We start from the raw sequence: 112,589 nt of genomic DNA, 5'->3' as shown, positions 1-112,589 counted from the left end.
TGCCTTGCTAGGCAGCCTTTTTTTGAGTGCGTCAGCACTGGCCGTCGACATCGACCAGGCCAGCTATGGCTTCCCTTTGACCAACCCGTTCGAAGCGACCATTGCCACCACGCCGCCTGACCTTCGGCCCAGCTTGCCGAGCAACGACGAAATCAACCAGTCCGACTACACCCTGAACATGCGCCCCGAGCGAGAGTTCAGCCTGCCCGACAACTTCTGGGCGGTGAAGAAACTCACCTACCGCATCGCCAAACAAGACCGCGCTGCGCCGCTGATCTTCCTGATCGCGGGCACCGGTGCGCGGTTTGACAGCAGCATCAACGAGTACCTGAAAAAACTCTACTACCAGGCCGGCTACCACGTCGTGCAACTGTCATCGCCGACCAGCTTCGACTTCATGAGCGCAGCCTCGCGCTTCGCCACGCCTGGCATCACCCAGGAAGACGCCGAAGATATGTACCGCGTGATGCAAGCAGTGCGCGCGCAGAACGCCTCGCTGCCGGTCACCGACTTTTACCTCAGCGGCTACAGCCTCGGCGCGCTGGATGCGGCCTTTGTCAGCAAACTCGACGAAACCCGCCGCAGCTTCAACTTCAAGAAAGTGCTGCTGCTCAACCCGCCGGTCAACCTGTACACCTCAATCACCAACCTCGACAAGCTGGTGCAAACCGAGGTCAAGGGCATCAACAACACCACAACCTTTTATGAGCTGGTGTTGAACAAACTGACCCGTTACTTCCAGCAAAAGGGCTACATAGACCTTAACGACGCCCTGCTCTACGACTTCCAGAACTCCAAGCAACACCTGACCAACGAACAAATGGCCATGCTGATCGGCACCACGTTCCGCTTTTCGTCGGCCGACATCGCGTTCACCTCGGACCTGATCAATCGCCGTGGCCTGATCATCCCACCGAAGTACCCGATCACCGAAGGCACCAGCCTCACGCCGTTCCTCAAGCGCGCGCTGCAATGTGACTTCGATTGCTACCTCACCGAACAGGTCATCCCGATGTGGCGCGCCCGTTCCGATGGCGGCAGCCTGTTGCAACTGGTCGATCAGGTCAGCCTGTACGCCCTCAAGGACTACCTGCACACCAGCCCGAAAATCGCCGTCATGCACAACGCCGACGACGTGATCCTCGGCCCGGGCGACCTCGGCTTCCTGCGTCAAACCTTCGGCGATCGCTTGACCGTCTACCCGCTGGGCGGCCATTGCGGCAACCTCAATTACCGCGTCAACGCCGACGCCATGCTGGAGTTTTTCCGTGGCTAAATATCTTCTGCTGCTTGCCGCCCTGATGTGCGCAAGCGTGGCCAATGCCGACAACAGCAAGGCTCACGCGCCCACCGTCGTGGGTGCCGACGGCTTCAAGGAGCCGCTGAGCAAGCTCAAGTTCAACCCAGGCCTGGACCAGCGCGAATTCGAACGCTCGTCGCTGACCGCCCTCAACGTGTATGACCCGTTGGAGTCGTGGAACCGCCGCGTGTACCACTTCAACTACCGCTTCGACCAATGGGTGTTTCTGCCGGTAGTCGACGGTTACCGCTACGTCACGCCGAGCTTCCTGCGTACCGGCGTGAGCAATTTCTTCAACAACCTGGGCGATGTGCCCAACCTGTTGAACAGCCTGCTGCAACTCAAGGGCCACCGTTCCCTGGAAACCACCGGGCGCCTGCTGGTCAACACCACCCTCGGCGTCGCCGGCCTTTGGGACCCGGCCACCTCCATGGGCCTGCCGCGCCAAAGCGAAGACTTCGGCCAGACCCTGGGCTTCTATGGCGTGCCTGGCGGCGCCTATCTGGTGCTGCCGATCCTGGGCCCGTCGAACCTGCGCGATACCACCGGCCTGGTGGTCGACTACAGCGCCGAATCGCAAATCAACTTCCTGAACGTCTCCGAAGTCAGCTCCAACCATCCGGAGATCTGGGCCCTGCGCGTGGTCGACAAGCGTTATCAGACCAGCTTCCGCTACGGTCAGTTGAACTCGCCGTTCGAGTACGAAAAGGTGCGCTACATCTATACGGAATCGCGCAAATTGCAGATTGCCGAATAAGCGCAGCGCGCGGTAAACAAGCCATTCGACGCGCTCGAATGGCTTTTTTTTGCCTGCTCGATGCCAGCCGCCTACCCCAGCACCTGCGCCAGAAACGCTTGGGCACGTGGCGTTCGCGGCGCAGTGAAAAACGCCTCCGGCGGCTGGTCTTCGATGATCCGCCCGCCATCGAGAAACAGCACACGCCCGGCGACTTGCCGGGCAAAGCCCATTTCGTGAGTGACGCAGAGCAGGGTCATGCCGCTTTCGGCGAGCATGACCATCACGTCCAGCACCTCGCCGACAGCCTCCGGGTCCAGCGCTGACGTCGGCTCATCGAACAGCATGATTTTTGGGGCCATGCACAATGCCCTGGCAATCGCGACCCGTTGTTGCTGGCCGCCCGACAGTTGCGACGGGTATTTTTTCCAGTGTTGATCAATCCCGACTTTTTTCAGCAGCGCCATGGCCTGCTCCTGTGCACTGTCGCGGGGCATGCCGCGCACGGACATCGGCGCCAGCATGCAGTTTTGCAAGACGGTCAGGTGCGCAAACAGGTTGAAGCCCTGAAACACCATGCCGACCTCACGCAAGGCTGCCCGGCAGAGCGTCGGCGAAGCGCTCAAGTCGGTGCCCAGCACCTGGATTCGGCCCTGCTGCGCCGGCTCCAGACGATTGAGGCAACGGATCAACGTGGACTTGCCGGAGCCCGAGGTACCGCACAGCACAATGCGTTCGCCTTGCACCACCCGCAGGTCGATGCCGTGCAACACCTGATACGGGCCGTACCATTTGCTCAGCCCTTCGACGTCGATGACCACCGGCGCAGGTGGGCAGATCAACTGCTTTAACTCCATTGATGACCCCATGTGCCCGCCCTCTTCTATCATTCGTCAGTTGGCCGCAGATGCTGGGTAAGTCGACGATCAAGACGCTTCACCCCGCGCCGGACACACTCGACCACCACCAGGTAAACCAGCGCCACCCACACATACACCTGGAAATCAAAAGTGCGTGAGAACGCCAGCTTCGCCACGCCCATCAAATCCAGCAAGGTCACCAGCGACACAATCGCGCTGGCCTTGATGATCAAAATCAGTTCATTGCCCAGTGGCCCCACCGTCACGATGAGCACCTGCGGCAAAGTCACCTTGAAAAACGTGGTGGTGCGGTTCAACCCCAACACCGTCGCGGCCTCATAGTAGGCACGCGGCACGGAGAGCAACCCGCCACGAAAGATCTCGGCCTGGTAGGCCGCCGTATTCAAGGTGAACGCCAGCAAAGCGCAAAACCATGGGTCGCCGAACCACCCCCACAGGCCAAGGTCGCGCCAAAAACCATGGAAGGAACCCAAGCCGTAATAAATCAGGAACAGTTGCGCCAGCAGTGGAGAGCCCCTGAAAAAGTAGACATAGGCCCTGCACGCGTACTGCAACGAACGCCAGCGCGAAGTCCTGCCCAACGCCAACAGCACGCCGAGCACCATCCCGACGCTGCTCGATAGCGCCACCAATTGCAGGGTAAGCAACAAACCATCGAGCAACTGCGCCCCATAGCGCTGAAACAGTTCAAGCCCGAGCCACTCGGCAAAGCGCTCGCCCGCCGTCATGAGGCACGCTCCCGGCCCTGGCCGTAGTGCTTTTCAAGCTGCGCGATGCAAAAACCCGAGATCGATGACAGCAGCAGGTACAGACAACACGCCGCCAGATAAAACAGCATCGGCTCCTTGGTGGCGTTCACCGCCAGGCTGGTCTGGCGCATCAAGTCCACCAGGGAAATGGTCGACACCAACGCCGTGTCCTTGAGCAGGCTCAACCAGTTGTTCGACAGCCCCGGCAAGGCGATCCTCATCACCTGCGGCAGCACCACCTTGAAAAACGTCTGCCTGCGACTCAAGCCCAGTGCCTGGGCGCCTTCATACTGACCGCGTGCCACGGTCTTCAGCGCACCCAGCCACACTTCGCTGGAAAAGGCCGCCAGCACCAGGCTGAACGCGATCACCGCCGCCACAAACGCGTTGATGGAAAACTCGGCCGAACCGCCCCAATACGCCTGGAATTTCTGTAGCGCGATCTGGATGCCGTAATACACGATCAATAACGTCAGCAACTCCGGCAAGCCACGAAAACACGTGGAGAACAGTGCCGCCATCGCCCTCACCGTTGCGTTAGGCGATTTGCTGCACAACGCCACCAACAAGCCCAATGGCAACCCCAGCGGCACACACGCCAATGCCAGCGCCATCGTGACCCCAGCGCCCGCCAGCAGCGCGCCGCCCCAACCGCCCGCGCCCAACGACAACAACCCCAATGACTCGAACATGGAAGACACTCCCGTGCTTAATCATCCTCAAGGCCATGGGCCAACTTGAGCTGTCGATACGTGCCGTCGGCGACCACATCCGCGATGGCCTGGTTCAGCCTGATGCGCAACGCCTCATCAGCCTTGCGCACGGCAATACCGGCATCGCTTTGCGTACCGGGGATAGCCAGCACCCGGCAACACTGCGGGTCGGTGCTCTTCAACCACTCCTGCATCGGCGCGCTGTCGTTGACCACCGCATCCAGGCGACCATTGAGCAGGTCACTGTTGGCCTCGTCCTGCCCGACATACAACTTGACCCGCGCGCCATTGGCGCCATAGACATCCTGGTTGTAGATGCCCTGGGTCGAGGACGATTGAGCGCCGACCGTCTTGCCGGCCAGCGTGGCCGGTGCAGTGTCCTGAATGTCGCTGCCCCTGGGCACTGCCAGGACCATGCGCGTGCGGTTGTAGGGCTGGGTGAAGCTGACGGTCTTCTGGCGCTCTTCGGTGATGGCCATCGAGGCGATGATCGCGTCGTACTTTTTCGCGAGCAGGCCCGGGATGATGCCCTCCCAGTCCTGGGCAACAATCGTGCATTCGACGCCGAGCCTGGCGCATAGGGCGTTCGCCATATCGACGTCAAAACCACGCAGTTGGTTATTCGAGTCCACGTAGTTGAACGGCGGATAAGCGCCCTCCGTGGCGAAACGCAGCGGTTGCGCGTGGGCCACCGACAGCAGCCCGAGGGTGATCGTTACGGCATAGAGCGTCTGTTTGACGTGTTTCATGAAGGCACCTACCGAATTATTTTTATTCTGGGTAGTGCCTGAGGCCTGGTTAACCTGAAGGGATACGGGTAATTGACGCAGGCTCAGTCACTGACCAAGCGGACACTACGCCAACTTGCACAAATAATCTATTTTTTACAGACGGTCCATTTCTGAGTTTTTTGTAGGCAAAACCCTGAATATCCAATCAACCGCGCACGGCGCGCCAGGTTTTGCCCGCTACAGTGACCAGTGCCAACACCAGCGCCCCGGCAATAACGCCGGCCACCGCGTTGAGCAAGGTCGGCATCAACCACGCCAGGCCACCGGTGCTCTGGCTGACCGCCTCGATCCAGTGATGCACCACCGGCACGCCATGGGTGAGGATGCCGCCGCCCACCATGAACATCGCCGCCGTACCGATCACCGACAGGCTTTTCATCATGTACGGTGCCGCGCGCAAGATCGCACCGCCGATACTGCGCGCCATCTGCCCAGGCTTCTGGGTCAGCCACAGGCCCAGGTCATCGAGCTTGACGATGCCGGCCACCAAGCCGTAGACGCCGATGGTCATCACAATGGCAATGCCCGATAGCACGATCACCTGCTGCGTCAACGGCGCATCGGCAACGGTGCCCAGGGTGATGGCGATGATTTCGGCCGAGAGGATGAAGTCGGTGCGGATCGCGCCTTTGATCTTGTCCTTTTCGAACGCCACCAGATCGGTCGCCGGGTCCACCACGGCGGCGACCAACTGGGCGTGTTCGGCCTGGTCTTCGGCTTTGCTATGCAGAAACGTGTGAGCGAGCTTCTCAAAGCCCTCGAAACACAAATAGGCGCCGCCGAGCATCAACAACGGCGTCACCGCCCAGGGCGCAAACGCACTGATCAACAACGCCGTCGGCACCAGGATCAGCTTGTTGAGAAACGACCCCTTGGCCACCGCCCACACCACCGGGATTTCCCGCTCGGCGCGCACCCCGGAGACTTGCTGGGCATTGAGCGCCAGGTCATCGCCGAGCACGCCGGCGGTCTTCTTGGCGGCCATCTTTGTCATCAGTGCAACGTCATCGAGTACTGCGGCGATATCGTCGATCAAAACCAACAAGCTGCTTCCTGCCATGAATCGGGCTTCCATCAAGGGTGAGATGGCGCGAGCATAACGCGGCCATGGGCGTTGCGGGCACATTGTTGAGGCTCGCGGATGGCCGGTGCTACCATGCGCAACCGCCTGTCATGGCAAGGAACCCTCTGGTTTATGAGCAGCATTCGCGAGCGCAATAAAGAAAAGATCCTGCGGGCGGCAAGCGAGGAGTTTGCCGACAAGGGCTTCGCCGCGACCAAAACCAGCGACATCGCCGCCAAGGCCGGGCTGCCCAAGCCCAACGTCTACTACTACTTCAAGTCCAAGGACAACCTCTACCGCGAAGTGCTCGAGAGCATTATCGAGCCGATCCTGGCGGCCTCCACGCCGTTCAACCGGGAGGGCGAGCCGGCGGTGGTGCTGAGCAACTACATCCGCTCGAAAATCCGCATCTCCCGCGACCTGCCCTTCGCCTCCAAGGTGTTCGCCAGCGAAATCATGCACGGCGCCCCGCACCTGAGCGCCGAGCAGGTCGAGCAACTCAACGCCCAGGCCAAGCACAATATCGACTGTATCCAGCACTGGGTCGATCGCGGGCTGATCGCTGCGATTGAGCCCAATCACTTGATGTTCAGCATCTGGGCCGCGACCCAGACGTATGCGGATTTTGATTGGCAGATTTCGGCGGTGACGGGTAAAGCCAAGCTGGATGAGGCGGATTACGAGGCGGCGGCGCAGACGATTATTCGGTTGGTGCTCAAGGGCTGTGCGCCGGACTGAGACACCGAGGCGCCCGTGGCAATCGGGGGCAAGCGCCCTCCCACATTTGATCGGGTTTACACATGTCTATTTGTGAATACCGTCAAAGGTGGGAGGGAGCTTGCTCCCGATGAGGCCCTGGCAATCATCCAATAATCAGGCTGACACCCCCGCATCCGCCCACAACCCCACCCCCTCGATCGCCGTGATCGCACACTGCTCATCAATATCCGACGTATCCCCGCTGATCCCGATCGCCCCCAGCACCACCCCTTCCTGATCCCGAATCAACACCCCGCCCGGCGCCGGCACCACGCTGCCCTGCCCCAGGCTGTTCAACGCAGCGATAAATGCCGGGCGCTGCTGCGCATCCAGCGCGAGCAGGCGTGAACCTTTGCCCAGGGCAATCGCGCCCCAGGCCTTGCCGATGGCGATCTGCGGGCGCAGCAGGCTGGCGCCGTCTTCCCGTTGCAAGGTGATCAGGTGGCCGCCGCCGTCGAGCACGGCAATGGTCAGCGGTGCTGCGGCAATGGCGCGGCCTGCGGCGAGGGCCTGGCCGGCCAGGTTGACTGCGACTTTCAGGGTTAAAGCGCTCATGGGTGCCGTCCTTATTCTGTTATGGGAAAGCCGTGGACTCTTCTTCAGCAGCCACAAAACACAATAAATAGAACACAATCATCATGATTTATGTATACAAAAAATCAAAATTATCCGCGTGTCGTCGGAAAACCAGCCTAAAAATGCACCAAGACAAACGCAAAGACCGCCGAATAAAATGCATTGACCTGCGCCGCCCGCCATGAATACACTTTGCGCAGACGCAACTTGTATACAATTACAAAACGCAAGAGGCACCAAAATAATGAGCAAAATGAGAGCAATCGAAGCCGCCGTTCTGGTGATGCGCCGCGAAGGAGTCGACACCGCCTTCGGTATCCCAGGCGCCGCGATCAACCCGCTGTATTCGGCCTTGCAGAAGGTGGGTGGCATCGATCACGTCCTTGCTCGCCATGTTGAAGGCGCCTCGCACATGGCCGAGGGCTACACCCGCACCAAGGCCGGCAATATCGGCGTGTGCATCGGCACATCGGGCCCGGCGGGCACCGACATGGTCACCGGCCTGTACAGCGCCTCGGCCGACTCGATTCCAATCCTGTGTATCACCGGCCAGGCCCCCCGGGCGCGAATGCACAAGGAAGATTTCCAGGCCGTGGACATCACCAGCATCGTCAAGCCGGTGACCAAGTGGGCAACCACCGTCCTCGAACCCGGCCAGGTGCCGTATGCGTTCCAGAAAGCCTTTTATGAAATGCGTTCCGGCCGCCCTGGCCCGGTGCTGATCGACCTGCCGTTCGACGTGCAGATGGCCGAGATCGAATTCGACATCGACGCCTACCAGCCGCTGCCCCTGGCCAAACCCGTGGCCACGCGCATCCAGGTGGAAAAAGCCCTGGCCCTGCTCGACCAGGCCGAACGCCCGCTGCTGGTGAGCGGTGGCGGCGTGATCAATGCCGATGCCAGCGACCTGCTGATGGAGTTCGCCGAGCTGACCGGCATCCCGGTGATCCCGACCCTGATGGGCTGGGGCACCCTCCCCGACGATCACCCGCAGATGGTGGGCATGGTCGGCCTGCAAACCTCCCACCGTTATGGCAACGCGACGCTGCTGAAATCGGACGTGGTGCTCGGCATCGGCAACCGTTGGGCCAACCGCCACACCGGTTCGGTGGAGGTGTACACCGAGGGGCGCCGATTTATCCACGTCGACATCGAGCCGACGCAAATCGGTCGCGTATTCACCCCGGACCTGGGCATCGTTTCCGACGCCGGTGCGGCGCTGACGATGTTCATCGAAGTCGCCCGCGAGTGGAAAGCCGCCGGCAAACTCAAGGACCGCAGCGCCTGGCTGCATGACTGCCAGCAGCGCAAAGCCACGCTGCAGCGCAAGACCCACTTCGACAACGTGCCGGTCAAGCCGCAACGGGTGTACGAAGAGATGAACCAGGTGTTCGGCAAAGACACCTGCTACGTCAGCACCATCGGCCTGTCGCAGATTGCCGGTGCGCAATTCCTGCACGTCTACAAGCCACGCCACTGGATCAACTGCGGCCAGGCCGGCCCGTTGGGCTGGACCATCCCGGCGGCGCTCGGCGTGGTCAAGGCCGACCCGAGCCGCAAGGTGGTGGCGCTGTCCGGCGACTATGACTTCCAGTTCATGATCGAAGAACTGGCCGTGGGTGCGCAGTTCAAGCTGCCGTATATCCACGTGGTGGTGAACAACTCCTACCTGGGATTGATACGCCAGGCCCAGCGCGGGTTCGAAATGGACTACTGCGTGCAGTTGTCTTTCGACAACCTCAACGCTCCGGAACTCAACGGCTATGGCGTCGACCACGTCGCGGTCGCCGAAGGGCTGGGGTGCAAGGCCCTGCGCGTGTTCGAGCCAGGCCAGATCCAGCCGGCACTGCGCCGCGCCCAGGAAATGCTCGAAGAATTCAAGGTTCCGGTGATCGTTGAGATTATTCTGGAGCGCGTGACCAATATTTCCATGGGCACCGAGATCAACGCCGTCAACGAATTCGAAGACCTGGCTCTGGTCGGCAACGATGCGCCGACTGCCATTTCCCTGCTCGATTAAGGAGAACCTTATGCCGCGCTTTGCCGCCAACCTGTCCATGCTGTTCACCGAACAGGCTTTTCTCGCTCGTTTTAAAGCGGCCGCCGATGCCGGCTTCGCAGGCGTCGAGTACCTGTTCCCCTACGAATTCAACTCCGCCGAAATCAAGGCGCAGTTGGACGCCAACGGCCTGACCCAAGTGTTGTTCAACCTACCGGCCGGCGACTGGGCCAAGGGCGAACGGGGCCTGGCGTGCCACCCGGACCGGGTCGAAGAATTCCGCGCCGGGGTCGACCTGGCCATCGCCTACGCCCAGGTGCTGGGCAACACCCAGGTCAACTGCCTGGCAGGCATCCGGCCACAAGGCGTGGACGATGCCACCGTAGAAAAGACCTTTGTCGCCAACCTCAAATACGCCGCCGACACGCTGCAAGCGGTGGGTATCAAGCTGGTGATGGAAGCAATCAACACCCGCGACATCCCTGGGTTCTACCTGAACAACACCGCGCAGGCCCTGGCGATTCGCGAGCAGGTGGTCAGTGACAATCTGTTCCTGCAATACGACATCTATCACATGCAAATCATGGAAGGCGATCTGGCCCGCACCCTGGCTGCGCACCTGGGTGAGATCAACCACATTCAACTGGCGGATAACCCGGGGCGCAACGAGCCGGGGACCGGGGAGATCAACTATCGGTTCCTGTTCGAGCATTTGGACCGCATCGGTTACCAGGGTTGGGTCGGTTGTGAATACAAGCCGTTGACCACCACCGAAGCGGGTTTGGGTTGGCTCAAGACCCACAACGCGATCTGAGAGGCACGACACGAACCCCTCTCCCACATTGGGAACCCCTGTGTTTGGCAGACCGCGCTCTATCTAATAAAAAGAGGATGTCTTCATGGCTAAAATCGGATTTATCGGCACCGGCATCATGGGCCAACCCATGGCCGCCAACCTGCAGAAAGCCGGTCATCAACTGTTCCTGTCCGAACACCACGGCAAGGCGCCAGCCGAGTTGATCGCGGCCGGCGCCATCGCGCTGGCCAGCCCGCAGCAAGTTGCCCAGGAAGCGCAATTCATCATCGTCATGGTGCCCGATACCCCGCAGGTCGATGACGTGCTGTTCCGCGCCGATGGTGTAGCCGCCGGTCTGTCGCCGAACAAAGTGGTGATCGACATGAGTTCGATCTCCCCCACCGCGACCAAGGCGTTCGCCGCGAGGATCAACCAGACCGGCGCGCAGTACCTCGATGCGCCGGTGTCCGGCGGTGAAGTCGGGGCCAAGGCCGGCACCTTGAGCATCATGGTCGGCGGCGAGCCGCAGACCTTCGAGCGTGCCTTGCCGCTGTTCCAGAGCATGGGCAAGAACATCACTCTGGTCGGTGGCAACGGCGACGGCCAGACGGCCAAAGTGGCAAACCAGATCATCGTCGCGCTGAACATCCAGGCGGTGGCCGAAGCGCTGCTGTTCGCCGCGAAAAACGGCGCCGACCCGGCCAAGGTGCGTGAAGCGCTGATGGGGGGCTTCGCCGCGTCGAAGATCCTTGAAGTACACGGCGAACGCATGATCAAGGGCACCTTCGATCCGGGCTTTCGCATCAATCTGCACCAGAAGGATTTGAACCTGGCGCTGGCCGGGGCCAAGGAGCTGGGGATCAACCTGCCGAACACCGCCGGCACCCAGCAAGTGTTCAGCACCTGCACCGCCCTCGGTGGCGGTAATTGGGACCATTCGGCACTGATCAAGGGGCTGGAGCATATGGCGAATTTTTCGATTCGCGATCAGTAAGCGCTCCGTGAAATGCGAGCCAGTGTGGGAACTGGCTTGCCTGCGATGAGGACAACTCGGGCTCATTGACTTACCCATCATGCGCCCCCCCGGGTTCAGCCAGATTATCCTACAGCGCCGGCCGCCGGATGCGGCACAAAGCCTGCGTGGACAGCCCGTTCGAATCCCCCTAGGCTTGCCCGATATCCGATAGGGGCGAGAGTTATGGACAGCAACAACGACTGGCGCCAGCGTCTCTACGTCATGGTTTTCCAGAGCGACACACCCGCCGGGCGGCGTTTCGACAGCACCCTGCTGCTGATCATTCTCGCCAGCCTGGTGGTGGTGATCCTCGACAGCATTCAGGAAGTCCACGACAACTACGCCAACGTGCTGGCCTACATCGAGTGGGGCTTTACCGTCATCTTCGCCATCGAGTACGGCCTGCGCCTGTACTGCTCGCCCAAGCCGTTGCGCTATGCCTTCAGTTTCTATGGTTTGGTGGACTTGCTCGCCATCGTCCCCGGCATCCTCGCGCTGTATTACAGCGACGCCCAGTACCTGCTGATCATCCGCATCATCCGCATGCTGCGGATCTTCCGGGTGCTCAAGCTCGGGCCGTATCTCAAGCAGGCCAACTACCTGATGTCGGCGTTGCGCGGCAGCAAACAGAAGATCGTGGTGTTCCTGCTCAGCGTCTGCACCCTGGTAACGGTGTTCGGCACCTTGATGTACGTGATCGAAGGGCCGGCGCACGGCTTCACCAGTATCCCCAAATCGTGACCCTGACCACCGTGGGCTTTGGCGATATCGTGCCCAAAACCCCGCTGGGCCAGGTGATTTCGTCGCTGGTGATGATCACCGGTTACTCGATCATCGCCGTGCCCACCGGGATTTTCACCGCCGAACTGGCCAATGCCATGCGCGGTGAACAGTTGCAAACGGACTGCCCGGTGTGCAAGAAAAACACCCATGACGCGAACGCGGCGTTTTGTTCGCGGTGTGGCAACGCGCTGTTTAAGAAGCAGGAATAAGCAAAGAACTTTTTAATCTTTAAACGACTATGCCCCCCCCAGCTATAGTCGCTGGCAAAGTGCGTCTCTCTACTCTCGAACAACAAGGAATGAGCAGTGAAAAAACTCGTTAGCGCCTCTCTCCTGGCCGCCGGCCTTGCATTGGCCGGCGTCGTCCAGGCCGCACCGACCACCCTGCTCAACGTCTCCTACGACGTGATGCGCGATTTCTACAAGGACTACAACACCGCCTTCCAGAAACACTGGGAAGCCGAGCACCCGAACGACAAGCTGACCTTGCAGATGTCCTTCGGCGGCTCCAGCAAACAAGCACGCTCGGTGATCGACGGCCTGCCGGCTGACGTGATCACCATGAACATGGCCACCGACATCAACGCCCTGGCCGACAATGGCAAACTGGTGCCGGACAACTGGGTCACCCGCTTGCCGAACAACAGCGCGCCGTTCACCTCAGCCACCGTGTTTATCGTGCGCAAAGGCAACCCGAAAGCCCTGAAAGACTGGCCGGACCTGCTCAAAGATGGCGTGCAAGTGATCGTGCCCAACCCGAAAACCTCGGGTAACGGCCGCTACACCTACTTGTCGGCCTGGGGCTATGTGCTGAAGAACGGTGGCGACGAAGACAAGGCCAAGGCCTTTGTCGGCAAGCTGTTCAAACAAGCGCCCGTGCTGGACACCGGTGGCCGTGCCGCCACCACGACGTTCATGACCAACCAGATCGGCGACGTGCTGGTGACCTTTGAAAACGAAGCGGAAATGATCGCCCGCGAATTCGGCCGCGATCAGTTCGAAGTGATCTACCCAAGCGTCTCCGCCGAAGCCGAGCCGCCGGTCACGGTGGTGGACAAAGTGGTCGAGAAGAAAGGCACGCGTGCAGTCGCCGAAGACTACCTGAAGTACCTGTGGTCTCCGGAAGGCCAGGAAATCGCGGCCAACAATTACCTGCGCCCGCGTGACCCGAAAGTGCTGGCCAAGTACACCGATCGTTTCCCGAAAGTCGACTTCCTGTCGGTCGAGAAGACCTTTGGCGACTGGCGCACCGTGCAGAAAACCCACTTCAACGATGGCGGGGTGTTTGACCAGATCTACAACGGGCAGTAAGCCGCGCCCACTGAAGGAAGGCGAGCACGTGTGGGAGCTGGCTTGCCTGCGATAGCGTCGCCCTGGTGTGTCAGATACACCGGGGTGTCCACATCGCAGGCAAGCCAGCTCCCACATTTGTTTGGTGTTCAGCGTGTTTCTCAGGCTGCCGGATAGCCTGTTTCGGCAGGTGTGTCTGAATGTATCATGGGGGCTCGAAGCCAACGCCAAGGCTTCAGTCATCATTTCACGGCATGAGTGATATCACCGCCAACAGCCTACTCGCCGCCGAGTCTTGTCTTTACTCTCGCTCGCCATCTTCCTTCGCTTTTATGAGAACACCATGAACGCTACTCCCCACGCTACGAGCACCATGACCCGCGGGATGGTGATGCTGTTTGCGTTTTGCTGCGGCGCCATCGTCGCCAACATTTACTACGCGCAGCCGATCATCGAACTGATCGCACCGGACATCGGCCTGACGCCTGCGATGGCCAGCCTGATCGTATCGCTGACACAAATCGGCTACGCCCTGGGCCTGTTCTTCCTGGTGCCCCTGGGTGACTTGCTGGAAAACCGCAAGCTGATGATCAGCACCACGGTGATCGCCATCGCCAGCCTGCTGGGTGCGGCGTTTACCGAGCAACCGAACCTGTTCCTGCTGGTCTCGTTGTTGATCGGTTTCAGTTCGGTGTCGGTGCAGATCCTGATCCCGCTGGCGGCGCACCTGGCACCTGCCGAGTCCCGTGGCCGCGTGGTCGGCAGCATCATGGGCGGCCTGTTGCTGGGTATCCTGCTGGCACGGCCGGTGTCCAGCGTGGTCGCCGACCACTTCGGCTGGCGTGCAATGTTCATGGCCGCCGCCGCGTTGATGGCCGTTATCAGCGTGGTCTTGCTGATGACCATCCCCAAGCGCCAGCCCGACCACAGCGCCAGCTATGGCCAATTGCTGCGCTCCCTCGGCACCCTGCTGCGTGAACAACCGCTGCTGCGCCAGCGCGCCTTTTATCAAGGTTGCATGTTTGCCACCTTCAGCCTGTTCTGGACCGCCGCGCCGCTGGAGCTGGTGCGCAATCATGGCCTGAGCCAGACCCAGATCGCCATCTTCGCCCTGGTCGGTGCCATCGGCGCCATCGCCGCGCCCATCGCCGGGCGTCTGGCCGACGCCGGCCACACCCACCGTGCGTCGCTGCTGGCCATGGTGTTTGCGGTGTTGAGCTTCCTGCCGGCCTTCATCCACCCGCTGTACAGCGTGATCGGCCTGGCAGTGACCGGCGTGGTCCTCGACTTCTGCGTGCAGATGAACATGGTCCTCGGCCAACGCGCCATCTACGCCCTCGATGCCAACAGCCGCAGCCGCCTGAACGCGCTGTACATGACCAGCATCTTCATCGGCGGTGCCTTCGGCTCGGCGATTGCCAGCAGCGTGTACGAACACGGCGGCTGGCTGGGCGTGATGCTGGTGGGCAGTGCGTTCCCGCTGGTGGCGTTGCTGCGCTTTCTCAGTGCTTCGCGCCACACCTCGGTGGTCACTGCCTGACGGCATGATGCGCCGGGATCGTAGGTGGGGTTACGACCGTGGCCTTCCACTGGACGATGGGGCGATAAGCTGCAGCAGCTGTAACACGAGCGCTGACAGTGTCTTGGCAAGCATTTCGATCAGTGCGGACGGCCCGTTTGGGGTTTCACCCGGCGGCGGGGTTGGGGTTGGCGTCGGTGTCAGTGTCGGCGTCGGCGTCGGCGATGGCGATGGCGATGGCACAGGCTGCGGTCCACCCCACCGTACATCGCTCGGTTTGATCTGCCCCTTGCTGTTGATCACCATGTCCGCGTTGCCCGTTCCCTTCAGATCAATGGCCAGGCTCGACCGTCCCGTACTGGCATCATGTTTTAGCACCGCTTCACCGGCACGGCCGCTGAACCGGTCGGTAAACACCAGGGCACGCATACCCGCCGCTTTTAACGCACCCGAGACGTCAATCTTATCGGTGCCGCTGGTGAAGTCCTCGATCAGGTCGGGGCTCTGCGCGGTAGAGTCGCTGGCGTTATCGTAGGCAAACGTATCCGCCCCGCCTCCGCCTCTCAACGTATCAGCACCGCCACCGCCCTTGAGCCGATTGGCCGCGTCATTGCCAATCAAAGCATCACGGCCGGCACCGCCGATCGCATTCTCAATAATGCACCCCTTGGCGATGGACACATTGCCCTTCAAGCCGCCCACGTCAGAGAACGACTCCGCATTCAGGTCGATCTTCTGATCCTGGGAGAACCCGGAAAAATCCAGCGTATCCACACCGCCGCCATCCCAAACGCAAAACACCGGTTTGTCCCTGGCGCTGGTAAGGCTCATCACTTCGCGCTCGGTATTGGAGTTGAAACCATAGACGGTGTCGGTCTTGCGGGTCTGGTGATTGGCCCCATACAGGCGTTGCGCTGCGGCGATATCGTCCATCATCGGTGCAGACGGATTGAGCGACTTGAAGTCATGGCCGGGTTGATGGCGTTCCGACCAGTAACTCATCACGGTGCGTGCCTTGGTGTCCTGCGCATAGGCCGCGCCGTTTTGGTAGTTGGCGCCGCCGCCGTTATAGTTTCCCGGATGTTGCAGGCCGATGGCGTGACCGATTTCATGAATAGCCGTGACCGAAAAGTGACTGCCCAGCGCAGGCGAACTCGCACTTCCCGCGGTGCCGATCGTGGCCGATGTACGGGTCGTGCCGCCATGAGGCATGTCGGCAACTCCCCGGTCGCCGCGAGGGTTGTTGCGGATACTGAGCGTTCCGTCCGTACCGTTTGACTGCTCGCGGAAATTGATATTGGCCACATCCTGCCAGGCTTGCACTGCCTGGCGCACGCGCTGTTTCTGCTGGGCGGTGAAACTTGCGTCGACCGTGTAGTGCAAGTCGATCTTCTGATCGCCGTTACGGTCGCGAAAACGATGATTTTCCCGGGTGATTTGTTTGGCTGCCTGGTCAGTTGTAAAGGACGGTTTCTGAGTGGCGCCCGCACCAAACGGGCCGGGGTCCGATATCGGTAAACCAGCACGGGAAGTAACAGAACGCAGATCAAATCCATTCATTGTGCGGCACTCGCTTTGTTAACGAATAAATAAAGAGACCGAATCAAATCGACCCGGAGATCAAGTATCGATAGACGCAAACTAGTTGAGCCAGGCTCATCGTCATCGCTGACAATCTCGCACAGTGAAAAACATCAGACCAACTCCATTTTAGTTTCAGCCGCAACATCCCCGCGCTACGTAACACCCAGTTAGATAACTAAGATTTCATTTGCAATTTAAATATTCAACCACACAAATACCTCGCGAATATCAGGTTGTTTTTACACTAAAAAAATATTATCTAAAGAAATACCCGCAGGTGAGTTACGCCAATCTTCCACTGACAAGGACATAACCATTCAACCTTCTTCAATATGATAAACGCCGTTTAGGAGCGGATGACAAGTCATGGTTATTCCCCGTAGGCTTGTGCGCCGTACTGCGTCGCGATGCGCTCAATCACAAGCAAGGGACACCCGATGGACCGCCTGACCGCCATGGAAACCTTCGTCCACGTTGTCGAAACCGGCTCGTTCTCCGCCGCCGCCAAACGCCTGGGCATCGGCCAGCCCGCCGTGTCGAAGAGCGTCGCGCAATTGGAAGCGCGCCTGGCGGTGCGGTTGGTGTTGCGTTCAACCCGAGGCCTGACGCCGACCGAAGCGGGCCTGGCGTATTTCGAAAAAGCCAAGCGCGCCATCGATGAAGCCAACGAGGCCGACGACGCTGCCCGCAGCGCGGGCGCCGGGCTGTCGGGCAACTTGCGCATCAGCGCCGCCGTGACCTTTGCCAGCCTGCATATCCTGCCGCACCTGGGGCCGTTTCTGGAGCAGTACCCTGGGATGAACATCGAAGTGGTGCTCGACGATCGCAGCCTAAACCTGGTGGAAGAAGGCATCGACGTCGCCCTGCGCATGGGCAACCTGAGCGATTCGGGGCTGACTGCACGCAAGATCGGGGCTTCGCCCTGCCATATCCTGGGCACCCCGGCCTACTTCGAACGCTTCGGCGAACCCGCTACGCCCGCCGATCTGCTGCAACACCCGGCGGTCATCTATACCCAGGGCGAAGGTGCGCGCTGGACGTTTACCCGAGACGCCCGCGAATACCCGATCGTCGCCCATGGTCGCTTGCACGTCACGGCGGCGGAAGGGGTACGCGCGGCCGTGCTGAACCACCTGGGCCTGACCCTGGCGTCGGCCTGGATGTTCGCGCCGGAACTGGCCAGTGGCGCGGTGAAGCCGGTGCTGACCGACTGGCATTTGCCGGCGCGGGACTTATGGGCCGTCTTTCCGACAGGCCGGATGGCGAGCGCCAAGGCGCGGGCGTTTGTGGAGTATGTGGAACGGTTGTTAAACCGCTGACGGGTCCAGGCAACGCAGCAAACACTCGACCGTATGCTCCAGCGGGCCGGAGTTATCCAGCACGAGCAACCCCGCCTCCATGCCGGCCAGCAACTGCGCCGTAAACCGCGCATTGCGCGCCAGGCGCGCGTCGATATCCGCCACCGACTCACGCCCCCGCGCCAGCAAGCGCTGGCGCAGTGCCGCCTGATCAACACTCAGCAACACCACCAGCAACGTCGGGTAACGCTCGCGGGCCTGCGCCAGGTGGGCACGAGAGCCGTTGACCAGCACATCCGCCCCCGCCGCCAGCCACGCATCGATCTCCTTGGGAATGCCATAGGACAACCCATTGGCCTGCCAACTCAGCGCAAACCCACCTTCGGCTTGCATCGCGACAAACTGCTCGGCGCTCACCCCCTGCGCCGCCTCGCCCAGCGCTTCCGCCGAGCGGGTAATCACCCGACGCACAATGCGGCAGCCACGCTCGGCCAAACGTGATCGTGCAGCGTCCAACAGGCTGTCCTTGCCCGAACCCGATGGCCCGATGAGATAGATCAACCTGCCCGCCATCAATACACCCTCTTCGCTTATCTGCAGATTTGTTACCTGGCCGGCTACGCATCACGGCGCCTGACCTGGACCAGCCCGGCGGCGGCCACAGTATCGGATTGCGATGCGCCACGCACCCGGTCAGGCGTGCCTGTCAGCAATTTCATGTTCGGTTGCAGGCAACTGCGCAGGGTTTCGCGGATGGCAGAGGATCAGCCTCCAGACAAAATGCGCGCACATTGCCAGGCCGCAAAGCCAATCAATAGCCCACCGCTGATGCGATTGATCAAACCGAGATCAGGATGATCGACCAGCGCAGTCCTGATAACGTTGCCGCCCAGCGCATATAACATCTGACCTGAAAATGAGCCCACCAGAAAACCTGCAAGGCTCAGGTACAGTCCCTGCCCGTCAAGCACCGTGCCGCTGGCAATCACATAGGAGGAGATCGCTACGATCGTGAGTGGGTTCGTTAGTGTCAGTAAAAAGACTGGGATAAATCCTGCGGTAGGTCTTAGTTGTGCCACAACTGCATGTTTTGCAAATGTGATGGCCCCCAGATAAAACAGGTAAGCAATTGCCACCCAGGTCAATAGACGGTTGTTGGCTAACCAAAATGCCTTAATTGTCTGCAAACCAGAAAATGCGACAGCCGCAAAAACCGCATCTGCAACGGCCGCACCTAGAGCCCCAGGTAACGCGCTGCGAAAGCCACCGGCGATGGATTGCCTCAGGATGATCAAGGCTATCGGTCCAAAACCTATGGAAAGCATTGTGGCGAATAGCATGGAACTCAAAAATCCCTGCATCTAACTCAGAACCTTTCTTGATAAGGTGTCGCTGATGTCATTAACGGCTGACGTTTTAAACCAGCAACCACTCTCCGGGCGGTGGTTGGCTCTAGCGATACTGATACTACCGGTCTTGCTGGTGACCGTGGATGATGGCCTGGGCAACCTTCAGTTTGGCAGTGCTGGCAATCCTCGTCGCTAAATGCACGTTGAAGACACCTAATGCCACGCACGCCTAGCGCTGACTTCGGAAATCACTTTTATCTGACAGGCCGCTATCTCGGGCAAGTCCGGCCCCGGCATTGGCTCTCCAGTGTTTGAACGACCACCCTACGAAGCCTACGAAAAAAAGGCGACCCAAAGGTCGCCTTTTGTCACTGCGCGTAGTGCTTGCTCAACCCCGGCGGCACGCCCTGCACGTCGGTCTCTTCCCACGGCCCGTCCGGGCTGATGGAGCGGCTCCAGCCGTTGCTCCAGCGGTAGTAAGTGCGCTGGCGGTAGAAGGTGTCGGGCTGGTCTTCCAGCACGTACACCTGCATCTTGCCGTCCCAGTGGCTGGCCGCGCCCGGTGGTGGGGCGAAGGTTGGCGACTTGCTCGGTGGCGCTTTCGCTGGGGCGGTGACCGGGCTGGAAGGTCTGGTGCCGGGTTGGGTCGACGGGCCCGACGGTGGGATGGTCGGGCCGGTGGGCGCGGGAGGTGGGCGGTGGACCGCACAAGCGCTCAAGCCCAATACCAGGCTGAGCAGGGTGATGCGTGCAAGGGCGGTCATAGGCGTTTCCTCGAATTACTTGTCCGGACTGTCGATGGTCAGCTGCTGCAGCGCAGTGGTGGTGCTGGTCAAGGGTTGGCTGCGGCCGATCCACTCGCCACTGGTCGGTTTACCGGCCCGGGATATGCGCGCAACCAGTTGGACTTCGGGGAAGTTGGACAGTTTCAACTGCGGCATCATTGCGTCGGCATCGCCCAGTTCGACGGTGACGGGCAGGTCGGCGACGGTCACGCGCTTGGCCGCGAGCGGTGCCGGCGGGCCGGAGACGGCGCGGGCGAAGATGAACACGCTGTCACCGGGCAGGGCCTTGGCCTTGATGTCGGCGGACAAGTCCACACGCACTTTCATCACGGCCTTTTGGGCGACGGTGCCACCGTTCGCTTTCAGCCTTTCTGCCGCGCGATCGATCCCGCCTTGCAGGGCGACGCGGGAATTGTCTTGCGGTGGCAATTGCGCCAGCAGGCGGCTCCAGTAATCGATCGCCTCTTGGTAGCGCTGGCCTTCAAAGGCCACGATGCCGAGCAGGCCGAGGCTGGTGACTTCTCTCGGGTCGAGCTTGAGGGCTTCGTCGGTCAGGGCCTGAACCTTGGGCGACCATTGCTTGTTGTCGGCAAAGTACTGGGCCTGAGCCCACTGCCCCAACAGCTCCGGCTGGCGCCCGGCCAGGGCCACGGTGCGTTCGAAGACCTTGGCGGCATCGGCGGAACGGTCCTGGGCCATGTACGCACGGCCGAGGAAGTACAAGCCTTCCGCGGAATCCGGTTGAGCCGCCGCGGCGCGTTCCAGGCGGTGGGTCATGTCTTCCATGGACACCGGCGGCTGGGAGAATTCGCGGGTCAGTTCGACCTTGTCGCTGGCGCCGAAGTGCATGTACAAGCCAAGGCCCAGCACCGGCACTAAAACCGCAGCGAGCAACGGCAGCGGCTTGCCCAAACGCGATTCGCGAGGCTTTTCTGCGCCTTCGGTGTCAGCCAGCAATTCGCGCGCGGCTTCGGCACGGCCGGTGTCGAGTTGCGCGGCGTTGAGTACGCCTTCGTCCTGCTGGGTTTGCAGTTCGGCCACGCGTTCTTGATAGAGCGCCACGTTCAGCGCGGTGCGATCCTCTTCACGCTGGGCACGACGGCCACGCAATACAGGGATCAACAGGAAACTCAGGGCAATCAGAAGCAGCAAGCCGGCTGCGAGCCAGAAATCAATCATCAGTCTTGGTGTCCAGCAATTGGTCGAGGCGTTGGCGCTCTTCGGGGGATAGCGCGTCGGAACCATCGGTAGGGGCGGCGCGGCGACGGCGGACGATCACCACCATCACCACAACGCCGGCCAGCAGCAGCCCGGCGGGGCCGAACCAGAGCAGCGCGGTCTTGCCGGTGAGCGCCGGTTTGTAGCGAACGAAATCGCCATAGCGGTCGACCATGAAGTCGATGATCTGCTGGTTGTCCTTGCCCTCCCCCAACATGCGGAAGATCTCTTTACGCAGGTCGGCGGCGATGGGGGCGTTGGAGTCGGCGATGTCCTGGTTCTGGCACTTGGGGCAGCGCAGTTCCTTGGTCAGGTCACGGAAACGCTCGCGCTCGGCGTCGTTGGCGAATTCGTAGGTGTCGATGGCGGCGTGGGCCACGCCCACCAGGCCCAAGGCCAATACGGCAGCAGCTAACCAGCGCTTCATGGCTTGGCCTCGTCGACCAGGGCCTGGTACTTGGCGGCCAGTTGTTCGCGCCAGACCACTTCATCGATGACGCCGACATACTTGTCGCGGATCACGCCCTTGGCGTCGATAAAGAAGGTTTCCGGAGCGCCGTAGACGCCAAGGTTCAAACCGAGGTTGCCGTCTTCATCGCGGATATCCAGTTGGTACGGGTTGTGGAATTCCGCCAGCCATTTCAAGGCCGCCGCATTGTCGTCCTTGTAGTTGATGCCGTAGATCACCACGCCCTTCTCCGCCAGTTTGTTCAGCACCGGGTGCTCGACTCGGCAGGAGATGCACCAGGTGCCCCACACGTTGACCAGCGCCGGTTTGCCCAGCAGGTCAGCCTGGGTCAGGGTTTTGTCGCCCTGCACCGTCGGCAGATTGAAGGCGGGGAACGGCTTGCCAATCATGGCCGAGGGCAACTCGGCCGGGTCCAGGTACAACCCGCGATACAGGAACACCGCCATCAGCAGAAACAACCCCAGCGGCACGACCATCAACCAACGCTTCATACCGCCGCTCCTTGCAGACCGAGAGCTTCGCGCACCCGGCTCTTGACCTTGACCCGATAGCGCCGGTCCAGCGCCGCGAGCACACCACCAAAAGCGGTGATCAAACCGCCGAACCAGATCCAGCGCACGAACGGTTTGACATGCACGCGCACCGCCCAGGCGCCCTCACCCAGCGGTTCACCCAGGGCGACGTAAAGGTCACGGGTGAAACCAGCGTCGATCCCGGCTTCGGTCATCATCGAACTCTGCACGGTATACAGGCGTTTTTCCGGGTGCAGCACGGCGATTTCCTTACCGTTGCGTACCACGCGCACGGTGCCTTTGTCGGACGTGAAGTTCGGCCCTTCGAAGTGCTTGGCGCCTTCGAAGATGAAGTGGTAACCGGCCAGGTCCATGGACTCGCCGGGGGCCATGCGCAGGTCACGCTCGGCGCTGTTTTGGCTGGAGAGCACCACGCCGAGGGCACACACGGCGATGCCGATATGCGCGACCTGCATGCCCCAGTAGCTGCGGGTCAGGGTGGGCAGGCCCTTGATCAGGCCTTTGTGGCGGGTCTTGTCGACAATGTCGCGCATACCGGCCAGCAACACCCAGGCGGCGAGCATGAACGTGGCGAGGACCGCCCAGTTGAAATCGCCATAGGCGATACCGGCGATCACGGCCAAGGCCGCGCTGCCCAGCAGCACCGGGGTCAGCATGCCCACCAGCCATTTCACCGGGGTGTCTTTCCAGCGCACCAGCACGCCGATGGCCATGACCACCATCAACAAGCCCATCAACGGGATGAACAAGGCGTTGAAATACGGCGGGCCGACCGACAGCTTGGCGCCGGTCAGCGCATCCAGCACCAGCGGGTACAGGGTGCCGAGCAGGATCATCGACGCGGCCACCACCAACACCAGGTTATTGCCCAGCAGCAGGGTTTCCCGCGACCACAGGTTGAAGCCGACCTGGCTCTTGACCACCGGCGCGCGCAGGGCGAACAGGGTCAGGGAACCGCCGACCACACACAGCAGGAAGATCAGGATGAACACGCCGCGCGCAGGGTCGGACGCAAACGCATGCACCGAAGTCAGAACGCCCGAACGCACGAGGAAAGTGCCGAGCAGGCTGAGGGAAAACGCCGCAATGGCCAGCAACACGGTCCAGCTCTTGAACACGCCGCGTTTTTCGGTGACGGCCAGCGAGTGAATCAGCGCGGTGCCCACCAGCCAAGGCATGAAGGACGCGTTTTCCACCGGGTCCCAGAACCACCAGCCGCCCCAGCCAAGTTCGTAATAAGCCCACCACGAACCCAGGGTGATACCGATGCCGAGAAAGGCCCAGGCGACGATGGTCCACGGCCGCGACCAGCGCGCCCAGGCCGCATCGAGACGCCCGCCGAGCAAGGCGGCGATGGCGAAGGCGAAGGCCACGGAGAAGCCGACATAGCCCATGTAGAGCATCGGCGGGTGGACGATCAGGCCGATGTCCTGCAGCAGCGGGTTGAGATCACGCCCGTCCACCGGGACCTGCGGCAGGATGCGGCTGAACGGGTTGGAAGTCATGATCAGGAACAGCAGGAAGCCGATGCTGATCATGCCCATCACCGCCAGCACCCTCGCCAGCATGACTTGCGGCAGTTGCCGGGAGAAGATCGACACGGCGAAGGTCCAACCGCCGAGGATCAGGGCCCACAACAGCAGCGAACCTTCGTGGGCGCCCCACACGGCGCTGAATTTGTAATACCAGGGCAAGGCGCTGTTGGAGTTGCTGGCCACATAGGCGACGGAAAAGTCGTCGGTCATAAAGGCGTAGGTCAGGCAGCAGAACGCGAACACCAGAAAGGCAAACTGGCCCCAGGCGGCGGGCTGCGCCAGGCTCATCCACAGACGGTCGCCACGCCACGCGCCGAGCAACGGCACCACCGCCTGGACGATGGCGAAGCACAGGGCGAGGATCATCGCCAAGTGGCCCAGCTCCGGAATATACAATGCGGACGTCATCACTTAGCCCTCCTTGGCTGGAGTTGGGGCGGATTGGCCGCTGTCTTTCAACGCTTTGGTAACTTCCGGCGGCATGTATTTCTCATCGTGCTTGGCCAGTACTTCATCGGCCACTACCACACCGTCGGCATTCAGTTTGCCCAGGGCGACGATGCCCTGGCCTTCACGAAACAGGTCCGGGAGGATGCCGCGATATGTAATGGTCACGGCCTTATTGAAGTCGGTGACCACGAAGGTGACGTCCAGGGAGTCGCCGGAACGCTTCAAGGAGCCCTTCTCCACCATGCCGCCGGCGCGGATGCGCGTGTCCAGCGGGGCTTCGCCATTGGCGATCTGGGTCGGGGTGTAGAACAGGTTGATGTTCTCCCGCAGGGCACTCATCGCCAGGCCCACGGCAATACTTACGCCGGCCAGAATGGCAAGGATGATCAACAGACGCTTTCTACGCAGCGGATTCACTTATCGGTCTCCCGGCGCAGACGACGCGCCTCTTGTTGCAGGTAACGCTTGCGGGCCAGGATCGGCACGGCGACGTTGAGAGCCAGTACTGCCAGGCAGATGCCATAGGCCGTCCAGACATACAGGCCATGGTGGCCCATGGCGAGAAAATCACTGAAAGAAGCAAAACTCATCCACGCGCTCCCAGGCTGGTTTGCACTTCGGCCTTGACCCAACTGGCGCGGGCTTCACGCTTGAGCACTTCGAGGCGCATGCGCATCAGCAGCACAGCGCCGAAGAAGCAGTAGAACCCCAGTACCATCAGCAACAGCGGCGCCCACATTTCCACGGGCATGGCCGGCTTTTCGGTCAGGGTGAAGGTGGCGCCCTGGTGCAGGGTGTTCCACCACTCCACCGAGTATTTGATGATCGGGATGTTGATCACGCCGACAATCGCCAGCACCGCACAGGCCTTGGCGGCGCTGTCACGATTGCTGATCGCATTGCCAAGGGCAATAAGACCGAAGTACAGAAACAGCAGGATCAGCATGGCCGTTAGTCGCGCATCCCACACCCACCACGAACCCCAGGTGGGTTTGCCCCAGATCGCGCCGGTGACCAGCGCCACGGCGGTCATCCACGCACCGATGGGCGCAGCGCATTGCAGGGCGACGTCCGCGAGTTTCATCTTCCACACCAGGCCGACGATGCCGCACACCGCCAGCATCACGTAGCAGGACTGGGCGAGCATCGCGGCAGGCACATGGATATAGATGATGCGAAAGCTGTTGCCCTGCTGGTAATCCGGCGGTGCGAAGGCCAGGCCCCAGACCAGGCCGAGGCCGATAAGCAATACGGCGGCGACGCTCAACCACGGCAGCAGCTTGCCGCTGATGCCGTAAAACCATTTGGGCGAGCCGAGCTTGTGAAACCAGGTCCAGTTCATTGCTGTTTCCATCACGGTTGCGTCTTGTGGTTGCAAGAAGCGTAGGGCCTTTCTTATGTTGAAGAACGGGTTACACGTAACCCAACTTCATTATTCGCCGACGCTGATCTTCAGGCCGGCCGCTATGGCAAAGGGTGTCAGGGTTACCGCCAGGGCGGTCAGGCTGCCAAGCCACAAGAGGTAACCGGTCGCCGGCATGCCCATGAGCGCGGCTTGCAAAGCGCCGCTGCCCAGGATCAACACCGGGATATACAAAGGCAGAATCAACAGGGCCAGCAGCAGGCCGCCGCGTTTCAAACCCACCGTCAGCGCCGCGCCCACCGCGCCCAACAAGCTGAGCGCCGGCGTGCCGAGCAACAAGGACATGAGCAATACCGGCAGGCATTCGCTGGGCAACCCTAGCATCATTGCCAGCAACGGCGAGAGCAACACCAGCGCCAGGCCGGAAAACGCCCAGTGTGCCAGTACCTTGGCCAATACCAGAAGCGGCAGGGGGTGCGACGAAAGGACCCACTGTTCCAGGGAGCCATCCTCGAAATCACTGCGAAACAGCCCGTCCAGCGAGAGCAGCACGGACAAAAGGGCCGCCACCCACACCAGTCCCGGAGACAAGGTTTGCAACAGTTTAGTCTCGGGGCCGACCGCCAGCGGGAACAACGCGATGACAATCGCGAAGAACACCAGCGGATTGGCCAGCTCGGCCGGACGCCGGCACAACAGCCGCGCCTCGCGGGCCACCAACAGGGCGAACACACTCATACCGACCACCGCCCCAGGTCCAGGTCGCGGTAACCGGCGGGCAGGCGCGTCAGGCTGTGGTGCGTCGTCAGCACGACAAGGCCACCCTGCTCGCAATGCCGGGCCAGATGTTCTTCCAACTGGGCGACGCCTTGTTTGTCGAGGGCGGTGAAGGGTTCGTCGAGAATCCACAGCGGCGGGCCGGGCAGATACAGGCGCGCCAGGGCCACGCGGCGCTGCTGGCCGGCGGACAGGGTGTGACAGGGCACGTCTTCGAAGCCCTTGAGACCGACGGCGGCCAGTGCCTGCCAGATCGCCTCGCGGCTGGCCGGATGATGCAGGGCGCTGAGCCAACTGAGGTTTTCTTCGGCGCTGAGCACGTCTTTGATCCCGGCGGCGTGGCCGATCCAGGTGAGATTGCGGGCCAGCTCGGTGCGTTGTTCGTTCAACGGTTTGCCGTTGAGCCGCACTTCGCCCGCCGTAGGCTGCATCAACCCGGCCAGCAAACGCAGCAGGCTGGTCTTGCCGCTGCCGTTGGGGCCACTGATCTGCACCATGTCGCCGCCCGCCAGGCGCAGGTCCAGGTGCTCGAACAGCAGGCGCAGGTCACGTTCACAGGCAAGCGCTACGGCTTCAAGAAGAGGGCTGGTCAAAAGATCGCGGGCCTTTACGGTTCAAGTCGGCGGTGCGGCGGCCGTTATAGAAAGGAGCACAATAACGACTTTGGCGACCGATTTTAGAGAGCTGGATCAAATAGTTGTGAGGTTTTTACCGCTCTCATGGCAGACGGGCCGCATTATACATGCGATGCCCTACGCTAAAGAGGGCTATTTCCCCTGAGACGACACGCACGATGACCGGCGAGATCAACCTTCCTACGCTTCCTCCTGCCCCGACAGCCGGGCCGGCCCCTGCGCCAGCGCCGGCAAGCGGTGAGTTGCTGAAACTGCTGGAGCCGCAGATCGGCTTGATCGACCCGGGAAAAACCGCGAACGCCGAAGTCATCGCACTTAAACAAGGCGGTGAAGCCTTTCAGTTGCTACTAAAATTGACCCTCGACGGTGGCCGCCAGACGCTGGTCCAGGCCAGCAGCCCGCAACCCTTGCCGCTGGGCAGCAATGTGGCGGTGAGCCAGACGCCTGCCGGCAACCTGACCCTCAGCCTGCAGCAAGCCTTGAGTGCCAACGTCGCCGCCCTCACCCGCATCGACACCACGCAAATGCCGGCAGGCACCTTGCTGCAAGCCAAAGTCCTGACCAGCCAAATCCTGCCCCAAGGCACCACGCAACTGACGATCTACCGCTCGTTGGTGACAGTGCTCAACAACGCCCTGGCCGGTACGACCCTGACCGTGGAGAGCCCGCAACCCCTGCGTATCGGCAGCCTGCTCAGCGCCGTGGTGCAGGATGCGCAGACCCTGAACTTCGTGCCTTTGAGCGGGCTCAAGGATCAACTGGCCGTGACCCAGCAACTCGCCACCCAGCAAAGTCGCCAGGGCTCGCTGGATGCGGTGTTCACCGCGTTGCAAACACTGCCCCGGGACGACAGCACTTCCGTCGAGCTGCGCGCGGCCGCCGACCGTTTGCTCGCCGCGTTGCCCGACCTCGCACAAGTCAGCAATCCCAAGGTGCTGGCTCAAGTGATCCAGAACAGCGGCGCGTTTCTTGAAGCCAAGTTACTGGCCGGGCAAAACCCGCAAATCCCACCACTGGATATGAAAGGTGCCCTGCTGCGCCTGGTCGCCGATCTGCTGCCCGCCCTGCCCGCCAGCACCAACCTCAATGCCATACTCGCCGCCAACACCCTGGCCCAGATGCTGCCCAACTTCGTGCGCAGCCCGCTGAACACCCTCGGGCAAGTCAGCGCCCGCCAGGCACCAGCCGGTTTTCCATTGCCGGCGCGGCTGATGCAACGCCTGGAGGGCGAAGGCGACCTGGAAAACCTGCTGCGCCTGGCCGCCGGTGCCATCTCGCGACTACAGAGCCATCAACTGTCGAGCCTGGAACAGACCGGCACCACTGCCGATGGCCGCCTGCAAACCACCTGGCAGTTGGAAATCCCCATGCGTACCCTGCAGGACATCGTGCCGCTGCAGGTCAAGTTCCAGCGCGAAGACCCCGCGCCGGACAAGGACCAGCCCGAACGCAAAGACAAAAAAGACCCCAAGCAGATGCTCTGGCGCGTGGAACTGGCCTTCGACATGGAGCCGCTGGGCCCGTTACAGGTCCAGGCGCAATTGTCGCAGGGCAAACTGTCGAGCCAGTTGTGGGCGACCCGACCGTTCACCGCCAGCTTGATCGAAAGTCACTTGGGCAGTTTGCGCGAGCGCCTGGTGACGTCGGGCATCAATGTCGGCGACCTCGACTGCCACCTCGGCACCCCGCCACGCGGGCCGAAAACCGGATTGGAGCAACGCTGGGTGGACGAAACCGCATGAACAACGCCAACCCGCCGCGCCAGGCCATCGCCCTCAAGTATGACGGCCAACAAGCGCCGACCCTGACCGCCAAGGGCGACGATGCCCTGGCCGAAGCGATCCTCAAGCTGGCGCGGGAAAATGAAGTGCCCATCTATGAAAACGCCGAGTTGGTGAAGCTGCTCGCGCGCATGGAGTTGGGCGACAGTATCCCGGAAGAGTTGTACCGCACGATCGCCGAGATCATCGCGTTTGCCTGGACGTTGAAGGGCAAGTTTCCGGTGGGGTACGACCCGGACGCCGCGCCGGTCGAGCGCGATATCACCGAGCGTGGCGACGACTACTGAGTAGCCCCAGACAGACACCAATCCAAATGTGGGAGGGGGCTTGCCCCCGATGGCAGTGTTTCAGTCAACACATCTGTGGCTGATACACCGCCATCGGGGGCAAGCCCCCTCCCACACTTGAATCGATGTTTAGTTCAGGACTTCGCTCAGCGGGATGAAATTGACGCGATCCCCCATCTCCAGCGTAGTGCCCTCCAACACCTCCACCAACCCTTGCGCCCACGCCGCGCTGCGCAGCACGCCGGAGCTCTGGTTGCGGTAGATGACCGCCTTGCCCTGCTCGATGCGCCCGCGCAGGTACTCGCGGCGGTTGCCCGGCTTGGGCCAGACGAACCCTGCCGGCACCTCAAACCGCAGCGGTTGGACTTCAGCCACACCTTGGCGGCGCAGCAGATAGGGGCGCGCCAACAGGGCAAACGTCACCAACGTCGACGCCGGATTGCCCGGCAGGCCGATCACCGGCACGCCACGAAAATGGCCGAAGGTCAGCGGTTTGCCGGGCTTGATCGCCAGCTTCCACAAGGCCAGCTCGCCCTCTTCACGTAGAGCAATGCCGAGAAAATCCGCCTCGCCTACCGACACACCGCCGGTCGACAGAATCAGGTCAACTGCGTCCAGGCCGGCCAAGCGCGTGCGCGTCTGTTCCAGGTCATCCGGAAGAATGCCGGCATCGATCACTTCACACCCCAGGCGCTCCAGCCAACTGCACAGCACACGGCGGTTGCTGTTGTAGATCTGCCCCGGACCGAGGGGCAAACCGGGCTCGATCAACTCATCGCCGGTGGACAGCACCGCGACCCGCACGCGGCGTACCACAGCCAAATGGTCGAGGCCGAGGGACGCGGCCAGGCCGAGTTCGATCGGGCCCAGGCGCGTGCCCGCGGCCAACACCAATTCGCCGACGGTGGTTTCCTGCCCTTGCGGGCGAATGTTCTGATCGATATGCAACGGCTCGGTAAAGCTCACCCGCTCATCGGCGTGAACCACGGCGTTTTCCTGCATTTCCACGCAGTCAGCGCCTTCCGGCACGGGCGCTCCGGTGAAGATGCGCGCGCAGGTGCCAGCGGCCAATGGCGCGGGTGCTTGACCGGCGAAGATGCGCTGGCTCACCACCAACGGCTCGCCGGCCCAGTCGCAAAGGCGCAGGACATAACCGTCCATGGCGCTGTTGGGCCAGGGCGGCAGGTCGAGGGTGGCGATCAGATCCTGCGCCAATACGCGGCCATCGCACGCGGCCAGGGGCAACACCTGCTGCTCGCGGATCGGTGCGGCGTCGGCTATCTCGAGCAAGCGTTGCAGGGCTTCTTCCACCGGCATCAAGGCGCCGGTCTTGCCCGACTTATCCACGGGATTCACAGGGTTCGGCCTGTTTCAGGTGCGGTACGAAGTTGCAGGGACGGTGACGGTTGTCCAGTTGCTCGGCGAGGATGCCGTCCCAGCCGGTGCGCACGGCGTTGGTGGAACCCGGCAGGCAGCACACCAGGGTGCCATTGGCCAGGCCGGCCAGGGCGCGGGATTGCACGGTGGAGGTGCCGATGTCGGCCACGGAGATCTGACGGAACAGCTCGCCAAAACCATCGACCTGCTTGTCGAGCAGACAGCTCACCGCTTCAGGCGTGCTGTCGCGGCCAGTGAAGCCGGTGCCGCCGGTGATCAGTACGACCTGCACCACGTCTTCGGCGATCCAGTGAGCCACCTGGGCGCGGATCTTGTAGAGGTCGTCCTTGAGCAGCACGCGCTCGGCCAGGAGGTGGCCGGCGGCGATCAGGCGGTCGACAAAAACCTGGCCCGAGGTATCGGTGTCCAGGGTGCGGGTGTCGCTGACGGTCAGTACAGCGATATTCAGGGGTACGAAGGGCGCATCTGCCTTGGCTTTCATGGCACGGTCCGGTTGTCGAAGGAATAGCCCGATGTTATATCACAGGCCCCTATTTACCTGCCGCAGCGGAACCCACATGCCCGACGACTCTTCGCCCCTGCCCTGTTCGATTCTGCTGTTGGCCGGTGGCCGCGGCCAACGCATGGGCGGACAAGACAAGGGCTTGCTGGAATGGCACGGCCAGCCGCTGATTGCGCACTTGCAACACTTGGTGCGCCCACTGACCGACGACCTGATCATCTCGTGCAACCGCAACCTGGAGCGTTACGCGCCCTATGCCGACCAGGTGGTGAGTGACGACAGCGCGGATTTCCCCGGACCGCTGGCCGGTATCCGCGCAGGATTGAGCGCCGCCCGCCATGGGCACGTGCTGATCTTACCGTGCGATGTACCGCACCTTGACGCCCGACTGCTCGCCGATCTGCGCGAGACGGCGCAGCGCAATCCGCGGCTGCCGGTGATGGTGCGCCACGGAGAATTCTGGGAACCGTTGATCTGCATCATCCCCACCTACCTGCAAAGCGCGGTAGAACAGGCCTGGCAAGCCGGTGAGCGCAGCCCGCGCAAGATTTTCCTGCAGTTGGGTGGCGTCGGGCTGGAATGCCCGGCAGATGATCCGCGCCTGGCCAACCTGAACACGCCTGCGCTGTTACACACAGGGCCTGGCATGTCAGAATGAACCTCGCACAAGGAACTTTGTCGACGCGCCACGCGTCACACAGTCAGCACTCAAAAAGAATTCTCTCGGAGACACACCCATGACTCAACGGACCATCGCCGCTCTCATGCTTGCACTGGGCCTCGCTACCCTTGCCGGTTGCGCCTCGCCAACAGTGATCACCCTGAATGACGGTCGCGAAATCCAGGCTGTCGACACCCCAGAATATGACAAGACTTCGGGCTTCTACGAATTCGAACAGCTTGACGGCAAGCGTACCCGCATCAACAAAGATCAAGTGCGTACCGTTAAAGACCTGTAAGCCGCAACGCTTGCACACAAGGCCCGCCTCGCGCGGGCCTTGTCGTTTCCGGGGTTACCAGTCGAGGGTGATTTGGCTGCGGAAACTGCGCTCTTCACCCGTTACCGGATCGATAAAACGCACGCCCTGGGCGAGCAGCTTCAAGGGATTGGCGTAGTCGTCCACGGCATCCTTGATCACGTCGGGGTAGAACGGGTCATTGCAAATACTCGCCCCGAGGGCCGTCATGTGTACCCGCAACTGGTGCTTCTTGCCGGTCACGGGGAACAGGCCATAGCGCCATAAATCGCCGTGGGTTTCGCGCACTTCCACGGCCGTTTCGGTGTTGCTGGTGCCTGGCCCTTCCTGCATGCGAAAGAATGGCTCGCCATCCACCAGGCGGCTTTTGTGGACCAGGGGGAAGGTCAGGTTCGGCAAGGCCGGGGCGATAGCTTCGTAGAATTTGTCGATTTTACGAGTGGGAAATAACTGCTGATAGGCCGAGCGGCTTCGCGGGTTGGCCGAGAACAGCACCAGCCCCGCCGTATGTCGGTCGATGCGGTGCAGGGGCACCAGGGACGGATTGTCCAGGCGGCGAATCAGGCGGCGCAACAGGGTTTGCTCGACGTACTCACCGGCCGGGGTGACGGGCAGAAAGTGCGGTTTGTCCGCCACCACCAGGTGTTCGTCGGCGTACAGGATGGTTTCCTGCACCGGGATGACTTTTTCGTTCGGCACTTCGCGGAAGTAATAGATGCACAGGCCTTCCTTGTAGGCCAGGTCCAGACGGATCGGACTGCCCTGGAGATCCAGCACGCGGCCACGGGCGATGCGGTCCAGCCACTGCGCGCGGCCGATCGCCGGGAAATGCTCGCACAGGCAATCGAGCACCGTCGCCCAAGGGCCGGGCGGCAAGTACAAAGTGCTGGCTTGATGCTGGGACGCAGAAAAACCGGAAGTGGACATGCAGATGCTCGAAGCCTGGGAAACAGGCCGGCATTATCCCGCATGAAGCGGGATTGAGCCTAGGGCGGATCTCAGGCCTTGGCTAACTGTGCCCGCAGGATCGGCGAAGCACTGGCGGCCTCGGTAAATTCCTTGAGCCAGCGCAATACGTCCACCGCTTCCCAACGGCCCGGATCATACAGCGCGTACAGCAAGCCCTGGTAACCCACCACATCCAACTGCCTGTGATAACCGGCGCGCTGGAACAACGCTTCGATCTCGGCAAAGCAGGTATTGAAATGCACTTTGTTAAACGGCGTCTTGCCTTCCGTGACCAGGCCATCGAGGCGCAGCTCGTTCACCGCGTCGCGCACGATATCGGCGGACATGCGATTAACGCTGCTTTTCAGTTGTTCAACATTCACCACGGGCGTTCCCTCTATTCAATCGCTGTACAAACATACAGTAACCCAATATTGAGAAAGCTGCCATCGCCCAAGCGCTAGAGTAGGAAGGACACGACCTGCTTGGTGTCGAACGGCCAAGCCAGTTCAGCCCCCGTGTCTACCCGGCGCAGCACCGGAATCGTTAGGCCGTAGGCTTCGAACAGGGCTTCGGAATCGGCGATGTCCACCAGTTCCACCATCAACCCATGTTCGACCAACGGCATGATTTCTTCTTCGGCGAGCTCACACAGATGGCAGCCCAGAGTAGTGAACAACTGGCATTCAGGAGGCATGACGATAGAACCTGATCAGGGATAGGCGCCCATTTTAGGCCGACTCAATAGCGCTGGCGAGCCGATAAACCCTGACCCAGGTCACCACGGCCTATAACTGATTCAGCGACTCTCGCGGCTTTTTGTCCGCGCGCCCTACAATGGAGATGCTTGTGTTCGCCAACCTGCTGATCATTCTCGCCTCATCCCTGGTGGTGATTGCGCTGTTTCGCCGGCTGCAATTGCCGCCCGTGCTGGGCTACCTGTGCGTGGGCCTGGCCGTGGGGCCGACCGCCCTCGACTGGGTGAATGACAGCGAACACCTGCCCGACCTCGCCGAACTGGGCGTGGTGTTCCTGCTGTTTTCCCTGGGCCTGGAGTTCTCGCTGAGCAAAATGTTCGCCCTGCGCCGCGTGGTATTTGGCCTGGGCAGCCTGCAGGTGCTGGGGTGCGGGGTGCTGCTGGGGGGCCTGTTGATGGCCTTTGGCGTGTCGCCGAACATCGCCCTGCTGCTCGGTGCGGGGCTGGCGTTGTCGTCCACGGCCATCGTCAGCAAAGAGCTGGGCAGCCTCGGGGAAATCTTCAGCAGCCATGGCCAGAACGCGATTGGGGTGCTGCTGTTCCAGGATGTGGTAGCGGTGTTGCTGCTGACCCTGGTCCCGGTGTTCGCCGGCAGCAGCGAGCAGGCCTGGTATTGGGCTCTGCCGTTGACGCTGGGCAAGACGCTGTTGTTGTTCGTCGGCCTGCTGCTCGCCGCCCGCTGGTTATTGCCGCGTTTGTTCCGTGAAGTCGCCGCCTCCCATTCGGCCGAGCTGTTTGTGCTGCTGGCGCTGGTGATCGTGTTGCTGACCGCCTGGCTCACTCACCTGCTGGGCCTCTCCCCTGCGCTAGGTGCGTTCCTGGCCGGCATGCTGCTGGGGGAAAGCCATTACCGGCATCAGATCGAGGCGGATATCCGACCGTTTCGCGACATTCTGCTGGGGCTGTTTTTCGTCAGCATCGGCATGCTCATCGACCTGCAATTGTTCATCAGCCACGGCCTGCTGATCCTCGGCCTGACCCTGGCGCTGATGCTGACCAAGGGCTGCGTGGTCGCGGCACTGGTCAAACTGCGCGGCAGCGACCGAGAAACCGCCTGGCGCAGCGGCCTGGCCCTGGCTCAGGGCGGCGAGTTCTGTTTTGCGCTGATGGCGCAGATGCAGCAGAGCCGACTGATACCGGATGAGTTCAACGGGTTGCTGCTGGCCGTCACCTTCTGCTCGATGCTGCTGACCCCGCTGTTACTGCGGGCGGCACCGAGCATTGCCCTGCGCCTGCACCGCAAGCCCAACCAACAGGTGCAACTCGAAGCCATCACCGCGCTCAACGCCGAGTTACGTGACCATGCGGTTATCTGCGGCTATGGCCGCGTCGGGCAATCGATCGGGCGCTTTCTGCACCTTGAACAACAGGCGTTTATCGCACTGGATGACAACCCGGAACGGGTGCAGGAAGCCGCTACCGAAGACAGCAGCGTGCATTATGGCGACTGCCGTCGTGGCGCCCTGCTCAGTGCGGTCGGCCTGGACCGTGCGCGCCTGGTGGTGATCGCCGTGGATAACACCGAGGTCGCTCTCGTGGTACTGAAGGAGGCCCGCCGGATCAACGCCGACGTACCGATCCTGGTGCGCACACGCGACGACAGCCAATTGGCCGAGCTGAAAGCCGCGGGCGCCAGCGAAGTGGTGCCCGAACTTCTGGAGTCGAGCCTGATGCTCGCCTCCCACGCCCTGATCCTGCTGGGCATACCAGACCAGCAGGTGCAAGCGCGGGTCGATGACGTGCGGCATAACCGCTACCGTCTGCTACACGGCTTTTACCCGCGGGCGACCCCTGACGAAGAGGCGCCGATCAATCCTGACTGATCGCACCGATCTTGTGGATCGACAGGTCCGCGCCGTAGTACTCCTCTTCCTGGCTCAGGCGCAGCCCGTGTACGCGCTTGATCACGCCGTACACCAGCAGGCCGCCGGTAAACGCCACCGCCACACCCAACGCGGTGCCGATCAATTGGCTGATCAGGCTGACCCCGCCCAACCCGCCAAGGGCAGTCTGGCCGAAGATGCCACAGGCAATCCCGCCCCACACGCCACACAGGCCATGCAGCGGCCAGACACCCAGCACGTCGTCGATCTTCCAACGATCCTGGGCAGCAATGAAGCACCACACAAACAGACCGCCGGCGACAACGCCCGTGACCAATGCACCCACCGGATGCATCAGGTCGGAGCCGGCACAGATCGCCACCAGCCCGGCCAGCGGGCCGTTGTGCAGGAAACCCGGGTCATTGCGGCCAATCACCAGCGCCGCGACTGTACCGCCGACCATGGCCATCAACGAATTGACCGCCACCAGGCCGCTGACGCCATTCAGGGTCTGCGCGCTCATCACGTTAAAGCCGAACCAGCCGACAATCAGAATCCACGAACCCAGCGCCAGGAACGGAATGCTCGACGGTGCAAAGGCCACCAGGCGACCTTCGCGATAACGCCCGTTACGCGGCCCGAGCAACAGCACCGCCGCCAACGCGAGCCAGCCACCCATGGCATGTACCACCACGGAACCGGCAAAATCATGGAAGCTGGCACCGAAGGTCGCCAGCAACCAGGCCTGCACGCCGAAATTGCCGTTCCACACCAAGCCTTCGAAAAACGGGTAGATAAACGCCACAATCAGCGCGGTAGCGCACAGTTGCGGAACAAATCGTGCACGCTCGGCAATGCCCCCGGAAATGATCGCCGGAATCGCCGCGGCAAAGGTCAACAGGAAGAAGAACTTCACCAGGCCATAACCGTGATCGGCACTGATCACCGCTGCCGGTTGCATGAAGCTCACGCCATAAGAGATCCAATAGCCTATAAAGAAATAGGCCAGGGTGGAGATCGCGAAGTCACTGAGGATTTTCGACAGGGCGTTGACTTGGTTCTTCTGGCGCACGGTGCCGACTTCGAGGAAGGCGAAACCGGCGTGCATGGCGAGGACCATGACCGCACCAATCAGAATAAATAGGGTGTTAGAACTGTGGACGAGGGTGTCCACTGCGCTTTGCAGATTTTCCATGGAGGTTGGCAGGCCTGCGATAAAGGCAAAAAGCACCAAAGCGGTTCAAGCCGGCGTTTCGCGCACTAAATTGGTACCACCGGCTCCGCCCCTCTTCTGAGGGCGTGAACCGCTTTAGCGCAGCGATCAGCACAACCGGGCATTCCCGACAGGGTTTTTCCGCGAGTTTCAGTTATATAGGGTAAGGTTTTCACCGGTTTGCGGCCCAACCGCCCAGATTCAGCGCAGGCCCCGGGGCCTGCGCACCAAGGAAAAGCAAAAGTTGTACCAGACAATTGCAATGAACCTTCACCGATGCCGGTGACTCGAAACCACACGTACCGATCAGCCACTCACGGAGATATCCATGGCCAGCAAAACAGCACAGACGGCTCAAGAAATACTGATGGCGGATTTTCAGACCCTGGTCAGTGACACCGAAAAGTTGCTGGACGACACCGCCATCCTGGCCGGCGACCAGGCCGACGAACTGCGCGCCAAGATCCACGACAGCCTGCTCAAGGCCCGTGAAACCCTGCAACTGACCGAAGACTCCCTGCGCGACCGCAGCAAGGCCGCCGTCACCGCGACCGAAGATTATGTGCAGGCCAACCCTTGGCAGTCGGTGGGCATTGCCGCCGGCGTGGGCTTTTTGATCGGCCTGCTTGCTACAAGGCGCTAATCCTATGTCTATCGGCGAATCCGGCTCGTCCACGGGCCCAAGTTCAACGTCCCGACGCCTGGGCGCAGCCGTACTGGGCTTGCTGCACAGCCATGTCGAACTGTTCGGCATCGAGTTGCAGGAGCAGAAGGCCCGCACCGTCAGCCTGCTGCTGTTTGCCGGGCTGGCCCTGGTGTTTGCCCTGCTGTTGCTGGTGGGGTTGTCGACGTTGGTGATGATTCTGGTATGGGACACCGGCTACCGCCTGACCGGAATCATCTGCCTCTGTGTGTTCTATACCCTGGCCGCTGTGTTCTGCGCTGTGCGCTTGAAGGCGGCGGTATTCGATGAATCCACGCCGTTCCACGCCACGCTCGAAGAGCTGGCCAATGACCGGGAGCGCCTGCTGCCATGAGCCTGACTGAATTCCCGCACACCCACTCGCGCCAGGAAATGCGCAAGGCGCTGATCCGCCTGCGCATGGAAATGCACCGCCAGGAAATCCGCCATGAGTCCCAGCAACTGATGGCGCCCCTGCACAAAGTGCGCAACATGGGCCAGAACTGGCAGGACAGCCTGGGTATCAAGCACGCGCCGCTGTGGGGCGTGGCGGCAGTGACGCTGATCGGTTTCTTCACCGGCAAGGGCGCCAAGGGCGGCAGTCTCAGCAGCCTGACCCGCCTGGTGCGGCTGGGCGCCGGCTTGATCCCGCTGATCAAATTGGCCATGCAGGGCGCCTCACGCAAAGGTTGAGGCCTGCTGGCTGCATTCTTGCAAACACAATCGGCCCGGCCCTCGTCAACGAAGGCCGGGTCTTTTCTTGCCAACGCGTTAAGGAGGCCCCGTGATCGACGGGCAACCGCTCGCCTGCTTCCAACCCTTCATTGACACCGCCACCGGGCGCATTGCCGGCGTCGAAGCCCTTGGCCGCCTGCGCCAGGCTGACGGTCGCCTGCTGTCGGTCGGCCCGTTGTTCGCCGACCCGCGCACCTCAGGCGTGGCCTTGCGGCGCCTGGACCGGCAAATCCGCGACAACGCGTTAAGCCGTCTGCACGAGGCACCGCAGGACTGGTTTCTGAGCCTGAACATCTCGCCGCGCTGGATCAATCGCCTGCGTGCCGGCCAAGCCTTGCCCAGCCTGCAACAGGTGCAGGCCCACGGCGTCGACCCACAGCGCATCGTGTTCGAGATCACTGAACTGGGCGGCGATATCCAACGCCTGGCCGACGTGGTGGCGCGCTATCGCGAGGCCGGCGCACGCATCGCCATCGATGACTTCGGCGCCGGCTATTCGCAGCTCGACCGCGTGCTGGCGTTGCAGCCGGACATTCTCAAGCTGGACATGCGCCTGTTTCAGGAAGCTGCAAAAGGTGGCCCCAGCAGTGAAGTCGTGCGGGCACTCGCGCAAATGGCGGAAAAAACCGGCTGCTGGATCATTGCCGAAGGCGTGGAGACCGAAGCGCAGTTGAGCTTTGCGCTGGAGTGCGGCTCGCGGTACGTGCAGGGTTATCTGTTTGCCCAGGCGCAATTGGACTGGTTCGCCGCCGATGCTTTCGTACCGCGCTTTGCCCAACTGCGTAGCGCTTACGTGCAGAAAAAACTCGCCGAACGCGGACGCATCATGCTGTTACGCCAGCAATTGACCGAACTGATGAAAATCCTCCAGACCTGGGCCCAGGGCCAGGCACCGCTGAGCCATTTGCCGCAATTGCCGGATTTTCCCTGGCTGCTGCGCTTCTACCAGTGCGACCGACATGGCACCCAACTGACCCCCAACTTCGAATGGCGCCAGGATGCCTGGCAAGCCGACAGCCGCTACCTCGGTCACAACTGGTCATGGCGCCCATACTTCTATCATCTGCTGGCCGAAGGCTGGGAGGAGCGTCGCCTGACGCTGTCTTCGACCTACCGCGACGCCACCACCAACCAGTATTGCCTGACCGCCGGACAATTCTTCGATAACGGCCAGCGCTTGCTGTTAATCGATATCGACGCGGTCGGCCTGTAGATTTTCGCTTGCCCCGCCCACCCGGCACCGGGAAGCTGGGCGGGTCATTCCGCGCAGAGAAGCATTAAGCCGTAGCTCGTTTCACAAGGACCACGACCGCATCATTTTCTCCGCCGTTAGATAGCGATAACAAAATAAATATATAAATAGATCAGTACTCAAAACTCAACGTTCCCCACCCATCCCACTGAACTGGCGAGCCAAGTGGATAGCATAGTTATCCGTCATACCACTCACGTAATCCAAAACCTGCATAATTGCGCCGTACTCTTTTGACACGCCAACATTATCATCTAGCGCTTTCAGATCCAGACCAATAAGCTCTGCCACCCTTCTAGTCTTAGAATCCGCTACACCGCCCTTTTTGACGTAATCCAAAGCAGCAGAACAGATAACGCTGAGCAACGTAGAAATCGTGCTGTAAGCTCCGATTTCCAACTCAACTTTCCTTGGATGTTGGAAGATTTCATCACGCGCAAGACCTTTGGCGGCGGTTACACATTCACGCACGTTCTTATCGCAAAGATCCAAGATGCCTAACACCTTGCCAGTCATGATTTTGTTGTGGTTGCTCATGAACGCTGTCGCCCCAGCATCTACAAAAGCTGAAATGACTTTTCCACGCACCATAGAAAGTCTTCGGCCAACTTTCATGCCCTGTATTTCTTTGACAAGCTGATTCTTCTGATGGTCACCAAGGACAAGGCACAAGATTTCAAAAACCTTATCCCATTCAAGGATACCCATCTCTACACCATCTTCTAAATCAAGAATGGCATAGCAGAAGTCATCGGAGACTTCCATCAAATTAGCCAGAGGATGGCGGCACCGCCAACTTTCACCCAATTTTATCAAACCAGTCGCATCGGCCACTTCATTGAACAAACCCAATTCAGAGCAGTAAATGCCATATTTGTTCTGGATAGGCCGTTGCATGTTAACAGCATCACCCGCCAGCCAAGGATACTTAATGAAAGCCCCGAGTGACGCATAGGTCAGACGCATTCCCCCTTCATTGGGATGATATTCCGAGGTCGTTAAAACCCTGAACCCTTGGGCATTACCTTCAAACCTGCGCAAGTCAGTAGCCTCATGGAATGGCAACTGCTCAATCATCTTTGCCCCCACATCATTGGAGAACCAGTGACGAATAGCTTCTTCACCAGTATGTCCAAAGGGAGGATTGCCAATGTCATGAGCCAGGCAAGCAGTTTGGACAATATCACCAATATCAGAAGCTGAATGTTGCTCAGGGATAAGTCTTTCATTTAGAAGTTCTTGGCCCACTCTCACGCCCAGCGTCCGACCGACACAAGCGACTTCCAAGCTATGTGTGAGGCGATTATGAACATGGTCATTAGTGGCGAGAGGATGAACCTGTGTCTTTCTTGCAAGGCGCCTGAAAGCCCCGGAGAAGATGACCTTGTCATGGTCTGAGTGGAAAGGTGAGCGGCCTAGCTCAGATTTAGGAGGCCGACCACCAAGGCGAGTATTATTCAGCAACCTGTCCCAGCTCATGCTTCCCATAGAACCCCCCGCAAAAACTCCAACACTATAGTTATCTTTCGCAAATAGCAAAAATTCAACCTATCATAAAAATCCAGTCTAAAAAATCGAGCTAAAGCGATCGCAACTCTAAGAACCCAGCATTGTAATATTGTGACAGCGCGAAGTACTCAACCACGTCACACATGACACAAACCAAAAATATATTAAAAAACCCAAACTAATTGCTTGGTTGCATGTAATGGATTGCCGATCCTTAAGCAGATCGCCGCACAATCTCGGTCTGCCGCAACGGGAAGAACAACGCTGAGCCCGCGCCCCCCCTCGGTGCACTTGATGGAGGCTGCGGACGACATCTGCTACGCACTAATCGACCGGGCGTTCCAGCCCGCAATAGATGACTGATCCAGCGGCCTGTTCCCTGAACAGAATCTACCTACGAGGGGAACAGAGCGGCCTGATCGAATCAGTACAAACACCCGATGAATAATCACGCACGCTCTTAAAGGGCATGGGGCACCTTCCTACGCCCCGCCCAATCGCCGCTTGACTCACCGTGTGCCCTTCCTATGTTCAAGAACTGCCTTCGCATCCTGCTGGTGGAGGATCACCCCTTTCAGCTCCTGGCAACCCGGTGTCTGCTCAACAGCTTCGGCTTCGAGCACCTGACACTGGCGGAAAACGCCGAACAGGCGATCCGGTTGATGATCCAGTCTGAGCGGCCCTTCGACCTCATGCTGTGCGACCAATGCCTGCCTGATCTGCCTGGGCTTGAGTTAGTCGAGATCGCCAGTCGTCGAGGTTTTATCGCAGGGGCTATCTTGCTGAGCGGGCTGCCCCTACTCGAACTGGCGAATCTGAAGGCTCAAGCATTTAAACGCAACTTACCGTTACTTGGCTACTTATCAAAACCATTAAACCGGGACGATTTAATGACACTGATAAACCCGCTAAACATGTAGGAATTTAAACACCCACCTATAGGAAAAACTTACCAGAAAAAGCGTCTAAAACGTGGACAGAGGTCGTGTTCCTCGCTGCCGACCGAATTCTGACACAAACGCCCACAAAGCCTTGACAGATCGTAAGGCAATACTTTTTTTGATGTAGGAAATTTCCTGTTCTGTACTTACACCCCCTGACCTTCATGCTACCCCCTCGCCTTCTGAGCTAATGTGCCCGCTTTATTTGCACTTGCATGGAATGTGATTATGAACACAGTTTTCATCATTGACGACCACCCTGTTATCAGGTTGGCGATTCGAATGTTGTTGGAACACGAAGGCTATAAAGTCGTCGGCGAAACGGATAATGGTTGTGATGCGATACAAATGGTTCGCGAATGCCTTCCAGACTTGATCATTTTGGATATCAGTATTCCGAAACTTGATGGCCTCGAAGTGCTGTGCCGTTTTAACGCAATGAACACCTCGATGAAAACCCTCATTCTGACGGCTCAATGTCCAACGCTGTTCGCTACACGCTGCATGCGCTCGGGCGCCGATGGCTATGTGTGCAAGGAGGGCGACCTGAGTGAGCTGCTGAGTGCGATACGCGCGGTATTATCCGGCTACAACTACTTCCCCAGCCAGGCATTGAATGCCAGCGGCCCGGAAGGCAACTCCCAGGAACTGGAATTGTTTAAGGCAGTGAATGACCGTGAGTTAATGGTTTTGCAACTTTTTGCACAAGGTCGCACCAACAAGGAAATTGCCAAGGGTATGTTTCTCAGTAACAAAACGGTCAGCACCTATAAAAAGAGGCTTATGCAAAAACTCAAAGCCAAGTCCTTGGTAGAACTTATCGAGTTGGCAAAACGAAACGCGCTAGTGTGAGAAAGCGGATGCCCAGGCGTATAAAGGACTATCTGATCATATTGAGCGCAGGCGTGTGCTTGAGCACCTCTGTGCTCGCTGCTCAAACGGAACCGGAACACTTCACCTTATTGAGCCGCGCAGGCGCCGTTCAACTGGACACTCAACTCGACAAGACGCAACGCCAGTGGTTGCAGAACAAACGCGAACTGGTGCTCGGCACCGCGGCTCCCGACTACCCGCCCTTCGACCTCACGTCCAGCGGACGCGATTATGAGGGGCTCACCGCCGATTACGCCGGGCTGTTGGCCAAGGCGCTGGCGCTACCGATCAGAGTGCTGCGCTACCCCAACCGGGAAGCGTCCATCCAGGCGCTCGAAGCCGGTGAAATAGACCTGTTGGGCTCGTCCAATGGCTTTGAGGCCGCCAACCCGCTGCTCACCCTTTCAGCACCGTATGCCGTGGACCAGCCCGTGCTGGTGACGCGTGAGGGCGAAACCCGCAGCCTCAGTGACGGCCTGGCGGGGCTGCGTCTGAGCCTGGTCTATCACTACCTGCCCCTGGGCGAAGTCGAAAAGTTGTATCCCGAAGCGATGATTCGCGCCTACCCGTCTTATCAGAACGCCCTGAATGCGGTGGCGTTCGACCAGGCGGATGTGTTTCTTGGCGACACCATTTCCACCCATTACATGATCAACAAGGGCTACCTGAAAAATATCCGCATGGCCAACTTCGGCAAGCACGAGGCCTATGGCTTCAGCTTCGCCGTGCGCCAGGACCAACACACCCTCTTGAGCATCCTCAACGCCGTGCTGGCGGCAGTGCCGACCAATGAACAGGACAGCATTGCCAAACGCTGGAGTGCGGGCAGCGATGTCCTGCTCACTGCGCAAAAACTGCAACTGACGCAACGCGAGGAGCGCTGGCTGAAAGCGCACCCGGTGGTCAGGGTGATCGCCAACGAAACCTTCGCGCCATTGACCTTCTTCGATGCCGACGGCAACTTCCGCGGTATCACGGCCGACCTCCTGGAGCTGATCCGCCTGCGCACCGGGTTGCGCTTCGAGGTCCAGCGCGCGCGTGATGTCAACGCGATGATCGAGCAAGTCGAAGCCGGCAAAACCGATCTCATCGGCGCCATCATTCCCAGCACGGAACGGGAAGCTCAACTGAACTTCAGTCGTCCCTACCTGGAAAACTCCTACGTACTGCTCACGCGCAAAGAGCCCGGCGCCCCATCGAATCTTGAACAGATGGCAGGCAAGCGTCTGGCGATCACCCAGGGCAACCCCCTGGAAACCATTCTGCGCAAGGAGTTCCCGCACATTCACTTGGTGGAAACCAGTGACACCTTCAAGGCCTCGGAACTGCTGGCCCAAGGGCACGTGGAAGGCGCGGTGAATTCGCTGGTGATCGCCAACTATTTCCTGTCCTCCCAAGTATTTCAGGACAAACTGCAGATCAGCAGCAGCATCGGCACCCTCCCCGCGGTCTTCGCGCTGGCCACGTCACGGCGCGCCACCGAGTTGAGCTCAATCCTGGACAAGGCACTGCTCAGCATCGCCCCCGATGAACTCGGCGTGATCAACAGCCGCTGGCGAGGCTACACCGCCGCCTCCGACAGCTACTGGCGCAATTACCACCACCTGATTGCCCAGATCATCATCGTCACCGGCCTGCTGCTGCTGATTTCCCTGACCTGGAACGCGTACATGCGCCGGGAGATCAAACACCGCAAGATGGCCGAACGCGCCCTCAACGACCAGTTCGAATTCATGCGCGCGCTGGTCAATGAAACCCCGCACCCGATCTACGTGCGCGACCGCGATGGCCTGCTGCAAACCTGCAACGACAGCTACCTGCAAGTGTTCGGCGTCAAGCGCGAAGAGGTCATTGGCAAAAGTGCGATGCAGATGAGCACGGCCCTGGAAACCGAAGCGGCTCAGTATCACGCCGACTATCTGCGCGTGGTCGCCGAGGGCAACCCGCTGATCCTTGATCGCACCCTGCTGATCAATGGCAAAAAACTGACGATCTACCACTGGATACTGCCCTACCGCGACTCCACCGGCGAAGTCCAGGGCGTCATCGGCGGCTGGATCGACATCAGCGAACGACGCCAGCTGTTCGATGAGCTGCGCGCCGCCAAGGAGCGTGCCGACGAAGCCAACCGCGCCAAGAGCACCTTCCTTGCGACCATGAGCCACGAAATCCGCACCCCCATGAATGCGGTGATCGGCATGCTGGAACTGACCCTCAAGCGCGCTGACCAGGGACACCTTGACCGTCCGGCGATCGAAGTGGCCTACCACTCCGCCAAAGACCTGCTGGAGCTGATCGGCGATATCCTGGACATTGCACGGATCGAATCCGGTCGCCTGAGCCTCGCACCGGAACGCGTGAACCTGCGGGAAGTGATTGAGTCGGTGGTGCGGGTATTCGACGGCCTGGCGCGCCAGAAAACCCTCAGTTTGCTGTTGGAGTTCCAGCCTGAGCTCGATGACACCGATGTGCTGATCGACCCGCTGCGCTTCAAGCAGGTGCTGTCCAACCTGGTGAGCAATGCGATCAAGTTCACCGAGCGCGGGCAGGTGAAGATCAAGGTACAGGTGCAAGCCACCGAGTTGCCGCAGCAGGTCGAAATGAAGCTGGTGGTCGAAGACACGGGGATCGGTATCAGCCGCGACGACCAGTTGCGCCTGTTCGAACCCTTTGCCCAGGCCGACAATTCCGGGCACCTGGCCCGCAGCGGCGCGGGCCTGGGGCTGGTGATCTGCCGCAGCCTGTGCGCGATGATGGGCGGGCAACTCAGCCTGAGCAGCGTGCCCATGGTCGGTACCCAGGTGCATGTCAGCCTGAAGATGAACTGCCTGCAGCCCATCCAGGCCGCAGACGAACCCAAGCCGGCCGCGCCCGCACCGGCGCCGGTGCTCAACGTGCTGGTGGTGGATGATCATCCGGCGAATCGCCTGCTGATGTGCCAGCAGCTAGGTTACCTGGGCCACCAGTTCACCGCGGCCCAGCATGGTGCCGCCGGGTTCCAGGCCTGGCGCCAGGCGCGCTTCGACCTGGTGATCGCCGACTGCAACATGCCCATCATGAACGGCTACGAGTTGAGCCGCTCGATCCGCGAGTACGAACAGCGGGAACAACTGACACCCTGCGTGGTGTTGGGGTTTACCGCCAATGCCCAGCCCGAAGAGAAACTGCGCTGCGCCGAAGCCGGGATGAACGACTGCCTGTTCAAACCGATCAGCCTCACAGCGCTGGAACGGCAACTGGCGCAGATCACGCCGCAGCCGTCCGGCTCGCGGCTAGACCTCAGCAACCTGGATGCGCTGACGGGCGGCGACCCACAACTGAGTCGGCGGCTGCTTGAGGAACTGCTGAGCAGCAGTTGTCACGATCGCCAGATATTGGTCACGCTGTGGGCCCAGCAGGCCCCACCGCAGGACATCATCGAGCAGGCCCACAAGATCAAGGGCGCCGCGCGCATCGTCCAGGCCGGTGTGCTGGCGGCGCAATGCGAAGCGCTGGAGCAGGCCTGCGCCCGCGACGATGATCGGGTGGTGATCGAAACCGGTATCAAGGCCCTGGAAAAGTGCATGCTGGAACTGGAGCGCCTGCTGCACATGCAACTCAACGGCCTGGGTTCTCCAGGATAGGCAGGGGCGCACCGGCCGGCTCACCCCCGAAACGGTCGATCAGCAGTCGGTCAAGCGCAGGAAAATTGCCGCCAACTGCTCGATACCGGCCTGGTCCTGCGCGGTAAAACGGGCCAGCGACGGACTGTCGAGGTCAAGGACGCCAATCAGTTGGCCATCCTTGACCAGCGGCACCACCAGTTCGCTGTTCGACGCGCTGTCGCAGGCAATATGCCCGGGGAACGCATGCACATCCTCCACCCGCTGGGTCTGGCGCGACGCGGCCGCCGCACCGCACACGCCACGACCGAACGGAATGCGCACACATGCGATCTGGCCCTGGAACGGCCCCAACACCAACTCTTCATGACGATTGAGGTAGAAACCGGCCCAGTTCAGGTCATCCAACTGGTTGAACAAAAACGCAGAGAACTGCGCGCTGTTGGCGATGAAATCCCGCTCATCGGCCAGCAGCGACTCCAACTGCGCGCACAACATGGCATACCCATCCAGACCGGTGCCGGCCTGCTGCAAATCGATCATGGTTGACGCTCCAGCAATTTGAGGCCCACCCAGTAACGGGCGAATTGATACGCGCAACGGCCGTTGCGGTTGCCACGCCCGGTGGCCCAGCGCACGGCGAGAATATCGAGGGCTTCATCACGCTGCCACTGCAGGCCGGCCTTACGCGCCAGCTCGCCGATCCAGTGCTCCACCACGTCGAGGAAATGTTCCTGGGTGAACGGGTAGAACGACAGCCACAAGCCAAAACGGTCGGACAAGGCGATCTTGTCTTCCACCGCCTCACTGGGGTGCAGCTCGCCATCCACACGCTTCCAGTTGTCATTGTCGCTCTGGTTTTCCGGCACCAGGTGACGACGGTTGGATGTGGCATACAGCAGCACGTTTTCCGGCGCCTGTTCCAGGGAGCCGTCCAGCACGCTCTTGAGCACACGGTAATCGCCTTCACCGGCCTCGAACGACAGGTCATCGCAGAACAGGATGAAGCGCTGCGGCAGCTTGAGCAGTTGTTCGACCACACGCGGCAGATCGGCCAAGTGATCGCGTTCGATTTCAATCAAGCGCAAACCGGCGCTGGCATGCTGGGCGAGCAAGGCGCGCACCATGGACGATTTCCCCGTGCCCCGCGAGCCCCACAGCAGCGCATGGTTGGCGGGCAGGCCGTCGAGGAACTGTTGGGTGTTGCGCGCCAATGTTTCACGCTGCTTGTCCACACCGATCAGATCGGACAGGCGCATGTCCAGGCTGACCTCCAGCGGCAACAGGAAGCCGCTACGGCCTTCGCGCTGCCAACGGGCGGCGAGACACTGGTTCCAGTCTATGACTTGGCGTGGGGCGGGCAACAAGGGTTCCAGGCGGGCGAGTACAGCGTCGGCACGCTCAAGAAAGGCATTCAATCGAGAATCCACGACTATTCCTCTGGCAACTTCTTGCAAAAGATGGCGTATTGGCAACCCTGTGGCTAAGCGCTCCGGGCTACCCTCCAAAAAACTGACGATACGTGCCGGGCAAGCGTGAGCTTGTGGATGTTCAACTATGCTTGCCGGGCGAAGGGAAACGTGAAGTGGTTCAACACTCGATGGATATCAAGTTCGCCCACCGCTTGTCTTATAAACAAGCCAGATTGACGGTGCTGGTCGGTCTCGTCTTGGGAACCTTGCTCAGCCTGATCCAGATCGGCATTGATTATGCCAGCGAAGACGCGTCCATCAACCGTGAAATTCGCTCACTGATTGAAATCAGCCACAACCCGGCGTCGCGCATCGCCTACAACATCGACACCGAACTGGCCCAGGAGCTGACCCTCGGCCTGTTGCACTCCCCCGCCATCATTCAGGCGCGTTTGACCGACAACAACGGCGTGGTACTGGCCGACGTCGAACGGCCGCGCAAGGAAAGTACCTACCGGCCCCTCAGCGATTTCCTGTTCGGCGCCAACCGCCAGTTCGAAGACCGGCTGTATCTCAGCCATATGCCCAACGAATCCCTTGGCGTACTGCACCTGGACGTAGACACCTACGCTTTTGGCAGCCGCTTCCTGCGCCGCGCCGAGATAACCCTGCTCAATGGGTTTGCACGCAGCCTGTTGCTGAGCGGCATCTTGCTGGGCCTGTTCTACGTGATATTGACCCAACCCCTGGTGCGCATCATTCGCGAGCTGAGCACGCGCAGACAGACACGCCTGGATTGCCCGCCAGGGCATGAACACGATGAAATCGGCGTGCTGGTCAGCGTTGCCAACCAGCAATTCGACAGCATGGAAACCGAGATCCAGCAACGCCGCCATGCCGAAGACCGCCTCACCGAATACCTGGGGCAACTGGAAGACATCGTCTCGGCGCGCACACTGGAGCTCAAGGCCAGCAACCAACGTTTGAGTCAGTCCAACGATGAGCTGGAAGCGGCGAAAATGACCGCCCTCGGCATGGCTCAAGCGCGGGCGGCGTTCCTGGCCAATATGAGTCACGAAATCCGCACGCCACTCAACGGGTTGCTGGGCATGATCGCGCTGTCGCTGGACAGCCCGCTCAACGCGGAACAGCGCCAGCAACTGTCGATCGCCCACGACTCCGGCAAGGTGCTGGTGGAACTGCTCAACGATATCCTCGACCTGTCCAAGTTCGACGCGGGCCAGTTGGAGCTGGAACGCATCCCGTTCGACCTCGGCTCGCTGGTGGAAGACACTGCCAACCTGTTGTCGCAGAACGCCGCGCCGAGTGTCGAACTGACGTGCCTGATCGATCCGCAGTTTCCGGCCCAGGTGCTCGGCGACCCGACACGTGTGCGACAGATCGTCAGTAATCTGCTGTCCAACGCCTTGAAGTTCACGCGCTTCGGCCGCGTGGATGTGCGCCTCAGCGCCCAGGACGGCCGAGTGAAAGTCGAAGTGTGCGACACCGGGATCGGCATTGCCCAGGACGCGCAGGTGAAGATCTTCCAGCCGTTCACACAGGCCGGTGCGGGCATCACCCGCCAGTTTGGCGGCACCGGCCTGGGCCTGGCGTTGACCCACAACCTGTGCGAAGCAATGCACGGACGGCTGAGCATCAGTTCCGAAGTCGGCTTCGGCAGCCAGTTCTGCGCCGACCTGCCGCTGCCCGCCCATTCGCCCGCGACCCGGCTCGCGCCGCTGGTGGGCGAAGTCATTGCAATCACCAGCGGCGACAGCGGCCTGGCGGAGCTGCTCAACACCCTGCTACCTCACTGGGGGCTGACACCGCGTTGCTATTCTCTTGATGAGGACTTGAGCGGAAAAACCCCTGATTTACTCATCACAGACTGCCCGGAGTGCCTGTTCCGCCTGCGGCCGACCATCACGGCACCGATCCTGCTGGTGACCGCCTATGGCAATTTCATGCCCAGCGAGGAAGTCGCGGCCTTCGCGCCGTTGCAGCAACAGGCGCGCCCTTTGAGCCGCAACGCGCTGTACCAGATCCTGCAACGCAATCTGCGCAGCGATGCGCGCTTGATCCAAGATCCAATCCCGCTGGACGCCGCGCCCCTCGCCCAGCGGGCACGTATCCTGCTGGTGGAGGACAACCCGGTCAATCAACTGGTGGCCAAGGGCATGCTCAGCAAGTTGGGCTGCGAAGTGATCGTCGCCGCCCACGGTGGCGAAGCGCTCAAACTCCTCGAAGCACAGCGCTTCGACATGGTGCTGATGGACTGCAACATGCCGGTGATGGATGGCTACGAGGCCAGTCGGCAGATTCGTCGCAGCGGGCGTTGGCCGGACCTGCCCATTGTGGCTTTGACCGCCAACGCGCTGTCGGAAGAACGCGAGCGTTGCCGGGCGGCGGGGATGAATGACTACCTGGCCAAGCCGTTTCGCCGCGAAGAACTCAACGCGTTGCTGGACCTGTGGGTGCCTAAGACGACAAGTCTCTGATCTGCGCGAGCAATTGGTCCAAGCTCTCGCGCAGGGCGTCGGCCTGGTTGAGGTCGACGCCGCTGTCGCACAGCAAGCGGGTTTTCAATTGATGGGCCTGGTCGCGCCGTTGCACACCGGCTTGGCTCAGGCTCAAATGCACTTCACGCTCATCTTGCGCGCTGCGCTGGCGCCTCACTAACCCAAGCTGCTCCAGGCGCTTGAGCAGCGGCGTCAGCGTACCCGAATCAAGCATCAGGCGCTCGCCCAGGGCCTTGACCGTGGGTTGGGCCGGGGCTGCTTGGTGCCATTCCCACAACACCAGCATCACCACGTATTGCGGGTAGGTCAGGCCCAACTGATCGAGCATTGGCTTGTAGGCGCGGGTCACCGCCCGTGACGCGGCGTAGAGCTTGAAACACAGCTGGTTGTCCAGGGCCAGGGACACGGTGGGCAGGTGGGTCATTTGAGCAGGGCTTCGATCGCTTGGGTCAACTCCTGGGGCTTGGTGGTTGGCGCAAAACGCTTGACCACCAAGCCGTCGCGACCGATGAGGAACTTGGTGAAGTTCCACTTGATGCCCTTGGAACCCAGCAGACCCGGAGCCTGCTTTTTCAACTGTACGAACAGCGGATGAGCAGCGCTGCCATTGACGTCGATCTTCTTGAACAACGGAAAGCTGACGCCGAAATTCAGCTCACAGAACTCGGAAATCGCACTTTCATTGCCCGGTTCCTGCTTGCCGAACTGGTTGCACGGAAACCCCAGCACCACCAGGCCCTGGTCCTTGTACTGCTGCCAGAGTTGCTCCAAGCCTTTGTACTGCGGGGTGAAGCCGCATTTGCTGGCGGTGTTGACCACCAGAATGGCCTTGCCGGCGAAGTCGGCCAAGGTCTTTTGCTCACCCTTGATGGTGGTGCAAGGGATGCTCAGCAGGTTGTCGCTCATGGCAATGCCTCGAATATGGGGAAGGAAGGAAAACATAGCGAGCAATTTAATTGCGTGCAATTGAATTGATCAAACTGATAACCCGGTATACATCGCCCCTGCACAAGACACAGGGGCGACTCATGCTCAGCGCGGTACGAGGTCCAGGCACACCGAATTGATGCAATAGCGCAGGCCGGTCGGCTGCGGGCCGTCCGGGAACACATGCCCCAGGTGGGCATCGCACTTGGCGCAGGTGACTTCGGTGCGAATCATGCCGTGGCTGATATCGCGGATCTCGATCATCGCGTTTTTGCCAATCGGTGCGTAGAAGCTAGGCCAGCCACAGCCGGAATCGAATTTGGTCGTAGAGTCGAACAGCGGCTCATTGCAGCAGACGCAGTGATACACACCGTCGGTCTTGGTGGCATTGTACTTGCCGGAAAACGGCCGTTCGGTGCCCTTCAGGCGGCACACGTTGTATTGCTCCGGATCGAGCATCGCTTTCCATTCATCAATGGTTTTCTGCAGCTTTTCCATCAGTACACCTCGGCAACTGAAAAACCCTGATCTGTGTCTTTTCCAGGGATCAGGCGGCACGTATGATTGCGCCTCTTCAACCCGGCAGTCTGGCACCCGCGTTAGCTGCATTCAAACGTATTTATGGGTGCGACCAACGCAGGATTCTCAGCACGGTAGGCGCCGCACCGTCTGGATCGTTCATTTTCAGGATCACATCGCCATGCAGGTCAGCAAATCGAACAAGCTCGCCAACGTCTGCTACGACATTCGCGGCCCAGTGCTCAAGCACGCCAAACGCCTGGAAGAGGAAGGCCATCGCATCCTCAAGCTGAACATTGGCAACCCGGCGCCCTTTGGTTTCGAAGCGCCAGACGAAATCCTCCAGGACGTGATCCGCAACCTGCCCACCGCCCAGGGCTACAGCGATTCCAAAGGCCTGTTCAGTGCGCGCAAGGCGGTGATGCAGTACTACCAGCAGAAACAGGTCGAAGGGGTCGGCATCGAAGACATCTACCTGGGCAATGGCGTGTCCGAACTGATCGTGATGTCGATGCAGGCCTTGCTCAACAACAGCGACGAAGTGTTGGTGCCGGCACCGGACTACCCGCTGTGGACCGCTGCGGTGACCCTGGCCGGTGGCCGCCCGGTACACTACCTGTGCGACGAAGGCGCCGACTGGTTCCCGGACCTGGCCGACATCAAGGCCAAGATCACCCCGAACACCAAGGCCCTGGTGATCATCAACCCGAACAACCCGACCGGCGCCGTGTACTCGCGGGAAGTGCTGCTGGGCATGCTCGAGCTGGCGCGCCAGCACAACCTGGTGGTGTTCTCCGACGAGATCTACGACAAGATCCTCTACGACGATGCCGTCCACATCTGCACCGCCTCCCTGGCGCCAGACCTGCTGTGCCTGACCTTCAACGGCCTGTCCAAGTCTTACCGCGTGGCGGGTTTCCGCTCCGGCTGGGTCGCCATCTCCGGGCCTAAGCACAACGCCCAGAGCTACATTGAAGGCATCGACATGCTGGCCAATATGCGTCTGTGCGCCAACGTACCGAGCCAGCACGCGATCCAGACTGCCCTGGGCGGTTACCAGAGCATCAACGATCTGCTGTTGCCTCAGGGCCGCCTGTTGGAGCAACGCAACCGTACCTGGGAACTGCTCAACGATATTCCCGGCGTCAGTTGTGTGAAGCCGATGGGTGCGCTGTACGCCTTCCCACGCATCGACCCAAAAGTCTGCCCGATCCTCAACGACGAGAAGTTCGTGCTCGACCTGCTGCTGTCGGAAAAGCTGCTGGTGGTCCAAGGCACGGCGTTCAACTGGCCGTGGCCGGATCACTTCCGCGTGGTGACCTTGCCGCGTGTGGATGACCTGGACATGGCCATCGGTCGCATCGGCAACTTCCTCAAGTCCTATCGCCAGTAACGACTATGCCGCTGTACGACCGGGATCTGGTCGTACAGCGATTATCTGGCAACACTTCTCTGCCCATTCTCCCGCGCAGCACTGCGGTTGCCCCTCTCCCGGCGCTTGACCCCTATAATCAAAGGGCCGCGGGGCAACAAGAGGCTGATCAGACGGAGGATTGCAGGTGGGAAATTCCCTTCAAGACTCTACCTTCAGGCTGTAGGACACAGTTTGAAATAGTCGCTCGGTTGAATCACCCCAGGCCGCACCTTATATACCCCGCAGTACGCGACATATTTAGCATGAGGAGAACTCTACAACCATGATGCGCATCCTGCTGTTCTTGGCCACTAACCTGGCGGTCGTGCTGATTGCCAGCATCACCCTGAGCCTTTTCGGCTTCAACGGGTTCATGGCGGCCAACGGGGTTGATCTGAACCTCAATCAGCTGCTGATCTTCTGTGCGGTCTTTGGTTTTGCCGGCTCGCTGTTCTCGCTGTTCATCTCCAAGTGGATGGCGAAGATGAGCACCAGCACCCAGGTCATCACTCAGCCACGCACCCGGCATGAGCAATGGTTGCTGCAGACCGTCGAGCAGTTGTCCCGTGAGGCCGGTATCAAGATGCCCGAGGTCGGGATCTTCCCGGCCTATGAAGCCAACGCCTTTGCCACCGGCTGGAACAAGAACGACGCGCTCGTTGCAGTGAGCCAGGGCATGCTGGAGCGCTTCTCTTACGATGAAGTGAAGGCGGTGCTGGCCCACGAGATCGGCCACGTGGCGAACGGTGACATGGTCACCCTGGCGCTGGTCCAGGGCGTGGTGAACACCTTCGTGATGTTCTTCGCACGGATCATCGGCAACTTCGTCGACAAGGTGATCTTCAAGAACGAAGAAGGCCGCGGCATTGCCTACTACGGGGCGACCATCTTCGCTGAACTGGTGCTGGGCTTCCTGGCCAGCGCGATCGTGATGTGGTTCTCGCGCAAACGGGAGTTCCGCGCAGACGAAGCCGGCGCCCGCCTGGCCGGCACCGGAGCAATGATCGCGGCCTTGCAGCACCTGCGCTCCGAACAGGGCCTGCCGGTGCATATGCCGGACAGCCTGACCGCCTTTGGCATCAACGGCGGCATCAAGCAGGGCCTGGCACGCATGTTCATGAGCCACCCGCCGCTGGAAGAGCGGATTGACGCACTGCGTCGTCGCGGCTGACCGCTTGGCAGCGAAACGGAAAGGGGCGATCTGATCGCCCCTTTTTTGTGCGCGCCGCGCCAGCCCCCTAATCAGCGCCTTGTGAGTTGGTAGGCTCGCTCTTCCAACCGGGTTACGCCGTCCTGAACGAACTTCCAGCTCTCACCCAGGACATCCTGTTCCTCAAGGACTTCGAGCGCCCAGTGTGCCCCCAGCAGCAATTTCACCTCATCATCGGTCACCGCAAACGGTGGGCCGGCCTTTTGCGCCTGGTCATAGTCGAGGGTAATCAGTAACCCCTTACAACCAGCCCCCAGAAGAACATTGAGGTGCTCGGTGTAACGCGCGCGCATCAGCGGCGGCAACGCGATCAACGCCGCGCGGTCATAAAGCGCCGTGCAATCGCGCAACGCATCCGCGTCCAGCGCGAAAAAATCACCGCACCACACCTCGATCACATCCGCCCGGTACACCTTGAACACGCCGCGCTGGCTGATACGTGGTGTCAGCCCCTGCTCGCTGAAAAATGCCTCAACCGCCTGCTCCGACAGCTCCACCCCGAGCACACGATGCCCTTGGCTCGCCAGCCATACCAGATCCAGGCTCTTGCCACACAAAGGCACCAGCACCTTTGCCCCTTGCGCAAGGGCCAGCTGCGGCCAGTGCCGTTGCAGGTACGGGTTGACCTCGGGCAAGTGAAAGCCGATCTGATTACGCGCCCAGCGTTCCCGCCAAAACTGAGAATCCATACATCACCCTAAAAATTCGATCAAAAAGCGCTAAAACTTATATTAGATTTAGATCATTGATCTGATTGAAGATAGGGCATGTTAACCCTGAGGGCCCGTCCTATGCTCCCCACTCTGTTTATCTCCCATGGTTCGCCCATGCTCGCCCTGCAACCCGGCGCCAGCGGCCCGGCCCTTCAGCGCCTGGCGGCTGAACTGCCACGGCCGAAGGCGATTGTGGTGGTGTCGGCGCACTGGGAAAGTCAGGAATTGCTGGTCAGCGGCAGCGCCGCACCGGAAACCCTGCATGACTTCGGCGGCTTTCCCGCCGAACTGTTTGCCGTGCAGTACCCAGCGCCGGGCGACCCGCAATTGGCGCGCGATATCGTCGAATTGCTGCACGCCGATGGCTTGAGTGCGCGCATCGATGACCGCCGCCCCCTAGACCACGGCACCTGGGTGCCGCTGTCGCTGATGTACCCGGCGGCGGATATCCCGGTGGTGCAAGTGTCCTTGCCCAGCCGTATGGGCCCGGCCCTGCAGACCCGGGTCGGTCACGCCCTCGCCGGCCTGCGCGAACAAGGCGTGTTGCTGATCGGCTCCGGCAGCATCACCCACAATCTCGGTGAACTGGACTGGCACGCCGGGCCCGAAAGCATCGAACCGTGGGCGCGGGCGTTCCGTGACTGGATGGTGGACAAGCTCGCGGCCAACGACGAGGCCGCATTGCACGATTATCGGCGCCAGGCGCCCCACGCCGTGCGTAGTCATCCCACTGATGAGCATCTGTTGCCGCTGTACTTTGCGCGGGGCGCCGGTGGTGACTTCAGCGTGGCGCACCAGGGGTTCACGATGGGGGCGCTGGGCATGGACATCTATCGCTTCGGCTGACACCACGTCCACGGTGACAGCGGCGAAACGCCAGGGAAAAACCGGAAGCCCTCATCTTCGAGGGTTTTCAGGCCTTCTCATAACCCGCTCCCTGTAAAGAAAAGTGTATCTCCTTACCTTTACCGCCTTCGCTGATAACCTGCTGGTTACCTACCAGTGAGTTCTTGTACCTGCCATAGAGTCCACCACTCTTGATTTCGCCAACCTTGATATTGCCCTTATCATCTTGAGTGAAGGGTGCGGAAAAACTACCGCGAGTGGGGGCAATCTGTGAACTCTGGTTTATTTTCGCGCCGTAGTGTTCCACGAACCCTACCTCATTACCGGCCAACGCCGCGTTCTGATCGACATAAATATCTTTAACATGTTGCTTGGGCCCTGGCTTATCGGGGTCCGTGACATCCTGAATAAACCCTCTCAGCTTCCGGGGATTTTCAGCATCGCGTTCCACGGTCAGGTTATATTTGTTCCCAAACTTAAAATCTACCAGTGTGCTATTGCTGGCCCCCACTCCTCCATCAAACTCGTCGCGGCCTTGTGGCGCCTTGAAATGCTCGCCGTTTCCAGAAAACACAATCAGCGCCTTGCCATCCCCCCGTGGCTGCAGGCCAATATAACCACGGCCCAGACGCGCACCTTGCTCATCGTTAACGCGGAAATGCATCGCATAATAAATCCCCGCACCCTCGCTACCCTTTCGCTGCTGGCCCTCGTCGATACTCATTGGAAATGTGATATTGCTCAACCCGGCGCCAGGCGCGGGAAGCGAATACTTCACGTAATACAGCCCATTGGGTGACGTGGCCACATTCTTAATTTCGGGTTTTGGATCGCTCACCCTATTCAGCGTTGAGGTCGTGGTCGTACGCTCCACAGGCACTGCTGGCGTACTTCTTGTCAAGCGAGTGGGCACAGCATCCGAAATGAACGTGCGCTTTGCCTGCTGCAAACTGCGTTCTTCGTTGTGGTCGCTTCGTTGTACTCCCGCCCCATTAACTGGCGGCAACGTGGGCGGATAAACAACAGGTTCAGGAATTATTTGTGGAAAAAACTGTGAATAATTAACACGCATAACAGCTACAGACCTTTTCTGGAAAAAAACAATCAATAGACTTCAAATTCGCTGCCTGTCCGTCGACAGGACTACGCACTAACCTTTCCCAGTTGCATCCCTAACATGCTCGATATACATCGGCTCAACAACCGCCGTAATGCCCAGATATTTCAACAATCTTGATCGATGCAATGCTCACTTATCCGCAACACTTCATCACTCAACAATAAGTGGTTTACACCCAAGTAGGCAGCCAGAAAAACCGCTCAGACGCCCGGACTTTTCCTAAAACCAGCGAGATCGGCAGCTGACAGTCGCGACTGCATTGGTGAAAACGCCGCCCTCCCCCGGTCTTTCCGGCGGCCTCCTCTGGCCAAGCGCCGGGCAAAAAAAATCCCCGAACCAGTCGGGGATTTTTTAGGTGCGATCAATCAGCCCAGAGGCGGATCAATCTTCGCGGTAGCGACGCAGTTTGAGCTGCTTACCGGCAACGCGAGTGTCTTTCAGCTTGGTCAGCAGTTTTTCCAGACCGTCTTCCGGCAGCTCCACCAGGGAGAAGCTGTCACGGACCTGGATGCGACCGATGGCTTCACGTGCCAGGCCACCCTCGTTGAGGATAGCGCCCAGCAGGTTCTTGGCGGCGATACCGTCACGCGCGCCCAGCGCGGTACGGCAGCGAGCACGGCCTTCAGCCAATGGCACCGGAGCGCGACGCTCACGATCACCACGGTCCGGACGGTCGCCAGTACGCTCTGGACGATCACCGCGCGGAGCGTTGTTCGGTACCAGTGGACGTTCTTTCTCGATCGCTGCCAGGGTCAGGGCCTGACCGTTGGTTGCCTTGCGCAGCAGGGCTGCAGCCAGGGCACGCGGGGTGCAACCGATATCGGCAGTCAGGCGGTCCAACAGCTCGCCGTGGGTCGATTCAGCGTCAGCCACCAGCGGCGACAGGCTGTTGGTCAGTTTCTTGATGCGGGCATCGAGAACGGCCTGGGCATCCGGCAGGCGGACCTCAGCAACCTTCTGACCGGTCACACGCTCGATCACTTGCAGCATGCGGCGCTCACGTGGCGTCACCAGCAGCAGTGCGCGACCTTCGCGACCGGCACGGCCGGTACGGCCGATACGGTGAACGTAGGACTCTGGATCGTAAGGCATGTCAACGTTGAACACGTGGGTGATACGCGGAACGTCGAGGCCACGCGCAGCAACGTCGGTCGCCACAACGATGTCCAGACGGCCATCCTTGAGGGACTCGATCACGCGCTCACGTTGGTTCTGGGCGATGTCACCGTTCAGCGCAGCGGCTTTGTAGCCTTTGGCTTCGAGGGCACTGGCCAGGTCCAGGGTCGCTTGCTTGGTGCGCACGAACATGATCAGCGCGTCGAAGTCTTCGACTTCCAGCAGGCTCAATACAGCCGAGGTCTTCTGGTCAGCGTGAACCAACAGGTGAGCCTGTTCGATCGCGGTAACGGTCTGAGTCTTGGTCTGGATCTTCACATGTTGCGGATCGCGCAGGTGGCGTTCGGCAATGGCACGGATCGACTGCGGCAGGGTGGCCGAGAACAGCACGGTCTGACGGGTCGCTGGCAGCGCTTTGAAGATGACTTCCAGGTCATCCATGAAGCCCAGTTTCAGCATTTCGTCAGCTTCGTCCAGAACCAGGTGGTTCACGGTCGACAGGACTTTCTCGTCACGACGCAGGTGGTCGCACAGACGACCCGGAGTGGCGACAACGATCTGTGCGCCATTACGGATAGCCTTGAGTTGCGGGCCCATCGGCGCGCCGCCGTAGACGGCCACAACGGTTACGCCTGGCATTTGCTTGGCGTAGGTTTCAAAAGCGGTTGCTACTTGCAGCGCCAACTCACGAGTTGGCGCCAGGATCAGGGCTTGCGGTTCGCGCTTGGCAGGATCGATGCAGTGCAGGATAGGCAGGGCGAACGCGGCGGTTTTACCGGTACCGGTTTGCGCCTGGCCAATCATGTCCTGGCCGGCCATGATGATCGGGATCGATTGCTGCTGAATCGCCGAAGGTTCTTCGTAGCCAGTCGCAATGACGGCAGCAAGAATGTTCGGGTTAAGATTAAAAGCGGCGAAGCCGCCGGTTTCCTGGGTCATGGGTCTGCCTCTAAGTGCATCCGCAAAGACCCATGCTCCAAAGCTGCGCGTGCCGTGTTGAGACTCAAGAGTCGCCCTGGCTGCTTTGTCGGCGGGGATTTGCGAAAACGAATGAATGAAAAAGATTCGTCAAGGAAGAGTCCGCTGTACGGACGTGCAGCCGAAGCTGACTTCGGGGAATTGCGCTACCTAAACGCGGCCCGGTTAAAGGCCGGCGCGCACTATACCGGAAATAGCTGAAAAAGGGAGCTTTTTTTATCGCAAAGCGCCGATAAACCGCGCTGCTTCACCGTCTTTGCGCAGATGGGCGCCAAGGTCTATTTTTCAAGTGCCCGGTCTTGTGGGTTAAAACGCTTAAACGGTTCACCCGTCCACTCAGACCCTTTGGTCCGAAACCCTTCCCTGCGCCCGAGGGCACACCCGATGAATCAAGCCAGCAGCAGCCTCGTCAGCCGTGAATACAAGGACCATGTCCTGCTGTTGGGCCTGGATCGGGTCGCCAAGCGCAATGCCTTTAACCTGGAGCTACTCAACGAACTGAGCCTGGCCTATGGCGAATTTGATCGAAATGACGATGCGCGGGTGGCCGTAGTGTTCGCCCACGGCGACCACTTCACCGCCGGGCTGGACCTGGCCAACGTCAGTGGGGTGATGGCAGGAGGTTGGCAACCGCCACTCGGGGGCTGCGATCCCTGGGGCGTATTCGCCGGCCCACGGGTCAGCAAACCGGTGATCGTCGCCGCCCAGGGCTACTGCCTGACCCTTGGTATCGAGTTGATGCTGGCGGCGGATATCAATCTTTGCGCGAGCAACACCCGCTTCGCGCAAATGGAAGTACAGCGCGGGATCTTTCCATTTGGCGGTGCGACGTTGCGCTTTCATCAGATTGCCGGCTGGGGCAACGCGATGCGCTGGCTGCTCACCGGCGATGAGTTCGATGCCCACGAAGCCCTGCGCCTAGGGTTGGTGCAGGAGGTGATGGCCAGCGAAGACTTGCTGCCGCGCGCCGTCGAACTGGCCAGCCGCATCGCACGCCAGGCGCCGCTCGGCGTGCAGGCCACCTTGATGTCGGCCCGCCTGGCGCGCATGGAGGGCGAAGCCGTCGCGGCGGCCGCATTGCCGCCGGTGGTCGAGCAATTGCTCAACAGCGAAGACGCCAAGGAAGGCGTGCGCGCCATGCTCGAGAAGCGCCCAGGGGTATTCAGGGGAATTTGAGTTGACCGTGCCGCCGTCATCGCGAGCAGGCCCGCGCCCACATCGACCGCATTCCTTCAGGATGTGCTCGGTCAAATGTGGGAGTGGGCTTGCCCGCGATGACGCCCGTTCAGACAACTAGGTGGCCGGCCGAATCGCCTTGATCAACGGCTGCAACGAATAGCCCAGTCGCGGCGCCAGCGCTTCGGCGCGGGCCGAGAGCGCGGCATGGTCCAGCTCCTGATCCAACTCCGAAGGCACCAGCAGGATCACATTGCCCTCCTTCACCGGCAGCTCCCAATAATGCCGGTGATACAACCCGCGCAACAAAGCCGCACCCAAAGGCTTGCCATCGTCGGTGGCCCACTGGTTGATCACCAGCCAACCGCCGGGGTTGAGTTTCTTCTGACAGTTTTCCAGGAAGGTCCAGGCCAGGTGCCCGACGCCGGGGCCGACGTCGGTGTACAGGTCGACAAAAATCAGGTCGGCAGTTTCGGCGGTTTCGAGCAATTCCAGAGCGTCGCCAATGCGGATGTACAAGCGTGGATCGTCGTCCAGCCCCAGGTACTCAATGGCCAGGCGCGGCACATCGGGGCGCAGCTCGATGGCCTCGACATCCTCCAGCGGCAGGAACTTGAGGCACGCCTGGGTCAGCGTGCCGGCGCCCAGGCCGAGGAACAACGCGCTCTCCGGCTGCTCATGGCACAACGCACCGATCAGCATCGCACGGGTGTAGTCGTACTCCAGCCAGCTCGGGTCGGCGGTGAACACGCAGCTTTGCTCGATGGCGTCGCCAAACTCGAGAAAACGGTAATCGGCCACTTCGAGCACACGGACAATGCCGAAGTCATCATGGACCTCGGCCAGCAGGCGCTCGACACGCTCCTCGGTCATCTCAACTCCTAAAGGGTCTAACCCCACGGCAAAGGCGCGATTGTCGGCCAACCAGCGGCAACAGGTCACGCACTAATTGCTGATAACATTGGCGCCCGACCGTCAATCACCCTATCGAGTTCACGATGAGCCAACCCTGGAGCCCCGACAGCTGGCGCGCCCTGCCGATCCAGCAACAACCCCAGTACCCGGACGCTGCGCACCTGTTGCAGGTGGAGCAGAGCCTGGCCAGCTACCCGCCGCTGGTGTTTGCCGGGGAGGCCCGCGAGTTGCGCCGTCAGTTTGCCGAGGTGACCCAGGGGCGCGCCTTCCTGCTGCAAGGCGGCGATTGCGCCGAGAGTTTTGCCGAGTTCTCCGCCGCAAAAATCCGCGACACCTTCAAGGTGCTGCTGCAGATGGCCATCGTGATGACCTTCGCCGCCGGCTGCCCGGTGGTGAAAGTCGGGCGCATGGCCGGCCAGTTCGCCAAGCCGCGCTCGTCCAACGATGAAACCATCGATGGCGTCACCCTGCCGGCCTACCGTGGCGATATCGTCAACGGTATCGGCTTCGACGAAAAAAACCGCGTGCCGGACCCCGACCGCCTGCTGCAGTCCTACCACCAGTCCACCGCCACCCTTAACCTGCTGCGCGCCTTCGCCCAGGGCGGGTTTGCCGACCTGCATCAGGTACACAAGTGGAACCTGGACTTCATCGCCAACTCCGCACTGGCCGAGAAGTACAGCCAACTGGCGAACCGCATCGACGAAACCCTGGCCTTCATGCGCGCCTGCGGCATGGACAGCTCGCCGCAACTGCGCGAAACCAGCTTCTTCACCGCCCACGAAGCGCTGCTGCTCAACTATGAACAAGCCTTCGTGCGCCGCGACAGCCTGACCAACGACTACTACGACTGCTCGGCCCACATGCTGTGGATCGGTGATCGCACCCGTCAGTTGGACGGCGCCCACGTCGAGTTCCTGCGCGGGGTACACAACCCGATCGGGGTCAAGGTCGGCCCGAGCATGAACCCGGACGACCTGATCCGCCTGATCGACATCCTCAACCCGGACAACGACCCCGGCCGCTTGAACCTGATCGCCCGCATGGGCGCTAACAAGGTCGGCGACCACCTGCCGGCGCTGCTTCGCGCCGTGCAGCGCGAGGGCAAGCAGGTGCTGTGGAGCTCCGACCCGATGCACGGCAACACCATCAAGGCCAGCAGCGGCTACAAGACCCGCGACTTTGCGCAGATCCTCGGCGAGGTGAAGGAATTCTTCCAGGCACACGAAGCCGAAGGCACCTATGCCGGCGGGATTCATATCGAGATGACCGGGCAGAACGTCACCGAATGCATCGGCGGTGCGCGGCCAATCACCGAAGACGGCTTGTCGGACCGCTACCACACCCACTGCGACCCGCGGATGAATGCCGATCAGTCGCTGGAGCTGGCGTTCCTGATCGCCGAAACGTTGAAGCAAGTAAAACGGTGAGCGCATTCTGTAGGAGCGAGCCTGCTCGCTCCTACAGTTGTGTGAGCATCGCCGCCCTTAGTCGGTCGGCACTCGGCCGCTGACAATTGAGCTGCACCTGTTCCAGGCCCAGCCAGTCGGCCATTTGCCGCAAGTTCAGCGCCAACGCACGCATCCCCTCCTCATCCAGCCCCGGCTCTTCTTCGTGTACCGCATGCACGGCCAGGCGCCCGTGCGCACGTTCGGCGCGCAGGTCGACGCGCGCGGCGATGCGCTCGTTGTGCAGAAACGGCAGCACGTAGTAGCCGTACACCCGCTTGTCTTGTGGGGTGTAGATCTCCAGCCGATAACGGAAATCGAACAAACGCTCGGTGCGGCTGCGCTCCCAGATCAGCGAATCGAACGGCGACAGCAGTGCGCTGGCCGGCACCTTGCGCGGTACTTTCGGCTCCGGCAGGCAATAGGCCGGCTGCTTCCAGCCCTGCACCCGGCACGTCAGCAATTGGCCGTCTTCGACCAGCTCGGCCAAGCGGTTGCGAGTGTCGGCAGGCTCCAGACGGAAGTAATCGCGCAGGTCTTTTTCGCTGCCGACGCCCAGCGCGGTCGCGCTGTGCAGCAGCAAACCGCGCTGAGCCTCGGCCTCGCTCAGCGGGGCGTGGTAAAGCCTGTCGCCGGGAATGACGCGCTCAGGTAAATCGTAGAGCCGCTCAAACCCGCGCCGACCGGCAACCGTGACCAGGCCAGCAGCGAACAGCCATTCCAGCGCGTGCTTTTCATCACTCCAGTCCCACCAGGGGCCGGCGCGCTCTTCGCGGGTCGACAGACTGCCCGCGCCCAGGGCGCCCTGTTGTTCGACGGTGTTCAAGACGCGCTGGATGATGGCCTGCTGCTCGCGACCAAAGCGCGCCATCTGCGCATAGATGCCCTGCCCCTGTTTTGCCCGCTCCATGCGCCAGCGCATCAAGGGGTACAGTGCCATCGGCAACAACGAGGCCTCATGCCCCCAATATTCGAACAACGAACGCTGTCGGCCCTGGCTCCACGCGGCCTGCTCAAGCAATGACGGGGCGTACTGGCCAAGGCGGGAAAATAACGGCAGGTAATGGGAACGCACCACGGCATTGACCGAATCGATCTGCACCACACCCAGGCGTTCAATCAAGCGGTTGAGGTGCGTGGCCTTGATCAACGCGGGCGCCTGGCGCCCGGAAAACCCCTGCGCCGCCAGTGCCATGCGGCGCGCTTGCTTGAGGGAAAAAGACAGGTCGGCGGGCATGGGCATCTCCGTATGAGCCTGCCCACTACCCTACTGCATCCTCGGTCATTTTCGCAGCGGATCTTCCCAGAAATGCCGATGGGTTTCGCGCTCCACGTCGGCGCGGCTCAGCCCGATGTCCTTGAGCGCCGCATCGCTCAAGGTGGCCAGCAACCGCCGCTCGTGATGCAGCGTCTGCCACCGTGCAATCGCCTGGAACAGCCCGCGAAACGGCCGCTTCGCCACTACTACAAAACCTGTTTGACCTTTCATCTTCTCGCCCTCCCATGGGGATGACGCAAGTGTGTGTCGGAGGCTATGATCAATCCAACGAATGTTTCTTATGAAATACATCTCGGAGATTGATCAGTTGGCTCCCTACCCAAGCATCGACACCGACGTGCTGCGCACCTTCGTCGCCATCGCCGACCAGGGCGGGTTTACCCGTGCCGGCGAGCAGGTCAACCGCACCCAATCGGCGGTGAGCATGCAGATGAAGCGTCTGGAAGAAGACGTGCTGCAGCGCAAACTGTTCGAACGCGACGGTCGGCAAGTGCGGCTGACACCCGAGGGCCAGGTGCTGCTGGGGTATGCGCGGCGCATCCTGAAACTGCACAGCGAGGTGTTCAATACCTTGCGCGAACCGCATATGGTCGGGCTGGTGCGCATTGGCACCCCGGACGACTATGTGATGCGCTTCCTACCGGGAATTCTGAAACAGTTTTCCAAGGCGTACCCGCTGATCCAGATCGAGATGCACTGCGAGGCGTCAACGGTGCTGATGCAACGGCGGGACCTCGCGTTGACGGTAATCAGCCGCGAGCCCGGCAATGATATCGGCGAGTTGTTGCGCACCGAGCGCATCGTGTGGGCGGCGGCGCCGTGCTTCTGCGTGGACGAACACGACGCCGTGCCGCTGGCGTTGCCTGGCGCCGACTGCCTTTACAACCAGTGGGCCCGTACCGCACTGGACACCGCCGGGCGCAATTATCGCCTGGCCTACAACAGTTCCAACGGCGCGGCGATCCAGGCCGTGGTCAGCGCCGGCCTGGCGGCGATGGTCAGCATGGAAAGCCTGGTGACCGATGACCTGCGCGTGCTCGGCAGCGACGATGGTTTCCCACCCTTGCCGTCGATGAATCTGCGCTTGTTGCGTAACCCGCTGATGACGTCGCCCATCACCGACTGCCTGGCGGAGTACATCATCGAAGGCTTCAAACTTTAAACGTCAGCATCACCGCGCACACCACCAGGAAACCGCAGAACAAACCGCGCAACAGGCGCTCCGGCAGGGCGTGGGCGACTTTCACCCCCCAACTGATGCTGAGCAGGCCGCCGACCGCCAGGGGGATGCCGATCATCCAGTCCACCTCGTGGTGCCAGGCGTAGGTGACGAGGGTCACCCCGGTGCTGGGCAACGCCAAGGCCAGGGACAAGCCTTGGGCCACCACCTGGGTGGTGCCGAACACGCTGGTCAGCACCGGCGTGGCGACCACCGCACCACCGACACCGAACAAACCGCCCATGGAGCCGGAGACCGCGCCCAACACGCCGAGCCACGGCCAGGCATGGCGCATCTGTGCCGTCGGCGGCGCATTGCGGGTAAACATGCGCAACAGGTTGTAGGCCGACAGTGCCACCAGAAAAGCAATAAAGCCGATGCGCATCGCGCCGGCATCCAGGCCCACGGCCCAGATCGAGCCGAGCCAGGCAAAGCTGAAACCCATCACCCCCAGCGGCAGCGCGTGGCGCAGTTCAATGCGATTGCGCTGGTGATAACGCCACAGCGCGAGCATCACGTTGGGCACCACCATCACCAGCGCGGTGCCTTGGGCGATCTGCTGATCGAGGCCGAACAGCACGCCGAGCACCGGGATGGCAATCAACCCGCCGCCAATGCCGAACAGGCCGCCCACCGTGCCCAATGCCGCGCCTAATACCAGGTACATCGCTAAATCCAACACCACGCATTACTCCACCATCCCAAGCCTTGCATGCTACGCAGTCCGCTCTGGCGCGGATACGCACAGCAACGCACAATGGCTGTGCCAATCTCGCATAAGCATCGACCGATGAACCCGAATATTCTGACCGATCAACTCAGCCTGTTTCTCGATGTACTGGAAACCGGCAGTTTTTCCGCCGCCGCACGTCGCCATCCGCTGACACCTTCGGCCGTGGCCCGACGCATCGACAGCCTGGAAAGCTCGGTGGGCAGCCGCTTGTTCCAGCGCAGCACCCATGCGGTGCTGCCGACACCGGCCGGCCTGGCGTTCGCCGAGCGGGCGCGGCGCATCGTCACCGAGTTGCAATTGGCGCGGGCGGAAGCGGTGTCGTTGAGCCATGCGCCGGAGGGCCTGATTCGCGTGGATGCACCGGCGGCGTTCGGTCGACGGCATCTGGCGCCGGTGATCGCCGACTTCCTGAACGTCTACCCCGGGCTGGATGTACACCTGCACTTGATCGATAGCTTTGTGGACATGCAGGGCGCCCACCTGGGCAAGGTCGATCTGGTGCTGCGCGCCGGGCATATCGTCGACACCCGGCTGATCGCCACGCCGCTGGCCAGTATCGTGCGCATTGCCTGTGCCAGCCCGGCCTACCTGAAAAACCGTGGCACGCCGACCCATCCGCGAGACCTCAGCGAACACGACGGGCTGGACTGGGATGGCTTGGCGCCAATGTTCGCCTGGCGCTTCGAACTGGACGGGCGCCGCGCCACCTATCGCCCGCAACGCATCCGCATGAGCGCCAACAACGCCGAAGCCCTGCTCTCCGGCGCCCTGGCCGGGCTCGGCATCGCGCACCTACCCACCTGGCTGGCCAGTGAATACCTGGTCCGCGGCGAACTCTTGCCGCTGTTTTGCGAAAACGGCCTGCCCAGCCCGGAAACCACCGGCATCTACGCACTGCGCCTGGAACAACAGCCGAACGCACGCAGTCGCTTGTTGCTCGAATACCTGAAATCGCGCTTCAGCCCGGTGCCGCCCTGGGACCTGGCACTGCAAAGCGGCTTGGTCTGACCACTCGCACAGAATTATCTGGCGCATTAAAGACTTGCCCGCTAGATTCCAGCCAGACACGTTTTTTTGAGGCCGCGCCATGAGCAAAAATCCCGATCCTTGCCAATCCCTGTTGCTGGATAACCAGCTGTGCTTCGCCCTGCACTCCACCTCATTGCTGATGACCAAGGTCTACAAACCGCTGCTGCAAGCCTTGGGCCTGACCTATCCGCAGTACCTGGCCATGATGGTGCTGTGGGAAGAGGATGGCTTGACCGTCGGCGAAATCAGCAGCCGCCTGCTGACCGACCCGGGCTCCCTGACCCCCCTGCTCAAGCGCCTGGAAGCCGAAGGCCTGCTCAGCCGCACGCGCAGCCGCGAAGATGAACGCGTGGTGGTGGTGGAATTGACCGACACCGGCCGTGCCTTGCAAGACAAGGCCAAGGGCATTCCTCAGTGCATCCTCGGCGCCAGCGGCCTGGAGCTGGAGCAACTGCGCAAGCTGCAAGCTGATTTGATTGCGTTGCGGGGCAATCTGCAAGGCGCGGTCTAAACACACCCAAGCCCAATACCTGCGGAGGGGGCAATCCCCTCCCACAGGTGGTTTTGAGGCGCCCTTACGAAAAAATCCTGAAATTTATCTTGCGCACTAAACATTTGCGCTATACATTCATCTCACCAACTACTTAGCGCGCAAACATTTAGCGCAAAACACCAAGAGGACAACACCATGCAAACGCTCTATACCGCAGTAGCCACCGCCACCGGCGGCCGTGATGGTCGTGCCGTTTCCAACGACAACATCCTCGACGTCAAACTCTCCACCCCCAAGGAACTCGGCGGCGCTGGCGGTCAGGCCACTAACCCGGAACAACTGTTCGCCGCCGGCTACTCGGCCTGCTTTATCGGCGCACTGAAATTCGTCGCCAGCCAGACCAAACGCAAAATCCCGGATGATGCGTCGATCACTGCCCATGTCGGCATCGGTCAAATCCCCGGCGGCTTCGGTCTGGATATCGACCTGCATATCAGCCTGCCGGGCCTGGCCCAGGATGATGCGCAAAGCCTGGTCGACGCCGCCCACCAAGTCTGCCCGTACTCAAACGCCACCCGTGGCAACGTCGATGTGCGTCTGCACGTCACCGTCTGACCCGTACTGCTGATGATGCTGAAGCCACACCTGAAGTGACAACTAAACGCCCACGAAAAAGCCCGACTCAAGGTCGGGCTTTTTTTCGTATCGGAGGGGCCAGAATTACTTCTTGGCGCGACCTTTGTACGAACCACCTTCACGGGTGTCGATCTCGATCATGTCGTCGATTTCGATGAAATCGGCCACTTGCAGTTCGGTACCGTTAGCCAGCTTGGCAGGCTTCATGACTTTGCCCGAAGTGTCGCCGCGAGCGGAACCTTCGGTGTAGGCAACCTTACGCACGATAGTGGTCGGCAGCTCTACGGAAACCAGGCGGTCTTCGAAGAAAATAGCTTCGCAGACGTCGTCCATACCTTCTTCAACGAACGGCAGAACGGCTTCGATATCTTCAGCGTTCAGCTCGTACATGGTGTAGTCAGTGGTGTCCATGAACGTATAAGCGTCGCCGCTGATGAAGGACAGGGTCGCTTCTTTACGGTCGAGGATCACGTCGTCCAGCTTGTCATCGGCGCTGTAAACGGTTTCGGTCTTGTAACCAGTCAGCAGGTTTTTCAGCTTGGTCTTCATGATCGCGCTGTTACGGCCCGACTTGGTGAACTCAGCTTTCTGAACCAACCAAGGGTCGTTGTCGATACGGATTACCATACCGGGTTTCAGTTCTTTACCAGTTTTCATTGCAGATATCCGAAATTTGGATGGGGTTTACAAAAATCAAGGTCGCGTATCATATCCAACTTTCATAAAACTGTACCAGCGCCGTCGCAAGATCCGCCTGCAAGGCCTGTTCCAGACACCATGTTTCGGCGTGTGCAGCCACTTCCGGCCAGTGTTCCAGCAGCTTTTTCCACGGCTGGGCCATATCGCCCTCGGTGTTCCAGGCCTGCCAAAGCGCCACCACTGCGGCTTTTGCCGCCGGCGAGAGGGCTGCGGTGTACAGCTCCAGAAAGGCGTCGAGCTTGTCCAGATGGATGTCTTCGTCCTGGCGATAGATGTGCCACAGCAACGGGCGCCCGGCCCATTGGGCGCGCACGAACGAGTCTTCGCCGCGCACGGCGTTGAACTCGCAACACCACAGCAGGCGGTCATATTGCTCCTGGCGCACGAACGGCAGCACCTGCACGGTGAGGCCGTCGCGCCGGTGTATATCGCCAGCCGCCAGCCGATCCACGCCGAGCCAGCGCTGCATGTCGCCGAGGATGCGCCCTTCCGGCACCAGCAGATGAGTGGCGCGCCCGTCCGTCGCCAACACGTCCAGCCAACCGGCAAGCGCGGCATTTTCGTAGGCGAACAGCGACATCAACCGCGCACCGGCTGCGGGAAATACGCCCAGGCTTTGCAGGAATTGTTGCTGTGCGCGCGCATCCTGTTGAAACGCCTGGCGCTGTTGCAGCAACCCCGCCTCACGCAACAGGCCACCGGTGCCCGACCGAAAGCCGGGGAAAAAGAAGTACTTCTGCACGCCCTTGAACTTCACCGACGGCAGGCGATGACACCCCACCACCCAGTCTTCGGCACTCAGGTAGTCCAGGTTCATCCACAACGGCGCACGCTCGCACGCGGCCATCGCCTCCATGTACTCAGGCGGCAACTGGCAGGCAAACGCGGCGATCACCACATCCGCCGATGGCGTGGCCGACCACTGCGCCGGCCAATGGCGCACGTCGACGCCCTCTTGCCATTGCTGCTCCCGTTGCACATCAATCTGCGGGCACATGCGCTCGAAGGCCCGCAGGTCATCGACCCACAAACGCACGTCACAAGCGTGCTCCACCACCAATTGCCGGGCCAGGCGCCAAGTCACGCCAATGTCGCCGTAGTTGTCGACGACGCTGCAAAAAATATCCCAGCGGGCTTTCATTCCGGGCTCCAACGCTCAAAGGCTCGATTGTCCGCATAAATGCCCCGATGCAGAAGGCTTGATCGCGATTATTCTGCACGGTGGCTGTGCGACAATCGCCGCCACGTCGTAAATGCCTGCCAGGAGACCGCCATGTCTGACCGCCCGCTGTCGCTGTTCAAGCTCTGTCTCGCCATCGCCCTGGGCGTGTGGCTGGGGTTTATCGCCATTGCGCTGACCACCTGGCTGGCGTCTCGCTATCTGTTCCCGCAAAGCCTGGCGCCCGTCGCCCAGGCCGTTCAACAACTCGGCAAACCCACGCCGGTTGCACCGGAACCGCCGAACCGCATGTTTGAGCAGTATCAAGAGAACCTGCGCAAGCAGGAACAACAGCAAACCCTGGATCAGGCCCGCAACAACGCGCGCAACCTGTCCAACCCCAAATGCCAGTTCTGGCTGCAACAGGACCAGAACGCGCCCAATGAAAAGAGCCGGGCGAATGTCCTGCAATTTTGCGAATGATCAAACCCAACCATGAATAAACACGCCGTCCTCCAGTTGATCCTGGAAAAACTCAGCGTCGACCTCGACATCGCCCAACGCGCCGCGCAAACCGCCTACGAAACCGCGACCCACGAAGAAAACATCGCGGAAAACAAATACGACACCCTCGGGCTGGAAGCGTCTTACCTGGCGGCCGGGCAAGCCAAGCGGGTGGAGGAAATCAAGCAGTCACTGACGCTGTGCCAGAACCTGCAACTGCAACTGCGTGCATACGATGCGCAACGGGGCATAGAAGTCGGCGCGCTAGTAGGCCTGGAAGACGAAAACGGTCGCCAGCAATGGTTGTTCCTGGCGCCGGATGCTGCGGGCTTGAAAGTGGAGGTGGTGGGGCAACCGGTCACCGTCATCACCCCGCGCTCGCCCCTGGGCAACAGCCTGCTGGGCAAGTTCGACGGTGATGAGGTGGAGATTCTAGTGGCGGGCGCCCGGCAACACTTTACGGTTACCGAGGCCAAATAAACCACTCAGTGGACGGGCAGTTCTACGCCGTCGAACAACTCTTCCAGTTCCTGCTTGTTGTGGCACTGGATCGCCTTGGCCATGACTTCGCGCGTCAGGTGCGGGGCGAATTTCTCGATGAAGTCGCACATGAAACCACGCAGGAACGTGCCGCGACGGAAACCGATCTTGGTCACACTGGACTCGAACAACTCGCTGGCGTCGAGCACGACCAAGTCTTTATCGAGTTGGGTGTCGACCGCCATCTTGGCGACGATTCCCACGCCCAGGCCCAGGCGAACGTAAGTCTTGATCACGTCGGCGTCGGCTGCGGTGAACACCACTTTCGGTGTGAGACCACGATGGCTGAAGGCTTCGTCGAGCTTGGAGCGGCCGGTAAAACCGAACACATAAGTCACGATCGGGTATTCCGCCAGGGCTTCCAGGGTCAGCTTCGGCAGCTTGGCCAGTGGGTGACCTTGGGGCACCACCACACAACGGTTCCAGCGATAGCACGGCATCATCACCAGGTCGCCGAATAACTCCAGGGCCTCAGTCGCAATCGCGAAGTCGACGGTGCCGTCGGCAGCCATTTCAGCGATCTGCATCGGCGAACCCTGGTGCATGTGCAGGGCCACATCCGGGTATTGCTTGATGAAGTCGCGGATCACCGGCGGCAACGCATAGCGGGCCTGGGTGTGGGTGGTGGCGATCGACAGGGTGCCCTTCTTCTCGTTGGAGAATTCCTGGGCGATCTGCTTGATGCTCTCGACTTTGCGCAGGATCTCGCCGGCGGTGGTGATGATGCGTTCACCGGCCGGGGTGACGCGGGTCAGGTGCTTGCCGCTGCGGGCGAACACTTCGACACCCAGCTCGTCTTCGAGCAGGCGGATCTGCTTGCTGATACCCGGTTGCGAGGTGTAGAGGCTTTGAGCGGTAGCGGAAACGTTGAGATCGTGGTGCGCCACTTCCCAGATGTAGCGCAGTTGTTGAAGCTTCATATGTGTCCCTCAAAGCAGATAGACGCCACGGGTATCAGCGACGGTATATAACTATATTAAAGGTTAGACAGATAAATCTAGAACTTTTTATCTACCCTTTCCCTTCACACGTCATCACTGCGTTGACGTTGTAACGACGGCACCAGGTAAACCGGCACCGGAGACAGCTGCAACACCCGTGCAGCGGTGCGCCCAAGGGGGGTGGCCGCGGCAGTTGCGTGGCTGTGACTGCCTACGATCAACAGATCCACGGAAAGTTTACGCAGTTGGTCGAGAATCACCTCGCACGGGTCACCCTGGATCACCCGCACCGAGTGGATCAATTGCAAGTCTTGCGCGCCGTCCCCCAGTTCCTCGCGAAAACTGTCGAGCACCCGCTGCTCGATCGTCGCCATCACCGTATTCAGGCCCTGGCTCTGCCATTCGTTCAGGGCCTTTTCATCAAGGTAGCTCTGCAACACCGATTCGGCGAACAGGCCCATGGGTTCGACCACATGAACCACCGACAGCTCAGCCTTGAACGTTCGCGCCAGCGCCAGCGCATGTTGCATCACATAAGGCGCATACAGACCGAGGTCCGTGGCATACAGCATCGACCGGATCATAAAACCTCCTGGACAGCCAGGATGGCGGAGATTGAATGAGCTTAGCAGCGCCTCGGGGAGTTTGACTGACTTAGCTCGACGTCTGAATCTTCACCTCATTACTGATGCCATGGGGCACATGCCCGGTGGCCACCACCTCCCTGGCTTTCTCGCAATGGCCAGCCTGGTCATCGAAAAAAACATCGGCGGCAAACGCCTCCAGGAACGCGGATTTTTCCAGGCCGCCGAGGAACAACGACTCGTCCAGGCGGATATCCCACTCGCGCAAGGTGCGAATCACCCGCTCGTGGGACGGCGCCGACCGCGCCGTGACCAGCGCGGTGCGAATCGGGCATGCCTCGTCCGGGAACTCACGCTGCAACAAGTTAAGCGCCGCGAGGAAGCCCTTGAAAGGGCCGCCATGCAACGGCTGGCGTGCCGATTCGCGCTCGCTGGCCTGGAACGCTTCCAGCCCACCCAGTTGATAAACGCGCTCCGATTCGTCGGAAAACAACACCGCATCGCCATCAAATGCGATCCGCAGTTCCTCGCTCGATGCCCTGCGCGCGCCGCCTGACAGAATCGTCGCGGCAGCAAACCCGGCATCGAGCGCACTGCGCACATCTTCAGCATGGGTCGAAAGGAACAGATGGCACCCAAACGCCGCCAAATAAGGATATGGACTACGCCCTCCTACGAAAGCGGCGCGGGAAATGTCCAGGCCGTAATGCTGGATCGAATTAAACACGCGCAGGCCGGTGTCAGCACTGTTGCGCGATACCAGCACCACCTCGACCCGGGCCCGGCCCAGGCTGGCGTTGAGGCTCAGCAGCTTCTTGACCAGCGGGAAGGCATCGCCCGGTTCGAGCGTTTCTTCTTCGTGCTCGATCTGGTATTTGCGGTAGGCCTCCACGCCTTGGGCCAGGTAGACCTTGTGGCTGTCACTCAAGTCGAACAGCGCCCGCGATGAAATCGCCAGTACCAGCTTGTCGCCCAATCCCTTTGCCATGGTGGTTCCCCCCAATCAGCGGTTATGCCGATCAATAAAACTCAAGGCCTGATACAACGCCTGCATTCGCGGCAACTCGCAGCCGGCGGCCTTGGCGGCGGCGAGTGGGCGGGCGTAGATCGCCGCCAGTTCCAGCGGGCGTTTATGGATATGGTCGTGGTACATGCTGGGCAGGTAGTCGTCCATGGTTTCGGTCATGGCAAACATCTGCTCGGCATAGCTGGCCGGGATGTCGTGGCCACAGGCGTGGGCGCCCTTCACCACTTCGGCCATCAGCGCCTGGATCAGTTCGCGGCTGGACTCATCCGCCATCATCGCTGTGGTGCCGCAGCCCAACAGTACGGAGAGACCGTTGTAAGGCACGTTCCACACCAGCTTGTGCCAGCGCGCCTGGTGTACGTTGGCCATGGCCTGGGACTCGATGCCGGCCTGATGAAACAACGCGGCGCCCGCTTCGACAATCGCCTTCTGGCGCGCTTCGTCGTTGGCGGCGGTGCCGCTGTGATAACCCAGGTTGACCCGCCCCAACGCCTGATGCTCGACGACGCCGGGGGCAGAACGGTGTACGCCGATATAGCACAGCCCGCCGAGCAGATGCAGGGACGCCGGCAGGTGTTCACGCAGGCTGTCTTCGACGTCGAGACCATTTTGCAGCAACACCACCTTGGCGTCGGGCGCCGCGACCTGGGCGATGGTCGGGGCCAGGTCGACATTGCCCGTGGATTTGGTGCCCACCAGCAGCCAGTCGCACGGTGGCATGTCGGCCGCGCGGGCGTAGGCCTGCACCGGGTTCAGATGCAAAGTGCCATGCACGCGACTGTTGACGCGCAGGCCGCGCTCACTGACCGCTGCATATTCGCTGCGCAACAGGAAATGCACGTCGAAGCCGGCACGCGCCAGCATCAGGCCGTAGAAACCACCGATGGCGCCGGTGCCGATAATGCCAATGCGTGGCGACAATGCTGTCATGGCAAATCCTCTGGAGTACGGGTAAGCGCTTGATGAATAGCGTCGGTAAGGTCGGAAGGCGTAAGGCGTGTCTGTATTTGCCCAAGGAATTGACCCTCGCACACCACGAACAACGCCGGCAAATGAAAGACCTGATAGCGTTCCACCGCACCGCCGTTGTGCCCGGCATCCACCCAGCACAGCCGATCCACCGGCAAATGCCAGCTCGGTAGTTGCTGATGCGCCCAACGGCAACTGGAACAGCCCACGCTGGTGAACACCACGAGCGAAATGCCTGGTAATCCCAGCAGTTGCTGGTCAATATCCAGGTCGGTCAATGCCTGTTCCTTCACTATACTGCTGCCACCGCCGTCGACTGGACGGTGCTCGGAGTCCGTGTACATGGGTCGTTTTTTACCTCATCCTGATGATGTCGCTGCCCTATTGATCCAACGTCCCTCCCCTCCCATTCCCCGCCAACGCCTGCACACTATCGGCCTGGGCGGCATCGCCTGCAATTGCCCGCGTGCCTGGCGCCAAGGTACGGCGGTTGATCTGCATATCCCATCCCTGGGCGCCGGGGCCCGCTATCCGGGCTATGTGGCATGGTGCCGCAAGGTGGAAAACGGCTATCGTGTCGGCATCTCGTTCACCGATGAACATGCGTTGTTCGGCGCACGCATGGGTGAGCAAGCATGCCGGATAGAGCGTTACTGCCGCCAGCACGAAGACGCCGAGTCGACGCCCGCGCAGTTCGAAACCATGGCCCGCGAGTGGGTGGCGCGGCATGCCGGTGAGTTCTCCCATGAGGCGTTTGTGGCGCCAGCGCTGGATTAAAGCGGGCTTTGCCCATTGTCGCGGGCCGGTATTACGCGCTAAGGTTCCTCCCCCCTGCATTCAAATCATGCTGTGCTCCGCCGCACGGGAATGGCTGGCGGCCGGCACCCGTGACCCTGACGAGTAACACGATGGCTGATTTACCGATCAACGACCTGAACGTCGAATCCAACGAGACCCTGATCACGCCCGATCAGCTCAAGCGCGAAATCCCCCTGAGCGACGCTGCACTGCAGACCGTCACCAAGGGTCGCGAAGTCATTCGTGACATTCTCGACGGTACCGACCACCGCCTCTTCGTGGTAATCGGGCCGTGCTCGATCCACGACCTCAAGGCGGCCCACGAATACGCCGAGCGCCTCAAGGCGCTGGCCGAAGAAGTGTCCGACACCTTGTATCTGGTCATGCGCGTCTATTTCGAGAAGCCGCGCACCACCGTGGGCTGGAAGGGCCTGATCAACGACCCGTACCTGGACGACTCGTTCAAGATCCAGGACGGCTTGCACATCGGTCGCAAGCTGCTGCTGGACCTGGCCGAAATGGGCCTGCCCACCGCCACCGAAGCCCTCGACCCGATCTCCCCGCAGTACCTGCAGGACCTGATCAGTTGGTCGGCCATCGGCGCGCGCACCACCGAATCGCAAACCCACCGCGAAATGGCGTCGGGCTTGTCCTCGGCCGTGGGCTTCAAGAACGGCACCGACGGCGGCCTGACCGTGGCGATCAACGCGCTGCAATCAGTCTCCAGCCCTCATCGCTTCCTGGGTATCAACCAGGAAGGCGGCGTGTCCATCGTCACCACCAAGGGCAATGCCTACGGTCACGTGGTATTGCGCGGCGGCAACGGCAAGCCCAACTATGACTCCGTCAGCGTTGCGCTGTGCGAACAGGCGCTGAACAAGGCCAAGATCAAGCCGAACATCATGGTCGACTGCAGCCACGCCAACTCCAACAAGGACCCGGCCCTGCAGCCGCTGGTGATGGAAAACGTCGCCAACCAGATCCTGGAAGGCAACCAGTCGATCATCGGCCTGATGGTCGAGAGCCACCTGAACTGGGGCTGCCAGGCGATTCCAAAAAACCTGGCCGATTTGCAGTATGGCGTGTCGATCACCGATGCCTGCATCGACTGGTCGACCACCGAGACCACCCTGCGCAGCATGCACGCCAAGCTCAAGGACGTATTGCCCCTACGCAAACGTACCTGATCCTGATCTGCGCACACAAAAACGCCGGGCTAAGCCCGGCGTTTTTCATGCTGCTGTTCACGCCTTACAGCTTGGCGGCATGGCGCTGGTGGCGCTCCATGTAGCGTTCGACGTAAGAGCATGACGGGATCACCGTGTAGCCGGCCTCTTCGGCAAACTTCAAGGCTTCCTCGGTCAATGCGGCCGCAATACCACGGCCTCGCAGTGCGTTGGGCACGAAAGTCCGATAGATGTCCAAGGTCTGTTTCCCGAGGTCCATATACGTCAGGTAGGCACGATGACCGTCCACATTGGTCTCGAACTGATGACCAGCCTGGTCATGGTGGATGGACAACGCCTCGCTCATCACTACTCCTCGCGGGTCTTGGATTCTGACCCCTACCTTACCGATGTTTTTCCGGCGAAGGAACATCTACGCCACCCCGTGCCGGTTTCGACAACGAGAAAACCTTGAGCGCTCACAACCAGCACGTAGAGAATAGTAGGCAGCAATCCTGAAATTGCTCAAGACGCACTCGTCCTCCCGGGGCGCTGGCGGATATAGAAAGGGCCTCGATCAATCGCTGACCGAAAGCCTGAACATTGCCGGCAGTTGAAGCTTGAGACGAACTGGCGCTGTTAAAGTCACCTCTACATGCGCAAAAGATGCAGGGTTTGGCAAAGTCAACCTGTACAAAAGTGTTAGCCCAGATATATAGATTTTCATCTATTTACAAGGCTTGACACATGCGGGCCGGCCCTTTCAGGCAGGGTCCAATCTTCAGCAGACTGCAAAAAACCGAACACTTTTTATACAATCCTCCCAAAGATTAGCGAAAATAGATTCGGCACAGAATTTTTTTTTGCTTCTTGCGCTAGGTCAGTTTACTTACTACAAGTAATGAGTAGTATGTACGCCGGCTATTAGCTCACTCTGAGATAACAGCTATCTAATTGAAATTCCTTGAAGGGGAACACGATGAACAACGTTCTGAAATTCTCTGCTATCGCCCTGGCCGCAGTTCTGGCTACCGGTTGCAGCAGCGTCTCCAAAGAAACCGAAGCTCGTCTGACTGCAACTGAAGACGCAGCAGCTCGCTCCCAGGCTCGTGCAGACGAAGCCTACCGTAAAGCTGATGAAGCTCTGGCTGCTGCTCAAAAAGCACAACAGACTGCTGACGAAGCTAACGAGCGCGCTCTGCGCATGCTTGAAAAAGCTAGCAAGAAGTAATAATCCTTCGGGATTGTTATCAAGCCGATCCATTTTTGGATCGGCTTTTTTATTGCCTGAATTTCGCGAGTCCTGCGGGAGCGGGCAATAAAAAACCCGCCGCGGCGCAAGGCCGAGGCGGGCTTTGGATCACGCAGGCTTACTGCAGCAGGTCGATCGGCGTACTCGACACCATCGGCGCCGCGCCCGGCACACCGATTTCAGTCGGCAGGCCATCTTCGGCAGCCACCACGTCACGCACCTGATCCCAATTCACCCGCAGATGATTGGCCAGGTCTTCACGCTTGAGCAGGGCGTTGATCACTGCCGTGTGCTTGTCGACCACCGAGGGGGTGCCGTCATCGTTCAGAGGCGTATGCGCTTCCAGGTAAACCTTGCCACCACTGTTACCGAACTTGTAGGCATCATTGATGATGCGCACCGACGTCCCCACCGGCACCATACTGGCCATTTCCAGCACGTTATTGTTGAACATGCGGAAGCAGCCGTGGCTGGTACGCGTGCCGATGCCGAACTTCTTGTTGGAACCGTGGATCAGGTAACCCGGCGTGCCCAACGAGAACTTGAACGGCCCCAAAGGGTTGTCCGGGCCAGCAGGGACGACATTAGGCAACGGGTCGCCCTCAGCGGCATGCTCAGCCTTGATCGAGGCTGGCGGGGTCCAGGTCGGGTTCGGCGTTTTCGCGACAATGGTGGTATGGGCGACCGGCGAGCCCCAGCCCTCACGACCAATCCCCAGCGGGAAGGTGTAGACCACGTTCTGGCCCTTGGGGAAATAGTAGAGCCGGTACTCGGCAAGGTTGATCACGATGCCTTCGCGGGGGCCTGGCGGCAGGATAAACCGCGTCGGCAAAACGATCTCGGTGCCAGCGCCCGGCAACCAGGCATCGACGCCCGGGTTGGCGGCGACCATCTCCGAGTAGCCCAGGTCGTAGGTGGTGCCCAGGTCGGCAAAGGTGTCTTCGTACTTGGCCTTGATCACCTGGACCTGGCCAACGACGTCTTCACCCGGTGGCGGCAAGGGCAATTGCAAGGCTGCTGCGGAACCCGCCGCACACAGGGCGGCAAGAGACAGGCAGCAGGTGACGACGGAAAGGCGCGACAACATCCGAAAAATCCTTCGCAGAACAACGTGTAGGTAAAAAACGATTGTATACGTGAAGCGGGCTTCTAGCTGCAAGCTCGTAGCCCCCCTTACAACTCGAAGCGCAGCTCCGGCCAGATCGGCGGCGTGCCACGCTTTTGCGACTCCAGAATGGCACGGCACAGGGGGCACAGGCGCTGGTCCTGGAAGAGCGAGCGGTCCACCGCCGACCAGCGTGGCTGAGCCGGCAACAACGTGCCACAGAGCGTGCGATCGATCGTGCCGCCCAGCTCCAATTGACGCGTGACCAGGTGCACCCGGACTTCCTGGCAGGCGAACAGATCCAGCTGTTCGTCCGGCTCGATCAGTTGGTAATTAAACAGGGACCAGGCAGGACGCGACATCGAGGGCTCCAAATCGGGGGGGCGCCACCTTAGCCGAAAGCCTGCCGGTAGAAAAGCGTCATAACAGCGGTTTTAGCGTCGGCCAGACATTTTCCAGCAACTTGCCCTGGGCGCCGACCGCAGGATGCAGTTGATCGGCCTGCATCAGCTCGGGATGACCGCCCACGCCTTCGAGGAAAAACGGCACCAACGGCACGCTCTTCTCCTTGGCCAGCGCCGCGTAGACCCCGGCAAACGCCGTGGTGTATTTCGGACCGTAGTTAGGCGGCAACTGCATGCCCAGCAGCAGCACCTTGGCGCCTGCCGCCTGGGACTGCTCGATCATCGATGCAAGATTTTGTTTCAATTGCGCCGGCGGCTGTCCGCGCAGGCCGTCATTGCCGCCCAGCTCGATAATCACCAAGCCTGGCTTATGCTCTGCAAGCGCCGCCGGCAGTCGCGCGAGGCCTCCGGCACTGGTGTCGCCACTGATGGACGCGTTGACCACTTCATCGTCGAAACCTTCGTGCTTGAGCCGCTGTCCCAGCAAGGCTACCCACCCTTTGCTGGTATCCAGTCCGAAACCGGCACTGATACTATCGCCAACGATCAGGACCGTACCCGCCGCTGCGTTCTGGGCCATGCACGTCAAGGCCAGGCCAGCACTCAAAAACCACATTCGCATCGGATTCTCCATGGGCGCAAGCATTCTCACCGCGCGGAACCTTAGCAAAGTGGTTCCCAGCGCGGAAGGTGAACTGACTATCCTGCACGAACTGAGCCTGGAACTGAACAAGGGCGATAGCCTGGCTATCGTCGGTGCCTCCGGTTCCGGTAAATCCACCCTCCTCGGCCTGTTGGCCGGCCTCGACCTGCCCAGCAGTGGCGAAGTCACGCTCGCGGGGCAAGCCCTGAGCACCCTCGACGAAGACCAGCGCGCACGCATCCGCGCCGAACACGTGGGCTTCGTCTTCCAGTCATTCCAACTGCTCGACAGCCTCAACGCGCTGGAAAACGTCATGCTGCCGCTGGAGCTGGACGGCCGCAAAGACGCCCGCGAGCGTGCCAGGCACCTGCTCGAACGGGTCGGCCTGGGCCAACGCCTGACCCACTCGCCACGCCAACTCTCCGGGGGCGAGCAACAGCGGGTGGCGATCGCCCGCGCATTTGCCGCCGAACCTGACGTGCTGTTTGCCGATGAACCCACCGGCAACCTCGACAGCCATACCGGCGAGCGCATCAGCGATCTGCTGTTTGAACTGAATAAAGAAAGCGGCACGACACTGGTCCTGGTCACTCACGATGAGCGCCTGGCCCACCGTTGCCGACGCCTGATCCGCCTTGAAGCCGGCCTGATGGTCGCGCCCCTGGAGCCTTGATGGCACGTTTGCCGCTGCTGCGCCTGTTCAGCCTTGCCATGCGCCAATTGCTGCGCGATGCCCGCGCCGGCGAATTGCGCGTGTTGTTCTTCGCCCTGCTGGTGGCCGTCGCCTCCAGCACTGCCATCGGCTACTTCGGCGCGCGCCTGAATGGCGCCATGCTGTTGCGCGCCACCGAGTTTCTTGGCGCCGACCTGGTGCTCGAGGGCAGCTCACCCGCACGCCCCGAGCAAATCAGGTCCGGGACCGAACTGGGCCTGGATCACGCGCGCGTCGTCGAGTTCTCCAGCGTTATCGCCACCGATAACGGCATCCAGCTGTCCAGCATCAAGGCGGTCAACGAGCAGTACCCGCTGCGCGGCGAACTGAAAAGCGCAGCGGCGCCGTTCGGTGACGAAACCCCAGGCGGCGGCCCGAAACCCGGCGAAGCCTGGGTGGAGGCGCGGCTGCTCACGGCACTCGACCTGAAAGTGGGTGACAGCATCGACGTGGGCATGAAGCCCCTGCGCCTGACGCGCGTGCTGACCTATGAACCGGACCGCGCTGGCAATTTCTACAGCCTCACGCCAAGGGTGATGATCAACCTGGCCGACCTCGACGCCACCGGCGTGGTCCAGCCTGGCAGTCGCGTCAGCTACCGCGAACTGTGGCGCGGGGCCCCGGCCAGTACGGCACTGCAAACCTATCGCGACCTGGTCAAGCCGGGCCTCGCGGCCAACCAGCGCCTGCAGGATTCCCGGGATGGCAACCAGCAGATCGGCGGCGCCCTGGGCAAGGCCGAGCGCTACCTGAACATGGCCAGCCTGGTGGCGGTGCTGCTGGCCGGTGTGGCCGTGGCGCTGTCCGCCAACCGTTTCGCCAGCCGACGCTTTGATGCCAGTGCGCTGTTGCGCTGCCTGGGTTTATCGCGGCGTGAAGCCATGCTGTTGTTCAGCCTGCAACTCAGCGTACTCGGCCTGTTGGCGAGCCTGGCCGGTGCCCTGCTCGGCTGGCTCGCGCAATTTGGCCTGTTCTATTTCCTGCACGACCTGCTGCCGGCGGACGTACCACCCGGTGGGCTACTGCCGGCCATTGCCGGGATCGGCACCGGGCTGGTGGCCCTTGCCGGTTTCGCCCTGCCGCCGTTGGCGGCACTGGGCCGCGTACCACCGCTGCGCGTACTGCGACGCGACCTGCTACCTATCCCGTCCAGCACCTGGATGGTCTACGGCGCGGCGCTGCTTGCCCTGGGCCTGATCATGTGGCGCCTGAGCCTCGACCTGGTGCTGACCTTCGCCCTGCTCGGCGGCGGCGTGGTTGCGGCGTTGATTCTCGGCGGCCTGCTCCTGCTGCTGTTGCAGAGCCTACGCCGCCTGCTGGCCCGGGCGTCCCTGCCGTGGCGCCTGGGCCTGGGCCAGTTGCTGCGCTATCCGCTGGCGGCGGCAGGCCAGTCCCTGGCGTTCGGCTTGATCCTGCTGTCCATGGGTTTGATCGCCCTGCTGCGCGGCGAATTGCTGGACACCTGGCAAAACCAGTTGCCCAAGGATGCGCCCAACTACTTCGCGCTGAATATCCTGCCCGCCGACAAAGACGCCTTTGGTGCGCGCCTGCTCGAGCTGCAGGCGCAATCGGCGCCGCTGTATCCGGTGGTGCCCGGCCGGCTGATCAGCGTCAACGGCGAGCCGGTGCAGGAGATTGTCAGCAAGGACTCCAGCGGCGACCGTGCGGTACAGCGCGACCTGAGCCTGACCTGGGCCGCCGACCTGCCGCCGGGCAATGCCCTGACTGCGGGGACTTGGTGGGCGCAGCAACCGGATGATGAAATACCGGGTGTGTCGGTGGAAGCCAAGGTCGCCGAAAGCCTGAAACTCAAGCTCGACGACCATCTGGTGTTCACGGTGGCGGGGGAAAATCGTGAAGCTCGGGTCACCAGCCTGCGTACCATCAATTGGGATAACTTCCAGCCCAACTTCTTCATGATTTTCCAGCCTGGCACCTTGAAAGACCTGCCGGCCACCTACTTGACCAGCTTCTATCTGGCCCCCGGCCATGACCGGCAGATCGTCGACCTGTCCCGGGCATTCCCGGCCGCCACGATCCTGCAGGTCGAGGCCCTGCTGGAGCAACTGCGCAGCATCCTCGCCCAAGTGACGCTGGCGGTGGAATATGTGCTGCTATTTGTGCTGGCGGCAGGGATGGCGGTGCTGTTTTCCGGCCTGCAGGCCACCCTGGATGAGCGCATTCGCCAAGGTGCGCTGCTGCGGGCGCTGGGCGCCGAGCGCAAGCTGCTGGTGAAGGCCCGACGCATCGAGTTCGGCCTGCTGGGCGCGGTCAGCGGTTTGCTCGCGGCGCTGGGCACCGAGCTGGTGACATGGGTGCTGTACCGCTACGCCTTTGACCTGGCCTGGCACCCGCACGTGTGGTTGCTACTGCTGCCGGTGATCGGTGCGGTGCTGATCGGCGGTGCCGGGGTATTCGGGACGCGCCGCGCGCTGAATGCCAGCCCGCTGACGGTATTGCGCGAAGGTTGAAAGGACGATGGCCCGCAGCCTCAAAGACTGCGGGCCATGATTGCCTATTTCACATACTCGATACCGGTGATCCACCAGCACACCTCGCCGTTCGGTGTCTGCACGATGGCCTCGTCGTCGACTTGCTTGCGCAACAGCGCCCGTGCCATCGGTGAGTCGATGGAGATGTAGTCCATCCGCTCATAGATCTCGTCATAGCCGACGATACGAAAACGCTTGGTCTCGCCCTGCTCGTTTTCAATATCGACCCAGGCGCCGAAAAATACCCGCCCCTCCTGTTCGGGCATGTACTCCACCACGCGCATGTCTTCCAGACGCTTGCGCAGGTAGCGTACCCGCCGATCAATCTCACGCAGCAGCTTCTTGTTGTACTGGTAGTCCGCGTTCTCGCTGCGATCCCCCAGGGAGGCGGCCCACGTCACCTTGCGCGTGGTGTCCGGACGCTTTTCGCGCCACAGGTAATCCAACTCCTTCTTCAGCGCTTCATGACCTTCTTTGGTAATCAGCTTGGTACTCAAACGCGTGCATCCCCAGGCAATGTCCATTGATTCCAATACGCCGCAGCTTGAAGGCCCGGCGTCGACGAACAGAGGGTGATGATAAATGAACGGGGGAAAGTAGCCAGACCCACCGACGCCTCGCATCACAAGTGGGTTGCACCAAGATCGCTGCTGGGTTGAAGCAGCTCATTTCTCGCCAGGCCGTCCAACGCCTGGTCGAGCTCAAAGAGGACGGCCTGCACATTCTGGCGCAACCCAGGTAACTGCACGAGCAACGCCGCCAACGTCTCACTCTTCTGGCGCGCCCGTAACTCTTGCACCTCGACTTGAGTGACCCGCTCCTCCAAGACGCGGGCGCGCTCATCCATTTGGCGCTGCCCTTGCTGCTGCGCACCCAAGGCATTTGCCAACTGTGCCTCACGCCCTTCCAGCGCCTGAGCCTGCAACTGCAGGGCGCCCTCCTCCTGCGCCACCCGACGGGTCAGCTCCTGGCGTTTTTGCTCAAGCTCCGCCAGCCCTTGCTGCAGCTGAACCTGGCGCTGCTCAAGCACCTCTTCGCGCTTTTGCATCGCGAGTTTTTGCTGGGTCAGTTCCTGGGCGACGCGCGCGAGGTTGGTCAAGGTGCTATCCACCTCGAACAGCGAATTTTGCTCCTCCTGTTCGCTCAATGCCGGCGGCGCACTGGGTGCAACCACAACGGCCAGCGATTCATTTGGCGCCAAGACCTCTGGCGCCTGCTGCGGAGGTTGAGCCGGCTCCTGGATCATCACGGGCAAGACCTTTTCAGGCTCCTTCGTCACTTTGGGAGCCGAGACCATTCGGGAAGAAAAACGAATGGACGGGACAATCAGCGTGGGACTTTCAATCGCTTCTGACGCAGGGGCAGACGTCCCCAAGGTAATCACCTTCATCACCAAGGCTTTCTTGATGTTCATTGAATGATGATCTTCGGGCCTGGCGGGCGGCAACTTGCAGCCTTTCAAGTCGATAAAATGATAAGGAACCTGGCCGTCACCGACACTGCCCGATTTGGTACCGGACGCCGCCAGGGTCAGTATTTGTTTAAATACTCGCATCGCAACTTGCAGATCTTCCTGAGCATCCACCCCGCCCAAGAAGTACCGTTCAACTTTCCTACGTAATGCTGCGACATATACCCGGGAACTACCCGGTTCTATTTCTTCATCCAGACTGTACACAAGAAAGTTTGACGCGATCTGGGGTATAGCAAAACCACAGAGCAGAGCGCCGTTGACCGGCGTATCTTCACCCGAGCGTTCAAGAACTAGGGTACGTAGAAGCATCATAGTAATCGGGCCTCATGACAACAAGCAAAGCGTATATAAACATCAGATAAACATCCGACCATCAACATGCATTTATCACTCAACGATTGTTTCAGCGCGCTAATCGACTGAACGTAGGACTTCTCTTATTAATATACTTCAGTGCTTCCAAGCACGATGCATTGAACGTACCATTTTTAAACCCGAGCCCTGTATCACTCAATAAAGGCGCTTGCCTCTTCATTCTTCTTGCCTTACCCACCGAATAGAAAAGCATAATGATCGAGATAAGCAACCTCACAAAATACTTGAACAAAAAGAGTGTAATCAGCGATGTCTCATTTTCTGCCAAACGCCAAGAGTGCCTTGGGTTATTTGGATTGGAGGGGGCAGGTAAAACTACACTTTTGAAGATGATCGCCGGCGCCACCCAGCCCTCCTCGGGGCAGGTGCGGATTTTGGGGCTGGATACACAGACCCATGGGTATCACGCACGCAAGGCAATAGGCTATCAACCCGAATCCGGCGTCAACCACCCGACCCTGTCAGTCAAGAACTTGCTCAGCTTCATCGCCACCGTTCGTGGATTCCAGGGCGCGGAGAAGCGCAGGCGGGTGGATCGCGCCGCCAGCCGACTCGAACTCTGGCCAGTCCTCGGTTACCCGATCAACACGCTTCCGCCGGGCCTGAAACGCAAAGTCGCATTTGCCCAAGCCCTGCTGCACGACCCCGACGTGCTACTGCTGGACGAACCCGGCGAAGGCTTGGCGCCCCATCAGCAAGGGAAGATCAGCACGCTTATCCAGTCATTGGCCGACGAGATGACGATTATCGTTGCCTCACGCGATTGCGAAGCACTGGCCGGCGTCTGCACCCGGGCCCTGGTCATTGGCGGCGGTCGCCTGCTGGCGGACACCCCAATGCCCGAGCTACAGCGCAGCTCCCGGCACTTCCGGGCGGTCACCCTGGCGGCGAAGTCGGCCCTCGATTTGTTGGCACTCGCCGTGCTGCCCGGCGTGGCAGGTATCGAAGAGGACCGGCACGGTCCAGGCACGGTGACCGTTCTCGCCATGCCGGGACACTCCATCTACCCCGCCATCTGCGCATTGATTGCCAACCGGCGCTGGGAAATACACTCACTGAATCTGGAGCCAGGTCGCCTGAACGATGTCGTTCACCACCTGAGCCAGGAGGCATCCCATTGAACCTGCTGCCACCTGTTTTCAAACGCCAGCTTGCCAGCTATCTATCGGCACCTGCCACCTACCTGAGCATTGCAGTATTCCTGGTGCTGTCCGCCTTACTGGGATTGCACACAAGCCCATTGCTGGAGCGAAGCAGCAGCGACTTGCAGGGCTTTTTTCAATGGCATCCTTGGTTGTACCTGTTACTGATCCCTGCGCTGTCGACTCAACTTTGGGCGGATGAGAACGAGACCGGCTTTGGCGATTTCATGAAAACCCTGCCTGTCAGGCCCGCGGAACTGGTTATTGGCAAATTCCTCGCCGCCTGGGTCGTGGCGGGCCTGGCATTATTGCTGACATTTCCCATCGTGACGGTTGTCAACTTGCTGGGCACTGCGGACAACGGGGTCATTGCCTCACAATTTCTGGCCAGTTGGTTATTAGCCGGGAGCTATCTCTCTGTCGGTGTTTTTATTTGCGCACTGACCCGCCAACGCCTGGCCATTTTCATATTGACGCTGAGCCTGCTGTTATTGGCCAGTGGCGTGTCTTCGGTGTTGGATGCACTTGAGCGTCAAGCGCCCATCTGGATCATCGATAGTTTGACGTCTCTCAGCCCGCTCCTGCGTTTTGGCCTGATTGACCACGGGACACTTACCTTTCAAGACTGCGCGTATTTCATCAGCATGATCATTGCTTTTCTTGCTGCGACGACCGCGATCCTCAACTACAAGAACAGCTGAGAAGGAACACTCTCGATGCGATATCCATTGCGCACCGGCATGACACTTAGCGTCATACTGCTTTTGTTCCTCGCATTCAACTTGGTATGGGCAGTCAAACTTCCCGATCTACGCCAGGATTTTTCTCAACAAAAAACCAACACATTGTCACCCGAGGTAGTGCACTTACTCACCACACTGGAAAGTCCACTGGACTTCTACTATTTCAATTCAAGTCTACCGGCACAAAAAAGCAGCATCCTGAAACACTATGCCAAACGCGTTGAAGAAAAACTGAGAGCGTTCGAACACGCAGCAAACGGCAGGATCAATTTGCACATTATCGATCCCGCTCCCTTTTCAGAGGATGCCTACAAAGCAGGATTATATGGACTACGCGATCAACCGGGGTTCTTCGGTCTTATCGGCACTCGGGAGGGCCAAGCTGCCCAACGTATCCAATCGTTCGACCCAGAGAACGAGCCGCTGCTGGAGTATGAAATCAGCCACCTGATCACCCAGTTGCAGCATCCGGAGCCTGCGGTCGTTGGGCTGTTATCAGGGTTACCGGCAGAAGCGTCCATCGAACCGTTGGTGCTGGAATTGCACCGACATTTCGACCTACTGGAGTTGGAGCCGACTGCAGATCATATCCCCTCGCGGATCAAAACCCTGATGCTCATAAACCCCCGCGAGCTGCCGGAGAAAACGCTGTACGCGGTTGACCAGTTCGTCCTGAACGGCGGCAAACTGCTGATGTTTATCGACCCCCTCGGCAAAGGCGACTCAAAGGCAACAGCCTCGGCCACCAGGCTAGACGGGTTACTCGCCGGCTGGGGGGTCAGCATGCCGAGCAACAAGGTGCTGGTCGACCGCACCTATGCCCCATCGGAACATCAACCGGCCACATTCACCCTGCCACGCCAAGCGATGAATACCCATGATGTCAGCACCTGGAAGCTGGACACGGTGACCGTGTCGAACAGCGGCGCCCTGTTCTCCCTGGATAAAAGCCGGGCCACCTTCACGCCACTGCTGCGCAGCTCCAGACAGTCGTTACTGCTGGATTCAAGCGCCGTGGACAGCGCGTTCTCCACGCGTGGCGAGCATCATGTGATCGCTGCCCGACTCGAAGGGCCAGCCTATTCAGCGTTTGCCGACGGATTTGGCGGGCAGCCGCCGGGGCTGCAGAAGGCGACGCAGATCCAAGTGATAGTGGTTGCCGATACGGATATGTTGAGCAAGCCACCCAGCGGCTCCGCGCAAAACGCTAACAAACTGTTTGTAGTGAACGCTCTGGATAACCTCGCAGCACCGCAAGCCCTTGCGAATATTCGCCCGCGTGCAGTGACGGGCCACTCACTGAACCTGCTGGAGAAGCGCCGCGAGGCTGCCGAGCGCGCCTACCAGGACCAGGCCATCGAGCTGGAACGGCGCTTGGCACAAACGGAGAAGGAATGGCAGCGCCTTAACCCTGAGGGCACGACCCTGGGCACCGAGGCGGTCGATACCAACACCCAGTTGCAAGCGCTCAACAAGGAACGCCTGCGTTTACCGATGGAACTGCATGCGCTGAAAAACACCCTTTACGCGCCGGTGCAGCGCCTGGAACGCAACATACAACTGCTGGTGATTGTACCGTTGCCGGCACTGCTGGGCCTGATTGCCTGGGGGCTATTTCAATGGCGTCGCCGTCGTTGTCCGGTGCCGCCGTCGGCGTTTTATTGAGGGCTCAGCGCCGTGCGATCAAGCCTTGCCGGGCAATCCGCGTCAGTTGATGGATCACCTCAGCCGCATCTCTGGCGCTGGGCGCCTGGATCACCGCAAGGTCAAAGCTGTTGCTGGCAAAGCGCGCCAGGGAATCGCCATCTTCGACAAACTGGATCAGGAACGCCGAAGGCCGCCCGCCACGCCGCGGCCAACCATCCAGGTAACGCAACAGCGTCGGCTGGTGCTTGCCGCCGAGGAGAATTCTTGGATTGCGTTGATTCAGGTCCGCAGTGATCGGGGCCAGGCGTATGAGGGGGTGTGGTGCATTCATCGTGTCGTGTCTCTGCCTCAAAAGTCTGCGGGCAGGTGAGAGGCAACACCGAACCAGCGCTTTAGCGGTATTTCGAAGCCTGCGTCTTCAGTCAGAGCTGGCTTCTGTCGGGCTGCATCGAGTCCCAGTGGCGCCCCGCAATTAGCTGTTTAAATCGGCGCATAACCAACATCCTAGAGAAGCCGATGGGGCGGTGTCAAGAATCCCGCGCAACGAAAAGGCCCGCGCATGGCGAGCCTTCTCCAGGGGTTACAGGGCGATCAGTTGGCGATGGCGCGGTCGGCAGACAGTTTGCCAGCACCTTCGAACAGGACGGCCAGGGAGCCGCCGAGCAAGGCCAGGGCGAACTCATAACCGTTGTTCGCCATGAACAGACCGTTATGGATATGCACCGAGAAAATCGCCACCAGCGACAGAATAGTCAGGCCCAATGCCGCAGGGCGCGCCAGCAGACCGATGATCAGGGCCAGGCCGGCGAAGAACTCGGTACCGCCCGACAACAAGGCCATCAAGGTGCCCGGCGCCAGGCCAATGCTTTCCATCCACTGCGCGGTGCCCGCCAGGCCGTAGCCGCCAAACCAGCCAAAGAGTTTTTGCGAACCGTGGGCGGCGAAGATGATACCGACAACAATGCGCAGAACAGTCAGGCCATAGCCGGCGCGGGTGGACAGGATGCTTTTGATCAGTGGGCTCATGGTGATAATCCTTTTCAAAGTAGGGGTTGGTTGGCCGCCATATTAATCAGTTTATGCAATGATAAAAGCCGAAAAATTGCCTGATTAATATCTATAAAATCGATCACTTGCGTGAGGCGATTTTCGGCTCCAACGCCGGCGGCTCCAGGGAGTTCCGTTCCCGATCAAACGCCAGGTAGTACTTGTTGACGCTATTCACATAGCTGACGGCGCTCATCCCCACCTGCTCCATGGCAATGCGCTCGACCTGGAAGAACCACTGATTGGGGTTAAGCCCACGGCGCTTGGCTTCGGTACGCATGCCTTGCACGCGTTCCGGCCCCATGTTGTAGGCGGCCAGCACGAAAGCCATGCGCTCGCGCTCGTTGAGCTTGGGGCTGGCGAAAAACTTGCGGCGGATCATCGACAGGTAACGCGCGCTCGCCTGCACATTGCTGTCGAGATTCTCGATATTGTTCACCCCCACCCGCTGCGCCGCCGAAGGTGTGATCTGCATCAGGCCGGTCGGGCCACCGCTGCTGCGCGTACCTGGGTCGAGGGCGGACTCTTTGAAGGCCAGCGCAGCAAGGTTCAACCAATCCATGCCTTGCTCGCGCGCATGTTTTTGCAGGACCGGACGCAGTTTCTCCAGGCGCTGGCGGTCGATGCGGGCCAGCGGGTTGCGCACTTGGTAAAGGCGTCGATAAATGCGCTGAAACGCCACGTCCTGGTCGGAAGGCGTGCGGTAGGTCTTGAGGAAACGATCAATACTTGCGCGCAGCATCGCGGCGTCCTGCCGCACGAACCAGTACTCCTCGCCCGGCTCATTGATCGCCACCTGTTTGTCGAAGCGCAGTTTGGGCAGGATCTTCGACCAACGTTCAGCGATGGGCTTCTCGACGATGGTCAGGTGAAAGATGCCGGCCTGGACCATTTCCAGCACATCCTCCACCGCCAGGCTCGGGTCGACCCACTCCACCTTGATCGGCGGCTGCTTGTGCAGGGCCAGCTTCTGGTTGACCTGGTTGATCGAATCCGCCGCCGCGCTGCCAGTGGTCAGCGTCAGGGTGCGCCCGGATAGCTGCTCCAACTTGGTAAACCGCCGCTCCCCCTTGACCCCCACCAGCCATAACGGCACGCCACTGGCGATCGGGTCGCTCGCGCTGATCTTGTGCGCGGCCTTTACTTCCAGCAATTCTCCGGGAGCCACCAGGTCGCCTTCGCCACGCGCCAGCGCGCCGAGCAGTTGCCCCTTGGCCTTGGGGATGATCTTGAGATTGATGTCCTGGCCATCGCGGGCTTGGTCGTTGAGGTACTGCTCGAACGCACGCAGGCGATGGTATTCGACACCAATGGCCTGGCCCTGAATTTCACCGGAACTGTTGCGGCTCTGGTTGACCAGTACGCGCAGGGTGCGACTGGAGCGAATCTCGGCCAGGTCGCGCACCTTGCTCGGCTTGGTCACTTCCAGCGGCCCGTCCAGCCGCGCGACCGCCGCCATGGGCAGCAATAACGTCAGGCACAACATAAGTAACGCCGAGGGTCGGATCATCCGCTCTCCGGAAAGAATACTGGCCAGCACCTTCGCGAAAAACCAGGGGCTGGAGGTCAGAAACAGAGCGCTTTATGCGCTGACAAAGTACGCAACGGCGGCACCAGGGCAGACAACAAGCCAACCACAATGTCGCTTGCGACGTTCAAAGACAGCTATAACTCGTTGTAGTTCTTGATTTTTCTTATAAATCTACAGCTCTGATATGCTTTCCGGCCGCAGGCGGAGATAGCACCATGCAACTCATTGATATCGGCGTCAACCTGACAAACCCAAGTTTCGACGAGAAGCACCAGGCCGTTCTCGAGCGCGCCTATGCCGCCGGCGTGCAGCAATTGGTGCTCACCGGCACCCGTGTCGATGGCAGCGAACAGGCCCTGCAATTGTGCGAAAAACTCGATGAAAGCGGCCAACGGCTGTTCTGCACCGCCGGCATCCACCCCCACTCCGCCAGCGACTGGAACGGCGACAGCGCCCAACGCTTACGCGGTTTGCTCAACGACAGCCGCGTGCGCGCAGTGGGCGAATGCGGGCTGGATTTCAACCGCGATTTTTCCCCGCGCCCGCAGCAGGAAAAAGTCCTCGAAGAACACCTGGCCCTGGCCGTCGAGCTGAAACTGCCGGTATTTCTCCACGAACGCGACGCCAACCAGCGTCTGCTGGAGATCCTCAAGGACTACCGCGATCACTTGTCCGCCGCCGTGGTGCATTGCTTCACGGGCGAGCAGCAGGCGCTGTTCAGCTACCTCGACCTTGACTTGCACATCGGCATCACCGGCTGGATCTGCGACGAGCGCCGCGGGACGCACCTGCATCCGCTGGTCAGGGAAATTCCTCGGGGCCGCCTGATGCTGGAAAGCGATGCGCCTTACCTGCTGCCGCGCACCCTGCGGCCCAAGCCGAAAAACGGCCGCAACGAACCGGCCTACCTGCCGGAGGTGCTGCGCGAAGTTGCCCTGCACCGCAACGAAAGCCCGGAAGACCTGGCCCAGCACAGCACCGCCTGCGCCCGCGCCTTTTTCGGGCTGCCCACCGTGGTTTGATGTGACGCATTGACCCATATCAAAGTGACTTTTCTGAGTAACGGCACAATAATGGCACCTTGCCAATGCTGTTTCCGCTATCAGAGAAAACCTTCCATGGGTGCCTGGCTTAGCAATATCTCGCTGAAGTACAAATTCTGGGCCGTCAATGCGGTCGCTTTTATCACCACGCTGTTGTTGGTGTTATACGCCGTGCATCTCGAACAGCAGTCGCGCAGCCAGGCGTCCCAGTCCTCGGCACAAGCCCAGGCGCGCTTGCTCAGTGCCTGGCCGACCGACAAGGCGCTGCCCAAAGGTGAGGCGTGGCTGACGTTTGCCCGTGGTCAAGTCCCACAGTTGGCCGATCAAGATCTGTCAGACCTGAGCAGTGCCAGCGGCTGGGTCGAACTCAATCACCTGCCATTGTTCGGCGAAAACCCGTTGATGGGCGCTGAAGTGGTTGCCCGCGCCGACGGGCAACAGATCGCCGTGCTCGCTTACGCGCCCAGCCTGAGCCAGGTGTTCAGTGAGCGCTTCGCCAACTACGCGGTAGCGGTGCTGATCCTGATGCTGGCAATGCTCTGCGCTTCGCAGTTGCTGATCCGCTTCCTGCTCAGCCATCTCAACACCCTCAAGGACGTGATGCTACACGTCGAGAAAACCGGCGACCTGTCAGCGCGTGTCCCACTGGCCTGCGAAGATGAAGTCGGCCAGATGGCCAGCGCGTTCAATGCCATGCAAGCCGGCTACCAGCGGGTGGTCAACACCGTAGCCCGCACCGCCAAGCAGTTGGATGAAGGCGCCGCGCGGCTGGCCAGCAGCATGAACGAGGTGCAGCACGGCATGCTCGGCCAGCAAAGCGAAACCGATCAGGCCGCCACCGCCATCAACGAGATGACGGCCACCGTCCACCACATCGCCCAGCACGCCGGCGCCACTCGCGATTTGTCCCAGACCGCCGACACCCTGGCCGGCAGCGGCCGCGAAGTGGTAGACCGGGTGCAACGCTCGATTGCCGGGCTGTCCAGCGGCGTGCAACAGACCGCCGAAATGATCCAGAAACTCGCCGAAGACAGCCAGAAAATCAACAGTGTGGTCAGCGTGATCCACAGCATCGCCGAACAGACCAACCTGCTCGCGCTTAACGCCGCCATCGAAGCCGCCCGCGCCGGGGAAATGGGCCGCGGTTTCGCGGTGGTCGCCGACGAAGTACGCAACCTGGCCAAGCGCGTGCAAACCTCCACCGACGAAATCACCCACATGGTCTCGGCGCTGCAAGCCGGCACCCGCGATGCGGTGGACTTCATGCAGGAAAGCTCGTTCAAGGCCGACGACTGCGTGCAACAAGCCCAGGAAGCCGGCGCCGCACTGGCCGAAATCACCGGCGCCGTGGCGCAGATGCGCGAAAGCAACACCCAGATCGCCGTCGCCGCCGAGCAACAGAGCCATGTCGCCGAAGAAATGAACCGTGCAGTCGTGAGTATTCGTGATGTGACCGAAAACACCGTGCAGCAAACTGTCGATTCGGCAACCACCAGCAATGAACTGGCCACGTTGGCCGGGGAGCTGAGCAAAGCGATCGGGCAGTTGAAGCTATAAGCAATACAAGGCGAGGCTATGACCCCCATAGCCAGCCTTGATTCGCCGCGCCAGCCGACCCGACCTAAACTCTGTTCAAGTTGTTTCAACGGACAGAGGATTCACCATCATGGGCAAACGTCATCCCAATCTCCCCGCCTGGCAATGGCGTCAGTACCCGCAAAACCACCAGCACCCGACCAACCTGGCGTTGCACATGATCGCGGTGCCGCTGTTTATCATCGGGTTTCTGTTGATCGTTTCCGGAGTGTTCAGCCTGAGCCTGGCCAGTTTGGCCGTGGGTGTTGTCGGTATCCTGGCCGGCCTTGCGCTGCAGCGGCATGGCCACAATCTGGAAGCCCAGGCCAGTGAACCCTTCAGTGATCGCAAAGATGCCGTCCAACGCCTGCTGGTCGAGCAGTTCGTGACCTTCCCGCGCTTTGTGTTGAGCGGTGGCTGGTGGCGCGCCTGGCGCAAGCGCCACCAGCACTGAGGATCAGGCGAAGACCACCACGGTCTGGCGGCTGATGGCGATCAACTCGCCGGCCGGGCTCCATAGCGCGGCGGCGGCATGGCCGTAGCCGTCGCGGGCGTGTTCGATGGTGACGTGGTACTGGCACCAGTCAAGTGTGCTCAGGTCTTGCAGCGGCTGGATAAACTCGATGGTCCAGGTCAGGGTGCTGCCCGGCGCGGGCTTTCTAAGGTGCGGCAGCAAGGCCGGCGGCCAGGCGTCCACCAGGGCGAGGATGTGCGACTCGGTCAGCGGCTCCTCTTTCACATCGCCGCGCAAGCGCACCCAACCGCCCATGTCGCGGGAGGTGTTGCCGGTAAACGGCAAGCCGCCGACACTCCAGCGCATCGCCAGGTGCCGCATGAATTCCGGGGTGACGCCCTGGATGTAAGGCAGCTCCTGGCATTCATCCCAGTGCTTGAAGGTCGGCGGCGGTTCGCTCGCCACCATGACTTGCGATTCACGGGACGCACCGAAACTGGCCTGGACCAGGGTCGCCACTTCACCGTTCTGCACCACCCGGCCAAGCAATTGGCTGACGGCCTTGCCTTCGCGCAGCACTTCGACTTGGTAACTGGCGGGCACACCCGGTGCTACCGGGCCGACGAAGGTGATTGCCAACGAGCGCAAAGGCCGGTCGGCGGGGACTTGGGCACGCAGCGCCTCGTATTGCAATGCGGCCACCAGGCCACCAAAGCTCGCGCGACCCTGCGCCCATTCGGCGGGGATGGTGACCTCCTGCGGGTGGCTACGGGCGGCGTCGAGCAAATCACTAAAGCGCATGGCGACCTCACGTCAAAAAGACCAGAGGAGCGATCTTAACCAGCGCGCCCGCCAGGTACAGCGCCTATTCCGGCCAAAAACCGGACCGATTCAGAAACAATCCGCGCTGAGCTTGTCCAGCACCCGATCCGCCTCGCCTTCGGCCTGGGCCATGGTGCGACGCCATACCGTGACACACGGCTGCAGATCGGCTTGATGTTCAGCCTGGACCAGCCACTGCCAGCAATCGTGCCAATCGCCCAGGGCGCCTTGAGCTTGTTTCAGGCGCGACATGGCCTTGGCCGGGAGTTTGTCCAGCTCGGGGTAGGCTTCGGCGGCGTAGCGCACGCGCTTGATCAACAAGCGCAGACGATGGCGATCGTGGCTTGGGTCCTGCAGGGCGTCATCGAGTTTGCGCCATTGCTTGACCAGGCGTTTCTCGATACGCAGGCGCAGGCCCTTGAGCAATTTCTGGTGTTGCGACGCACGGATAAAACGCGGGAATGCATCGAGGATTTGCAGCAGGTGGGCCAATTCCTGGCCCTGCGCGACGTGGCGATAGGCATCGGGTTGCAGGCGCAGGCGGCGGTCGGCGGCGGCAGGGTGTCCATGCTGGAGCAGATACGCGGCCAGCACTTCACGATCACGCAACGGCGTGGTCAATTGGCCGACGGTGCGGGCGGCCAATTCGAGTTGTTCGACGCCCGGCAAGCCGCGCAAAGGTCGCAATAGGCTGCGCAGGCGCCGCACGGTGGTGCGCAAATCATGCAGGGCCTCATCGTCGGTGACGGCGGTGAGCCGAGCCTGGCAGCTCAGTAACCCTACTTCCAGGCCAATGACCTGAGCGACTAACTGATCTACCAAAGCTGACATGCTTTACTCCACTGACGACGAATAATCCCTGCATCACTCAAGATCAGTGACGCAGCCTCGTTGCACTCGGCAACTGCTACGAATCAGCGGCCGGCGCGAGACTCACGAATATAGAAACGCGCCTTCTCGGCTTTGTTGGCACAGCCTTCAAAGGCTTCGAATTGCTGCTGGGTCTTGGCGCCGGTCAGCAGGGACAAGGCCTTGGAGTAGCTCACGGTGCCGGCAAAGCCTTCGGCCTTGGCCAGGTCCAGCTCTTTCCACGCGGCGTCCAGTTGGCTGCCGCAGCTGTCGCGATAGGCGGTTTTCCCGGCGCAACCGGCCAGGGCCAACATGATCACAGGCACACACATCCAGGCTTTCATCGATGACACCTCAAAATAAAGAAAAACAGTCGGATTCTGTAGACGTTGCCTACAAAGAAAAGTGCCTTGTCCACTACCTGAAATCAGAAGCGCCTATTGCCAGAGCATACCCGAGCCCGGCCGTTATTCTGGAAAAATATTGCGCGGTTGCGCGAAGATTGAAGCCGCCCCCTCATTGGGTGCATTGTGGGCGCCTGCTTAACGAAGGACATCGACCATGAAGAAGCGTGTTGCCTTGGTGCTGGGCTCCGGTGGAGCTAGGGGCTACGCCCATATCGGGGTGATCGAGGAAATCGAACGGCGCGGCTACGACATCGCCTGTATCGCCGGCTGTTCCATGGGCGCGGTGGTGGGCGGAATCTACGCCGCCGGTAAACTCGACGAGTATCGCAACTGGATCGAAAGCCTGGATTACCTCGACGTATTACGCCTGGTCGATGTGAGCTTTCGCCTGGGTGCGATTCGCGGCGAGAAGGTCTTCGGGCAGATCCGCAAGATCGTCGGCGAAATCAACATCGAAGAGCTGCGCATCCCCTACACCGCCGTGGCCACCGACCTCACCAACCAGCAGGAAATCTGGTTCCAGGAAGGCTGCCTGCACCAGGCCATGCGCGCCTCGGCGGCGATTCCGAGCCTGTTCACCCCGGTGATGCAGGGCAACCGCATGCTGGTGGACGGCGGCCTGCTCAACCCGCTGCCGATCGTGCCCGTGGTGTCGAGCCATTGCGACTTGATCATTGCGGTCAACCTCAACGCGACCAACCAGAAACACTACCACTTGCCGGTGATCCAGCGGCCGCCGGCATTCAAGAGCCGCTTCAACAGCCTGGCGAAGTCGCTGGGTTCGCACTTGCCGTTTCGCCGCAAACAGGCCGAGCAGTTGATGAAGCTCGAGCAGGAAGCCTTGCAGGCCCACGCGGCCGAGATCAACCCGTGGCTGGAGTCGGCCGAACCCGAAGCCCAGCAACCCGCCGCCGCACCGGAAACCGCCGGGGCACCGAAGTCGGCGACCGGTTCGTTCATCATCGATAACGTCGGCCCGGCATCGTTGCTGGACCTGATCAACCAGAGCTTCGAGGTGATGCAGACATCGCTGGCGCAGTACAAGATCGCCGGCTACCCGCCGGACGTACTGATCAACGTGCCGAAGCGGGTGTGCCGGTTTTTCGAGTTCTACAAGGCGCCGGAATTGATCGCCCTGGGGCGCGAGATTGCCAGTGATACGTTGGATCGGTATGAAAGTGAGCAGCACTGAGATTGTCGGTGTGGCTGAGGGCCATATCGGGGGCAAGCCCCCTCCCACATTTTGAAATGTGTTCACAAATCAAACTGTGGGAGGGGGCTTGCCCCCGATGAGGCCCTGACAGCCAACGAAAATCCACCAGGCCTTAAGCCCCCAACAACCGATACCCCACCCCCGCCTCGGTCACGATAAACCGCGGCTGGGTCGGATCATCCGCCAGCTTCTGGCGCAGGTGGCCCACCACGATGCGCAGGTAGTGGCTGTCCTCGGTATGGGTCGGCCCCCAGATATCCTTGAGCAATTGCTGCTGGGTAATCACCCGCCCCGGATGACGCGCCAATTGCGCCAGCACTGCGTACTCCTTGCGGGTCAGCGCCACTTCGACGCCGTCCAGCAGCACCCGGCGGTAGGCCAGGTCCACTGTCAGCGGGCCGAAACACAGCGCCGCTTCCTGGGCTTCACCCGCTGGGGCCTGGCGCAACAAGGCGCGCACGCGGGCGAGAAACTCCTGGATGCCAAAGGGTTTGGTGACGTAATCGTTCGCCCCCCCATCCAGCGCCTCGACCTTCTGCACTTCGCTGGCGCGCACCGACAGCACCAGTACCGGCACCGTCGACCACTCACGAAACTCGCGCAGCACCTGCTGGCCGTCCATGTCCGGCAGGCCGAGGTCAAGTACCAGCAAATCCGGCTTGCTCAAGGCGGCCTGGGCCAGGCCTTCATTGCCGCTGCTGGCCTCGATCACTTTGTAGCCCTGGGAAGCCAGGCTGATGCGCAGGAATTTGCGGATCTGCGGTTCGTCGTCAATGACCAAAATCGTCGCGGTCTGGCTCATGGTGTCCAATCAAAATCCATCGAAAAAAGAGAGTAGCTCACACCTCGCGTTCCAGGCCAGGCTGTGTCGGCAACGGCAGGAACAGCGTGATGCAGGTGCCCCGCCCGCCAATCCCATCGGCGACGCTGATATGCCCGCCATGGGCGCCGACCATGCCCTGGCAGATCGCCAAGCCCAGGCCTGTGCCCTGCCCGCCGCGGTCGCCACGGGCAGCGGTGTAGAACATATCGAAAATCTTCGCGCGCTCGTCCTCGGGAATCCCGGGCCCCTCATCCGCCACCGCGAAGAATAGCTGGTTATCCGACACCCCGGCGCTGACTTGCAAATGGCCTTGGGCCGGCGAGAATCGGGCGGCGTTTTCCAGCACGTTGACCAGCGCTTGCTCGATCAACGCGGCATGCACATACAACAACGGCAATTCAGGCGGGACATCGATGCTCACTTGCAGCGGCGCCAGCACCGCACGTAAGCGGCCGAGGGCGCTGCCGACGATATCACCGGGCGAGACCCAGTCCCGCGCCAGCTTCAACGCGCCGTGGCCCAGGCGGGTCATGTCCAACAGGTTCTGGATATAGCGGTCGAGGCGCTCGGCTTCGTCGCGGGTGCCTTCGAGCAACTCGCGGCGATCCTCCAGCGGGATGGCTTCGCCGAGCGCCAGCAGGCTGTCGATACTGCCGCGCATGGACGTCAACGGCGTGCGCAAATCGTGGGACACCGACGCGAGCAAGGCACTGCGCAGTTGCTCGGTCTCGCCGTGCAGCCGCGCGGACTCCAGCTCCTGCGCCAATTGCGCGCGGGCCAACGCCTGGGCCAGCGGCTGGCTCAAGGCGATCAGCAAGCGACGGCGCTGGCCGCTCAGCTCCTGGCCCGGTTTCGCACTGACACCGAGCAACCCCAGCGGGCCCTCTTCGCTCGACAGCGGCCACCACCACCAGCCCCCAAACGGCAAGGTGCCGGTGCCCTTGCCTGCCGGCTGATCGTGCTGCCAGGCCCAGTCGGCGGCGGCGCGTTCGGCTTCGGTGAAGGTCAGCGGTCCGCCGGTTTCGACTTTCCAGCCGCCGTGGTCATCGCGGTTGACCAGGCACAGATCGAGGTCGCTCCAGCCTTCCAGGTGATGCGCCGCCGCGCTGATCACCGCCTGGCGATCGGTGGCAGCGGTGAGCTTGCGCGACAGGTCGAGCAGCTCGCTGGTTTCTTCCTGGGTATCGCGCAACGCCTGCAACTGCCGACGCTGGCGTGCGGCGAGGTTGCCGGTGAGTGCCGCCATCAGCAGGAAAAACAGCAGGGTCAGCACGTCTTCTTCACGCTGGATGGCGAAGGAGAATTTTGGCGGAATAAACAGGAAGTCATACGTCAGAAACGACAGCGCCGCGCACACCAGGGACGGCCCCAGGCTGCTGCGTACCGCCACCAGCAATACCGCCGCGAGAAACACCAGCGAGATATTCGGCAACGGCAACACGCTGGCGACCGCCCAGGCCAACGCCGCTGCGATCACGGTCGCCACCACCGCCAACGCATAGTCGAACCACACCAGCCCGCGTACATCCGGCAGGCGCGGCGGTGCAGGCACGTCGTCGCTGTCGAGGATGTTGATTTCCAAACCGCGTGCATTGCGCAACAGGCGCTCGGCCACGCCACCACCGAACAGCCGACGTCGCCAGTTCATCCGCGACTGCCCGACCAACACCAGGCTGGCACGGCGCTCAGCGGCATGCTGGATCAGTGTCTTGGTCACCTCTCCCGCGCGCAGCAGGACCACTTCACCGCCGAGGCGTTCGGCCAGTTGCTGGGCGTTTTGCAGGCGCAGGCGCGCTTGTTCATCGCGCACACGACCGTTATCGATATGCACCAGGCTCCATGGCAAGTGGCGTCGCTGCGCCACGCGGCTGGCATGGCGCACCAGGCGTTCGGCTTGCGCATCGCCATCGACACCGACCAGCAAGCGACCGCGCACCGCCGGCGCGGCCTGGCCGAGTTGGCGATAGCCCTGAGCCAAGTCATCGTCGACGTGGGCGGCGGCGGTCTGCATCGCCAGCTCGCGCAGGGCCGTCAGATTAGTCTGGGTGAAAAACGCATCGATGGCGGCGCGGGCCTGTTCCGGCACATACACCTTGCCGTCGCGCAAACGCTCCAGCAACTCGCGGGACGGCAGGTCGATCAGCAGCAGTTCATCGGCCTCCTGCAGCACCCAATCCGGCAGGGTTTCGCGCACCTGCACGCCGGTGATGCCACGCACCTGATCGTTGAGGCTTTCCAGGTGCTGGACGTTGACCGTGGTGAACACGTTGATGCCGGCGGCGAGCAGTTCCTGAATATCCTGCCAGCGCTTTTCATGGCGGCTGCCGGGCGCGTTGCTGTGAGCCAGTTCGTCCACCAGCACCAGTTGCGGCTTGGCGGCGAGCAGGCCGTCCAGGTCCATTTCTTCGAGCATCACGCCACGGTATTCACTGCGCAGCAACGGTTGCTGCGGCAGGCCGCTGAGCAACGCTTCAGTCTCGGCGCGGCCGTGGGTTTCGACCACGCCGGCGAGCAACCTGACGCCCTGGCGCAACTGGGTGTGGGCGGCCTGGAGCATGGCGTAGGTCTTGCCCACACCCGGCGCGGCGCCAAGGAAGACTTTGAGCCGGCCACGGCCGTCCCGGGGCAGATCGGCTAACAGGGCATCGGCGCGGCCGGAGTCGCTCATGCGCGGGGGTTCCTTCAGGGGTTTATAGGGTGTCTTTCAGGGCGCTATCGCGGGCAAGCCCGCTCCCACATTTGGAATGCATTGCCCTGTGAGAGCGGGCTTGCCCGCGATAGCGGTGCTCCTGTTTACAATTTTTCCAAGGCCATGTTCAGCGCCAGCACATTCACCACCGGCGGGCCCACCAGCGGGCTTTCGATGTGTTCATCCAGCAAGCGCTGCAGGGTGGCCACCGGCACATTCCGCGCGGCGGCTACCCGCGCCAGTTGATAGGCAATCGCCTGCGGTGGCAAGTGTGGATCAAGACCGCTGCCGGAGGTCGTCAGCGAAGCTAACGGCACCGGGCCTTGAGCGGGCACGAACTGTTTATTCGCGTCATCGAACACGCGCGTGGCCAGCGCCGGGTTGCTCGGCCCCAGGTTGCTCGCGCCGCTGGAAACAGTCGCAAAGGCACCTGCAGACGGACGCGGGTGGAACCAGCTGTCACCGGTAAAGTCCTGGGCGATCAGGCTGGAGCCGCGCACCTTGCCGCTGGCGTCGCGCACCAGGCTGCCGTTGGCCTGGTCCGGGAAGGCGACCTGGGCGACGCCGGTCACCACCAGCGGGTAGGCGACGCCAGTGATCAGGGTCATGAGGACCAGCAGGCTCAGGGCCGGGCGGATGATGTTGGACATTTCAATTTCCTCAATTCGGTCATTGCAACCTGTGGCCACCGTCTTGCCGGTGCCCACAGGAATCAGGTCAAACCAGGTGCAGCGCGGTCAGTAACATGTCGATCACCTTGATGCCCACGAACGGCACCAGCAGGCCGCCCAAGCCGTAGATCAACAGGTTGCGCCGCAGCAACGCCGCAGCACTCGCCGCCTGCACTCGCACACCGCGCAGCGCCAGGGGAATCAGCACGACGATGATCAGTGCGTTGAACACGATGGCCGAGAGGATCGCGCTCTGCGGGCTCTGCAAGTGCATCACGTTGAGCACACCCAGTTGCGGGTAGATCGAGGCGAACAGCGCCGGCAGGATCGCGAAGTACTTGGCCACGTCGTTGGCGATGGAAAAGGTGGTCAGCGCGCCGCGCGTCACCAGCAATTCCTTGCCGATCTGCACCACGTCCAGCAGCTTGGTCGGGTCGCTGTCGAGGTCGACCATGTTGGCCGCTTCACGCGCAGCCTGGGTACCGTCGTTCATCGCCATGCCGACGTCCGCCTGGGCCAGCGCCGGAGCGTCGTTGGCGCCGTCGCCGCACATCGCCACCAGTCGACCGTCGTTCTGTTCGTGGCGAATCCGCGCGAGTTTTTTCTCCGGGGTGGCTTCGGCCAACACGTCGTCCACACCGGCTTCGGCGGCAATCGCGGCCGCTGTCAGCGGGTTGTCGCCGGTGACCATCACGGTACGAATCCCCAGCTTGCGCAGCTCGGCAAACCGTTCGCGGATGCCGGGCTTGACCACGTCCTTCAGATGGATCGCACCGAGCAACTTGCCATCGGCGCACACCAGCAACGGCGTGCCGCCGCTCTGGGCGATCTTGTCGATTTCCCGCGACAGGGCCGGTTGCAGATCACTACGAGGCTGACCGATAAACGCCAGCAGCGAGTCCACGGCGCCTTTGCGGAATACGCGGCCCTGATAGTCGACGCCGGACAAACGGGTTTCGGCGGTGAACGGTACGGCGGTCAGTTCCGCCAGGGACGGCTCGGCTTGCGGGTGCAAGGCACGTAGGTATTCGACGATGGATTTGCCTTCGGCGGTGTCGTCCGCCAGGGACGCCAGCAGCGCGCCCTCGGCCAATTCCCGGCCGCTCACACCCGGCGCCGCAACCACTGCCGAGCAGCGGCGGTTACCAAAGGTGATGGTGCCGGTCTTGTCCAGCAGCAACACATGCACGTCCCCCGCCGCTTCCACGGCGCGACCGGACTTGGCGATCACGTTGAGGCGCACCAGGCGGTCCATGCCGGCGATACCGATGGCCGACAGCAAGCCACCGATGGTGGTAGGAATCAGCGTCACCAGCAGTGCGACCAGGAACACCAGAGGCAAGCTGCCATTGGCGAAGTGGGCGAACGGCTGCAGGGTCACGACCACCAGCAGGAAGATCAGGGTCAGGCCGATCAGCAGGATATCCAGCGCCACTTCGTTGGGGGTTTTCTGGCGTTTGGCGCCTTCGACCAGCGCGATCATGCGGTCCAGCGTGGACTCGCCGGGGTTGGCGGTGATGCGGATCAGCAGCCAATCCGAAACCAGGCGCGTGTTGCCGGTGACGGCCGAGCGATCGCCGCCGGATTCGCGGATCACTGGCGCGGATTCGCCGGTGATCGCCGCTTCGTTGACCGCCGCGATACCTTCGATGACCTCGCCGTCGCCGGGGATCATTTCCCCGGCGGCGACGCGTACCACATCACCTTTGCGCAGGCCGGTGGCCGGCACGACCTTGAAGCTGCCATCGGCCTCTTGGCGACGTGCGCTGAGGCCTTCGCTGCCGGCCTTGAGGCTATCGGCGCGGGCCTTGCCACGCCCTTCGGCCAGGGCCTCGGCGAAGTTGGCGAACAGCACGGTGAACCACAGCCACACGGCGATTTGCACGGCGACGAAGGTCGGCACAGTGGTGTCGGGCACGAAGCACAACACGGTGGTGAGGATGGCAGTCAGTTCGACCACCAGCATCACCGGCGAGCGTTGCAGTTGCCGAGGGTCGAGCTTGACGAACGCTTGGACCAACGCCGGGCGCCACAGCGCGGAGATCGCGGTTTTGGCGGGCTCGTGGGTTTTGACCGGCGTCGCGTTTTTTGCAGGCATATTCATTTTCATATCCCTCGGCTCTTCATTTAAAAGCAGCCATGCTCAGGTGTTCAGCAATAGGGCCCAGTGCCAGTGTCGGCAGGAAGGTCAGGCCGCCCACCAGCAAAATGGTCACGGTCAACAGGGTCACGAACAGCGGGCCATGGGTGGGGAAGCTGTTCTGACCAATCGGTGCGGTCTTCTTCATCGCCAGGCTGCCGGCCAGGGCCAGTACCGGGAGGATGTAGCCGAAGCGACCGATCAACATGCCCAGGCCCAGCATCAAGTTGTGGAACGGGGTGTTGGCACTGAAGCCGCCGAACGCCGAGCCGTTGTTGGCACTGGCCGAGGTGTAGGCATAGAGCAACTGGCTGAAACCGTGGGGACCAGGGTTGCTGATCGCACCGGCCGGACCGGGCAGGCTGGCTGCAATGGCACCGAGCACCAGTACGCCGATCGGCATCACCATCAGGGTCACGACCAGCAATTGCACTTCCTTGGCCTGCAGCTTCTTGCCCAGGTATTCCGGGGTGCGGCCGATCATCAGCCCGGCGAGGAACACCGCGATCAACACGTTGAGCAACATGCCGTACATACCGGCACCGACGCCGCCGAAGATCACTTCGCCGACCATCATGTTGACCAGTGCCACCATCCCGCTGAGAGGGCTGAGGCTGTCATGCATGCCGTTGACCGAACCGTTGGATGCCGCGGTGGTGGTCACCGACCACAACACAGTGCCGGTGGTGCCGAAACGCGCTTCCTTACCTTCCAGCGGCGCGGTTTGCTCAACCGCCGGGTTGTTCAGGCTCGGGTTGGGCTGGTATTCGGCCCACAGCGAGGTTGCGCCGCCGATCAGGAACAGGGCCAGCATGCAGGCGAGAATCGCCCGGCTCTGACGCAGGTCCTTCACGTAATGGCCGAAGGTAAACACCAGCGCCACCGGGATCAGGATGATCGCTGACAACTCGAACAAGTTGGCCCAGGCCGTCGGGTTTTCAAACGGGTGCGCCGAGTTCACGCCAAAGAAGCCACCGCCGTTGGTGCCTATTTGCTTGATCGCAATCTGGCTGGCCGCCGGGCCTAAAGGGATCACCTGGTCGACGCCTTGCATGGTCACGGCATCAACGTAATGCGCGAAGGTTTGCGGCACGCCCTGCCACACCAGGAACAACGCCATCACCAGGCACAACGGCAACAGGCCGTAAAGCGTGGCGCGGGTCATGTCGACCCAGAAGTTGCCCAAGGTCTTGGTGGATTTGCGACCGATCCCACGGCACAGCGCGACCAGGACGGCAAGACCGGTGGCCGCACTGACGAAGTTCTGCACGGTGAGGCCGGCCATCTGGCTGAGGTAGCTCAGGGACGCTTCACCGCTGTAGGACTGCCAGTTGGTGTTGGTCATGAAACTGATCGCGGTGTTGAAGGCCAGAGTCCACTCCAGGCCCGGCAACTTCTGCGGGTTCAGCGGGAAGTTGCCCTGGAACAACAGGATCGCGAACAGCAACACAAATCCGGCGAGGTTGAACGCGAGCAAAGCCAGCATGTATTTCTGCCAGCTCTGTTCCTGCTGCTCGTCCACGCCCGACAGGCGATAGCACGCGCGCTCCACGGGGCCGAGCAGCGGCGTGAGCCAAGTGCGCTGGCCTTCCATCACCTTGTAGTAGAACCGCCCCAGGAAGGGGGCCGGCACCAGCACCACGGCGAAGAAGGCGATGATCAGCCAATAGTCATAACTGTGCATAGCCTGCTCCTAGTTCCGATCCGCGCGTAACAGCGCAACCAGCAGATAAATGAACAGCGCCACGGCCAATAGCAGTGACACCCCGTCCAGAACGCTCATGGAAGTCTCTCCGTTTAGCGGCGAGTGCCGCGTGTGGGGCAATTGTCGGCAGGAGTGGTGTAAAGGAACGAGAGCGAGGGGGTGGATGGGGCGTAAAGATGGCGTAAAGACTGGGTTTATGCGGGGTTTACACCGGGGATTTCGGCGCCTGGGCGGGCGCTATCGGGAGCAAGCGCCCTCCCACACTTGACCGAGTTGTCATCCCGAGCGCCGATCAACCTGTGGGAGGGCGCTTGCTCCCGATAGCGCCGGTACAGTCACCCCCGCACCTATCTGGTGCAACGCCGGAAAATTTCAAACGCCAAACCATCCCCCACACGACAGTTGCGCATCTTTACGACACGATTTTCTGGAGTGGCATGGCCGCTGCAACACTTTGAATCATTCCAACCGGTTCAGGGAGCGCAGCACGATGAACACACAACTCAAACCCACTTTGGGCACCCTGCATTTGTGGGGCATCGCGGTCGGGCTGGTGATTTCCGGGGAATACTTCGGCTGGAGTTACGGGTGGGGCGTGGCGGGAACGCTGGGCTTTCTGGTGACCTCATTGATGGTCGCCGCGATGTACACCTGCTTTATCTTCAGTTTCACCGAACTGACCACCGCCATTCCCCACGCCGGCGGTCCTTTTGCCTACAGCCGCCGCGCCTTTGGTGAGAAAGGCGGCCTGATCGCGGGCCTGGCGACGCTGATCGAATTCGTGTTCGCCCCGCCCGCCATCGCCTTGGCCATCGGCGCTTATCTGAATGTGCAGTTTCCCGCCCTCGACCCGAAACACGCAGCCGTCGGCGCCTACATCGTGTTCATGGGCCTGAACATCCTCGGCGTGAAACTCGCCGCTACCTTCGAACTGGTGGTGTGCGTACTCGCCGTCGCCGAACTGCTGGTGTTCATGGGCGTAGTCGCCCCCGCGTTCAGCTTCAGCAACTTCGCCCTCAATGGCTGGGCCGGCTCCGACACCTTCGGCGCCCCGGCGATTGCCGGAATGTTCGCGGCGATCCCCTTCGCCATCTGGTTCTTCCTCGCCATCGAAGGCGCGGCCATGGCGGCCGAGGAAGCGAAAGATCCCAAGCGCACCATTCCAAAAGCCTACATCAGCGGCATCCTGACCCTGGTGATCCTGGCCATGGGCGTGATGTTCTTCGCCGGCGGCGTGGGCGACTGGCGCACCCTGTCGAACATCAACGACCCGCTGCCCCAGGCGATGAAAACCGTGGTCGGTGAAAGCTCCGGCTGGCTGCACATGCTGGTGTGGATCGGCCTGTTCGGTTTGGTGGCGAGCTTCCACGGCATCATCCTTGGCTACTCGCGCCAATTCTTCGCCCTGGCTCGGGCCGGCTACCTGCCGTCGTTCCTGGCCAAACTGTCGCGCTTTCACACACCACACCGGGCAATCATCGCCGGTGGCGTGGTCGGCATTGCCGCCATCTACAGCGACGGCCTGATCAACCTGGGCGGCATGACCCTGACCGCAGCAATGATCACCATGGCCGTATTCGGCGCCATCGTGATGTACATCATGAGCATGCTCAGCCTGTTCAAACTGCGTAAGACCGAACCGCTGCTGGAACGCACCTTCCGCGCACCGGGCTACCCGATCGTGCCGGGGATTGCGCTGGTACTGGCGGTGGTGTGCCTGGTAGCCATGGCCTGGTTCAACGCGCTGATCGGCATGATCTTCCTCGGCTTCATGGTGGTCGGTTTCATCTACTTCCAAATGACCGCGCACGACCGCGCCGCCGCACCGGCAGATGCAATGTTGACCGGGCTCTAAGGTTTTGAGGCGGAACAGGCCTACACTGAACTACTCAGAAAGCCTGTAACTCAAAGCAGTTATTACCGTGGGAAAAACCTCCCACGGCAATCTGCCTCAAGGAGAGCGTTATGCCGTGGTATGCATGGTTGATTATGGTGGTTGCGATCGGGTCGATCGTCGGCGGGCTGCTGATGCTGCGTGACAGCGCCAACAAAGTGGAACTCACCGACGAACAACGCAAACGCGTGGCCGAGCGCAATGCGCAGGCGGATGCCAAGGACTCGCAGGACCGCTGACCTGGTTTGCCCTGTGGCGAGGGAGCTTGCTCCCGTTGGGCTGCGAAGCAGCCCCCTCCCCGGTTACTCCCAATCTGCCTTGGCAATCTGCAACCCGTGCAGTCCCTTATAGGCAGCACGCTCAGGCGAGCTCCAGCCGTTCAGCAACTCTTCTTCCAATCGATAAATCTCAACCCCCAGCGGACGGCACACCGTCAGCGGGTCCTGCGCATCCGGCCCCCACATCGGCAGCGACAGATCCCCACCCGGGCAAGTCGACAGCGCACATAGCAAATCAATCTCGGCAAAAAACTCCAGGTAATCGCCCTTCTGCGCCGGGCACGCCTTCATGAAATACATGTCGTCGTGATTCAGGCCCGTGCACTGGAAAATATTCAGCACGTCATGCACGTCAAATTCCGTCAGACCGTGAGGCAACACCGCACGAGTCAGGTTCGAGTGGCAGTGATGATGGAAATCTTCACCAGTGAGCATGCGGTTCACATACGGGTCGCAGCGCGTACCGAGCAAATCGTGCAGGCGCCCGCCGTGTTCATCAATGCCGTAACTCGCCAGGCTGTCATCGGTGATGGTCACCAGCGGCCGCAGGAACGGCAGGTTCGACCACAGTCGGTCATGGGTGCTGACATGCGCACCCTGCAACTGGCGCGTGCGCGCGGCCCATAAGCGCTCGCGGGGATCATTCGCGTTCCACACGTTGAAATCGCCGACCTGCGGACCGACCGGCGTGGTGACGCGAAACACATGCCCGGCCGGTACCTTCCACGCCCTGCCCGTGCGGATGGGCACCTCGAACTGCTCGATCAAAGTGCGCTGATCCTTGCGCTCACGAATACGCTCATAAAACGCTGTGTCGACCTGCAACGCCGAACCTTTGCTGACCTGGTAAGCGGCTGGATAGTCTTTGTACATGCTGCGGTTCCTCGATCAAGGGTGCGTAAACAGGGCTAACGAAAGGCGTTCGGAATCATCCAGGTACAGGCTCATCGCCTCGCCCGCCGCCGGTTTATTTCCGTGGATCAGTAACTCGTATATTTCACGATCACGCTCCAGCCAGGGCGACTGAAAGCGCTGTTCATCGGGGGCGGCGCAAAACACCAGACGCAATTGGGCGATTACCTGAGCGAAAAACTCATCGAACAGCGGGCTGCGCATCAGCCCGACAATCTGCTGGTGAAACACCAGGCTGTGGGTGGCCACCGCACGCCAGTCCTCGCGCTCGCGGGCCAGCGTGGTGGCCTCGATGGCGTTTTGCATACGCTCGGATTGGTCTTGGGTGAGCGCACCGCTCTGGGCAATGGCCTGCAATTCAAGGGTACGACGGACGACAAATAAATCCCGCACCTCTTCGCGCTCCACCCGACGCACCATCACGCCCTTGTTACGCACATAGCGCGTCAACCCTTCCTGCCCCAAACGGTGCAACGCCTCACGAATCGTATTGCGCGACGCGTTATAGGCCTTGACCAACTCCACCTCGACCAGCGCCATTCCCGGCAACAGTCGGCCACCGATGATATCGGCACGCAGTTCCAGGGCGATCTGGTCGGCTAAGGACAAGCTGAATGGCATCGTTACCTCACGATTGTTGAACAATCCTCCCTGTGACAGTAATCACTTTCCATGCCAACGCCACCCCGTGGGTAAAAATTCAGCTTGGTTAACATGTCGGCACGTCTACGAGGCAGGCTATGCGCTATTCACACGACCACAACGCTCTAACCCGCATCATCAAGGAAGCCTCCGTCTGCTTTTGCCGCGATGGCGTCCGCGCCACCGGCTGCCGCCCTTGATGAAAGCACTGAACCTGACCCATGTCGGGTTCTATGCACACATCTCAAATCCAAGGATGAAGGGGTGCTGGGCAGAAGTGTCGAGAGCGCTGAATTGGCGACGCGCATCATGGGCGGGTACGTGAACGTTTGAAGGCGCAGCTATTGCACTATAAAAAGGCCGGTCAATAACCGGCCTCCTCGGCGAACACTGCCCCCTTAGTTGATCGCTAGCCTGTCGCGATTCCGCTCCAGCAGTGCCTTGCCGATCCCCTTAACCTCCAACAACTCATCAAGCGCCTTGAAAGGGCCGTTGCTGTTGCGGTAAGCAACGATAGCCCTCGCCTTTGCGGCGCCAATGCCCAGGAGATCACGTTGCAAGGCTTCAGCATCTGCAGCGTTGAGATTGACCTTGGTGGACTGCTCCACCGGGTTCATCTGGCCAGAGCGGATGGTAGCGGGCTCGGGCGTGATCGCAGGCGCCGCGGTAGTTGCTACCGAGATGCTCGCAAGGAGGGCGAAAACGAGGGAGGAAAAACAAGCGTTTGGCATGAGTGACGCTCCATGACATCAATGAGTGAAAGCAGCTTTTCCAAAGCTGCTTCTCTAACTTAGGTGATGTGCGTAGAGAGTCAAAAATGGCTGCGTTACAGCGTGTGAATTCAGGGTTAAAGCCGGTGCCGTTGATAGATCAGGTCGACAATTTCGCCATCCGGAGAGTAACCACTGACGGTGTCACGCAAGAGTTGGCGGACGCGGGAGTAATCATCCACATCTACCGCTGCAAGCAGCTCACTCAATTTGCCTTTCAGGACATCCCATGACAGGAAGTCTTCATTGGCACTCATGATCATCGGATGCTGCGTGGCGACTACGTTGTCGCCGATAAGCAACTCTTCATAAAGTTTTTCGCCAGGACGCAGCCCAGTGAATTCAATGGCGATATCGCCATGGGGATTTTTGTCGGAACGAACGCTCAGGCCGGAAAGGTGAATCATTTTCTCCGCCAACTCGACAATTTTCACCGGCTCGCCCATATCCAGCACAAATACATCACCGCCCAGCCCCATGGAGCCGGCCTGGATGACCAACTGTGCCGCTTCGGGGATCGTCATGAAATAGCGTGTGATTTTTGGGTGAGTGACGGTCAAAGGGCCGCCGGACTTGATTTGTTTGTGAAAAAGCGGAATGACGGAGCCTGATGAACCCAGCACATTACCGAATCTCACCATCGTAAAGCGAGTCTTGTTGACGCGGGAAAAACCCGACCTATCACCGAACATAACCGGCGCTTTCTCACGGCTGAGCGCCTGTAATGCCAGTTCTGCAAGTCGTTTTGTACTGCCCATCACATTGGTAGGACGAACAGCTTTGTCGGTGGAAATCAGTACAAAGTTAGCGACCCCCGCCTGAAGAGCAGCCTGGGCGGTATTGAGCGTGCCAATGACATTGTTCAACACGCCTTCGGCAATATTGTGCTCGACAATCGGAACATGCTTATAAGCGGCAGCATGGTAAACCGTGTCGATATGCCAGCATTTCATCACATCGAGCAACTTAGTCTCGTTGCGCACAGAGCCCAGCATCGGTAACAGCTTAACCGGCAATGACTCGCGTGCGACTCGGTACTCAAGCTCAGATAAAATGCTGTAAAGATTGAATTCGCTATGCTCATACAGCAGCAGCGTCGTGGGCTTTAGTGCAAGGATCTGGCGACAAAGCTCCGAACCAATTGATCCACCTGCGCCCGTGACCATCACCGACTGGCCGACGATGCAACGCTCGAGGAGATCCTCTTGAGCAGGTACGGCGTCGCGCCCCAACAGGTCGGCGATATCCACTTCTTGGATGTCGTCCACTTTGACTCGACCACTCGCAAGATCCATGAAGCCCGGAACGCTGCGAACATGAAGCGGGAAACGTTCAAGATAGCTCAGAATTTCTCGCCTGCGCCCCCGATTTGCCGACGGTACCGCCAGCAGGATTTCCTGTGCGCCTGTGGCGTCGATCATCTGCTCGATATGTTTGGGCTTGAACACTTGCAAGCCTGAAATCACACGACCGGCAATGCTCCTATCATCGTCGATGAACGCGACAGGACGCATGACTCGGCCCATGCGTAATGCTGCAACCAGTTGGTTGCCCGCTGAACCGGCACCGTAGATAGCAACCTTCGTCAAGCCGTCATCGCGACTAGTGAACGGAACATGCTGTACTCCGGTAAACCAGTCCCCCAAGAAATATTGACGCATTGCCAAGCGCAAGCCGCCAATCATAATCATGCTCAACCACCAGTAGTTAAAAATAACCGAGCGCGGGACAACTATCTGATGATTGCTATAGACATAGACGAACATACCGAGGATGAGCGAGGAAAGACTGACTGCCTTGATTATTGTGACAAGCGCATCGTTGCCGAAATAGCGCATCACCGCCCGGTACATGCCAAAACGGATAAACAGAGGGACAGCGACGATAGGAGCACTCACAAACAGCCACAAGTGATGCCGAACAGGCTCGTTCATTTCGAAAATGCCGAGACGGACGACAAAAGCCATCCACAACGAAAGCCATACCAGCACCACATCTGCAAGCACTTGCAGAATGCGCTTGTGTCGGCGCGGAAGATTCAATAAAAAAACTCTTACCTTATCCATGACCCTCTCGAACACCTCTCCAGTCTTCCAAAATCAAAAAATGAACAGCTACCCTTGAGTCCGCCAAAAATCGATTTACGATGATTGATCGGTGCTGAACAAGCGCCATACAGGCGTGGCACCCGAAGCACAAAAAAGGCTCATCCGGCACGGGAACCAGAAACGAGGCAGGGCCTTACGACTCACCACAGATCCAATCCCGATATGATACTCAGGTTGTACCACAAATCCTCTGCAATTCCCTGAGCCAGGGGCAACCGACTGGCTGACCCGAAGCGCACGTACACGTTGTTGGCAGGCCAATCCATGCGTAGGAAAACTCAGAGACACTCGCGGGATTCGTCCATCTTACCCGCCCCCGCGCCGATGACAGTCACACAAAACCAGTATAACCGGCGCACTAGGATTCACACCCCAGTCTCTGTAATGCTAGTGTCTAAATTGATCAGATTAAAAAACTGAAATATTTACATTTTTTATTACTTTAATCAAAGACACCTAAGGCGCAGTGTGATTGCTCCAAACACATTGACTGCAAAAAAAATGGCGCCATGCAAATCCCTACTGCCAACCGCCAGAAATATCACGGCCTTGAAAAACCATTGGAAAAGAAGGCTATAATCTTAATCACATCAAAAACTCAGCAATAAAACGTCACAAAAAAATGATAGACATGCGTTGTAGACGCATCCGTGACCTCAAACGTTATTTTGTACGAATAGCCATGCCAACGAT

At 60.6% G+C, this 112,589-nt stretch carries 114 protein-coding genes and 2 pseudogenes (1 of these 116 only partly in view); 49 read left to right on the top strand and 67 right to left on the bottom strand.

Annotated elements, in window-relative coordinates; translation table 11 throughout:
- Positions 1-1,276, top strand: partial view of a serine/threonine protein kinase gene (locus tag U5A08_RS09410; RefSeq protein WP_253394407.1) — the 3' portion only. The gene continues 23 nt to the left of window position 1, outside the view; 1,276 of the gene's 1,299 nt are visible here — the last part of the coding sequence; its start codon lies beyond the left edge, outside the window; it ends in the stop codon at positions 1,274-1,276.
- On the top strand, positions 1,269-2,057 hold the full coding sequence (locus tag U5A08_RS09405) for an MlaA family lipoprotein (RefSeq protein ID WP_253394405.1): 789 nt from the start codon (positions 1,269-1,271) through the stop codon (positions 2,055-2,057). The genes U5A08_RS09410 and U5A08_RS09405 overlap by 8 nt, the downstream gene beginning before the upstream one ends.
- A 71-nt stretch (positions 2,058-2,128) precedes the next feature.
- Here the strand turns inward: U5A08_RS09405 and U5A08_RS09400 are convergent, their stop codons facing one another.
- The 5 genes from U5A08_RS09400 to U5A08_RS09380 form a co-directional block, all read right to left on the bottom strand.
- Positions 2,129-2,893 carry an amino acid ABC transporter ATP-binding protein gene (locus tag U5A08_RS09400; RefSeq protein WP_321851290.1) on the bottom strand — a complete coding sequence of 255 codons (765 nt, stop codon included), beginning with the start codon at positions 2,891-2,893 and terminating at the stop codon, positions 2,129-2,131.
- Positions 2,894-2,922: 29 nt separating this feature from the next.
- The gene (locus U5A08_RS09395) at positions 2,923-3,645 is read right to left on the bottom strand and encodes an ABC transporter permease (RefSeq protein WP_253394401.1); all 723 of its coding nucleotides are present in this window, start codon (positions 3,643-3,645) and stop codon (positions 2,923-2,925) included.
- On the bottom strand, positions 3,642-4,358 hold the full coding sequence (locus tag U5A08_RS09390; protein WP_253394399.1) for an ABC transporter permease: 717 nt from the start codon (positions 4,356-4,358) through the stop codon (positions 3,642-3,644). The genes U5A08_RS09395 and U5A08_RS09390 overlap by 4 nt, the downstream gene beginning before the upstream one ends.
- 17 nt (positions 4,359-4,375) lie before the next feature.
- Entirely contained in the window at positions 4,376-5,128 is a 753-nt protein-coding gene (locus tag U5A08_RS09385) for a transporter substrate-binding domain-containing protein (protein ID WP_253394397.1), read from the bottom strand.
- 187 nt (positions 5,129-5,315) lie between these two features.
- Entirely contained in the window at positions 5,316-6,230 is a 915-nt protein-coding gene (locus U5A08_RS09380; protein WP_321851288.1) for a DUF808 domain-containing protein, read from the bottom strand.
- A gap of 135 nt (positions 6,231-6,365) precedes the next feature.
- Here U5A08_RS09380 and U5A08_RS09375 point away from each other — a divergent pair, with 135 nt between their 5' ends.
- On the top strand, positions 6,366-6,971 hold the full coding sequence (locus U5A08_RS09375) for a TetR/AcrR family transcriptional regulator (protein WP_253394394.1): 606 nt from the start codon (positions 6,366-6,368) through the stop codon (positions 6,969-6,971).
- A gap of 135 nt (positions 6,972-7,106) precedes the next feature.
- On the opposite strand, the gene U5A08_RS09370 is transcribed toward U5A08_RS09375, so the two are convergent.
- On the bottom strand, positions 7,107-7,547 hold the full coding sequence (locus U5A08_RS09370) for a GlcG/HbpS family heme-binding protein (RefSeq protein ID WP_321851287.1): 441 nt from the start codon (positions 7,545-7,547) through the stop codon (positions 7,107-7,109).
- 265 nt (positions 7,548-7,812) lie between these two features.
- Here U5A08_RS09370 and gcl point away from each other — a divergent pair, with 265 nt between their 5' ends.
- The 6 genes and pseudogenes from gcl (at position 7,813) to U5A08_RS09340 (ending at position 14,990) form a co-directional block, all read left to right on the top strand.
- The gene (gene gcl / locus U5A08_RS09365) at positions 7,813-9,588 is read left to right on the top strand and encodes a glyoxylate carboligase (RefSeq protein WP_321851286.1); all 1,776 of its coding nucleotides are present in this window, start codon (positions 7,813-7,815) and stop codon (positions 9,586-9,588) included.
- Between the two features lie 10 nt (positions 9,589-9,598).
- The gene (gene hyi, locus U5A08_RS09360; RefSeq protein ID WP_321851285.1) at positions 9,599-10,381 is read left to right on the top strand and encodes a hydroxypyruvate isomerase; all 783 of its coding nucleotides are present in this window, start codon (positions 9,599-9,601) and stop codon (positions 10,379-10,381) included.
- An 85-nt stretch (positions 10,382-10,466) separates the two neighbouring features.
- Complete coding sequence (locus U5A08_RS09355; RefSeq protein ID WP_253394386.1) at positions 10,467-11,357, top strand: 2-hydroxy-3-oxopropionate reductase; 891 nt, start codon at positions 10,467-10,469, stop codon at positions 11,355-11,357.
- Between the two features lie 204 nt (positions 11,358-11,561).
- Positions 11,562-12,370 (top strand): annotated as a pseudogene (locus tag U5A08_RS09350) (ion transporter).
- Between the two features lie 96 nt (positions 12,371-12,466).
- A complete protein-coding gene (locus U5A08_RS09345; protein WP_321851282.1) occupies positions 12,467-13,471 on the top strand; it encodes a sulfate ABC transporter substrate-binding protein in 1,005 nt (334 codons plus the stop codon).
- Between the two features lie 322 nt (positions 13,472-13,793).
- On the top strand, positions 13,794-14,990 hold the full coding sequence (locus U5A08_RS09340; RefSeq protein ID WP_253394380.1) for an MFS transporter: 1,197 nt from the start codon (positions 13,794-13,796) through the stop codon (positions 14,988-14,990).
- A gap of 30 nt (positions 14,991-15,020) precedes the next feature.
- On the opposite strand, the gene U5A08_RS09335 is transcribed toward U5A08_RS09340, so the two are convergent.
- Complete coding sequence (locus U5A08_RS09335) at positions 15,021-16,529, bottom strand: M57 family metalloprotease (protein WP_321851280.1); 1,509 nt, start codon at positions 16,527-16,529, stop codon at positions 15,021-15,023.
- 461 nt (positions 16,530-16,990) lie between these two features.
- On the opposite strand from U5A08_RS09335, the gene U5A08_RS09330 reads away from it, so the two are divergent.
- The gene (locus U5A08_RS09330) at positions 16,991-17,872 is read left to right on the top strand and encodes a LysR family transcriptional regulator (RefSeq protein WP_253394376.1); all 882 of its coding nucleotides are present in this window, start codon (positions 16,991-16,993) and stop codon (positions 17,870-17,872) included.
- Here the strand turns inward: U5A08_RS09330 and phnN are convergent.
- From phnN to ccmA, 12 genes are all read right to left on the bottom strand, one after another.
- Entirely contained in the window at positions 17,861-18,424 is a 564-nt protein-coding gene (gene phnN, locus U5A08_RS09325) for a phosphonate metabolism protein/1,5-bisphosphokinase (PRPP-forming) PhnN (protein ID WP_253394374.1), read from the bottom strand. The genes U5A08_RS09330 and phnN overlap by 12 nt on opposite strands.
- A gap of 191 nt (positions 18,425-18,615) precedes the next feature.
- Positions 18,616-19,191, bottom strand: coding sequence for a LysE family translocator (locus U5A08_RS09320; RefSeq protein WP_321851279.1), 576 nt, complete (start codon positions 19,189-19,191; stop codon positions 18,616-18,618).
- A 377-nt stretch (positions 19,192-19,568) separates the two neighbouring features.
- A complete protein-coding gene (locus tag U5A08_RS09315; protein ID WP_253394370.1) occupies positions 19,569-19,964 on the bottom strand; it encodes a hypothetical protein in 396 nt (131 codons plus the stop codon).
- A gap of 15 nt (positions 19,965-19,979) precedes the next feature.
- Positions 19,980-21,164, bottom strand: coding sequence for a c-type cytochrome biogenesis protein CcmI (gene ccmI / locus U5A08_RS09310; protein ID WP_321851277.1), 1,185 nt, complete (start codon positions 21,162-21,164; stop codon positions 19,980-19,982).
- Complete coding sequence (locus U5A08_RS09305) at positions 21,157-21,630, bottom strand: cytochrome c-type biogenesis protein (RefSeq protein WP_321851276.1); 474 nt, start codon at positions 21,628-21,630, stop codon at positions 21,157-21,159. Before U5A08_RS09305 ends, ccmI begins: the two co-directional genes overlap by 8 nt.
- Entirely contained in the window at positions 21,627-22,163 is a 537-nt protein-coding gene (locus U5A08_RS09300) for a DsbE family thiol:disulfide interchange protein (RefSeq protein WP_276197205.1), read from the bottom strand. Before U5A08_RS09300 ends, U5A08_RS09305 begins: the two co-directional genes overlap by 4 nt.
- Complete coding sequence (locus U5A08_RS09295) at positions 22,160-24,148, bottom strand: heme lyase CcmF/NrfE family subunit (RefSeq protein WP_321851274.1); 1,989 nt, start codon at positions 24,146-24,148, stop codon at positions 22,160-22,162. The genes U5A08_RS09300 and U5A08_RS09295 overlap by 4 nt, the downstream gene beginning before the upstream one ends.
- Before the next feature lie 3 nt (positions 24,149-24,151).
- A complete protein-coding gene (gene ccmE / locus U5A08_RS09290; protein WP_027607026.1) occupies positions 24,152-24,607 on the bottom strand; it encodes a cytochrome c maturation protein CcmE in 456 nt (151 codons plus the stop codon).
- A complete protein-coding gene (ccmD, locus tag U5A08_RS09285) occupies positions 24,604-24,780 on the bottom strand; it encodes a heme exporter protein CcmD (protein WP_253394359.1) in 177 nt (58 codons plus the stop codon). Before ccmD ends, ccmE begins: the two co-directional genes overlap by 4 nt.
- Positions 24,777-25,532, bottom strand: coding sequence for a heme ABC transporter permease (locus U5A08_RS09280; protein WP_253394358.1), 756 nt, complete (start codon positions 25,530-25,532; stop codon positions 24,777-24,779). Before U5A08_RS09280 ends, ccmD begins: the two co-directional genes overlap by 4 nt.
- A 90-nt stretch (positions 25,533-25,622) precedes the next feature.
- The gene (ccmB, locus tag U5A08_RS09275) at positions 25,623-26,291 is read right to left on the bottom strand and encodes a heme exporter protein CcmB (protein WP_017849435.1); all 669 of its coding nucleotides are present in this window, start codon (positions 26,289-26,291) and stop codon (positions 25,623-25,625) included.
- Positions 26,288-26,923 (bottom strand): cytochrome c biogenesis heme-transporting ATPase CcmA, encoded by a 636-nt coding sequence (gene ccmA, locus U5A08_RS09270; protein WP_253394355.1) that lies wholly within the window; start codon positions 26,921-26,923, stop codon positions 26,288-26,290. Before ccmA ends, ccmB begins: the two co-directional genes overlap by 4 nt.
- Positions 26,924-27,123: 200 nt before the next feature.
- Between ccmA and fliK the strand changes: the two genes are divergently transcribed.
- Positions 27,124-28,707 (top strand): flagellar hook-length control protein FliK, encoded by a 1,584-nt coding sequence (gene fliK / locus U5A08_RS09265; protein WP_321851269.1) that lies wholly within the window; start codon positions 27,124-27,126, stop codon positions 28,705-28,707.
- A complete protein-coding gene (locus U5A08_RS09260; protein ID WP_321851268.1) occupies positions 28,704-29,033 on the top strand; it encodes an EscU/YscU/HrcU family type III secretion system export apparatus switch protein in 330 nt (109 codons plus the stop codon). Before fliK ends, U5A08_RS09260 begins: the two co-directional genes overlap by 4 nt.
- A gap of 129 nt (positions 29,034-29,162) precedes the next feature.
- On the opposite strand, the gene U5A08_RS09255 is transcribed toward U5A08_RS09260, so the two are convergent.
- Both U5A08_RS09255 and moaB read right to left on the bottom strand, forming a co-directional pair.
- Entirely contained in the window at positions 29,163-30,389 is a 1,227-nt protein-coding gene (locus U5A08_RS09255; RefSeq protein WP_321851266.1) for a molybdopterin molybdotransferase MoeA, read from the bottom strand.
- Positions 30,373-30,912, bottom strand: coding sequence for a molybdenum cofactor biosynthesis protein B (moaB, locus tag U5A08_RS09250; protein WP_017849430.1), 540 nt, complete (start codon positions 30,910-30,912; stop codon positions 30,373-30,375). Before moaB ends, U5A08_RS09255 begins: the two co-directional genes overlap by 17 nt.
- 76 nt (positions 30,913-30,988) lie before the next feature.
- Here moaB and mobA point away from each other — a divergent pair, with 76 nt between their 5' ends.
- Together mobA and U5A08_RS09240 are read left to right on the top strand one after the other, a co-directional pair.
- Positions 30,989-31,591: a molybdenum cofactor guanylyltransferase MobA gene (mobA, locus tag U5A08_RS09245; protein ID WP_321851264.1), complete on the top strand. Its 603-nt coding sequence runs from the start codon at positions 30,989-30,991 to the stop codon at positions 31,589-31,591.
- Positions 31,592-31,670: 79 nt separating this feature from the next.
- A complete protein-coding gene (locus U5A08_RS09240; protein WP_253394349.1) occupies positions 31,671-31,892 on the top strand; it encodes a YgdI/YgdR family lipoprotein in 222 nt (73 codons plus the stop codon).
- Positions 31,893-31,946: 54 nt separating this feature from the next.
- Here U5A08_RS09240 and U5A08_RS09235 read toward each other — a convergent pair whose 3' ends face one another.
- From U5A08_RS09235 to U5A08_RS09225, 3 genes are all read right to left on the bottom strand, one after another.
- Positions 31,947-32,837: a pseudouridine synthase gene (locus U5A08_RS09235; protein ID WP_321851262.1), complete on the bottom strand. Its 891-nt coding sequence runs from the start codon at positions 32,835-32,837 to the stop codon at positions 31,947-31,949.
- 71 nt (positions 32,838-32,908) lie between these two features.
- Entirely contained in the window at positions 32,909-33,244 is a 336-nt protein-coding gene (locus tag U5A08_RS09230; protein ID WP_253394347.1) for a transcriptional regulator, read from the bottom strand.
- Between the two features lie 74 nt (positions 33,245-33,318).
- Complete coding sequence (locus U5A08_RS09225; protein WP_253394346.1) at positions 33,319-33,555, bottom strand: glutaredoxin family protein; 237 nt, start codon at positions 33,553-33,555, stop codon at positions 33,319-33,321.
- Positions 33,556-33,701: 146 nt separating this feature from the next.
- On the opposite strand from U5A08_RS09225, the gene U5A08_RS09220 reads away from it, so the two are divergent.
- On the top strand, positions 33,702-35,438 hold the full coding sequence (locus tag U5A08_RS09220) for a cation:proton antiporter (protein WP_253400360.1): 1,737 nt from the start codon (positions 33,702-33,704) through the stop codon (positions 35,436-35,438).
- On the opposite strand, the gene U5A08_RS09215 is transcribed toward U5A08_RS09220, so the two are convergent.
- Complete coding sequence (locus U5A08_RS09215) at positions 35,425-36,633, bottom strand: ammonium transporter (RefSeq protein WP_247407251.1); 1,209 nt, start codon at positions 36,631-36,633, stop codon at positions 35,425-35,427. The genes U5A08_RS09220 and U5A08_RS09215 overlap by 14 nt on opposite strands.
- A gap of 346 nt (positions 36,634-36,979) precedes the next feature.
- Between U5A08_RS09215 and U5A08_RS09210 the strand changes: the two genes are divergently transcribed.
- From U5A08_RS09210 to U5A08_RS09195, 4 genes are all read left to right on the top strand, one after another.
- Entirely contained in the window at positions 36,980-37,294 is a 315-nt protein-coding gene (locus U5A08_RS09210; RefSeq protein ID WP_017849423.1) for an ElaB/YgaM/YqjD family protein, read from the top strand.
- Positions 37,295-37,298: 4 nt separating this feature from the next.
- Positions 37,299-37,688, top strand: a complete 390-nt coding sequence (locus tag U5A08_RS09205; protein ID WP_247407249.1) for a phage holin family protein — start codon at positions 37,299-37,301, stop codon at positions 37,686-37,688.
- Positions 37,685-38,026 (top strand): hypothetical protein, encoded by a 342-nt coding sequence (locus U5A08_RS09200; RefSeq protein WP_253394344.1) that lies wholly within the window; start codon positions 37,685-37,687, stop codon positions 38,024-38,026. The genes U5A08_RS09205 and U5A08_RS09200 overlap by 4 nt, the downstream gene beginning before the upstream one ends.
- A 91-nt stretch (positions 38,027-38,117) precedes the next feature.
- Complete coding sequence (locus tag U5A08_RS09195) at positions 38,118-39,281, top strand: EAL domain-containing protein (protein WP_321851259.1); 1,164 nt, start codon at positions 38,118-38,120, stop codon at positions 39,279-39,281.
- 165 nt (positions 39,282-39,446) lie between these two features.
- Here the strand turns inward: U5A08_RS09195 and U5A08_RS09190 are convergent, their stop codons facing one another.
- Positions 39,447-40,799 (bottom strand): deoxyguanosinetriphosphate triphosphohydrolase, encoded by a 1,353-nt coding sequence (locus U5A08_RS09190; RefSeq protein WP_321852197.1) that lies wholly within the window; start codon positions 40,797-40,799, stop codon positions 39,447-39,449.
- 234 nt (positions 40,800-41,033) lie between these two features.
- Between U5A08_RS09190 and U5A08_RS29835 the strand changes: the two are divergent.
- The 4 genes and pseudogenes from U5A08_RS29835 to U5A08_RS09175 all read left to right on the top strand — a co-directional run.
- A pseudogene (locus U5A08_RS29835) lies at positions 41,034-41,162 on the top strand (hypothetical protein); the annotation flags it as partial.
- 194 nt (positions 41,163-41,356) lie between these two features.
- A complete protein-coding gene (locus U5A08_RS09185) occupies positions 41,357-41,749 on the top strand; it encodes a response regulator (protein WP_247398453.1) in 393 nt (130 codons plus the stop codon).
- Between the two features lie 249 nt (positions 41,750-41,998).
- Entirely contained in the window at positions 41,999-42,622 is a 624-nt protein-coding gene (locus U5A08_RS09180) for a response regulator transcription factor (protein ID WP_253394340.1), read from the top strand.
- A gap of 8 nt (positions 42,623-42,630) precedes the next feature.
- Complete coding sequence (locus tag U5A08_RS09175; RefSeq protein WP_253394338.1) at positions 42,631-46,266, top strand: transporter substrate-binding domain-containing protein; 3,636 nt, start codon at positions 42,631-42,633, stop codon at positions 46,264-46,266.
- Between the two features lie 39 nt (positions 46,267-46,305).
- Here the strand turns inward: U5A08_RS09175 and U5A08_RS09170 are convergent, their stop codons facing one another.
- Together U5A08_RS09170 and U5A08_RS09165 are read right to left on the bottom strand one after the other, a co-directional pair.
- Entirely contained in the window at positions 46,306-46,788 is a 483-nt protein-coding gene (locus U5A08_RS09170; protein WP_247398444.1) for a free L-methionine (R)-S-oxide reductase MsrC, read from the bottom strand.
- On the bottom strand, positions 46,785-47,675 hold the full coding sequence (locus U5A08_RS09165) for an ATP-binding protein (RefSeq protein WP_253394336.1): 891 nt from the start codon (positions 47,673-47,675) through the stop codon (positions 46,785-46,787). Before U5A08_RS09165 ends, U5A08_RS09170 begins: the two co-directional genes overlap by 4 nt.
- Positions 47,676-47,845: 170 nt before the next feature.
- Between U5A08_RS09165 and U5A08_RS09160 the strand changes: the two genes are divergently transcribed.
- Positions 47,846-50,155 (top strand): response regulator, encoded by a 2,310-nt coding sequence (locus U5A08_RS09160; protein WP_321851257.1) that lies wholly within the window; start codon positions 47,846-47,848, stop codon positions 50,153-50,155.
- Here U5A08_RS09160 and U5A08_RS09155 read toward each other — a convergent pair.
- From U5A08_RS09155 to msrB, 3 genes are all read right to left on the bottom strand, one after another.
- The gene (locus U5A08_RS09155; RefSeq protein ID WP_253394334.1) at positions 50,136-50,600 is read right to left on the bottom strand and encodes a MarR family winged helix-turn-helix transcriptional regulator; all 465 of its coding nucleotides are present in this window, start codon (positions 50,598-50,600) and stop codon (positions 50,136-50,138) included. The two genes, U5A08_RS09160 and U5A08_RS09155, sit on opposite strands and share 20 nt — an antisense overlap.
- Positions 50,597-51,082, bottom strand: a complete 486-nt coding sequence (locus U5A08_RS09150; protein ID WP_253394333.1) for a glutathione peroxidase — start codon at positions 51,080-51,082, stop codon at positions 50,597-50,599. Before U5A08_RS09150 ends, U5A08_RS09155 begins: the two co-directional genes overlap by 4 nt.
- A gap of 126 nt (positions 51,083-51,208) precedes the next feature.
- Complete coding sequence (gene msrB / locus U5A08_RS09145; protein WP_253394332.1) at positions 51,209-51,601, bottom strand: peptide-methionine (R)-S-oxide reductase MsrB; 393 nt, start codon at positions 51,599-51,601, stop codon at positions 51,209-51,211.
- Positions 51,602-51,803: 202 nt separating this feature from the next.
- Here msrB and U5A08_RS09140 point away from each other — a divergent pair, with 202 nt between their 5' ends.
- Both U5A08_RS09140 and htpX read left to right on the top strand, forming a co-directional pair.
- Positions 51,804-53,015: a pyridoxal phosphate-dependent aminotransferase gene (locus U5A08_RS09140; RefSeq protein ID WP_017849409.1), complete on the top strand. Its 1,212-nt coding sequence runs from the start codon at positions 51,804-51,806 to the stop codon at positions 53,013-53,015.
- Positions 53,016-53,319: 304 nt separating this feature from the next.
- Complete coding sequence (gene htpX, locus U5A08_RS09135) at positions 53,320-54,207, top strand: protease HtpX (protein ID WP_253394331.1); 888 nt, start codon at positions 53,320-53,322, stop codon at positions 54,205-54,207.
- A gap of 71 nt (positions 54,208-54,278) precedes the next feature.
- On the opposite strand, the gene U5A08_RS09130 is transcribed toward htpX, so the two are convergent.
- Positions 54,279-54,935: a thiopurine S-methyltransferase gene (locus tag U5A08_RS09130; protein ID WP_253394329.1), complete on the bottom strand. Its 657-nt coding sequence runs from the start codon at positions 54,933-54,935 to the stop codon at positions 54,279-54,281.
- A gap of 102 nt (positions 54,936-55,037) precedes the next feature.
- Here U5A08_RS09130 and U5A08_RS09125 point away from each other — a divergent pair, with 102 nt between their 5' ends.
- Positions 55,038-55,805 carry a DODA-type extradiol aromatic ring-opening family dioxygenase gene (locus U5A08_RS09125; protein ID WP_253394328.1) on the top strand — a complete coding sequence of 256 codons (768 nt, stop codon included), beginning with the start codon at positions 55,038-55,040 and terminating at the stop codon, positions 55,803-55,805.
- Between the two features lie 67 nt (positions 55,806-55,872).
- Here U5A08_RS09125 and U5A08_RS09120 read toward each other — a convergent pair whose 3' ends face one another.
- Both U5A08_RS09120 and U5A08_RS09115 read right to left on the bottom strand, forming a co-directional pair.
- Positions 55,873-56,877, bottom strand: coding sequence for a hypothetical protein (locus tag U5A08_RS09120; RefSeq protein WP_321851253.1), 1,005 nt, complete (start codon positions 56,875-56,877; stop codon positions 55,873-55,875).
- A gap of 429 nt (positions 56,878-57,306) precedes the next feature.
- Positions 57,307-58,980: a DEAD/DEAH box helicase gene (locus U5A08_RS09115; protein WP_247398418.1), complete on the bottom strand. Its 1,674-nt coding sequence runs from the start codon at positions 58,978-58,980 to the stop codon at positions 57,307-57,309.
- 423 nt (positions 58,981-59,403) lie between these two features.
- Between U5A08_RS09115 and U5A08_RS09110 the strand changes: the two genes are divergently transcribed.
- Positions 59,404-60,195 (top strand): crotonase/enoyl-CoA hydratase family protein, encoded by a 792-nt coding sequence (locus tag U5A08_RS09110; protein ID WP_253394326.1) that lies wholly within the window; start codon positions 59,404-59,406, stop codon positions 60,193-60,195.
- Positions 60,196-60,312: 117 nt separating this feature from the next.
- Here the strand turns inward: U5A08_RS09110 and U5A08_RS09105 are convergent, their stop codons facing one another.
- Positions 60,313-61,068: a spermidine synthase gene (locus U5A08_RS09105; RefSeq protein WP_253394325.1), complete on the bottom strand. Its 756-nt coding sequence runs from the start codon at positions 61,066-61,068 to the stop codon at positions 60,313-60,315.
- A gap of 125 nt (positions 61,069-61,193) precedes the next feature.
- Between U5A08_RS09105 and U5A08_RS09100 the strand changes: the two genes are divergently transcribed.
- On the top strand, positions 61,194-62,540 hold the full coding sequence (locus tag U5A08_RS09100; protein ID WP_321851250.1) for a class II 3-deoxy-7-phosphoheptulonate synthase: 1,347 nt from the start codon (positions 61,194-61,196) through the stop codon (positions 62,538-62,540).
- A 31-nt stretch (positions 62,541-62,571) separates the two neighbouring features.
- On the opposite strand, the gene U5A08_RS09095 is transcribed toward U5A08_RS09100, so the two are convergent.
- Both U5A08_RS09095 and U5A08_RS09090 read right to left on the bottom strand, forming a co-directional pair.
- The gene (locus U5A08_RS09095) at positions 62,572-63,795 is read right to left on the bottom strand and encodes a winged helix-turn-helix domain-containing protein (RefSeq protein ID WP_321851249.1); all 1,224 of its coding nucleotides are present in this window, start codon (positions 63,793-63,795) and stop codon (positions 62,572-62,574) included.
- 45 nt (positions 63,796-63,840) lie between these two features.
- Positions 63,841-64,047: a DUF1127 domain-containing protein gene (locus tag U5A08_RS09090; protein ID WP_247406222.1), complete on the bottom strand. Its 207-nt coding sequence runs from the start codon at positions 64,045-64,047 to the stop codon at positions 63,841-63,843.
- A 70-nt stretch (positions 64,048-64,117) separates the two neighbouring features.
- Here U5A08_RS09090 and U5A08_RS09085 point away from each other — a divergent pair, with 70 nt between their 5' ends.
- Positions 64,118-64,999, top strand: a complete 882-nt coding sequence (locus U5A08_RS09085) for a LysR family transcriptional regulator (protein ID WP_321851247.1) — start codon at positions 64,118-64,120, stop codon at positions 64,997-64,999.
- On the opposite strand, the gene U5A08_RS09080 is transcribed toward U5A08_RS09085, so the two are convergent.
- Positions 64,989-65,738, bottom strand: coding sequence for a sulfite exporter TauE/SafE family protein (locus tag U5A08_RS09080; protein ID WP_247406231.1), 750 nt, complete (start codon positions 65,736-65,738; stop codon positions 64,989-64,991). The genes U5A08_RS09085 and U5A08_RS09080 overlap by 11 nt on opposite strands.
- Before the next feature lie 108 nt (positions 65,739-65,846).
- On the opposite strand from U5A08_RS09080, the gene U5A08_RS09075 reads away from it, so the two are divergent.
- From U5A08_RS09075 to U5A08_RS09065, 3 genes are all read left to right on the top strand, one after another.
- Positions 65,847-66,797, top strand: a complete 951-nt coding sequence (locus U5A08_RS09075; RefSeq protein WP_253394318.1) for a LysR family transcriptional regulator — start codon at positions 65,847-65,849, stop codon at positions 66,795-66,797.
- 79 nt (positions 66,798-66,876) lie between these two features.
- Positions 66,877-67,329 carry a MarR family winged helix-turn-helix transcriptional regulator gene (locus U5A08_RS09070; RefSeq protein WP_321851246.1) on the top strand — a complete coding sequence of 151 codons (453 nt, stop codon included), beginning with the start codon at positions 66,877-66,879 and terminating at the stop codon, positions 67,327-67,329.
- Positions 67,330-67,506: 177 nt separating this feature from the next.
- Entirely contained in the window at positions 67,507-67,926 is a 420-nt protein-coding gene (locus U5A08_RS09065) for an organic hydroperoxide resistance protein (protein WP_010211852.1), read from the top strand.
- Positions 67,927-68,031: 105 nt separating this feature from the next.
- Here U5A08_RS09065 and U5A08_RS09060 read toward each other — a convergent pair whose 3' ends face one another.
- Positions 68,032-68,604, bottom strand: a complete 573-nt coding sequence (locus tag U5A08_RS09060) for an elongation factor P (RefSeq protein WP_247401685.1) — start codon at positions 68,602-68,604, stop codon at positions 68,032-68,034.
- Between the two features lie 49 nt (positions 68,605-68,653).
- The gene (earP, locus tag U5A08_RS09055; RefSeq protein ID WP_321851245.1) at positions 68,654-69,787 is read right to left on the bottom strand and encodes an elongation factor P maturation arginine rhamnosyltransferase EarP; all 1,134 of its coding nucleotides are present in this window, start codon (positions 69,785-69,787) and stop codon (positions 68,654-68,656) included.
- Between the two features lie 132 nt (positions 69,788-69,919).
- On the opposite strand from earP, the gene U5A08_RS09050 reads away from it, so the two are divergent.
- Positions 69,920-70,288, top strand: a complete 369-nt coding sequence (locus U5A08_RS09050; RefSeq protein ID WP_276197176.1) for a hypothetical protein — start codon at positions 69,920-69,922, stop codon at positions 70,286-70,288.
- A gap of 12 nt (positions 70,289-70,300) precedes the next feature.
- Complete coding sequence (locus U5A08_RS09045) at positions 70,301-70,789, top strand: GreA/GreB family elongation factor (RefSeq protein WP_253394312.1); 489 nt, start codon at positions 70,301-70,303, stop codon at positions 70,787-70,789.
- A 5-nt stretch (positions 70,790-70,794) separates the two neighbouring features.
- Here U5A08_RS09045 and cysB read toward each other — a convergent pair whose 3' ends face one another.
- The 5 genes from cysB to U5A08_RS09020 all read right to left on the bottom strand — a co-directional run bounded on the left by cysB (position 70,795) and on the right by U5A08_RS09020 (position 74,714).
- Complete coding sequence (gene cysB, locus U5A08_RS09040; RefSeq protein ID WP_017849520.1) at positions 70,795-71,769, bottom strand: HTH-type transcriptional regulator CysB; 975 nt, start codon at positions 71,767-71,769, stop codon at positions 70,795-70,797.
- A gap of 104 nt (positions 71,770-71,873) precedes the next feature.
- Complete coding sequence (locus U5A08_RS09035) at positions 71,874-72,374, bottom strand: universal stress protein (RefSeq protein WP_253394310.1); 501 nt, start codon at positions 72,372-72,374, stop codon at positions 71,874-71,876.
- Between the two features lie 70 nt (positions 72,375-72,444).
- Positions 72,445-73,362, bottom strand: coding sequence for a 5'-nucleotidase (locus tag U5A08_RS09030; protein WP_247401690.1), 918 nt, complete (start codon positions 73,360-73,362; stop codon positions 72,445-72,447).
- Positions 73,363-73,377: 15 nt separating this feature from the next.
- Positions 73,378-74,331: a putative 2-dehydropantoate 2-reductase gene (locus tag U5A08_RS09025; RefSeq protein WP_253394308.1), complete on the bottom strand. Its 954-nt coding sequence runs from the start codon at positions 74,329-74,331 to the stop codon at positions 73,378-73,380.
- A complete protein-coding gene (locus U5A08_RS09020; RefSeq protein WP_321851244.1) occupies positions 74,328-74,714 on the bottom strand; it encodes a YbbN family protein in 387 nt (128 codons plus the stop codon). Before U5A08_RS09020 ends, U5A08_RS09025 begins: the two co-directional genes overlap by 4 nt.
- On the opposite strand from U5A08_RS09020, the gene U5A08_RS09015 reads away from it, so the two are divergent.
- Both U5A08_RS09015 and U5A08_RS09010 read left to right on the top strand, forming a co-directional pair.
- The gene (locus U5A08_RS09015; RefSeq protein ID WP_253394304.1) at positions 74,713-75,147 is read left to right on the top strand and encodes a PilZ domain-containing protein; all 435 of its coding nucleotides are present in this window, start codon (positions 74,713-74,715) and stop codon (positions 75,145-75,147) included. The genes U5A08_RS09020 and U5A08_RS09015 overlap by 2 nt on opposite strands.
- A 131-nt stretch (positions 75,148-75,278) precedes the next feature.
- Positions 75,279-76,355 (top strand): 3-deoxy-7-phosphoheptulonate synthase, encoded by a 1,077-nt coding sequence (locus tag U5A08_RS09010; protein WP_247401696.1) that lies wholly within the window; start codon positions 75,279-75,281, stop codon positions 76,353-76,355.
- Between the two features lie 64 nt (positions 76,356-76,419).
- Here the strand turns inward: U5A08_RS09010 and U5A08_RS09005 are convergent, their stop codons facing one another.
- Positions 76,420-76,701, bottom strand: coding sequence for a GNAT family N-acetyltransferase (locus tag U5A08_RS09005; protein WP_003189869.1), 282 nt, complete (start codon positions 76,699-76,701; stop codon positions 76,420-76,422).
- A 612-nt stretch (positions 76,702-77,313) separates the two neighbouring features.
- Between U5A08_RS09005 and U5A08_RS09000 the strand changes: the two genes are divergently transcribed.
- Positions 77,314-77,565: an Lpp/OprI family alanine-zipper lipoprotein gene (locus U5A08_RS09000; RefSeq protein ID WP_247401697.1), complete on the top strand. Its 252-nt coding sequence runs from the start codon at positions 77,314-77,316 to the stop codon at positions 77,563-77,565.
- A 139-nt stretch (positions 77,566-77,704) separates the two neighbouring features.
- On the opposite strand, the gene U5A08_RS08995 is transcribed toward U5A08_RS09000, so the two are convergent.
- From U5A08_RS08995 to U5A08_RS08985, 3 genes are all read right to left on the bottom strand, one after another.
- Positions 77,705-78,673 (bottom strand): L,D-transpeptidase family protein, encoded by a 969-nt coding sequence (locus U5A08_RS08995; RefSeq protein ID WP_253394302.1) that lies wholly within the window; start codon positions 78,671-78,673, stop codon positions 77,705-77,707.
- Positions 78,674-78,759: 86 nt separating this feature from the next.
- Entirely contained in the window at positions 78,760-79,053 is a 294-nt protein-coding gene (locus U5A08_RS08990; protein ID WP_253394300.1) for a hypothetical protein, read from the bottom strand.
- Between the two features lie 58 nt (positions 79,054-79,111).
- A complete protein-coding gene (locus tag U5A08_RS08985; RefSeq protein ID WP_321851238.1) occupies positions 79,112-79,717 on the bottom strand; it encodes an arylesterase in 606 nt (201 codons plus the stop codon).
- 10 nt (positions 79,718-79,727) lie between these two features.
- On the opposite strand from U5A08_RS08985, the gene U5A08_RS08980 reads away from it, so the two are divergent.
- Both U5A08_RS08980 and U5A08_RS08975 read left to right on the top strand, forming a co-directional pair.
- Positions 79,728-80,411 (top strand): ABC transporter ATP-binding protein, encoded by a 684-nt coding sequence (locus U5A08_RS08980; RefSeq protein WP_010176179.1) that lies wholly within the window; start codon positions 79,728-79,730, stop codon positions 80,409-80,411.
- Positions 80,411-82,921: an ABC transporter permease gene (locus U5A08_RS08975; protein ID WP_321851237.1), complete on the top strand. Its 2,511-nt coding sequence runs from the start codon at positions 80,411-80,413 to the stop codon at positions 82,919-82,921. The genes U5A08_RS08980 and U5A08_RS08975 overlap by 1 nt, the downstream gene beginning before the upstream one ends.
- 44 nt (positions 82,922-82,965) lie before the next feature.
- On the opposite strand, the gene greB is transcribed toward U5A08_RS08975, so the two are convergent.
- Entirely contained in the window at positions 82,966-83,439 is a 474-nt protein-coding gene (greB, locus tag U5A08_RS08970; protein ID WP_177033332.1) for a transcription elongation factor GreB, read from the bottom strand.
- Between the two features lie 125 nt (positions 83,440-83,564).
- Positions 83,565-84,728 carry a hypothetical protein gene (locus U5A08_RS08965; RefSeq protein ID WP_321851235.1) on the bottom strand — a complete coding sequence of 388 codons (1,164 nt, stop codon included), beginning with the start codon at positions 84,726-84,728 and terminating at the stop codon, positions 83,565-83,567.
- Between the two features lie 257 nt (positions 84,729-84,985).
- Between U5A08_RS08965 and U5A08_RS08960 the strand changes: the two genes are divergently transcribed.
- Genes U5A08_RS08960 through U5A08_RS08950 form a run of 3 tightly spaced genes read left to right on the top strand, consistent with a single transcriptional unit; the run spans position 84,986 to position 88,341 of the window.
- Positions 84,986-85,912: an ABC transporter ATP-binding protein gene (locus U5A08_RS08960; RefSeq protein ID WP_177033336.1), complete on the top strand. Its 927-nt coding sequence runs from the start codon at positions 84,986-84,988 to the stop codon at positions 85,910-85,912.
- A complete protein-coding gene (locus U5A08_RS08955; protein WP_177033337.1) occupies positions 85,909-86,634 on the top strand; it encodes an ABC-2 transporter permease in 726 nt (241 codons plus the stop codon). The genes U5A08_RS08960 and U5A08_RS08955 overlap by 4 nt, the downstream gene beginning before the upstream one ends.
- A gap of 15 nt (positions 86,635-86,649) precedes the next feature.
- Positions 86,650-88,341 (top strand): Gldg family protein, encoded by a 1,692-nt coding sequence (locus U5A08_RS08950; RefSeq protein ID WP_321851233.1) that lies wholly within the window; start codon positions 86,650-86,652, stop codon positions 88,339-88,341.
- Between the two features lie 4 nt (positions 88,342-88,345).
- Here the strand turns inward: U5A08_RS08950 and U5A08_RS08945 are convergent, their stop codons facing one another.
- From U5A08_RS08945 to U5A08_RS08935, 3 genes are all read right to left on the bottom strand, one after another.
- Positions 88,346-88,654 (bottom strand): class I SAM-dependent methyltransferase, encoded by a 309-nt coding sequence (locus tag U5A08_RS08945; RefSeq protein WP_177033342.1) that lies wholly within the window; start codon positions 88,652-88,654, stop codon positions 88,346-88,348.
- A 260-nt stretch (positions 88,655-88,914) separates the two neighbouring features.
- The gene (locus tag U5A08_RS08940; RefSeq protein WP_177033344.1) at positions 88,915-89,349 is read right to left on the bottom strand and encodes a DoxX family protein; all 435 of its coding nucleotides are present in this window, start codon (positions 89,347-89,349) and stop codon (positions 88,915-88,917) included.
- A gap of 103 nt (positions 89,350-89,452) precedes the next feature.
- Positions 89,453-90,880, bottom strand: a complete 1,428-nt coding sequence (locus U5A08_RS08935) for an MltF family protein (protein ID WP_253394291.1) — start codon at positions 90,878-90,880, stop codon at positions 89,453-89,455.
- Positions 90,881-91,116: 236 nt separating this feature from the next.
- Here U5A08_RS08935 and U5A08_RS08930 point away from each other — a divergent pair, with 236 nt between their 5' ends.
- The 3 genes from U5A08_RS08930 (at position 91,117) to U5A08_RS08920 (ending at position 93,973) form a co-directional block, all read left to right on the top strand.
- Entirely contained in the window at positions 91,117-91,923 is an 807-nt protein-coding gene (locus U5A08_RS08930; protein ID WP_253394289.1) for a TatD family hydrolase, read from the top strand.
- A gap of 96 nt (positions 91,924-92,019) precedes the next feature.
- Positions 92,020-93,501, top strand: a complete 1,482-nt coding sequence (locus U5A08_RS08925; RefSeq protein ID WP_253394286.1) for a methyl-accepting chemotaxis protein — start codon at positions 92,020-92,022, stop codon at positions 93,499-93,501.
- A gap of 109 nt (positions 93,502-93,610) precedes the next feature.
- A complete protein-coding gene (locus U5A08_RS08920) occupies positions 93,611-93,973 on the top strand; it encodes an Mpo1-like protein (RefSeq protein ID WP_253394284.1) in 363 nt (120 codons plus the stop codon).
- Between the two features lie 3 nt (positions 93,974-93,976).
- Here U5A08_RS08920 and U5A08_RS08915 read toward each other — a convergent pair whose 3' ends face one another.
- The 3 genes from U5A08_RS08915 to U5A08_RS08905 all read right to left on the bottom strand — a co-directional run bounded on the left by U5A08_RS08915 (position 93,977) and on the right by U5A08_RS08905 (position 95,988).
- Positions 93,977-94,774, bottom strand: coding sequence for an acyl-CoA thioesterase (locus tag U5A08_RS08915; RefSeq protein ID WP_253394281.1), 798 nt, complete (start codon positions 94,772-94,774; stop codon positions 93,977-93,979).
- Between the two features lie 90 nt (positions 94,775-94,864).
- Positions 94,865-95,626: a CHAD domain-containing protein gene (locus U5A08_RS08910; RefSeq protein ID WP_321851229.1), complete on the bottom strand. Its 762-nt coding sequence runs from the start codon at positions 95,624-95,626 to the stop codon at positions 94,865-94,867.
- Positions 95,627-95,709: 83 nt separating this feature from the next.
- Entirely contained in the window at positions 95,710-95,988 is a 279-nt protein-coding gene (locus tag U5A08_RS08905) for a hypothetical protein (protein WP_017848818.1), read from the bottom strand.
- 217 nt (positions 95,989-96,205) lie between these two features.
- Here U5A08_RS08905 and U5A08_RS08900 point away from each other — a divergent pair, with 217 nt between their 5' ends.
- Entirely contained in the window at positions 96,206-97,243 is a 1,038-nt protein-coding gene (locus U5A08_RS08900) for a patatin-like phospholipase family protein (protein ID WP_177033360.1), read from the top strand.
- A gap of 133 nt (positions 97,244-97,376) precedes the next feature.
- Here the strand turns inward: U5A08_RS08900 and U5A08_RS08895 are convergent, their stop codons facing one another.
- The 6 genes from U5A08_RS08895 to kdpF form a co-directional block, all read right to left on the bottom strand.
- Complete coding sequence (locus U5A08_RS08895) at positions 97,377-98,066, bottom strand: response regulator (protein WP_177033362.1); 690 nt, start codon at positions 98,064-98,066, stop codon at positions 97,377-97,379.
- Between the two features lie 37 nt (positions 98,067-98,103).
- Positions 98,104-100,755 (bottom strand): DUF4118 domain-containing protein, encoded by a 2,652-nt coding sequence (locus U5A08_RS08890; RefSeq protein ID WP_321851226.1) that lies wholly within the window; start codon positions 100,753-100,755, stop codon positions 98,104-98,106.
- Between the two features lie 125 nt (positions 100,756-100,880).
- The gene (gene kdpC, locus U5A08_RS08885; RefSeq protein WP_321851225.1) at positions 100,881-101,426 is read right to left on the bottom strand and encodes a potassium-transporting ATPase subunit KdpC; all 546 of its coding nucleotides are present in this window, start codon (positions 101,424-101,426) and stop codon (positions 100,881-100,883) included.
- A 67-nt stretch (positions 101,427-101,493) separates the two neighbouring features.
- The gene (gene kdpB / locus U5A08_RS08880; protein ID WP_425262820.1) at positions 101,494-103,551 is read right to left on the bottom strand and encodes a potassium-transporting ATPase subunit KdpB; all 2,058 of its coding nucleotides are present in this window, start codon (positions 103,549-103,551) and stop codon (positions 101,494-101,496) included.
- Positions 103,552-103,570: 19 nt separating this feature from the next.
- The gene (kdpA, locus tag U5A08_RS08875) at positions 103,571-105,271 is read right to left on the bottom strand and encodes a potassium-transporting ATPase subunit KdpA (RefSeq protein WP_321851222.1); all 1,701 of its coding nucleotides are present in this window, start codon (positions 105,269-105,271) and stop codon (positions 103,571-103,573) included.
- 9 nt (positions 105,272-105,280) lie between these two features.
- Positions 105,281-105,370 carry a K(+)-transporting ATPase subunit F gene (gene kdpF / locus U5A08_RS08870; protein ID WP_003218754.1) on the bottom strand — a complete coding sequence of 30 codons (90 nt, stop codon included), beginning with the start codon at positions 105,368-105,370 and terminating at the stop codon, positions 105,281-105,283.
- A 412-nt stretch (positions 105,371-105,782) separates the two neighbouring features.
- On the opposite strand from kdpF, the gene eat reads away from it, so the two are divergent.
- Entirely contained in the window at positions 105,783-107,147 is a 1,365-nt protein-coding gene (gene eat, locus U5A08_RS08865) for an ethanolamine permease (protein ID WP_017848825.1), read from the top strand.
- 110 nt (positions 107,148-107,257) lie between these two features.
- Complete coding sequence (locus U5A08_RS08860) at positions 107,258-107,425, top strand: DUF2897 family protein (protein ID WP_017848826.1); 168 nt, start codon at positions 107,258-107,260, stop codon at positions 107,423-107,425.
- 63 nt (positions 107,426-107,488) lie between these two features.
- Here U5A08_RS08860 and U5A08_RS08855 read toward each other — a convergent pair whose 3' ends face one another.
- The 4 genes from U5A08_RS08855 to U5A08_RS08835 all read right to left on the bottom strand — a co-directional run bounded on the left by U5A08_RS08855 (position 107,489) and on the right by U5A08_RS08835 (position 111,854).
- Entirely contained in the window at positions 107,489-108,337 is an 849-nt protein-coding gene (locus tag U5A08_RS08855; RefSeq protein ID WP_321851220.1) for an urea carboxylase-associated family protein, read from the bottom strand.
- 15 nt (positions 108,338-108,352) lie between these two features.
- Positions 108,353-108,997 carry a GntR family transcriptional regulator gene (locus tag U5A08_RS08850; protein WP_321851219.1) on the bottom strand — a complete coding sequence of 215 codons (645 nt, stop codon included), beginning with the start codon at positions 108,995-108,997 and terminating at the stop codon, positions 108,353-108,355.
- A 419-nt stretch (positions 108,998-109,416) separates the two neighbouring features.
- Positions 109,417-109,749: a ComEA family DNA-binding protein gene (locus U5A08_RS08840; protein WP_201022045.1), complete on the bottom strand. Its 333-nt coding sequence runs from the start codon at positions 109,747-109,749 to the stop codon at positions 109,417-109,419.
- Positions 109,750-109,865: 116 nt separating this feature from the next.
- Entirely contained in the window at positions 109,866-111,854 is a 1,989-nt protein-coding gene (locus U5A08_RS08835) for a polysaccharide biosynthesis protein (protein ID WP_321851218.1), read from the bottom strand.
- Positions 111,855-112,589 lie beyond the last annotated feature (735 nt).

This window comes from Pseudomonas paraveronii (assembly GCF_963681955.1).
Taxonomy (GTDB): domain Bacteria; phylum Pseudomonadota; class Gammaproteobacteria; order Pseudomonadales; family Pseudomonadaceae; genus Aquipseudomonas; species Aquipseudomonas paraveronii.
Note: the sequence above shows the minus strand (reverse complement) of the source record. Positions and strands in the feature narration are given on the sequence as shown.

Bases quoted from the DNA above. Each gene is read 5' to 3' on its own strand.
- U5A08_RS09400 (WP_321851290.1), bottom strand. From the start codon at position 2,893: ATGGAGTTAAAGCAGTTGATCTGCCCACCTGCGCCGGTGGTCATCGAC.
- U5A08_RS09395 (WP_253394401.1), bottom strand. From the start codon at position 3,645: ATGACGGCGGGCGAGCGCTTTGCCGAGTGGCTCGGGCTTGAACTGTTT.
- U5A08_RS09390 (WP_253394399.1), bottom strand. From the start codon at position 4,358: ATGTTCGAGTCATTGGGGTTGTTGTCGTTGGGCGCGGGCGGTTGGGGC.
- U5A08_RS09385 (WP_253394397.1), bottom strand. From the start codon at position 5,128: ATGAAACACGTCAAACAGACGCTCTATGCCGTAACGATCACCCTCGGG.
- U5A08_RS09380 (WP_321851288.1), bottom strand. From the start codon at position 6,230: ATGGCAGGAAGCAGCTTGTTGGTTTTGATCGACGATATCGCCGCAGTA.
- U5A08_RS09375 (WP_253394394.1), top strand. From the start codon at position 6,366: ATGAGCAGCATTCGCGAGCGCAATAAAGAAAAGATCCTGCGGGCGGCA.
- U5A08_RS09370 (WP_321851287.1), bottom strand. From the start codon at position 7,547: ATGAGCGCTTTAACCCTGAAAGTCGCAGTCAACCTGGCCGGCCAGGCC.
- gcl (WP_321851286.1), top strand. From the start codon at position 7,813: ATGAGCAAAATGAGAGCAATCGAAGCCGCCGTTCTGGTGATGCGCCGC.
- hyi (WP_321851285.1), top strand. From the start codon at position 9,599: ATGCCGCGCTTTGCCGCCAACCTGTCCATGCTGTTCACCGAACAGGCT.
- U5A08_RS09355 (WP_253394386.1), top strand. From the start codon at position 10,467: ATGGCTAAAATCGGATTTATCGGCACCGGCATCATGGGCCAACCCATG.
- U5A08_RS09340 (WP_253394380.1), top strand. From the start codon at position 13,794: ATGAACGCTACTCCCCACGCTACGAGCACCATGACCCGCGGGATGGTG.
- U5A08_RS09335 (WP_321851280.1), bottom strand. From the start codon at position 16,529: ATGAATGGATTTGATCTGCGTTCTGTTACTTCCCGTGCTGGTTTACCG.
- U5A08_RS09330 (WP_253394376.1), top strand. From the start codon at position 16,991: ATGGACCGCCTGACCGCCATGGAAACCTTCGTCCACGTTGTCGAAACC.
- phnN (WP_253394374.1), bottom strand. From the start codon at position 18,424: ATGGCGGGCAGGTTGATCTATCTCATCGGGCCATCGGGTTCGGGCAAG.
- U5A08_RS09320 (WP_321851279.1), bottom strand. From the start codon at position 19,191: ATGCTATTCGCCACAATGCTTTCCATAGGTTTTGGACCGATAGCCTTG.
- U5A08_RS09315 (WP_253394370.1), bottom strand. From the start codon at position 19,964: ATGACCGCCCTTGCACGCATCACCCTGCTCAGCCTGGTATTGGGCTTG.
- ccmI (WP_321851277.1), bottom strand. From the start codon at position 21,164: ATGATTGATTTCTGGCTCGCAGCCGGCTTGCTGCTTCTGATTGCCCTG.
- U5A08_RS09305 (WP_321851276.1), bottom strand. From the start codon at position 21,630: ATGAAGCGCTGGTTAGCTGCTGCCGTATTGGCCTTGGGCCTGGTGGGC.
- U5A08_RS09300 (WP_276197205.1), bottom strand. From the start codon at position 22,163: ATGAAGCGTTGGTTGATGGTCGTGCCGCTGGGGTTGTTTCTGCTGATG.
- U5A08_RS09295 (WP_321851274.1), bottom strand. From the start codon at position 24,148: ATGACGTCCGCATTGTATATTCCGGAGCTGGGCCACTTGGCGATGATC.
- ccmD (WP_253394359.1), bottom strand. From the start codon at position 24,780: ATGAGTTTTGCTTCTTTCAGTGATTTTCTCGCCATGGGCCACCATGGC.
- U5A08_RS09280 (WP_253394358.1), bottom strand. From the start codon at position 25,532: ATGAACTGGACCTGGTTTCACAAGCTCGGCTCGCCCAAATGGTTTTAC.
- ccmB (WP_017849435.1), bottom strand. From the start codon at position 26,291: ATGAGTGTGTTCGCCCTGTTGGTGGCCCGCGAGGCGCGGCTGTTGTGC.
- fliK (WP_321851269.1), top strand. From the start codon at position 27,124: ATGACCGGCGAGATCAACCTTCCTACGCTTCCTCCTGCCCCGACAGCC.
- U5A08_RS09260 (WP_321851268.1), top strand. From the start codon at position 28,704: ATGAACAACGCCAACCCGCCGCGCCAGGCCATCGCCCTCAAGTATGAC.
- moaB (WP_017849430.1), bottom strand. From the start codon at position 30,912: ATGAAAGCCAAGGCAGATGCGCCCTTCGTACCCCTGAATATCGCTGTA.
- mobA (WP_321851264.1), top strand. From the start codon at position 30,989: ATGCCCGACGACTCTTCGCCCCTGCCCTGTTCGATTCTGCTGTTGGCC.
- U5A08_RS09240 (WP_253394349.1), top strand. From the start codon at position 31,671: ATGACTCAACGGACCATCGCCGCTCTCATGCTTGCACTGGGCCTCGCT.
- U5A08_RS09235 (WP_321851262.1), bottom strand. From the start codon at position 32,837: ATGTCCACTTCCGGTTTTTCTGCGTCCCAGCATCAAGCCAGCACTTTG.
- U5A08_RS09225 (WP_253394346.1), bottom strand. From the start codon at position 33,555: ATGCCTCCTGAATGCCAGTTGTTCACTACTCTGGGCTGCCATCTGTGT.
- U5A08_RS09220 (WP_253400360.1), top strand. From the start codon at position 33,702: ATGCTTGTGTTCGCCAACCTGCTGATCATTCTCGCCTCATCCCTGGTG.
- U5A08_RS09215 (WP_247407251.1), bottom strand. From the start codon at position 36,633: ATGGAAAATCTGCAAAGCGCAGTGGACACCCTCGTCCACAGTTCTAAC.
- U5A08_RS09210 (WP_017849423.1), top strand. From the start codon at position 36,980: ATGGCCAGCAAAACAGCACAGACGGCTCAAGAAATACTGATGGCGGAT.
- U5A08_RS09205 (WP_247407249.1), top strand. From the start codon at position 37,299: ATGTCTATCGGCGAATCCGGCTCGTCCACGGGCCCAAGTTCAACGTCC.
- U5A08_RS09200 (WP_253394344.1), top strand. From the start codon at position 37,685: ATGAGCCTGACTGAATTCCCGCACACCCACTCGCGCCAGGAAATGCGC.
- U5A08_RS09190 (WP_321852197.1), bottom strand. From the start codon at position 40,799: ATGAGCTGGGACAGGTTGCTGAATAATACTCGCCTTGGTGGTCGGCCT.
- U5A08_RS09185 (WP_247398453.1), top strand. From the start codon at position 41,357: ATGTTCAAGAACTGCCTTCGCATCCTGCTGGTGGAGGATCACCCCTTT.
- U5A08_RS09180 (WP_253394340.1), top strand. From the start codon at position 41,999: ATGAACACAGTTTTCATCATTGACGACCACCCTGTTATCAGGTTGGCG.
- U5A08_RS09175 (WP_253394338.1), top strand. From the start codon at position 42,631: ATGCCCAGGCGTATAAAGGACTATCTGATCATATTGAGCGCAGGCGTG.
- U5A08_RS09170 (WP_247398444.1), bottom strand. From the start codon at position 46,788: ATGATCGATTTGCAGCAGGCCGGCACCGGTCTGGATGGGTATGCCATG.
- U5A08_RS09160 (WP_321851257.1), top strand. From the start codon at position 47,846: ATGGATATCAAGTTCGCCCACCGCTTGTCTTATAAACAAGCCAGATTG.
- U5A08_RS09155 (WP_253394334.1), bottom strand. From the start codon at position 50,600: ATGACCCACCTGCCCACCGTGTCCCTGGCCCTGGACAACCAGCTGTGT.
- U5A08_RS09150 (WP_253394333.1), bottom strand. From the start codon at position 51,082: ATGAGCGACAACCTGCTGAGCATCCCTTGCACCACCATCAAGGGTGAG.
- msrB (WP_253394332.1), bottom strand. From the start codon at position 51,601: ATGGAAAAGCTGCAGAAAACCATTGATGAATGGAAAGCGATGCTCGAT.
- U5A08_RS09140 (WP_017849409.1), top strand. From the start codon at position 51,804: ATGCAGGTCAGCAAATCGAACAAGCTCGCCAACGTCTGCTACGACATT.
- htpX (WP_253394331.1), top strand. From the start codon at position 53,320: ATGATGCGCATCCTGCTGTTCTTGGCCACTAACCTGGCGGTCGTGCTG.
- U5A08_RS09130 (WP_253394329.1), bottom strand. From the start codon at position 54,935: ATGGATTCTCAGTTTTGGCGGGAACGCTGGGCGCGTAATCAGATCGGC.
- U5A08_RS09125 (WP_253394328.1), top strand. From the start codon at position 55,038: ATGCTCCCCACTCTGTTTATCTCCCATGGTTCGCCCATGCTCGCCCTG.
- U5A08_RS09120 (WP_321851253.1), bottom strand. From the start codon at position 56,877: ATGCGTGTTAATTATTCACAGTTTTTTCCACAAATAATTCCTGAACCT.
- U5A08_RS09115 (WP_247398418.1), bottom strand. From the start codon at position 58,980: ATGACCCAGGAAACCGGCGGCTTCGCCGCTTTTAATCTTAACCCGAAC.
- U5A08_RS09110 (WP_253394326.1), top strand. From the start codon at position 59,404: ATGAATCAAGCCAGCAGCAGCCTCGTCAGCCGTGAATACAAGGACCAT.
- U5A08_RS09105 (WP_253394325.1), bottom strand. From the start codon at position 61,068: ATGACCGAGGAGCGTGTCGAGCGCCTGCTGGCCGAGGTCCATGATGAC.
- U5A08_RS09100 (WP_321851250.1), top strand. From the start codon at position 61,194: ATGAGCCAACCCTGGAGCCCCGACAGCTGGCGCGCCCTGCCGATCCAG.
- U5A08_RS09095 (WP_321851249.1), bottom strand. From the start codon at position 63,795: ATGCCCGCCGACCTGTCTTTTTCCCTCAAGCAAGCGCGCCGCATGGCA.
- U5A08_RS09090 (WP_247406222.1), bottom strand. From the start codon at position 64,047: ATGAAAGGTCAAACAGGTTTTGTAGTAGTGGCGAAGCGGCCGTTTCGC.
- U5A08_RS09085 (WP_321851247.1), top strand. From the start codon at position 64,118: ATGAAATACATCTCGGAGATTGATCAGTTGGCTCCCTACCCAAGCATC.
- U5A08_RS09075 (WP_253394318.1), top strand. From the start codon at position 65,847: ATGAACCCGAATATTCTGACCGATCAACTCAGCCTGTTTCTCGATGTA.
- U5A08_RS09070 (WP_321851246.1), top strand. From the start codon at position 66,877: ATGAGCAAAAATCCCGATCCTTGCCAATCCCTGTTGCTGGATAACCAG.
- U5A08_RS09065 (WP_010211852.1), top strand. From the start codon at position 67,507: ATGCAAACGCTCTATACCGCAGTAGCCACCGCCACCGGCGGCCGTGAT.
- U5A08_RS09060 (WP_247401685.1), bottom strand. From the start codon at position 68,604: ATGAAAACTGGTAAAGAACTGAAACCCGGTATGGTAATCCGTATCGAC.
- earP (WP_321851245.1), bottom strand. From the start codon at position 69,787: ATGAAAGCCCGCTGGGATATTTTTTGCAGCGTCGTCGACAACTACGGC.
- U5A08_RS09050 (WP_276197176.1), top strand. From the start codon at position 69,920: ATGTCTGACCGCCCGCTGTCGCTGTTCAAGCTCTGTCTCGCCATCGCC.
- U5A08_RS09045 (WP_253394312.1), top strand. From the start codon at position 70,301: ATGAATAAACACGCCGTCCTCCAGTTGATCCTGGAAAAACTCAGCGTC.
- cysB (WP_017849520.1), bottom strand. From the start codon at position 71,769: ATGAAGCTTCAACAACTGCGCTACATCTGGGAAGTGGCGCACCACGAT.
- U5A08_RS09035 (WP_253394310.1), bottom strand. From the start codon at position 72,374: ATGATCCGGTCGATGCTGTATGCCACGGACCTCGGTCTGTATGCGCCT.
- U5A08_RS09030 (WP_247401690.1), bottom strand. From the start codon at position 73,362: ATGGCAAAGGGATTGGGCGACAAGCTGGTACTGGCGATTTCATCGCGG.
- U5A08_RS09025 (WP_253394308.1), bottom strand. From the start codon at position 74,331: ATGACAGCATTGTCGCCACGCATTGGCATTATCGGCACCGGCGCCATC.
- U5A08_RS09015 (WP_253394304.1), top strand. From the start codon at position 74,713: ATGGGTCGTTTTTTACCTCATCCTGATGATGTCGCTGCCCTATTGATC.
- U5A08_RS09020 (WP_321851244.1), bottom strand. From the start codon at position 74,714: ATGTACACGGACTCCGAGCACCGTCCAGTCGACGGCGGTGGCAGCAGT.
- U5A08_RS09010 (WP_247401696.1), top strand. From the start codon at position 75,279: ATGGCTGATTTACCGATCAACGACCTGAACGTCGAATCCAACGAGACC.
- U5A08_RS09005 (WP_003189869.1), bottom strand. From the start codon at position 76,701: ATGAGCGAGGCGTTGTCCATCCACCATGACCAGGCTGGTCATCAGTTC.
- U5A08_RS09000 (WP_247401697.1), top strand. From the start codon at position 77,314: ATGAACAACGTTCTGAAATTCTCTGCTATCGCCCTGGCCGCAGTTCTG.
- U5A08_RS08995 (WP_253394302.1), bottom strand. From the start codon at position 78,673: ATGTTGTCGCGCCTTTCCGTCGTCACCTGCTGCCTGTCTCTTGCCGCC.
- U5A08_RS08990 (WP_253394300.1), bottom strand. From the start codon at position 79,053: ATGTCGCGTCCTGCCTGGTCCCTGTTTAATTACCAACTGATCGAGCCG.
- U5A08_RS08985 (WP_321851238.1), bottom strand. From the start codon at position 79,717: ATGCGAATGTGGTTTTTGAGTGCTGGCCTGGCCTTGACGTGCATGGCC.
- U5A08_RS08980 (WP_010176179.1), top strand. From the start codon at position 79,728: ATGGGCGCAAGCATTCTCACCGCGCGGAACCTTAGCAAAGTGGTTCCC.
- U5A08_RS08975 (WP_321851237.1), top strand. From the start codon at position 80,411: ATGGCACGTTTGCCGCTGCTGCGCCTGTTCAGCCTTGCCATGCGCCAA.
- U5A08_RS08965 (WP_321851235.1), bottom strand. From the start codon at position 84,728: ATGATGCTTCTACGTACCCTAGTTCTTGAACGCTCGGGTGAAGATACG.
- U5A08_RS08960 (WP_177033336.1), top strand. From the start codon at position 84,986: ATGATCGAGATAAGCAACCTCACAAAATACTTGAACAAAAAGAGTGTA.
- U5A08_RS08950 (WP_321851233.1), top strand. From the start codon at position 86,650: ATGCGATATCCATTGCGCACCGGCATGACACTTAGCGTCATACTGCTT.
- U5A08_RS08945 (WP_177033342.1), bottom strand. From the start codon at position 88,654: ATGAATGCACCACACCCCCTCATACGCCTGGCCCCGATCACTGCGGAC.
- U5A08_RS08940 (WP_177033344.1), bottom strand. From the start codon at position 89,349: ATGAGCCCACTGATCAAAAGCATCCTGTCCACCCGCGCCGGCTATGGC.
- U5A08_RS08935 (WP_253394291.1), bottom strand. From the start codon at position 90,880: ATGATCCGACCCTCGGCGTTACTTATGTTGTGCCTGACGTTATTGCTG.
- U5A08_RS08930 (WP_253394289.1), top strand. From the start codon at position 91,117: ATGCAACTCATTGATATCGGCGTCAACCTGACAAACCCAAGTTTCGAC.
- U5A08_RS08925 (WP_253394286.1), top strand. From the start codon at position 92,020: ATGGGTGCCTGGCTTAGCAATATCTCGCTGAAGTACAAATTCTGGGCC.
- U5A08_RS08920 (WP_253394284.1), top strand. From the start codon at position 93,611: ATGGGCAAACGTCATCCCAATCTCCCCGCCTGGCAATGGCGTCAGTAC.
- U5A08_RS08915 (WP_253394281.1), bottom strand. From the start codon at position 94,774: ATGCGCTTTAGTGATTTGCTCGACGCCGCCCGTAGCCACCCGCAGGAG.
- U5A08_RS08910 (WP_321851229.1), bottom strand. From the start codon at position 95,626: ATGTCAGCTTTGGTAGATCAGTTAGTCGCTCAGGTCATTGGCCTGGAA.
- U5A08_RS08905 (WP_017848818.1), bottom strand. From the start codon at position 95,988: ATGAAAGCCTGGATGTGTGTGCCTGTGATCATGTTGGCCCTGGCCGGT.
- U5A08_RS08900 (WP_177033360.1), top strand. From the start codon at position 96,206: ATGAAGAAGCGTGTTGCCTTGGTGCTGGGCTCCGGTGGAGCTAGGGGC.
- U5A08_RS08895 (WP_177033362.1), bottom strand. From the start codon at position 98,066: ATGAGCCAGACCGCGACGATTTTGGTCATTGACGACGAACCGCAGATC.
- U5A08_RS08890 (WP_321851226.1), bottom strand. From the start codon at position 100,755: ATGAGCGACTCCGGCCGCGCCGATGCCCTGTTAGCCGATCTGCCCCGG.
- kdpC (WP_321851225.1), bottom strand. From the start codon at position 101,426: ATGTCCAACATCATCCGCCCGGCCCTGAGCCTGCTGGTCCTCATGACC.
- kdpB (WP_425262820.1), bottom strand. From the start codon at position 103,551: ATGAATATGCCTGCAAAAAACGCGACGCCGGTCAAAACCCACGAGCCC.
- kdpA (WP_321851222.1), bottom strand. From the start codon at position 105,271: ATGCACAGTTATGACTATTGGCTGATCATCGCCTTCTTCGCCGTGGTG.
- kdpF (WP_003218754.1), bottom strand. From the start codon at position 105,370: ATGAGCGTTCTGGACGGGGTGTCACTGCTATTGGCCGTGGCGCTGTTC.
- eat (WP_017848825.1), top strand. From the start codon at position 105,783: ATGAACACACAACTCAAACCCACTTTGGGCACCCTGCATTTGTGGGGC.
- U5A08_RS08860 (WP_017848826.1), top strand. From the start codon at position 107,258: ATGCCGTGGTATGCATGGTTGATTATGGTGGTTGCGATCGGGTCGATC.
- U5A08_RS08855 (WP_321851220.1), bottom strand. From the start codon at position 108,337: ATGTACAAAGACTATCCAGCCGCTTACCAGGTCAGCAAAGGTTCGGCG.
- U5A08_RS08850 (WP_321851219.1), bottom strand. From the start codon at position 108,997: ATGCCATTCAGCTTGTCCTTAGCCGACCAGATCGCCCTGGAACTGCGT.
- U5A08_RS08840 (WP_201022045.1), bottom strand. From the start codon at position 109,749: ATGCCAAACGCTTGTTTTTCCTCCCTCGTTTTCGCCCTCCTTGCGAGC.
- U5A08_RS08835 (WP_321851218.1), bottom strand. From the start codon at position 111,854: ATGGATAAGGTAAGAGTTTTTTTATTGAATCTTCCGCGCCGACACAAG.